General features: G+C 64.7%; 102 protein-coding genes, 1 pseudogene and 1 riboswitch (2 of these 104 only partly in view). Of the genes and pseudogenes, 35 read left to right on the plus strand and 68 right to left on the minus strand.

Annotation, left to right across the window (positions count from 1 at the left end; all coding sequences use genetic code 11):
* Positions 1-1,127, minus strand: partial view of a precorrin-6y C5,15-methyltransferase (decarboxylating) subunit CbiE gene (gene cbiE / locus XH92_RS29310; protein ID WP_194455225.1) — the 5' portion only. It extends 55 nt beyond the left edge of the window; the window shows 1,127 of its 1,182 coding nt (coding positions 1-1,127); the start codon lies at positions 1,125-1,127; its stop codon lies beyond the left edge, outside the window.
* Between cbiE and XH92_RS29315 the strand changes: the two genes are divergently transcribed.
* Complete coding sequence (locus tag XH92_RS29315; RefSeq protein WP_194455226.1) at positions 1,126-1,875, plus strand: cobalt-precorrin-6A reductase; 750 nt, start codon at positions 1,126-1,128, stop codon at positions 1,873-1,875. The two genes, cbiE and XH92_RS29315, sit on opposite strands and share 2 nt — an antisense overlap.
* Here XH92_RS29315 and cobJ read toward each other — a convergent pair.
* From cobJ to XH92_RS29350, 7 genes are read right to left on the minus strand one after another with little or no spacing between them, the layout of a single operon-like run.
* Positions 1,851-2,585 (minus strand): precorrin-3B C(17)-methyltransferase, encoded by a 735-nt coding sequence (cobJ, locus tag XH92_RS29320; protein ID WP_194455227.1) that lies wholly within the window; start codon positions 2,583-2,585, stop codon positions 1,851-1,853. The two genes, XH92_RS29315 and cobJ, sit on opposite strands and share 25 nt — an antisense overlap.
* On the minus strand, positions 2,582-3,313 hold the full coding sequence (locus XH92_RS29325; protein ID WP_194455228.1) for a precorrin-2 C(20)-methyltransferase: 732 nt from the start codon (positions 3,311-3,313) through the stop codon (positions 2,582-2,584). The genes cobJ and XH92_RS29325 overlap by 4 nt, the downstream gene beginning before the upstream one ends.
* Before the next feature lie 2 nt (positions 3,314-3,315).
* On the minus strand, positions 3,316-3,945 hold the full coding sequence (locus XH92_RS29330) for a precorrin-8X methylmutase (RefSeq protein ID WP_194455229.1): 630 nt from the start codon (positions 3,943-3,945) through the stop codon (positions 3,316-3,318).
* Positions 3,945-5,108 carry a precorrin-3B synthase gene (gene cobG / locus XH92_RS29335; RefSeq protein ID WP_194455230.1) on the minus strand — a complete coding sequence of 388 codons (1,164 nt, stop codon included), beginning with the start codon at positions 5,106-5,108 and terminating at the stop codon, positions 3,945-3,947. The genes XH92_RS29330 and cobG overlap by 1 nt, the downstream gene beginning before the upstream one ends.
* Positions 5,105-8,353, minus strand: coding sequence for a cobaltochelatase subunit CobN (gene cobN / locus XH92_RS29340; protein WP_194455231.1), 3,249 nt, complete (start codon positions 8,351-8,353; stop codon positions 5,105-5,107). The genes cobG and cobN overlap by 4 nt, the downstream gene beginning before the upstream one ends.
* The gene (cobW, locus tag XH92_RS29345; RefSeq protein ID WP_194455232.1) at positions 8,353-9,387 is read right to left on the minus strand and encodes a cobalamin biosynthesis protein CobW; all 1,035 of its coding nucleotides are present in this window, start codon (positions 9,385-9,387) and stop codon (positions 8,353-8,355) included. Before cobW ends, cobN begins: the two co-directional genes overlap by 1 nt.
* Positions 9,384-9,758: a DUF1636 domain-containing protein gene (locus tag XH92_RS29350; RefSeq protein ID WP_194455233.1), complete on the minus strand. Its 375-nt coding sequence runs from the start codon at positions 9,756-9,758 to the stop codon at positions 9,384-9,386. Before XH92_RS29350 ends, cobW begins: the two co-directional genes overlap by 4 nt.
* 92 nt (positions 9,759-9,850) lie before the next feature.
* A riboswitch (cobalamin riboswitch) is annotated at positions 9,851-10,067 on the minus strand.
* Between the two features lie 36 nt (positions 10,068-10,103).
* Here XH92_RS29350 and cobO point away from each other — a divergent pair.
* Complete coding sequence (gene cobO / locus XH92_RS29355) at positions 10,104-10,757, plus strand: cob(I)yrinic acid a,c-diamide adenosyltransferase (protein WP_194455234.1); 654 nt, start codon at positions 10,104-10,106, stop codon at positions 10,755-10,757.
* Between the two features lie 11 nt (positions 10,758-10,768).
* Positions 10,769-12,217 (plus strand): cobyric acid synthase, encoded by a 1,449-nt coding sequence (locus tag XH92_RS29360; protein WP_194455235.1) that lies wholly within the window; start codon positions 10,769-10,771, stop codon positions 12,215-12,217.
* A 273-nt stretch (positions 12,218-12,490) separates the two neighbouring features.
* Here XH92_RS29360 and cobD read toward each other — a convergent pair whose 3' ends face one another.
* Positions 12,491-13,459, minus strand: a complete 969-nt coding sequence (gene cobD, locus XH92_RS29365) for a threonine-phosphate decarboxylase CobD (RefSeq protein WP_194455236.1) — start codon at positions 13,457-13,459, stop codon at positions 12,491-12,493.
* A gap of 12 nt (positions 13,460-13,471) precedes the next feature.
* On the minus strand, positions 13,472-14,413 hold the full coding sequence (gene cbiB / locus XH92_RS29370; protein ID WP_194455238.1) for an adenosylcobinamide-phosphate synthase CbiB: 942 nt from the start codon (positions 14,411-14,413) through the stop codon (positions 13,472-13,474).
* Positions 14,414-14,563: 150 nt separating this feature from the next.
* Here cbiB and cobU point away from each other — a divergent pair, with 150 nt between their 5' ends.
* The 5 genes from cobU to XH92_RS29395 are packed head-to-tail and all read left to right on the plus strand — an operon-like array spanning position 14,564 to position 16,983.
* Positions 14,564-15,067 (plus strand): bifunctional adenosylcobinamide kinase/adenosylcobinamide-phosphate guanylyltransferase, encoded by a 504-nt coding sequence (gene cobU, locus XH92_RS29375; protein WP_194455239.1) that lies wholly within the window; start codon positions 14,564-14,566, stop codon positions 15,065-15,067.
* 31 nt (positions 15,068-15,098) lie between these two features.
* A complete protein-coding gene (bluB, locus tag XH92_RS29380) occupies positions 15,099-15,731 on the plus strand; it encodes a 5,6-dimethylbenzimidazole synthase (RefSeq protein WP_194455240.1) in 633 nt (210 codons plus the stop codon).
* Positions 15,709-16,041, plus strand: coding sequence for a hypothetical protein (locus tag XH92_RS29385; RefSeq protein ID WP_194455241.1), 333 nt, complete (start codon positions 15,709-15,711; stop codon positions 16,039-16,041). Before bluB ends, XH92_RS29385 begins: the two co-directional genes overlap by 23 nt.
* A gap of 14 nt (positions 16,042-16,055) precedes the next feature.
* On the plus strand, positions 16,056-16,235 hold the full coding sequence (locus XH92_RS29390) for a CbtB domain-containing protein (protein ID WP_194461470.1): 180 nt from the start codon (positions 16,056-16,058) through the stop codon (positions 16,233-16,235).
* Positions 16,236-16,245: 10 nt separating this feature from the next.
* Positions 16,246-16,983 (plus strand): CbtA family protein, encoded by a 738-nt coding sequence (locus tag XH92_RS29395; protein WP_194455242.1) that lies wholly within the window; start codon positions 16,246-16,248, stop codon positions 16,981-16,983.
* Between the two features lie 24 nt (positions 16,984-17,007).
* On the opposite strand, the gene XH92_RS29400 is transcribed toward XH92_RS29395, so the two are convergent.
* From XH92_RS29400 to XH92_RS29420, 5 genes are read right to left on the minus strand one after another with little or no spacing between them, the layout of a single operon-like run.
* Entirely contained in the window at positions 17,008-18,279 is a 1,272-nt protein-coding gene (locus XH92_RS29400; RefSeq protein ID WP_194455243.1) for a CaiB/BaiF CoA-transferase family protein, read from the minus strand.
* A gap of 1 nt (position 18,280) precedes the next feature.
* A complete protein-coding gene (locus XH92_RS29405; RefSeq protein WP_194455244.1) occupies positions 18,281-19,012 on the minus strand; it encodes a glutathione S-transferase N-terminal domain-containing protein in 732 nt (243 codons plus the stop codon).
* Positions 19,013-19,030: 18 nt separating this feature from the next.
* Positions 19,031-19,648 (minus strand): DsbA family protein, encoded by a 618-nt coding sequence (locus XH92_RS29410; RefSeq protein ID WP_194455245.1) that lies wholly within the window; start codon positions 19,646-19,648, stop codon positions 19,031-19,033.
* 20 nt (positions 19,649-19,668) lie between these two features.
* On the minus strand, positions 19,669-20,892 hold the full coding sequence (locus tag XH92_RS29415) for an ABC transporter substrate-binding protein (RefSeq protein WP_194455246.1): 1,224 nt from the start codon (positions 20,890-20,892) through the stop codon (positions 19,669-19,671).
* A 56-nt stretch (positions 20,893-20,948) separates the two neighbouring features.
* On the minus strand, positions 20,949-22,187 hold the full coding sequence (locus tag XH92_RS29420) for a CaiB/BaiF CoA-transferase family protein (RefSeq protein ID WP_194455247.1): 1,239 nt from the start codon (positions 22,185-22,187) through the stop codon (positions 20,949-20,951).
* A gap of 131 nt (positions 22,188-22,318) precedes the next feature.
* Here XH92_RS29420 and XH92_RS29425 point away from each other — a divergent pair, with 131 nt between their 5' ends.
* Both XH92_RS29425 and XH92_RS29430 read left to right on the plus strand, forming a co-directional pair.
* Positions 22,319-23,245, plus strand: coding sequence for a LysR family transcriptional regulator (locus tag XH92_RS29425; RefSeq protein ID WP_194455248.1), 927 nt, complete (start codon positions 22,319-22,321; stop codon positions 23,243-23,245).
* A 128-nt stretch (positions 23,246-23,373) separates the two neighbouring features.
* Complete coding sequence (locus tag XH92_RS29430; RefSeq protein ID WP_194455249.1) at positions 23,374-24,420, plus strand: LacI family DNA-binding transcriptional regulator; 1,047 nt, start codon at positions 23,374-23,376, stop codon at positions 24,418-24,420.
* Positions 24,421-24,567: 147 nt separating this feature from the next.
* Here XH92_RS29430 and XH92_RS29435 read toward each other — a convergent pair whose 3' ends face one another.
* Positions 24,568-26,199 carry an NAD(P)/FAD-dependent oxidoreductase gene (locus XH92_RS29435; RefSeq protein WP_194455250.1) on the minus strand — a complete coding sequence of 544 codons (1,632 nt, stop codon included), beginning with the start codon at positions 26,197-26,199 and terminating at the stop codon, positions 24,568-24,570.
* A 178-nt stretch (positions 26,200-26,377) separates the two neighbouring features.
* Here XH92_RS29435 and XH92_RS29440 point away from each other — a divergent pair.
* Positions 26,378-27,594, plus strand: a pseudogene (locus tag XH92_RS29440) (ABC transporter substrate-binding protein).
* 286 nt (positions 27,595-27,880) lie between these two features.
* On the opposite strand, the gene XH92_RS29445 reads toward XH92_RS29440, so the two are convergent.
* From XH92_RS29445 to XH92_RS29500, 12 genes are all read right to left on the minus strand, one after another.
* Positions 27,881-28,714: an inositol monophosphatase gene (locus XH92_RS29445; protein ID WP_246787722.1), complete on the minus strand. Its 834-nt coding sequence runs from the start codon at positions 28,712-28,714 to the stop codon at positions 27,881-27,883.
* A 57-nt stretch (positions 28,715-28,771) separates the two neighbouring features.
* Positions 28,772-29,962 carry a multiple monosaccharide ABC transporter permease gene (mmsB, locus tag XH92_RS29450; RefSeq protein WP_194455251.1) on the minus strand — a complete coding sequence of 397 codons (1,191 nt, stop codon included), beginning with the start codon at positions 29,960-29,962 and terminating at the stop codon, positions 28,772-28,774.
* Positions 29,959-31,539 carry a multiple monosaccharide ABC transporter ATP-binding protein gene (mmsA, locus tag XH92_RS29455; RefSeq protein ID WP_194455252.1) on the minus strand — a complete coding sequence of 527 codons (1,581 nt, stop codon included), beginning with the start codon at positions 31,537-31,539 and terminating at the stop codon, positions 29,959-29,961. The genes mmsB and mmsA overlap by 4 nt, the downstream gene beginning before the upstream one ends.
* Before the next feature lie 56 nt (positions 31,540-31,595).
* Positions 31,596-32,663, minus strand: a complete 1,068-nt coding sequence (chvE, locus tag XH92_RS29460) for a multiple monosaccharide ABC transporter substrate-binding protein (RefSeq protein ID WP_194455253.1) — start codon at positions 32,661-32,663, stop codon at positions 31,596-31,598.
* A gap of 612 nt (positions 32,664-33,275) precedes the next feature.
* Positions 33,276-33,992 (minus strand): HAD family hydrolase, encoded by a 717-nt coding sequence (locus XH92_RS29465; protein WP_194455254.1) that lies wholly within the window; start codon positions 33,990-33,992, stop codon positions 33,276-33,278.
* Positions 33,989-34,930: a CbbX protein gene (gene cbbX / locus XH92_RS29470; protein WP_194455256.1), complete on the minus strand. Its 942-nt coding sequence runs from the start codon at positions 34,928-34,930 to the stop codon at positions 33,989-33,991. The genes XH92_RS29465 and cbbX overlap by 4 nt, the downstream gene beginning before the upstream one ends.
* 110 nt (positions 34,931-35,040) lie before the next feature.
* On the minus strand, positions 35,041-35,466 hold the full coding sequence (locus tag XH92_RS29475; protein WP_194455258.1) for a ribulose bisphosphate carboxylase small subunit: 426 nt from the start codon (positions 35,464-35,466) through the stop codon (positions 35,041-35,043).
* A gap of 12 nt (positions 35,467-35,478) precedes the next feature.
* Positions 35,479-36,942, minus strand: a complete 1,464-nt coding sequence (locus tag XH92_RS29480; RefSeq protein WP_194455259.1) for a form I ribulose bisphosphate carboxylase large subunit — start codon at positions 36,940-36,942, stop codon at positions 35,479-35,481.
* Between the two features lie 30 nt (positions 36,943-36,972).
* On the minus strand, positions 36,973-38,055 hold the full coding sequence (fba, locus tag XH92_RS29485; protein WP_194455260.1) for a class II fructose-bisphosphate aldolase: 1,083 nt from the start codon (positions 38,053-38,055) through the stop codon (positions 36,973-36,975).
* Positions 38,056-38,070: 15 nt separating this feature from the next.
* Entirely contained in the window at positions 38,071-40,092 is a 2,022-nt protein-coding gene (gene tkt, locus XH92_RS29490) for a transketolase (RefSeq protein ID WP_194455261.1), read from the minus strand.
* Positions 40,089-40,964, minus strand: coding sequence for a phosphoribulokinase (locus tag XH92_RS29495; protein WP_194455262.1), 876 nt, complete (start codon positions 40,962-40,964; stop codon positions 40,089-40,091). The genes tkt and XH92_RS29495 overlap by 4 nt, the downstream gene beginning before the upstream one ends.
* A gap of 11 nt (positions 40,965-40,975) precedes the next feature.
* Positions 40,976-42,007, minus strand: coding sequence for a class 1 fructose-bisphosphatase (locus tag XH92_RS29500; protein WP_371818095.1), 1,032 nt, complete (start codon positions 42,005-42,007; stop codon positions 40,976-40,978).
* A gap of 154 nt (positions 42,008-42,161) precedes the next feature.
* Between XH92_RS29500 and XH92_RS29505 the strand changes: the two genes are divergently transcribed.
* Both XH92_RS29505 and XH92_RS29510 read left to right on the plus strand, forming a co-directional pair.
* A complete protein-coding gene (locus tag XH92_RS29505) occupies positions 42,162-43,088 on the plus strand; it encodes a LysR family transcriptional regulator (RefSeq protein WP_194455263.1) in 927 nt (308 codons plus the stop codon).
* Between the two features lie 157 nt (positions 43,089-43,245).
* Positions 43,246-44,943: an ATP-binding protein gene (locus XH92_RS29510; protein ID WP_194461473.1), complete on the plus strand. Its 1,698-nt coding sequence runs from the start codon at positions 43,246-43,248 to the stop codon at positions 44,941-44,943.
* A gap of 22 nt (positions 44,944-44,965) precedes the next feature.
* Here XH92_RS29510 and XH92_RS29515 read toward each other — a convergent pair whose 3' ends face one another.
* Together XH92_RS29515 and XH92_RS29520 are read right to left on the minus strand one after the other, a co-directional pair.
* Positions 44,966-45,388 (minus strand): hypothetical protein, encoded by a 423-nt coding sequence (locus tag XH92_RS29515; protein WP_194455264.1) that lies wholly within the window; start codon positions 45,386-45,388, stop codon positions 44,966-44,968.
* Positions 45,388-46,098 carry a TetR/AcrR family transcriptional regulator gene (locus XH92_RS29520; protein ID WP_194455265.1) on the minus strand — a complete coding sequence of 237 codons (711 nt, stop codon included), beginning with the start codon at positions 46,096-46,098 and terminating at the stop codon, positions 45,388-45,390. Before XH92_RS29520 ends, XH92_RS29515 begins: the two co-directional genes overlap by 1 nt.
* A gap of 155 nt (positions 46,099-46,253) precedes the next feature.
* On the opposite strand from XH92_RS29520, the gene XH92_RS29525 reads away from it, so the two are divergent.
* A complete protein-coding gene (locus XH92_RS29525; protein ID WP_194455266.1) occupies positions 46,254-47,441 on the plus strand; it encodes an HlyD family secretion protein in 1,188 nt (395 codons plus the stop codon).
* 8 nt (positions 47,442-47,449) lie between these two features.
* Positions 47,450-49,057 carry an MDR family MFS transporter gene (locus XH92_RS29530; protein ID WP_371817832.1) on the plus strand — a complete coding sequence of 536 codons (1,608 nt, stop codon included), beginning with the start codon at positions 47,450-47,452 and terminating at the stop codon, positions 49,055-49,057.
* 36 nt (positions 49,058-49,093) lie between these two features.
* On the opposite strand, the gene XH92_RS29535 is transcribed toward XH92_RS29530, so the two are convergent.
* From XH92_RS29535 to XH92_RS29545, 3 genes are all read right to left on the minus strand, one after another.
* Positions 49,094-50,737 (minus strand): benzoate-CoA ligase family protein, encoded by a 1,644-nt coding sequence (locus XH92_RS29535; RefSeq protein ID WP_194455267.1) that lies wholly within the window; start codon positions 50,735-50,737, stop codon positions 49,094-49,096.
* 160 nt (positions 50,738-50,897) lie between these two features.
* Entirely contained in the window at positions 50,898-51,713 is an 816-nt protein-coding gene (locus tag XH92_RS29540; protein WP_194455268.1) for an alpha/beta hydrolase, read from the minus strand.
* Positions 51,714-51,716: 3 nt separating this feature from the next.
* A complete protein-coding gene (locus XH92_RS29545; protein WP_194455269.1) occupies positions 51,717-52,211 on the minus strand; it encodes a MarR family winged helix-turn-helix transcriptional regulator in 495 nt (164 codons plus the stop codon).
* A 294-nt stretch (positions 52,212-52,505) separates the two neighbouring features.
* Here XH92_RS29545 and XH92_RS29550 point away from each other — a divergent pair, with 294 nt between their 5' ends.
* The gene (locus XH92_RS29550; RefSeq protein WP_194455270.1) at positions 52,506-53,672 is read left to right on the plus strand and encodes an ABC transporter substrate-binding protein; all 1,167 of its coding nucleotides are present in this window, start codon (positions 52,506-52,508) and stop codon (positions 53,670-53,672) included.
* Between the two features lie 20 nt (positions 53,673-53,692).
* Complete coding sequence (locus XH92_RS29555; RefSeq protein ID WP_057015936.1) at positions 53,693-54,145, plus strand: cupin domain-containing protein; 453 nt, start codon at positions 53,693-53,695, stop codon at positions 54,143-54,145.
* A gap of 193 nt (positions 54,146-54,338) precedes the next feature.
* On the opposite strand, the gene XH92_RS29560 is transcribed toward XH92_RS29555, so the two are convergent.
* The 6 genes from XH92_RS29560 to XH92_RS29585 form a co-directional block, all read right to left on the minus strand.
* On the minus strand, positions 54,339-55,580 hold the full coding sequence (locus XH92_RS29560) for a flavin-dependent oxidoreductase (RefSeq protein WP_194455272.1): 1,242 nt from the start codon (positions 55,578-55,580) through the stop codon (positions 54,339-54,341).
* A gap of 257 nt (positions 55,581-55,837) precedes the next feature.
* The gene (locus XH92_RS29565; RefSeq protein ID WP_194455273.1) at positions 55,838-56,680 is read right to left on the minus strand and encodes an IS5 family transposase; all 843 of its coding nucleotides are present in this window, start codon (positions 56,678-56,680) and stop codon (positions 55,838-55,840) included.
* A gap of 113 nt (positions 56,681-56,793) precedes the next feature.
* Positions 56,794-57,189 carry a RidA family protein gene (locus tag XH92_RS29570; protein WP_194455274.1) on the minus strand — a complete coding sequence of 132 codons (396 nt, stop codon included), beginning with the start codon at positions 57,187-57,189 and terminating at the stop codon, positions 56,794-56,796.
* A 1-nt stretch (position 57,190) separates the two neighbouring features.
* Positions 57,191-58,024: an enoyl-CoA hydratase family protein gene (locus XH92_RS29575; RefSeq protein WP_194455275.1), complete on the minus strand. Its 834-nt coding sequence runs from the start codon at positions 58,022-58,024 to the stop codon at positions 57,191-57,193.
* Positions 58,025-58,035: 11 nt separating this feature from the next.
* A complete protein-coding gene (locus XH92_RS29580) occupies positions 58,036-58,815 on the minus strand; it encodes an SDR family NAD(P)-dependent oxidoreductase (protein ID WP_194455277.1) in 780 nt (259 codons plus the stop codon).
* Entirely contained in the window at positions 58,812-61,127 is a 2,316-nt protein-coding gene (locus XH92_RS29585; protein ID WP_194455278.1) for a bifunctional salicylyl-CoA 5-hydroxylase/oxidoreductase, read from the minus strand. The genes XH92_RS29580 and XH92_RS29585 overlap by 4 nt, the downstream gene beginning before the upstream one ends.
* Positions 61,128-61,505: 378 nt before the next feature.
* Between XH92_RS29585 and XH92_RS29590 the strand changes: the two genes are divergently transcribed.
* Positions 61,506-62,447 (plus strand): transposase, encoded by a 942-nt coding sequence (locus XH92_RS29590; protein ID WP_194455279.1) that lies wholly within the window; start codon positions 61,506-61,508, stop codon positions 62,445-62,447.
* Positions 62,448-62,605: 158 nt separating this feature from the next.
* Here the strand turns inward: XH92_RS29590 and XH92_RS29595 are convergent, their stop codons facing one another.
* The 5 genes from XH92_RS29595 to XH92_RS29615 all read right to left on the minus strand — a co-directional run bounded on the left by XH92_RS29595 (position 62,606) and on the right by XH92_RS29615 (position 69,536).
* On the minus strand, positions 62,606-64,144 hold the full coding sequence (locus XH92_RS29595) for a sugar ABC transporter ATP-binding protein (RefSeq protein WP_246787723.1): 1,539 nt from the start codon (positions 64,142-64,144) through the stop codon (positions 62,606-62,608).
* Positions 64,141-65,262 (minus strand): SMP-30/gluconolactonase/LRE family protein, encoded by a 1,122-nt coding sequence (locus tag XH92_RS29600; protein ID WP_194455280.1) that lies wholly within the window; start codon positions 65,260-65,262, stop codon positions 64,141-64,143. The genes XH92_RS29595 and XH92_RS29600 overlap by 4 nt, the downstream gene beginning before the upstream one ends.
* A complete protein-coding gene (locus tag XH92_RS29605; RefSeq protein ID WP_194455281.1) occupies positions 65,262-67,400 on the minus strand; it encodes an SMP-30/gluconolactonase/LRE family protein in 2,139 nt (712 codons plus the stop codon). Before XH92_RS29605 ends, XH92_RS29600 begins: the two co-directional genes overlap by 1 nt.
* 98 nt (positions 67,401-67,498) lie before the next feature.
* Positions 67,499-68,524, minus strand: coding sequence for a sugar ABC transporter substrate-binding protein (locus XH92_RS29610; RefSeq protein WP_194455282.1), 1,026 nt, complete (start codon positions 68,522-68,524; stop codon positions 67,499-67,501).
* Between the two features lie 79 nt (positions 68,525-68,603).
* Positions 68,604-69,536, minus strand: coding sequence for an ABC transporter permease (locus XH92_RS29615; RefSeq protein WP_246787724.1), 933 nt, complete (start codon positions 69,534-69,536; stop codon positions 68,604-68,606).
* 172 nt (positions 69,537-69,708) lie between these two features.
* On the opposite strand from XH92_RS29615, the gene XH92_RS29620 reads away from it, so the two are divergent.
* Positions 69,709-70,716 carry a LysR family transcriptional regulator gene (locus XH92_RS29620; protein WP_246787725.1) on the plus strand — a complete coding sequence of 336 codons (1,008 nt, stop codon included), beginning with the start codon at positions 69,709-69,711 and terminating at the stop codon, positions 70,714-70,716.
* Positions 70,717-70,743: 27 nt separating this feature from the next.
* On the opposite strand, the gene XH92_RS29625 is transcribed toward XH92_RS29620, so the two are convergent.
* Positions 70,744-72,900, minus strand: coding sequence for an alpha/beta hydrolase fold domain-containing protein (locus tag XH92_RS29625; RefSeq protein WP_194455284.1), 2,157 nt, complete (start codon positions 72,898-72,900; stop codon positions 70,744-70,746).
* On the opposite strand from XH92_RS29625, the gene XH92_RS29630 reads away from it, so the two are divergent.
* Entirely contained in the window at positions 72,838-73,641 is an 804-nt protein-coding gene (locus tag XH92_RS29630; RefSeq protein WP_246787726.1) for a TetR/AcrR family transcriptional regulator, read from the plus strand. The genes XH92_RS29625 and XH92_RS29630 overlap by 63 nt on opposite strands.
* A 60-nt stretch (positions 73,642-73,701) precedes the next feature.
* Here XH92_RS29630 and XH92_RS29635 read toward each other — a convergent pair whose 3' ends face one another.
* Together XH92_RS29635 and XH92_RS29640 are read right to left on the minus strand one after the other, a co-directional pair.
* Complete coding sequence (locus XH92_RS29635; protein WP_194455285.1) at positions 73,702-74,553, minus strand: SDR family NAD(P)-dependent oxidoreductase; 852 nt, start codon at positions 74,551-74,553, stop codon at positions 73,702-73,704.
* A gap of 4 nt (positions 74,554-74,557) precedes the next feature.
* A complete protein-coding gene (locus XH92_RS29640; protein ID WP_194455286.1) occupies positions 74,558-75,115 on the minus strand; it encodes a carboxymuconolactone decarboxylase family protein in 558 nt (185 codons plus the stop codon).
* A gap of 216 nt (positions 75,116-75,331) precedes the next feature.
* On the opposite strand from XH92_RS29640, the gene ilvD reads away from it, so the two are divergent.
* Entirely contained in the window at positions 75,332-77,176 is a 1,845-nt protein-coding gene (gene ilvD / locus XH92_RS29645) for a dihydroxy-acid dehydratase (RefSeq protein WP_194455287.1), read from the plus strand.
* A gap of 267 nt (positions 77,177-77,443) precedes the next feature.
* Here the strand turns inward: ilvD and XH92_RS29650 are convergent, their stop codons facing one another.
* The 5 genes from XH92_RS29650 to XH92_RS29670 all read right to left on the minus strand — a co-directional run bounded on the left by XH92_RS29650 (position 77,444) and on the right by XH92_RS29670 (position 85,052).
* Positions 77,444-77,659 (minus strand): hypothetical protein, encoded by a 216-nt coding sequence (locus XH92_RS29650; RefSeq protein WP_194455288.1) that lies wholly within the window; start codon positions 77,657-77,659, stop codon positions 77,444-77,446.
* Between the two features lie 480 nt (positions 77,660-78,139).
* Complete coding sequence (locus tag XH92_RS29655) at positions 78,140-81,598, minus strand: autotransporter domain-containing protein (protein ID WP_246787727.1); 3,459 nt, start codon at positions 81,596-81,598, stop codon at positions 78,140-78,142.
* A gap of 522 nt (positions 81,599-82,120) precedes the next feature.
* Positions 82,121-83,170 carry a hydroxyacid dehydrogenase gene (locus tag XH92_RS29660; RefSeq protein ID WP_194455289.1) on the minus strand — a complete coding sequence of 350 codons (1,050 nt, stop codon included), beginning with the start codon at positions 83,168-83,170 and terminating at the stop codon, positions 82,121-82,123.
* 15 nt (positions 83,171-83,185) lie between these two features.
* Positions 83,186-84,082, minus strand: coding sequence for an amidohydrolase (locus tag XH92_RS29665; protein ID WP_194455290.1), 897 nt, complete (start codon positions 84,080-84,082; stop codon positions 83,186-83,188).
* A gap of 4 nt (positions 84,083-84,086) precedes the next feature.
* On the minus strand, positions 84,087-85,052 hold the full coding sequence (locus XH92_RS29670) for a tripartite tricarboxylate transporter substrate binding protein (RefSeq protein ID WP_194455291.1): 966 nt from the start codon (positions 85,050-85,052) through the stop codon (positions 84,087-84,089).
* 181 nt (positions 85,053-85,233) lie between these two features.
* Between XH92_RS29670 and XH92_RS29675 the strand changes: the two genes are divergently transcribed.
* Positions 85,234-85,785 carry a thiamine pyrophosphate-binding protein gene (locus XH92_RS29675; protein WP_194455292.1) on the plus strand — a complete coding sequence of 184 codons (552 nt, stop codon included), beginning with the start codon at positions 85,234-85,236 and terminating at the stop codon, positions 85,783-85,785.
* An 8-nt stretch (positions 85,786-85,793) separates the two neighbouring features.
* Positions 85,794-86,396, plus strand: coding sequence for a thiamine pyrophosphate-dependent enzyme (locus tag XH92_RS29680; protein WP_194455293.1), 603 nt, complete (start codon positions 85,794-85,796; stop codon positions 86,394-86,396).
* 123 nt (positions 86,397-86,519) lie between these two features.
* Here XH92_RS29680 and XH92_RS29685 read toward each other — a convergent pair whose 3' ends face one another.
* The 4 genes from XH92_RS29685 to XH92_RS29700 form a co-directional block, all read right to left on the minus strand.
* Positions 86,520-87,581 (minus strand): ketopantoate reductase family protein, encoded by a 1,062-nt coding sequence (locus XH92_RS29685; RefSeq protein WP_194455294.1) that lies wholly within the window; start codon positions 87,579-87,581, stop codon positions 86,520-86,522.
* 183 nt (positions 87,582-87,764) lie between these two features.
* Positions 87,765-88,154 (minus strand): DUF1236 domain-containing protein, encoded by a 390-nt coding sequence (locus XH92_RS29690; protein WP_194461479.1) that lies wholly within the window; start codon positions 88,152-88,154, stop codon positions 87,765-87,767.
* Positions 88,155-88,373: 219 nt separating this feature from the next.
* A complete protein-coding gene (locus XH92_RS29695) occupies positions 88,374-89,150 on the minus strand; it encodes an NYN domain-containing protein (protein ID WP_194455295.1) in 777 nt (258 codons plus the stop codon).
* A 154-nt stretch (positions 89,151-89,304) separates the two neighbouring features.
* Positions 89,305-89,712, minus strand: coding sequence for a hypothetical protein (locus tag XH92_RS29700; RefSeq protein WP_194455296.1), 408 nt, complete (start codon positions 89,710-89,712; stop codon positions 89,305-89,307).
* A 363-nt stretch (positions 89,713-90,075) separates the two neighbouring features.
* On the opposite strand from XH92_RS29700, the gene XH92_RS29705 reads away from it, so the two are divergent.
* Together XH92_RS29705 and XH92_RS29710 are read left to right on the plus strand one after the other, a co-directional pair.
* Positions 90,076-91,488: an MFS transporter gene (locus XH92_RS29705; RefSeq protein ID WP_194455297.1), complete on the plus strand. Its 1,413-nt coding sequence runs from the start codon at positions 90,076-90,078 to the stop codon at positions 91,486-91,488.
* A gap of 116 nt (positions 91,489-91,604) precedes the next feature.
* Positions 91,605-92,363, plus strand: a complete 759-nt coding sequence (locus tag XH92_RS29710; protein ID WP_194455298.1) for a GntR family transcriptional regulator — start codon at positions 91,605-91,607, stop codon at positions 92,361-92,363.
* Between the two features lie 6 nt (positions 92,364-92,369).
* Here XH92_RS29710 and XH92_RS29715 read toward each other — a convergent pair whose 3' ends face one another.
* The 6 genes from XH92_RS29715 to XH92_RS29740 all read right to left on the minus strand — a co-directional run bounded on the left by XH92_RS29715 (position 92,370) and on the right by XH92_RS29740 (position 97,527).
* Positions 92,370-93,479 (minus strand): Zn-dependent alcohol dehydrogenase, encoded by a 1,110-nt coding sequence (locus XH92_RS29715; protein ID WP_194455299.1) that lies wholly within the window; start codon positions 93,477-93,479, stop codon positions 92,370-92,372.
* Positions 93,480-93,514: 35 nt separating this feature from the next.
* Positions 93,515-93,823, minus strand: a complete 309-nt coding sequence (locus XH92_RS29720; RefSeq protein WP_194461480.1) for a DUF6166 domain-containing protein — start codon at positions 93,821-93,823, stop codon at positions 93,515-93,517.
* Positions 93,824-93,851: 28 nt separating this feature from the next.
* Positions 93,852-94,049: a hypothetical protein gene (locus XH92_RS29725; RefSeq protein WP_024579640.1), complete on the minus strand. Its 198-nt coding sequence runs from the start codon at positions 94,047-94,049 to the stop codon at positions 93,852-93,854.
* 12 nt (positions 94,050-94,061) lie between these two features.
* A complete protein-coding gene (locus XH92_RS29730) occupies positions 94,062-94,439 on the minus strand; it encodes a hypothetical protein (RefSeq protein WP_194455300.1) in 378 nt (125 codons plus the stop codon).
* Positions 94,426-95,223: a sterol desaturase family protein gene (locus XH92_RS29735; RefSeq protein WP_194455301.1), complete on the minus strand. Its 798-nt coding sequence runs from the start codon at positions 95,221-95,223 to the stop codon at positions 94,426-94,428. Before XH92_RS29735 ends, XH92_RS29730 begins: the two co-directional genes overlap by 14 nt.
* Before the next feature lie 174 nt (positions 95,224-95,397).
* Positions 95,398-97,527: an acetate--CoA ligase family protein gene (locus XH92_RS29740; RefSeq protein WP_194455302.1), complete on the minus strand. Its 2,130-nt coding sequence runs from the start codon at positions 97,525-97,527 to the stop codon at positions 95,398-95,400.
* 217 nt (positions 97,528-97,744) lie between these two features.
* Between XH92_RS29740 and XH92_RS29745 the strand changes: the two genes are divergently transcribed.
* From XH92_RS29745 to frc, 3 genes are all read left to right on the plus strand, one after another.
* Positions 97,745-98,440, plus strand: a complete 696-nt coding sequence (locus tag XH92_RS29745) for a GntR family transcriptional regulator (protein WP_050387017.1) — start codon at positions 97,745-97,747, stop codon at positions 98,438-98,440.
* Between the two features lie 89 nt (positions 98,441-98,529).
* On the plus strand, positions 98,530-100,260 hold the full coding sequence (gene oxc, locus XH92_RS29750) for an oxalyl-CoA decarboxylase (RefSeq protein ID WP_194455303.1): 1,731 nt from the start codon (positions 98,530-98,532) through the stop codon (positions 100,258-100,260).
* A gap of 60 nt (positions 100,261-100,320) precedes the next feature.
* Positions 100,321-101,598 (plus strand): formyl-CoA transferase, encoded by a 1,278-nt coding sequence (gene frc, locus XH92_RS29755; RefSeq protein ID WP_050423978.1) that lies wholly within the window; start codon positions 100,321-100,323, stop codon positions 101,596-101,598.
* 215 nt (positions 101,599-101,813) lie between these two features.
* Here the strand turns inward: frc and XH92_RS29760 are convergent, their stop codons facing one another.
* The 3 genes from XH92_RS29760 to XH92_RS29770 all read right to left on the minus strand — a co-directional run bounded on the left by XH92_RS29760 (position 101,814) and on the right by XH92_RS29770 (position 105,723).
* Positions 101,814-104,417 carry an MASE1 domain-containing protein gene (locus tag XH92_RS29760; protein ID WP_194455304.1) on the minus strand — a complete coding sequence of 868 codons (2,604 nt, stop codon included), beginning with the start codon at positions 104,415-104,417 and terminating at the stop codon, positions 101,814-101,816.
* Positions 104,418-104,914: 497 nt separating this feature from the next.
* The gene (locus tag XH92_RS29765) at positions 104,915-105,160 is read right to left on the minus strand and encodes a helix-turn-helix transcriptional regulator (protein ID WP_210345484.1); all 246 of its coding nucleotides are present in this window, start codon (positions 105,158-105,160) and stop codon (positions 104,915-104,917) included.
* A gap of 5 nt (positions 105,161-105,165) precedes the next feature.
* Complete coding sequence (locus XH92_RS29770; protein ID WP_194455305.1) at positions 105,166-105,723, minus strand: DUF2975 domain-containing protein; 558 nt, start codon at positions 105,721-105,723, stop codon at positions 105,166-105,168.
* Between the two features lie 134 nt (positions 105,724-105,857).
* Here XH92_RS29770 and XH92_RS29775 point away from each other — a divergent pair, with 134 nt between their 5' ends.
* From XH92_RS29775 to XH92_RS29805, 7 genes are all read left to right on the plus strand, one after another.
* Positions 105,858-106,376, plus strand: a complete 519-nt coding sequence (locus XH92_RS29775; protein ID WP_194455306.1) for a DUF2147 domain-containing protein — start codon at positions 105,858-105,860, stop codon at positions 106,374-106,376.
* 363 nt (positions 106,377-106,739) lie between these two features.
* Complete coding sequence (locus XH92_RS29780) at positions 106,740-106,892, plus strand: hypothetical protein (RefSeq protein ID WP_194455307.1); 153 nt, start codon at positions 106,740-106,742, stop codon at positions 106,890-106,892.
* A 265-nt stretch (positions 106,893-107,157) separates the two neighbouring features.
* On the plus strand, positions 107,158-108,453 hold the full coding sequence (gene oxlT / locus XH92_RS29785) for an oxalate/formate MFS antiporter (protein ID WP_194455308.1): 1,296 nt from the start codon (positions 107,158-107,160) through the stop codon (positions 108,451-108,453).
* Positions 108,454-108,691: 238 nt separating this feature from the next.
* Entirely contained in the window at positions 108,692-110,008 is a 1,317-nt protein-coding gene (gene oxlT / locus XH92_RS29790) for an oxalate/formate MFS antiporter (protein ID WP_194455309.1), read from the plus strand.
* Positions 110,009-110,265: 257 nt separating this feature from the next.
* A complete protein-coding gene (locus XH92_RS29795) occupies positions 110,266-110,700 on the plus strand; it encodes a CBS domain-containing protein (protein ID WP_194455310.1) in 435 nt (144 codons plus the stop codon).
* Between the two features lie 245 nt (positions 110,701-110,945).
* The gene (locus XH92_RS29800; RefSeq protein ID WP_194455311.1) at positions 110,946-111,941 is read left to right on the plus strand and encodes a nitronate monooxygenase family protein; all 996 of its coding nucleotides are present in this window, start codon (positions 110,946-110,948) and stop codon (positions 111,939-111,941) included.
* Positions 111,942-112,130: 189 nt separating this feature from the next.
* The gene (locus tag XH92_RS29805; RefSeq protein ID WP_194455312.1) at positions 112,131-113,099 is read left to right on the plus strand and encodes a zinc-binding dehydrogenase; all 969 of its coding nucleotides are present in this window, start codon (positions 112,131-112,133) and stop codon (positions 113,097-113,099) included.
* Positions 113,100-113,613: 514 nt separating this feature from the next.
* Here the strand turns inward: XH92_RS29805 and XH92_RS29810 are convergent.
* From XH92_RS29810 to XH92_RS29820, 3 genes are all read right to left on the minus strand, one after another.
* Positions 113,614-114,270 (minus strand): phosphoribosylanthranilate isomerase, encoded by a 657-nt coding sequence (locus XH92_RS29810; protein ID WP_194455313.1) that lies wholly within the window; start codon positions 114,268-114,270, stop codon positions 113,614-113,616.
* A gap of 66 nt (positions 114,271-114,336) precedes the next feature.
* On the minus strand, positions 114,337-114,831 hold the full coding sequence (locus tag XH92_RS29815; protein ID WP_194455314.1) for a septal ring lytic transglycosylase RlpA family protein: 495 nt from the start codon (positions 114,829-114,831) through the stop codon (positions 114,337-114,339).
* A 389-nt stretch (positions 114,832-115,220) separates the two neighbouring features.
* Positions 115,221-115,343, minus strand: the 3' end of a protein-coding gene (locus XH92_RS29820; RefSeq protein WP_194461482.1) for a DMT family transporter. The gene runs 726 nt beyond the window's last position; the window shows 123 of its 849 coding nt (coding positions 727-849); its start codon lies off the right edge, out of view — the gene reads right to left on this strand; it ends in the stop codon at positions 115,221-115,223.

Genomic DNA, 115,343 nt, shown 5'->3' on the forward strand with positions numbered 1-115,343 from the left:
CGGCCGAGCGGCTCGGCCTGCGCGATCTCCACCCGCATCAATTCACCGCCAAGGCGCTGATGCAGATCGGCAAGCAGCGCCTCGGTTTCCAGCGTCACCGCATGTGCAACCAGCCGCGTTCCCGGCGCGATGCGCGACCAGATCGCATCGAACGTGTCAACATCGAGGCCGCCACCGATGAACACGGCATCGGGCGCTTCGAGGTCTGACAGAATGCCGGGCGCCTCGCCTTCGATAATCGCAATCCGATGCGTCAGGCCAAAGCTCGCCGCATTGCTGCGGATGTTGGCAACGCGTTCGCCGCGGGCCTCGACCGCGATTGCCGTCCCGCCACAGAGCGCCCATTCGATCGAGATCGAGCCCGAGCCCGCGCCGACATCCCACAACCGCTCGCCGGGCCGCGGCGCAAGGGCCGACAGCGCCAGCGCGCGGACCGGCCGTTTCGTCAGTTGACCGTCATGCACAAAGAGTGTGTCGGGAAGGCCCGAGCTGCCTGCGATCCCCTGCGCTCCCCTCGCCTCCAGCGCAACCGTGACGAGGCTATCACCGGAATCGCCGGCATAATCGTCGGCGCGATGCTGCATGATGGATTCGCGCGGTCCGCCAAGCGCGGTCAGTGTCCACATCGCTGACGCCCCCCAGCCATGGTCCGTGAGCCATTTCGCGAGATCGGCAGCCGCTCGGCCATCGCGCACCAGGGAGATGATCCGTGCATCGCGCACGAGATGCGGCAAGAGCCGTTCGAACGGAGCGGCATGAAGACCGAGACAGGTGACATTCTCGAGCCGCCAGCCCAACCGTGCCGCCGCCAGCGAGAACGTCGATGACGCGGAGTACGCAACCCATTCGCCGGCCTGCAATTTTCCGACAAGGCTTCCGCCGACGCCATGCCAGAACGGATCGCCCGAGGCGAGCACCGCGGTCGGACGGCCGCGGCATTCAAGCACGATGTCCACATCGAACGGCACCGGCCAGGCACGTCCGCGGTCGGTGATGCCGGCGAGCGCAAGGTGCCGCTCGCCGCCGAACACCGTTTCGGCTTCACCAAGCGCCTTTCGGCTTGCGTCGGAGAGGCCGGCAAGGCCATCTTCGCCGATGCCGATGATGGTCAACCACGGATTACCCATGATGCGCGCCCTGATCCTGGGCGGAACGGCCGACGCCAATTCGCTTGCCGTTGCGATTGCCCGCGCGGGGATTGACGCGGTCTATTCGTACGGCGGCCGCACCGCCGCTCCTGCCGAACGACCGCTGCCGACGCGGATCGGCGGCTTCGGCGGCGTCAGCGGTCTTGCCGACTATCTGCGCCGCGAAGCCATCACGCATGTGATCGATGCGACGCATCCCTTCGCGGCCGAGATGAGCCGCAACGCGATCGCCGCCTGCGCGCAAACCGCAACGCCATTGATCGCGCTCGAACGCGCAGCCTGGGACAAGACGTCCGGCGATCGCTGGATCGAGGTCGCCGACGTCACATCGGCGGCCGCGGCCCTGCCGGACCGCCGCGCCAGCGTGTTCCTCGCGATCGGCCGCCAGCACATCGCGCCCTTCGGCGGCCGGCCGCAGCATGCCTATACCTTGCGTTTCGTCGACCCGCCCGAGCACGCGCTGCCATTGCCCGATGCCGACGTCATCGTCTCGCGCGGACCGTTCACGCTCGAGGGCGAGCTCGCGCTGTTGCGTGCGCGCGCTATCGAATGGATCGTCGCCCGCAATTCCGGCGGAAGTGGTGCGCGCGCCAAGATCGACGCCGCCCGTGCGCTCGGCCTTCCCGTCATCATGATCACGCGCCGGCTGTTGCCCGACAGGCCGCGAGTGGAGAGCGTGAGCGAGGTGATGGAATGGCTCGGTCATCGGACCTGCCTCGGCGCATAGACCCAGCGGCCGACCCGTCGCGTCGCCGAATTGCAGACGATCACCAGCGTCCGCATGTCGGCCATCTCAGGCTTGGCGTCGCGCAATTCGACCGTCTCGATGCGCTGTTCGGGCGCACTGACGGCGCGCGCGAAGATCACGATACGCTCGCCACAGCCAGCCTCTTTCAAGATATCAAGGGTCCGTGCAAAGCCTTCAGGGCGGCTCGCCGAGCGCGGATTGTACATCGCGATCGCAAAATCGGCTTCGGCCGCGAGCCGCAGGCGCTTCTCGATCAGCGGCCATGGCTTGAGATTGTCGGAGAGGTTGATCGCGCAAAAATCATGCCCGAGCGGCGCGCCGGCGCTCGCTGCCGCCGCCAGCATCGCCGTCACGCCGGGCAGAACGCGGATCGGCAGGTTATGCCATTGCGGCGCGCCCTCCAGCGCCTCGAACACGGCGGATGCCATCGCAAACACGCCGGGATCGCCCGAGGACACCACGACGACGTGTCTCCCCTCGGATGCAAGCCGCAGCGCCTCGCCAGCGCGCTGCAGCTCCACGCGATTATCCGAGGGATGCAGCGTGAGCCCGTCGCGCGGCGGCACGCGGGTGACATAGGGCGCATAGCCGACGATGTCGGTCGCATTTGCGAGCGCTGCGGAGACCTCCGGCGTGATCAGCGCCTCGTCGCCCGGGCCAAGGCCAGCGATGGTCAGCGTGCCGGTCATGGCGCCGCCTCCCTGCGCCGCCCCTGCCCGTGCACCAGCACGATCGCAAAATACGGAGCGTCGGCCTCACCGAGATCGGCGAGCCGCGCGACCCGCTGATCCGGCATGGTGCCACGCTCGATGAGCCACGCATCGCCGAGACGCCCTGCTGACGCGAGTGCGCGGCGGATTTTCGTCAAATTGCGGCCGGTCTTCATGACGACCAGCGCATCTGAGCTCTGCATCCGCTGTGCGAGCTCGGCTTCCGGCAGCGTGCCCATCAGAACGGTGGTGACATCGTCAGCAAGCGCGATCGGCCGGCCGATTGCATTCCAGCAACCGACCATGCCGGGAATGCCGGCGATCACCTCGATCTCGACCCGCCCCTGCAGGCGCGCATGCAGGTGCATGAACGAGCCGTAGAAATAAGGGTCGCCTTCGCACAGCACGACGATGTCGACCGCGCGCGCAAGCCGCGCCAGGCGCTCGGTCCATTCGTCATAGAAACCCGCAAGCAGCCGCGCATAATCCGGACTGTCGAACGCGATCTCCGTGGTGACCGGATATTCCATCGGATATTCGCTAACGCCGGCGGCGAGCATGCCTTCGACGATACGCCGCGCCTGGCCCAGCTGCCCCTTCTTGCGGAAATAGGCGACATGCTGCGCGGCGCGCACCGTCCGGTTGGCGCGCACGCTCATCAGATCCGGATCGCCTGGGCCGAGGCCGCAGCAGATGATGCGTCCCATCGCTATTCGCTCCAGCTCGCCAGCGCATTGACGGCGGCAACCGTGATCGCCGAACCGCCCAGGCGCCCCTCCACCGTCAGCGCCGGCACCGGCGGCTCAGCCATCAACGCCGCCTTCGACTCGGCCGCGCCGACGAAGCCGACCGGACAGCCGATGATCGCCGCCGGCCGTGGACAATCGGCATCCTCCAGCATGTTGAGCAGATGGAACAGTGCCGTCGGGGCATTGCCGATCGCGACGATGGCGCCGTCGAGATGCGGCCGCCACAGTTCGAGCGCCGCCGCGGAGCGCGTATTGCGCATCGATTGCGCCATCGGCGGTACCTGGGGATCGCCGAGCGTGCAGATCACGGCATTGCCGGCCGGCAGCCGTGCGCGCGTGATGCCCTCCGACACCATGCGTGCGTCGCAGAGGATCGGCGCGCCATTCTGCAAGGCTGTCCGTGCGCTTGCGGCCATGCCAGGCGTGAAGCGGACATACGCTTCCAGGCCCACCATGCCCGCGGCATGGATCATGCGCACCACCACCGGCTCCTCGTCTGATGTGAAGCGGGCAAGGTCGGCCTCGGAGCGGATGGTGGCAAAGGACTGCCGATAGATCGCCGCACCATCGGTCTCATAGACGTGCGGCATCAATGGCCTCCCCTAAGCACGGAGGGATTGGCGACGAGGTAAGAGCCGGTCAACCCTTGCATGACCGGCGCATCCCGCGTGGTGCCGCGGCGGATCAGGTCAAACCCCTCGCGCGACGCAACGAGGGTGACGTCAGCAGAGCCGGACTGGGCACAACCCTTGGCGCAGCCGGACACGTGAAGCCGGGCATCTGCCGGGACAAACGATGCAAGCGCCGATGCCATTGCACGCGTATCGGCATGGGCCTCACGACAGCGCGGTGCGCCGCTGCAAGCGATTACGCGGAGCGCCGGATCATTGGGATCAGTGACGAGGTCCGCCCCACAGGGCATCTCATGCAGCCCCTCCGCCAGCACCATCCGCCACGGCGTCACGCGGAGCGCCTGCGTACAACCGGCAAGATGGCTGAGCGTCTGCTGCGGCATTTGCCCGAAGGCCACGCCAACCATCGCACCCGTCGGATAGAGGCCGGGCACAGGGTCCGCCGATCGGGCCACGGGCTCGGCGTCGCCGCGAAGCGATTCGGGAAGGCTCGCACCGCCTGCCAGATGAGCCGCCATCCGTCGCTTCTCACCCTTGGGGCCACCGGAGACGACGAACCATTCAGCCAACGCGAGTGCGGCCTGCACGGCTCCGGACCGAGTAACGGAAAGCCCGAATTGTGCGCCATCGGCCCGCACCAGCAGTCCGCCGCTACGGTCGCGCTCGATCCTGACATCGGCCGACGCGCCAGCTAGCACCCGCTCGCTACCGTCATCGATCGCGAAACCGAACTTGGTTGGGAGATCGAGCGAAGTGCCGGCGAGCGCCCGCTCGAGCTCGACCACGAGTGAGCGCGTGTCGTCACCTGCGGTCCAGAACGGCGTCACCAGAATGTTGCGCTGCGCCTCCGTATCCGAATTCGCGTCCAGCAATCCGAGCAAGGCGAGTCCGTCGATCAAGGCGGGATAACCCTCATCGCTGACGCCGCGGATCTGGAGATTGGCACGGCTGGTCAGATCAATCAGGCCGTTGCCGTATCGCTCAGCCAACTCGGCGATTCCTGCCGCCTGCCTTGCGTCCAGCCGCCCGCCGCGCGGGCGAATGCGCACCACGAGGCCATCGCCCGATTGCATCGGCCGCAGCGCGCCGGGACACCAGCCCTTGATCGCGACCGCGCTCATGAAGCCTCCTGCAACGCCGCCGCAATCGAATTGCGTCGCGTCTGCCAGAGCGAGGCTTCATGCAGCCGGGTGAAGCAGGTTTCGATCGCAGCCAGCGCCGCCGGATTCTCGCGCGCCATAAACGCGCGAACGTCATCGTTGCCGAGCGTCGCGTCGTAATAGAGATCGAACAAATGCGGCGGCACCGCACCGGCGAGATGCGCGAACGCCGCCATATGCTCCAGCGTCGCCGATATCTCGGCAGCGCCGCGGAAGCCGTGGCGCATCATGCCCGCGATCCAGGCCGGGTTGGCGGCCCGTGCCCGCACCACGCGCGAGATTTCCTCGGTCAAGGACCGCGCATGCGGCTGATCCGGCCGCGTCGCATCGAGGTGATAGAGCGACGGAACGTTTGCGCCGAGCCGCCGCGCCGCCGCGGCGATGCCGGCCTCGTGCGCCGGATAGTCCGCCGCCAGCAGCAGATCGGTTTCCGGCAAGTCCTGGGTATGAACAAAGCTATCGGCAGCAACGAGCCGCGTCTCGATGCCGGCGCGGTCAGGCCGCATCTCGCCATCAGCCCCGATCGCCCACGACGAGGCCGACAGCCAGGCTTCGCCGGCCGCGTCGCGCGCCTCCTGAGTGAAAACGTCAGGGACAGCCGCAATGCCGGCGCCGTAGTGTCCGGGACGAGGACCGAACACGCGCGCCATGCGCTGCCGGTAGGGATTCTCATCGCCCTCATCGCTGCGTTCGGACAACGCCTCGCTCGCGGCTTCGAACAACTGGGCAAGACCCGAGAAGACGTCGCGGAACAACCCCGATACGCGCAGTGTCACATCGATGCGGGGACGGCCGAGCTCCGCCGGCGCGATGATATCGTAGCCCGACACCCGGCCCGATCCATGATCCCAGCGCGGCGCGATCCCGGCGAGATGCAAGGCCATCGCAAAATCCTCGCCGGCGGTGCGCATCGTCGAGGAGCCCCAGAGGTCGACGACGAGCCCTTTCGGCCAGTCGCCATGGTCCTGCAAATGACGGCGCAGCAGCTCTTCGGCGAGCTTGACGCCTTGCGCGTGCGCCGACGGCGTCGGCACCGCGCGCGGATCGACCGCAAACAGATTGCGTCCGGTCGGCAGCACGTCGCTGCGCCCACGATAGGGCGAGCCCGACGGTCCCGGCGCAACACGCCGCCCCGAGAGCGCATCGCGGAGCGCCGCCCTCTCCGCTTCGCCGCAGCTCCCCTGCCCGAACACATGCAGGCCGTCACCGAACTGGCTTTCCTTGAGATCGCAGACGAAGCGATCAATCTGCGGAATGGCCTCGGCCGCGGAGACCGATGCTGCGAGACCGAGATCGTCCTCCAGCCCGGCGATGCGGGCTTCCTCGCGGATCGCGGCGATCAGCCGCTGCCGCCGCGCCGGATCAAGACCGTCCGCGGTCGAATACTCATCGAGCAAACGCTCGAGGCTGCGCAAGCTCTCCGGCACAGCCGCCTGCGCCAGCGGCGGCGGCAGATGGCCGATCGTCACGGCACCGATCCGGCGCTTGGCCTGCGCGGCCTCGCCGGGATCGTTGACGATGAAGGGATAGACCACGGGCAGATCCCCGGTCAGCGCTTCCGGCCAGCATGCCGACGACAGCGCAACCGACTTGCCGGGCAGCCATTCCAGCGTTCCGTGCGCGCCCATGTGGACCACGGCATCGATGCCCTGCTGCCGGAGCCACAGATAGAACGCGACATAGGCATGGCGCGGCGTGCGCGACAGATCGTGATAGTCGGCATCGCGACGACCGACCTCGCCGCGCTCCGGCTGAACGGCGATGATCGACTTGCCGGACCGGATCGCCGCGAAATGAAACGCGCCGTCACGGCAATCGGCATCATCTTCCGGCGCACCCCATGCACGCGCAAGCTCGTCCCGGAGCTGCGGCGGGAGGCTGGGGAGCACCGCGCGATATTCGGCCACGTCCCAGGTCAACTTCTGCTGCAGAAGAACGTCGCCAAGTGACCCCACCGGTGCAAGATCAAAGCCCGCGCTCGCGAGATCGGCGAGCAACGCTTCGACCGAGGCAAGTGCATCGAGGCCGACGGCATGCGCGATCTGATGCGGGCGGCCCGGATAGTTCGAGAGCACGAGCGCGAGCTGCTTCTCCTGCGCGGGCTTGCTGGCAAGCCGATGCCAGGCCGCCACGCGCGCGACAACCGCTGCGACGCGCTCGGCATCCGGGCGATGTGCAAGATGCGCGAATTGCAGATCGGGATCGCGCTCACCAGGCGACTTGAAGCTCACGACACCCGCAAGCAGGCGGCCGTCGACTTCCGGCAGCACCACATGCATCGCGAGATCGCCGGGCGACAGGCCGCGCAGCGACGAGGCCCAATCCTCGCGCCGCGCCGTGGACAGCGCGACCTGGAATACCGGACATGATGCGGCCTCGAATGGCGTCGTGCCGTCGTCACCGGCCGCGGAGAACGCGGTCGCATTGACGATGGCGGCCGGCGGGCGTTGCGCCAACTGAGCGCGCATCCAATCGGTCACGCCCGCCGCCTTCAACGAGGTGACGAACACGCCGTGGGCATCGAATCCGTTCTCGCGCAGCGCATCGATCAGCGCATCGACCGGCGCCATGTCGCCGGCCGCGAGATAGGAGCGATAGAAGGTCACCAGCACAAGCGGCCGGCCATCCGCTGCGGGCAGCGCCGCGACGGCACCGCGCCGGGAATCGTAGACGCCGATCTCCGGAAGATCGATCTCGCCGACGACAGGTCCGGCATAAAGTCCGGACGCCAGCGCCAGTTGCGCGATCACGGCCTGCGCGGCGACGGGGCCGCCCTTGTCGCACAGCACCTTCAGCCGACGCAGCGTCGAGACCGGCAAGGTCGAGAATTCATCGAGCCGCAAATCGTCGCGGCCGTCGGCCGGCAGCACCACCAGGGCGATGCCGCGTTCCTTCGCCAGCCGATGCACCGCGGCCAGCCCGTATGACCAATAAGGTTCGCCACCGATCAGCCGCACCAGGATGCCGCGCGCGTGCGACAGCGTCCGTTCGATATAGGTGTCGACCGACAGCGGATGGCGCAGCTCCGCGAGATTGGCGAGCCGCAGCGACGGCAAAGCGGCGCGGCCTCGCCGCCAGCCGGCCGCGAACGCCGCGAGATCACTGTCGGAAAACGACAACACCACGAGATCGGCCGGATCCTGGCCGAGGTCCCTTGGCGTCGCGGTCTCCTCAAGGCCGCGGCTCTCGCGGAAGACGACGTGCATCAGACACCAAGCCGAGCCCTGATCGCAGCTTCGTCGATATCGCCGTGTTCGCCGATCACGACGAGCTTTGACTGCCTTGCCCGCACGCCCCAGGGCATGTCGAATTGATGCCTGACGCGCTCGCCGACCGATTGCACCAATAGCCGCATCGGCTTGCCTTCGACCGCGATGTAGCCCTTGGCGCGCAGCACGTTCTGTTCGCGTGCCAGTCCCTTGATCGATGCGACCAGCGCATCGACGTCCGAGACCTCGGGAAGGTCGATCACCACGGAATTGAAATCATTGTGCTCGTGCTCATCCTCACCGTCATGGTGCGAGGGGCGCGATGCGAGGTCATCCTCTGCCGCAGCCTCGAGGCCCAGGATCACGCGGGCGTCGATCGCGCCGTCGACGACGGGCAGCATCGGCACCTCGCGCGGCATCTCCGCCGCGATCACGGCCTTGGCCGCACTGATCCCTTGGGCACCCGCGAGATCGGCCTTGGTCAGCAGCACGATATCGGCGCAGGCGATCTGGTCCTCGAACACCTCCGACAGCGGCGTCTCGTGATCGATATTGTCATCAGCCGCGCGCTGGGCGTCGACCGCCGCGGGATCAGGCGCAAAGCGCCCGGCGGCGACGGCCTCGGCGTCGGCCAACGCGACCACGCCGTCGACCGTGATCCGCGAACGAATCTCCGGCCAGTCGAACGCTTTCAGCAGCGGCTTTGGCAGCGCGAGGCCGGATGTCTCGATCACGATGTGATCGGGCTTCACCGGGCGTGCGAGCAGCTGCTCCATCGCCGGGATGAAATCGTCGGCGACGGTGCAGCAGATGCAGCCATTGGCGAGCTCGACGATGTTCTCGGTCGGGCAATTGGCATCCGCACACGACTTCAGGATCTCGCCGTCGACGCCTTCGCTACCGAATTCGTTCACCAGCACCGCGAGCTTCTTGCCGTTGGCATTGCGGATCAGATGCTGGATCAGCGTCGTCTTGCCGGACCCGAGAAAGCCGGTCACGACGGTGACCGGAACCTTGGCGAGCGTGGTCATTCTGCGGCCTCCGGCACGACGGGAAGAGGTGGAATGCGGGCAAGCGACTGCTTGCGGAAGATTTCGGGACGGCTGCGCCACGGCACGATGCCGTCAGGCGCCGCGGCATAGGCGGTAGCGCCGGCAATCACATCCCTGGCATGATCGGCGGAGAGGCGGCCGTAGACATAGGACCACCGCCCCGGCGCACTGAGCGCGACCGAGCAGCCCTGGCTACAGGCCGACAAGCATTCGACGGGAACCAGATTGACGCTATCGGGCACGCCGGCGTCGACAATTGCGGCATGCAGGCGCGCACCGGGCGCGGTCTCGCCTTCGGCCAGCGTCTGGCCGGCGCGGCAGGTGATGCAGACATGAAGTGTAACGCTCATCGCCCTTCCTGGATTGACTGCGGGAAGCGATGAGGCACACGAACCTGACGTGAACAGGCCCGTTCCCCGTCGCGGAACACCCCGTCCGCCGGTCTCAAACACACTGCGTCGGCAGGTCTCCCGGCTTGCGGAGCGGGATTTCTCCCTTGATGCCCACCTTCCCGACTCCATCAGGGAATCAGTGGCTTGGGCATCTCTCCGGTCACGGTCGCGGGGGCGGCTACGCTTCGGGCAAACCTTGCGGTCAGAGCCCTATCGCATTCCCTCTTCGCCTGTCGTAGGACAGGAACCAACGCGGGCCCACCATTCGTCCAAGCCTCGCACTTGTCAAGCCGAAGGAACGTGATGATTTCTGATGGAAACGACGCTGAAGACGGCGCCGTTGGCACCGACCCTTCATTGGATGCGCGCCATGCGGCCAAGATGGCGAAAAAGAAGGTCGCCCGCGACAAGATCATGGCGACCAAGAGCGGTGACAAGGGCCTGATCATCGTTCATACCGGCGCCGGTAAAGGAAAATCCTCCTCCGCCTTCGGCATGATCGTGCGCTGCGTCGCGCACGGCTTTCCCTGCGCGGTGGTACAGTTCATCAAGGGCGCCTGGGATACCGGCGAGCGCCGCCTGCTCACCGGGCATTTCGGCGATCTCTGTCAATTCCATGCGATGGGCGAAGGTTTTACCTGGGAGACGCAGGATCGCGCCCGCGATATCGCGGCAGCGCAAGCCGGCTGGGAAAAAGCCAAGCAGCTGATCGCGGATCCGAGCTTGCGGATGGTCGTGCTCGACGAGATCAACATCGCGCTGCGCTACGACTATCTGGCGATCGCCGATGTTGTCGACTTCCTGACCAATTCGAAGCCGCCGATGACGCATGTCGTGCTCACTGGGCGTAACGCCAAGGACGAGTTGATCGAGATCGCCGATCTGGTCACCGAGATGACGCTGGTGAAGCACCCCTTCCGCTCCGGCATCAAGGCGCAACCGGGCGTCGAGTTCTGATAGACATCACCATGGCGCGCGCATTGATGATTCAGGGAGCCGGTTCGGATGTGGGCAAGTCGCTCATCGTCGCCGGCCTCGCGCGTGCCGCGAGACGACGCGGCCTGCGCGTGCTGCCGTTCAAGCCGCAGAACATGTCGAATAATGCCGCCGTGACCGTCGACGGCGGCGAGATCGGGCGCGCGCAGGCGCTGCAGGCGCTCGCTGCCGGCGTCGAGCCGCATACCGACATGAACCCGGTGCTGCTGAAGCCGGAAACCGATGTCGGCGCGCAGGTCATCGTGCACGGCAAGCGGATTGCGACCGCCCGCGCGCGCGAATATGCGGGCATGAAACCATCGCTGATGGGCGCGGTGCTGGAGAGCTTTGCGCGCCTGAAGGCGCGCGCCGACCTCGTGCTGGTCGAAGGCGCCGGCAGCCCCGCCGAGGTCAATCTGCGCCAGTCCGATATCGCCAATATGGGCTTTGCGCGGAGGGCCGACGTGCCCGTGGTGCTGGTTGGCGACATCGACCGCGGCGGCGTGATCGCGCAGCTCGTCGGCATCAAGACGGTGATCGACCCCGATGATGCCGCGATGATCCACGGCTTCGTCATCAACAAATTCCGCGGTGATCCCTCGCTGTTCGACGACGGCTACCGCCTGATCGAGGCGCGCACCGCGTGGCACGGCTTTGGCGTGCTGCCGTGGTTCGCCCGCGCCGGTGAGCTCCCGGCCGAAGATGCGCTTGGGCTGGGCGAGGCGCGCAGGCCCGGCCAGTGCAAGATCGCGTTTTTGGCGCTGTCGCGGATCGCCAATTTCGACGATCTCGATCCTCTGAAGCTCGAGCCCGGCGTCGATCTCGTGATGGTACGTCCGGGCGAAGCCATCCCGGGTGATGCGAGGTTGGTCATCCTGCCCGGCTCGAAATCGACCCGCGGCGATCTCGCTTTCCTGCGCGCGCAGGGCTGGGACATCGATCTTCTTGCGCATCATCGCCGCGGCGGCCATGTCCTTGGCCTGTGCGGCGGGTACCAGATGCTTGGCGAGAGCGTCGCCGATCCTGATGGGATCGAGGGTCCCGCCGGCGAAACGCCCGGGCTCGGGCTTCTCGATGTGGCCACCGTCATGACCGAACAGAAGACGCTGACCCGCGTCAGCGCGGCGCATGCCGCGACCGGTCAACCGATCAGCGCCTACGAAATCCACATCGGACGCACCGACGGCCCGGATCGCGCGCGGCCCTTCTCGATGCTTGACGGCTCGCCGGAAGGCGCCATGTCGCGTGACGGGCGCGTTCACGGCAGCTATCTGCACGGCCTGTTCGCATCGGACGGATTTCGCAAGGCGTTCCTCGCGCAGCTCGATATCCCTGCCGCGGATCAGCCGTACGGCGCCAGGGTCGAGAGCGCACTCGACGCGCTGGCCGCGCACATCGAGGCCCATCTCGATGTCGAGGGCCTGCTCGCGCTGGCGCGTTAGCGCTGAATGAAATCAGCTCGAACGGCGACGGCGCTGTGCTCCCTCTCCCGTTCTTCACGGGGTCGAGACGAGCGAAGCCCGCACTGGGGCGAGCCCACATCTGCCTGATTTCGGAATATTGGAAAAATATCCGTGAGTTGCCCGACGTGTCAAGTAGTCCGGTCGAACGCCGGCCACTGCCGGCTACTGTGCATGGGGTTGTTTTCGATATTTTGGCAAGCGACTGCCCCCGCAAGTGACCGCTCGCGGGGCGAGGTGACGCCGAGTTCGTCGCTAGACCGAAGACAGCACGGCGGAAAGGCGCGACCATTCGGTCTCGTTGCCGGGCAAGCCGAGGCGCAGCCATCCCGGCTTCTGGCGGAAGACCCGCGACCAGATCAGCCCACGCGCAAGTCTCTCCTGCGCAGCCAGCGCGTTGCCGGTCTCGTAGAGCCGAAACAACGGAGCGCCGCCGAGCAGCATCCAACCTTGCGATCGCGCCTCCGCATCGAGCCTGCGGCAGTCGTCGGCCAGCCTTGCGATTGTCGCCTTTGCCCAGGCGTGATCGCGCAAGGCGCGCCGTCCGATCGCAATCGCCGCGCCCGACACCGGCCATGGACCCGCCATCGCCGCAAGCGCGGCGATATCCGGCTCGCTGCCGACGGCGAAGCCGAGCCGCAAGCCGGCAAGCCCGTAAAATTTGCCGAATGAACGCAGGATCAGAAGACCCGGCTGTCCCGCATCTCCCGCAAGCGACAATTCGGGTACCGCGTCCGCGAAACTCTCGTCGATCACAAGTCTGCCAACGCGCGGCAACAGCGCGAGCAGTTCGCGCCGATCATGGTGCCTGCCATCCGGATTGTTCGGATTGACGACGACGGCAAGATCAGCCCCGGCAAGCGCGTCGAGATCGGACACCTCGGCAACGTCCCAACCGGTGGCCGACAATATCCCGGCATACTCATTGTAGGTCGGCGCAAGAATCCGCGCCCGCCCGCGTGGCGCGAGATGCGGCAGCATCTGAATGGTGGCCTGCGCACCGCCCATTGCCACGATCGGCGCGTCAGTGCCGTAAGCCTGCCGCGCGGCGGCGTGCAGCGACTCGATCTCGGATCGCGACGGCAACGCACTCCATTGCCGCGGCTCGACATCGACGAAGGGATAAGGCACCCGATTGATCCCGGTCGACAGGTCGATCCAGTCTTCCGCGGTGCCGCCGAAGCGCTGCTGGGCAACATCGAGATTTCCGCCGTGCTCGCGCATGCACCGCTCCCTTTACGCCAGCGCCAGGGCGACGAACGCCGCGGCCAACAGCATCATGGCGTAACGATAGAGTTTCAGCCCGGTGAGGATGTCAGCGGCAGCCGGATCACGCGCCCTCTCGTTCAGCCAGGGCTCATCCGCGACGTGACCGTGATAGATGCGGGGGCCGCTGAGCCGCACGCCGAGCGCGCCGGCCATCGCCGCCTCCGGCCAGCCGGCATTCGGCGAGCGATGGCGGCTTGCGTCGCGCAGCATGCACGACCAGGCCTGCGAACGATGCGGGGCCAGCAGCGCGAACAGCAGGCCGGTCAGCCGCGCCGGAATGATGTTGGCGAGATCGTCGATCCGGGCGGCGGCCCAGCCGAACGCCTCGTGCCGCTCGGTGCGATGGCCGATCATCGAGTCCAACGTGTTGACCGCCTTGTAGCCAAGAATTCCCGGCAGGCCGAACAACGCCCCCCAGAACACCGGCGCCACGATGCCGTCCGATGCATTCTCGGCAAGGCTTTCGATGGTCGCGCGCGCGATGCCGGCGTCGTCGAGTGTTGCCGGATCGCGTCCGACGATCTGCGCGACCGCCGCACGCGCGGCCGCGATGTCGCCGGACGCAAGCGGATTGGCCACCGCGGCAACATGATCATGCAGCGAACGCAGGGCAACCAGCGGCCACGCCAGCACACCGACAAGGACGACGCGAACCCATCCGGATGCGAGCCAAGACTGTACGGCCCAACCTAGCGCCGTCGCCAGCGCGATCACCAGGATGGCAGCCGCGACACCGGCGACGCGACGAAACGCCGGCGGATCGGAGGCCCGGTTCCAGGCGGTATCGACGAGATGGATCAGCCGGCCGAGCCAGGTCACGGGATGGCCGATGCGGGCAAACAGCCACGCCGGCCAGCCGACCAAGGCGTCCACAGCCATCGCCACCGCCATCGCTCCCGCAAAACCCACGCACCCTCTCCTCACCGCGATCCTCCTGATGCGCAAGACATCGGCGGAGTGCAAGCCCTTCGGAGCGGATTTCGGCTTTGTCTTTTGCCGCGATTGATGGTTAGAGCGTTTTCGAGGCGAAGCGGAGACCGGTTCGCAACGGGAGACCATATGACCGTCATTCTGATCACCGGCGGAGCCCGGTCCGGAAAAAGCCGCCGCGCCGAATTGCGCGCGCGCAGCTTTCCAGGTCAGCCGGTCTATGTCGCCACCGCCGAGGCGCTCGACGCGGAAATGGATGAGCGCATCGCGATGCATCGCGCACGCCGCAGCCGCGACTGGATCGAACGCGAGGTGCCGCTCGACCTCGTGGAGGCATTGGCCGAGACCGATGGCGGCGGCGCAAGGCTGGTCGATTGCCTGACGCTGTGGCTGTCCAATTTGCTGCATGCGGAGCGCGACTGGTCGCGGGAAGTCACGCGGCTGGCGGACGCGCTGCCACGCCAGCACAGCCCGGTCATCATGGTCACCAACGAGGTGGGCTTCGGCATCGTGCCCGACAATGCGCTGGCGCGGACCTTCCGCGACGCCGCAGGGCTCATGAACCAGAGCATTGCAGGTGCGGCGGACGAGGTCGAGTTCGTCGTCGCAGGCCTGCCGATGAAGCTGAAATGAATCCGCGAGCGATCCAGTCAAAGGCCCCGCGATGATCTCTTTCGACGATGCGTTTCGCCGGCAATTGCACGAGCTGTTCGTGTGGCGGCGCGACGTGCGCCGCTTCCGCGCCGATCCGCTACCGGACGGCGCGATCGAGCGGCTGATCGAGATCGCCTGCCTTTCGCCTTCGGTCGGGTTGAGCCAGCCCTGGCGGTTCGTCATTGTCGACGATACGGCACGGCGCCGCGCTGTCATCGAGGACTTCAAGAGCTGCAACGCCGACGCGCTGCGATCCTATTCCGGCGAGCGTGCGGCGAAATATGCTGCCTTGAAACTATCGGGTCTCGAAGAGGCGCCCGGCCATCTCGCCGTGTTCGCCGAGAAGAGCGATCAGATCGGCTCCGGCCTCGGCCGCGCGACGATGCCGGAGACGACGGAATATTCGGTGGTGGCCGCGATCTGCTCGATGTGGCTGGCCGCGCGTGCCGAAGGCATCGGACTCGGCTGGGTGTCGATCCTCAATCCAGTCCGCATTGGTGAAATCCTTGAGATACCGGCCTCCTGGAAGTTTGTCGGCTACCTCTGCATCGGGTATCCCGAGGCGGAATGTGACCGTCCGGAGCTCGAGCAGGCCAAGTGGGAATCGCGGCGAGGCCCGGATGAATTCACCATCCGACGCTGAGCAATCCCAGATCGGCAGCGACGCCGCCCACTGGCGCGCCGACATTACTTCCCTGGTCTTTCCGCTCCCGGAGCACGGCGCCATCTGCGCGGTGCATCGGGGCGCGTTTCGGACGCTGCTTGGCACCGACCCGACCCCGGAAGCCTGCATCGGCTATTTCGCGCGGTATGAAAGCGCGTTCAGGGCGGCCGCGGGTGCCAAGATTGTGCGCAAGCGCATTCCGCCGGGAACAAATTTGCATCTTACCAGTCGCGACATCGCCCGAAAGCTGCTAGAAGCCGACCAAATCGAACGTGGAGAACGACCATGAGCCAATCCCCGGTCATGCAAACCCAGGTTACGCATCTGCCGGTCGCCACCCGACAAGTCGGACGGCTTGCCCAGTCCCTGATGGCGATGACGCTCGGCCTGTTCATCGTTGGCGTGGTCGGCTTTTCGCACATCGACGTGATCCACAACGCTGCGCACGACGTGCGCCATTCCAACGCATTCCCCTGCCACTGATCCGCTCGGCATGAGCACGTTTCGCTCGATCGTCTTCTCGTCGGTCATTGCCGGATTCATCGTTGGGCTGATCGTCGCGGCGGTCCAGCAGTTCGGCACCGTTCCCCTGATCCTCAGGGCCGAGGTCTATGAGAAGGCGGCCGAGCACAAGCACGAAGCCGCCGCGCCGCCGCAGGTGACCCTTGTCCACGATCATGCGGATCATGATCATGGCGCCGAGGCGTGGGAGCCGCGCGACGGTCTGGAGCGCAACCTCTATACCGCTGGCGCGAATATCCTGACCGCGATCGGCTTTGCGCTGCTGCTTGGCGGCTTCCTCGCGGTCCGCAGCGGCGCCACCGGCGAGCCGATCTCGTGGCACGAAGGCTTGATGTGGGGCCTCGCGGGTTTCGCCGTCTTCACGCTAGCCCCGGGCCTCGGGCTGCCGCCCGAACTGCCGGGCGTCCCCGCTGCCCCACTGCTCTCGCGTCAGATCTGGTGGACGACAGCGGTGCTGGCGACATCAGCCGGCCTCGGGCTGATCGTTTTTCGGCGCTCGATGCCGGCCGCGATCGCCGGCGTCGTCCTGATCATGCTGCCGCATCTGATCGGCGCGCCCGAGCTGGAGCATGTCGAGACCAATGTGCCCTCGTCATTGTCGCATCAGTTCGTGGTCGCGGTCACGCTGACCAGCCTCGTGTTCTGGTCCTTGCTCGGCGGCTTGACCAGCGCCGCGTTCGCCTATTTCGATCGGCCCGCGTCGGCGTGACGCCCTGTCTGATCGCGCGGCCGCTCAGCTCGCCTGCCTGAGCGGCTTGGCGGCCCGCAACTCCCTGTCCTGCACCAGCACCTTCTCAGGATAGAGCTGGTCGATTTCCTGCTCGGACAGCCCGAGTTCGCCCAGGATCTCCTCATTGTGCTCGCCGAGCAGATCGGCCCTCAGCTCGGTGCGCTGCGGCCATTCCGAAAAGCGCATCGGCGCGCCCGGGATCGCAAACTGTCCGATCCGGGGATCGCTGACATGGCGGACCGTACCGCGCTCGATCAAATGCGGCTGCGCCATCGCGTCATTCAAGGTCAGCACCGGCGCGCATGGAATCCGCTCCTGCTCCAGCGCGGCGATGGCGGCTTCACGCGAGGGGAACGTCTTGAGCCAGGCTTCGACGATCTCTCCCACCAGCACCCTGTTGTCGGCACGGGCGCGCGCAGACTCGAATCGTGGATCGTTCTCGAGCTCCGGCCGCCCCAGCGCGCGCACCATCTGCGGCCATTGATGCGCCAGCGCGCAGATCACGAGAAACTCGCCGCGGCCGCAATCGAACACCCCGACCGGGCCGCCATTCGGGTGCAGCGAGCCCTCCCGCTGCGGCACGAAGCCATCCCCGCGCAGCGAGACCTTCGGCACGTTGGCTTCGTGCATATGGAAATAGGTGTCGAGCAGCGTCGACTCGATGAACTGCCCCTCTCCGGTCCGCTCGCGATGAAGCAGGGCGAAACCGACCGCCATCGCCGCGGCAACGCCGGTCGAGGCGTCTCCAATCGCGACCGGCACCTGCGCCGGCTTCCCGTCGGGATCGCCGATCACGCCGGTGATGCCGGCGAAAGCCTGCGCGATGTAGTCGAAGCCGGGCTTGTCGCTCAGCGGGCCGGTCTGTCCAGCGAACGAGATCGAGCACATGATCAGCCGCGGATTGATCGCCTTGAGCGTCTCGTAGCCAAGTCCGGCGCGCGCCATCACGCCGGGCGTAAAATTCTCCACCAGAACGTCGGCCTTGGCCGCGAGCCGGGTCAGGATCTGGCGGCTCTTCTCATGCTTGAAGTCGAGCGCGAGGCTGCGCTTCGAATGGTTCTGCTGGAAGAAATAGGTACTCTGCGACGTGTTCTTGTGGGCGGGATCGCGCGGCTTCAGGCCCTGGAAGCGCGATCGGTCGCCGAATGGCGCGAGCTCGATCTTGATCACGTCGGCGCCGGCTTCGGCCAGCAGACGCGTGCAGGTCGGGCCCGCGACGAACTGGGTGATATCGAGCACGCGGTAACCGGTCAGCATTTTCGGAGGCAGGGTCATCTCAATTGTCCAGTCGTTGTGATTGTAGAGCTCCGGCAGGCGCGTCTCCGCTCGCCGGCCTCGTTCCAAACAGATTGCTGCGAGCCTGCGCGTCGAGCGTGCGCACCGCGCGCCGCCCGACCGCGAGCCCCTTCTGGAGCAGCGGCCGCGCGCGCAATGCGGCGAACCAGCGCCTGACGTGCGGGACATCGTCGAGCGTGAAACGCTGCGCCTTGTGGGTCATCACCCAGGGGAAACAGGCGATGTCGGCGATCGAATAGCAGTCGCCCGCGACATAGCTGCTCTCGCCCAGCCGATCGTTGAGCACACCGTAGAGACGCCGCGCCTCATTGCCATAGCGCTCGACCGCATAGGGAATTTTGTCGGGCGCATAGAGCGCGAAGTGCCCGTTCTGCCCCAGCATCGGCCCGAGCGCGCTCATCTGCCACATCAACCATTGCTGCACGCGATAGCGGCGATAGAGATCACGCGGATAGAACCTGCCGGTCTTTTCCGCGAGATACAGCAGGATCGCGCCCGACTCGAAGATCGTCAGCGGCCCGCCTCCGCCAGGCGGATCCCTGTCGACGATGACAGGTATCCGGCCGTTGGGATTGAGCTTTCGGAATTCGGCCTTGAACTGGTCGCCGCGCGAGATGTTGACCGGCACGACGGTGTACGGCAGCCCGCATTCCTCGAGCATGATCGAGACCTTCCAGCCATTCGGCGTCGGCGCGAAGTGAAGATCGATCATCGAATCCTCCGGCGCAGCTTAGGCCAGCTGCTTTTCGCGCGACAGCGAGAGGCCCGCCTCCTGCAGCCGCCGCTCGAGCATCGGCACGCGGTCGTTGCCCCAGAACTGTTCGCCGCGAAACACGCAGATCGGCACGCCGAAGATATGATCGCCCTGGCTCTCCTGCTGCGCCTCCTCATATTCGCGTCGGCCCTCACCTTCGAAATAGCTACGGAATTCGGCACCGGACATCCCGAGCGACTCGATGAAGCGTTCCACCGCATCGACCTCGTCGACCGCGAGCTCGCGGCGGAAGAACAGCTCGTAGACCAGACGGCTGTATTCGATCAGCCGCCCCTGCTTTTCCGCGAACAGCCCGCCGATCAGCGCCGGTGCCGTGTCGAAGATCTTCAGCGGGCCGCGGATGATCTTCTTGTCACCACGCTCGTTCGCGCTTCGCCGCGCATCCATGTAGGAATACTTGACCTTGTATTCCGAATAGACGCTGCGCTGGCCGGAACCCTTGATCCGGAGCTGGAACGGCCGCCACTGCACCTTGATGTCGAACTTCTCCTCGAGCTCGAACACCGGATCGAATGCCAGCCAGGCATAGGGGCTCTTGTAGTCCGAATACATCTTGAGAACTTCGCGGGACATGGTCTCTCCTTTGTCGATTGTCATTGCGATTGAGCGACGAGCGGGCACTGACTCTCCGACAACGGCTGCGCCGCCTCGGATGCCGGAATGACCTTCTCGATGGTGTAGTAGTCCCAGGGCTTCCTGACCTCGCCGGGGGCCTTGATGCTCGCCATGTAGAACGGATGCATCAGCCAGCCGTCGGCGCGCACAAAACCGTTCTCGACATACATGTCGTTGACCGGCAGCTTCCGGATCTCGTCGGCGACCTTCAATCCGTCCAAGGTCTTGGCCGCAGCGACAGCCTGGAGATAGTGCAGCGTTCCCGAATAGACCGCGGCCTGATCCATGGTCGGCATCGCATGGTGCTGCCCGAAGAAGCGCTCCGACCAGGCACGGGTCTTGTCGGTGCGGTCCCAGTAGAACGGTGTTGCAAAGGTAAGACCCTGCACGTTGGCGATCCCAAGCGCGTGCACATTGGTGATGTAGGTCAGCGGCACCACGATGTGCTGCCCGCCCTCGGCGATGCCGAACTCCTTGGCCTGCTTCAGGGCGTTGGTGGTGTCCTCGGCGGCGGAGATCAACCAGATCACCTTGGCCTTTGACGCCACCGCCTGCAGCAGGAACGAGCTGAAGTCGGGATTGTTCTGCGGGAAGCGCACCGAGCCCAACACCTTGCCCCCGGCCGCCTTGATTGCACCCGCCGCAGCATCCTCCATCGCCTTGCCGAAGGAGTAGTCGGCCGAGAGAAAGAAGAACGTATCGAGCCCGCGCTCGATCAACGGTTTCGGCAGCGGCGCCGAAATGGCGTAAGCGTTGAGCGACCATGAGAACGCGGTCGCCGCGCAGGCCTGCTGAGTAATTGCCGGGCTTCCGGTCACGCCGTGGATGACGATCTTGTTGCGCGTCCGAGCCAGTTCCTGGACCGCGAGCGCCACCGCCGATTGCGCGACGTCGACGACGACGTCGGCGCCGCCATTGTCGAACCAGTTGCGGGCGATCGCCGCGCCCACATCGGGCTTCGCCTGGTGATCGCCCGAAATGACCTCGACGGGACGATCCAGCACTCTGCCGCCGAAATCCTCGACCGCCATCTTCGCGGCGAGCACCGAGCCCGGTCCCATGATGTCGCGGTACATCCCGGACATGTCGGTGAGCACGCCGATCCTGACCGGTTGCACATCCTCCGCCCGAAGCGGCGTCAGCATCGCGCTGCCGAACAGCAACGCGATCGCCGCATTTGTGGCTATTCGTTTCCTCGCCATGACTATCCTCGATGCTCCCCGCTTGGGACGGCATGCATGTGCCGCCCTTCTTTGCTTCAGATGATCCGCCTGGACTTCAGGTCGTCGATCCGCTGCCCGGAGAGGCCGAGCAGACCGCCATAGATCTCCTGATTGTTCTGCCCGAGCGTCGGCGCCGGCGCGGTGTATCCCTTGTGCGTCCGTCCCATCTTGATCGGAAACCCGGCGCCGATGACGCGCTGCTCCAGCGGTTCGGTCGGATGCACGACCGCCTGCAGCATGTCGCGGGCGCCGAGATGGTCCCAGGCGAGGATATCGTCGATGCCGCGGATCTGGCTCGCGGCGACATCGCCGCGATTGAGCGCCTCGATCGCCTCGGCCGTACTGCGGCCCAACGTCCATTCGCTGACGATGCCGTCGATGACCGCATTGTTGGCGACGCGCCAGCCGGTGTTCATGAACTTCGCGTCCGCGGCGAGGTCCAGCCGGTCCATCACGACGAGCAGCGCCAGCCAGTCTTCGTTGGTGGCGGCGCCGAGCGCGATCGCGCCGTCCCGCGTGGCATAGGTGTTGAAAGGCGAGAACCGCATGATGCGGTTGCCCTGCCGCGGCGCCATTCCCATCTGCGGATAGCAATCCAACGGCTCGTCGAGCACCAGCGACAGCAGGCAGTCGGCCATCGCGACGTCGACGAACTGGCCGCGTCCCGACATGCGCTGCTCGGTCAACGCGGCGAGGATGCCGGAGACGGCAAACGCGCCGGTGATGCCATCGGCAAGCGCGGTGCCGGCCTTGCTGGGCCCGGCATTCGGCTCACCGGTGATCGACATCAATCCTGTGGCCGCCTGGATCATCAGGTCGTAGGCCTTGAGGCGCCGGTCGGCACCGGTCGAGCCGTAGCCGGTCAGCGCGCAATGCACGATCGCCGGGTTGACCTGGCGGTTCGCCTCGTAGTCGATGCCGAGCCGCTCGGCGGCGCCGGGACGCAGATTTTCCACCAGGATGTCCGACTTGCGCAGCAGGGCATGGAACAGCTCCATGCCCTCCGCCGTGCGCATGTTCAGCGTGATCGATTTCTTGTCGCGGCAGCGCTTCAGATAGGCGAGGCCGAGATCGCTGTCGTGCTCGCGGTCGAGCGAGACGCCGTCCTTGCCGAGGAATGGCGGCCCGGTCATGGTGGGATCGCCCTGCTCCGGGGTGTCGATGCGAATGACCTCGGCGCCGAAGCCCGCCAGCATCAAGGTCGCGAACGGACCCGAATAGAACCGGGTGAGATCGAGAACGCGGACCCCGAGCAGCGCGCCCTGCCTCGTCATTGTCGGGCTCGCCGCCATCTGCAATTTCCCTTCCCGCTTGCTGCGCTGTCGTTGTCTTCATCGTTGACGCCGCGGGCATATAGGTCAAATATTTTCCGATCCGGATTATTGATGCAGAAATGGAATGAATGATGCGCGAGCGACGCCCACGCGGGTTCGAGGTCAGCCTCAAACATCTTCGCGCCGCCAACTCGGTCGCGGTCTATGGCAGCTTCACCGCCGCTGCCGCCGACCTCGGCATGACCCAGTCGGCGGTGAGCCGTCTGGTGCTTCAGCTCGAACGACAGCTCGGCGTCTCGCTATTCCTCAGATCGACGCGCAATGTCATCCTGACCGCACCGGGCCGCGAGTTCACGGCGTCGATACAGCGCCTGCTTGCCGATCTCGGCGCCCAGGTCGACAACGCCCGCGCGCTGGGCGAACAGATCAAGGGGCGCCTGATCATCTCGTGCCTGTTGTCACTCACGCACCATGTGGTGCCGGAAGCCGTGCTGAAATACAGGAAGGCGCATCCCGGCGTCGAAATCCACCTCCGCGAGGGTCTCGGCAGCCAAGTCTATGAGGACGTGCGCAGCGGCTTTGCCGACTTTGGCGTCGGCAACGTCACCGCGCTCGGCCAGGAGGTCGTCAGCGACGACGTGGTGCAGGAGTCCTGCTTCGCGATCCTGCCTTCGCGCCATCCCTTGCGAGACAAGAGCACGCTGAGCCTCCGCGAATTGCGCAACGAAGCGTTCGTCTCGCTTCCGACCGGCTCGGGCCTGCGGCAGCAGATCGACAGCGTCGCGACCGCCAGCGGCATCGTGCTCAAGCACAGCACCATCGTCGAGCAGTTCGGCACGCTCTACGACTTCGTCGGCGCCAATGTCGGCATCTCGATCGTTCCGGCCTCGGCGTTGCCGCCGCGCGCCCCGCGCGGCGTGATCGTCAAGCGCCTGGTCTCGCCGCCGCTGGTTCGCAAGATCGGAATCCTGCGGCTGAAGAACCGCCCGCTGACGCCGGCCGCGACCGGATTTCTGGATATCTTCCGGCCACTATTCCTGAGCGCATCACGGCGATAGCCCAACAATCCCAAGAATCATTTGAGATTCGCGGCGGAGCCTGATTAGGTTCGACGATGCCGTCTGCCCCGCGCCGCCATTGGTGCGCCTAGCGACGGCCATGCCGAACCGACAGGGCCCGACCACCGATGAGCAAAGCGCGACGGACACGACCGACGATTCGTGACGTCGCGGCCGAGGCCGGCGTCTCCGTCTCGAGCGTCAGCCGCACGCTCAACGGCGGCATCTATACCAGCGCGGAACTGCATGCCCGCATCATGCGCGCGGTGAAGCGTCTCGGGTTCGAGCCCGACCAGGCGGCGCAGGCGCTGCGCTCGCGGGCCTCCAACACGATCGGCTGCATGGTGGCTGATTTCTCCAATCCGCACTACACCGGGATGGTGAGCGCGGCGGAGGAGGAGTTCCAGCGCGCCGGCTTCCTCCTGATGCTGGCTGCGACCAAGCACGAGGAGGCGCGCGAGGCGGCGTTCCTGTCGGCGGTGCGGCGGCGCCAGATGGACGGATTGCTGCTGTTCGCCGGCGACAATTCCCACAAGGACTTCATGAAGGGGCTGGCCACGCTCGACCTGCCCTGCGTCACCGTCGATCGCGAGGTGCCGGATAGCGTCCCGGTTCGGGTCGATCATCGCGGCGGCGCGCTGGAGGCGACGCGCTATCTGATCAGCCTCGGCCATCGCCGGATCGCGCTGCTCACCGGCAGCGCCGCGGTGCTGCCGAGCACGGAGCGGCTCGCCGGCTACCGGCAGGCGCATCGGGAGGCGAAGATCGAGGTCGACCCGATCCTGATCCGCCCGCACGTGCAGGGCGCCAACACCGCCTTCAGCTCGGTGTGCCAGTTGCTGCAAATGACAAAACCGCCGACCGCGATCATCTCGCTCGGCACCAGCATGCTGGCCGAGGTGCTGGAAGCAATCACCAGCAATGGCCTGCGCTATCCGCAGGACGTCTCGATCGTGTGCAGCGGCGACACCGATCTCGCCCGCCATGCGACGCCCGCGATCTCGGCCTTGAGCTGGGACATGAACGAGGTCGGCCGCACCGCCGCGCGGCTGCTGCTGGAGCGCATCCGCGACAACGACAAGGCCGGCAGCAGCGCCCCGGTGTTCCTGCCGACGCGCCTCATCCTGCGTCATTCCTGCGCCAAGCCGGCGACGCCCACGCGCGTACGGAAGTAGTCCGGCGAAACGCCTGGATACTGGAAACGGTTCCAGCGTCGCTCTATCCACGTCATTGCGAGCGAAGCGAAGCAATCCACTGCTGCCGAGCGTGCGGAACGGTGGATTGCTTCGCTGCGCTCGCAATGACGGAGGCAGACGGCGCTCTCAGCACAGCACGAAACCCTCATAGCCACGCTGCGCAATCTGCGCGATCCGATGCCGATAGCCCTGGCCGACATAGGGCATGAACACCCGCGGCTTGCCCGCGATGTTGGCGCCCTGGTACCAGGAATTGGCCTTCGGATAGAGCGTGCGGCTGGCGGCGTCGGCGACATGCGCCATCCAGGCGCGCTCGGCGTCGCGTTCCGGCTCGATCCGCGTCTGTCCCTTGGTACGCATGCTGCCGAGGCAGGCCGTGATCCATTCGACATGGTTCTCGCAGGCGTGGATCACATTGCCGATGACCGAAGGGCTACCCGGCCCGGTCACGACGAACAGGTTCGGAAAGCCCGACACCATCAGGCCGAGATAGGCGCGAGGGCCATCGGCCCAGGCCTCCTTCAACGTCGCGCCGTCCCGCCCGCGGATCTGCATCGCGGCGAGCGCCCCGGTCATCGCGTCATAGCCCGTCGCCAGCACCAGCGCATCGAGCGTAAAGGAGCGCGTCGCGGTCTCGACACCGGTCTCGGTGACCGTCGTCAAAGGCTCCTTGCGCAGATCGACCAGCTCGACATGCGGCAGATTGTAGGTCGCGAAATAGCCGGTATCGATGCAGATGCGCTTGACGCCGAGCGGATAATCCTTCGGCGACAGCGCCTCCGCCGTCGCACTGTCGTGCACGATGCCGCGGATCTTGTCGCGGACGAAATCGCAGGCGACGTCGTTGACAGCCTCGTCGGTCAGGATGTTCGGGAACGCGGTCAGGATGCCGCCGCCGCCCTGCTCCCACAGCTGCTCGTAGCGCGCCCATTGCGCGTCACGCTCGGGCACCGGCGCGTCGAAGGCATTCGCAGGAACCCGTCCGAACTCCGGCGTCTCGAGGCTCTCGCGATATTTCGCGATCATGGGCTCGGCGGCGGCGATGTCGGAATCTGACAGCGGCGCATTCCGTGCAGGCACCGAGTAGTTCGGCGTGCGCTGGAATACGGTCAGGCGGCGTGCCGCCTTTGCGACCATCGGGATCGTCTGCACACCCGAGGAGCCGGTGCCGATCACGGCGACGCGCAGCCCGGAAAAGTCGATCTCCCGATGCGGCCACTGCCCGGTGTGATAGACCGGCCCGCGAAAACGCTCGATGCCCGCGAGCTTCGGCTTGTTGGGAACCGAGAGATTGCCGGTCGCCATCACGCAAGTCGATGCGACGATGCAATCGCCGCGATCGGTGCGCACGGTCCAGCTCTCGCCTGCCTCGTCCCAGTCGGCATCAGTCACGCGGGTATCGAAGCGGATCAGCGAGCGCAGCTCAAAGCGGTCGGCGACATGCTGTGCGTAGCGCAGAATCTCCGGCTGGGCGGCGTACTTCTCGCTCCAGCGCCATTCCTGCCGCAGCTCCTCCGACCAGGTGTAGGAATAAAGCAGGCTCGGTATGTCGCAGCGTGCGCCGGGATAGCGATTCCAGTACCAGGTGCCGCCGACGTCGGATGCGGCCTCGATGCCGATCACCTTCAGCCCGAGCTCGCGCAACCGGTAGATCGCATAGAGCCCGCCGAAGCCGGCGCCGACCACGACGGCATCGCATTCGGCGACCAATGGCGGCCTCGCGCCATGGTCCGGGCTCGTCTGCTCCAGTCTGCTCATTTGTCACATCTCTCCGGCCGCAGGAATATTGCCATCGGTGGGAACGCACGCTAGTCTGGAAACGTTTCCAGACCGGAAGCGCATACGATAATTGTCGCCGGGCGTCAACGCACCGGCCCCGAAGGGAGCCGCGCGTACGTCACAAGGCGATCAGCTGATATCGGGGAGTAACTCAGGGATGTTGAACGGTTTTCATCTTCGCGCGTGCGTAGCAATTGCGGCGACGATCGGCGCGCTGTCGCCGGCGCTCGCGCAGAAGAACTACGGCCCGGGGGTCTCGGATTCCGAGATCAAGATCGGCAACATCATGCCCTATAGCGGCCCTGCGTCCGCCTATGGCGCGATCGGCCGGACCGAGGCGGCCTATTTCAGGATGATCAACGACCAGGGCGGCATCAACGGACGCAAGATCAACTTCGTCAGCTATGACGACGGCTTCTCGCCGCCGAAATCGGTCGAGCAGGCGCGCAAGCTGGTCGAGGGCGACGAGGTGCTGCTGGTGTTCCAGCCGCTCGGCACCGCGCCCAATGTCGCGATCCAGAAATACCTCAACGGCAAGAAGGTCCCTCACCTCTTCATCGCGTCGGGCGCGACGCGGTTCGGCGATCCCCAGGGCTTTCCTTGGACGATGGGCTGGCAGCCGAACTACCAGAGCGAAGGGCGGATCTACGCCAAATACATCCTCGACAAATTTCCGAACGGCAAGATCGCCGTGCTCTGGCAGAACGACGATGCCGGCAAGGATGCGCTCAAGGGGCTGCGCGACGGTCTCGGCGACAAGGCGAGCAGCATGATCGTCGCCGACAAGTCCTACGAGCTGACCGATCCGACGCTGGATTCGCAGATCGTGGCGCTGCGGGCCTCCGGCGCCGACATCCTGTTCACTTGGGCGGCGCCGAAGGGCGCGGCGCAGACCATCAAGAAGGTTGCCGAGCTCGGCTGGAAGCCGACCTTCTTCCTGACCTCGACCGCGACGTCGGTCGCCTCCGTCATGCGCGCCGCCGGCATCGAACATTCGCAAGGGATCATCTCGGTCGCTTACCTCAAGGACCCGACCGACACGATCTGGAACGATGACGCCGAAACCAGGGAATGGCGCGCCTTCATGGACAAGTACATGCCCGACGGCGACAAGACCAACGGCAATCACGTCTATGGCTACGCCGCCGCGCAAACGCTCGCGCAGGTGCTGGGGCAATGCGGCGACGATCTGACACGCGACAACGTGATGAAGCAGGCCGCCAGCCTGAAGGACTTTGCGCCGAAGATGATCCCAGGATCAACACCAGCACGACGGACTTCCGTCCGATCGAACAGTCGCAGCTGATGCGGTTCGAAGGCGAGAGCTGGAAGCTGTTCGGCAACATCATCACCGGCGAGGTCGGCAGCGAATAGGGCCGCTCTGCTGTGCCCTCTATTCAATGAGATGTGGGACGAGACGCAAAGCTGGGGCAATTCGTGTCGCGAGAGCGCGCAAGTATGTCTCACAGACCGTGCAACAAACTCGATGTCGTCCCTGCGAAAGCAGGGAGCCATAACCACAAATAGTCGTTATTGCGCAACGCCGGAACGACGGGTCCCCATCACAACACCCGCCGCGGAGTATGGGTCCCTGCTTTCGCAGGGACGACACCGAACAAGCTGTTCGACGGCTGGATCAGAGCTCGCGCACTCCCCGCCTCTACCCGGCCGGCGTCAGGATCGCCTGCTGTGCCGCGTGCCAGCTCGCCTCGTCGGGCGCGCAGAGCAGGCCCCCGGTCAGGTTGACCGGCTTATAGGGCGATCCGTCGAAATGCGCGCTGTAGCCGCCGGCCTCGCGATGCAACAGCCAGCCCGCGGCGTGATCCCACGGCATCAGCTTGTTGTAGAACAACAGATGGCAATGGCCGGACGCTGCCATCCGATACTCATGCGCGGCGCATCGGAGCCAGGCGCTGGCGCCGAGCTTGGACAGATTGCCGTCGACAATTCCGCGCAGTGGCTCCGGCAGAAAGTTGACGCCAACCACCGCATCCATCTGCTTGACCGGCACCGCCGCGGCCACCTTCAAATCATGCCGCCTGCCGTCCGGCATCTCGAGCCACGCGCCCTCGCCGCGCAGCGCGAACGCGGTGTCGTTGCTGACGGGATCATGGATCGCACCGAATACGATCTCGCCGCGCACGGTAGCGGCCACCATGGTGCCGAACAGCGGCAGGCTCGAGGTGAAGTTTCTCGTGCCGTCGATCGGGTCGATGATGAAGGCGAGCTCCGCGGTTCCGATTTGACCGACCGCGGCCGGATCCCACGCCGTGGCCTCCTCGCCGATGATCACGGCATTCGGAAACGCCCGGAGCAGCGCAGCCGAGATCGCCTGCTCGGCAAGCTCATCGGCTTCGGTCACGACGTCGAACGCCGATGTCTTGGTGCGGACCTCGATCTCCCGCACGCGGCGGAACCGCGGCATGATCTCGGTGCGCCCGACCTCGGCGAGGATGTTTCCGATGTTCAGCGCATCGGCATGGGACAGTTTCACGAGGCATTCTCCTGCGTTGCGCCGGCATCCTATCGCAGGATCATGACTGGGCGGCAGTCATCGTCGCTGGTTGTAGACATCGATGCATACGGCGCCCAGCAGGACGAGGCCCTTGATCACCTGCTGGTAATCGATGCCGATGCCGAGGATCGACATGCCGTTGTTCATCACGCCCATGATCATGGCGCCTACCACAGCGCCGCCGACCCGGCCGACGCCGCCATAGGCCGAGGCGCCGCCGATGAAGCAGGCGGCGATCACGTCGAGCTCGAAGCCGAGGCCGGCCTTCGGCGTCGCGGTGTTGAGGCGGGCAGCGAACACCAGCCCGGCGAGCGCGGCCAGCACGCCCATGTTGACGAAGGTGAAGAAGGTCAGCCGTTCGGTCTTGACGCCCGAGAGCTTCGCCGCCTTGGCGTTGCCGCCGACCGCATAGATCTGCCGGCCGATCACGGTCCGCCGCGTCACAAAACCGTAGAGCGCGATCAGCACCGTCATGATGACGAGCACGTTGGGCAGGCCGCGATGCGAGGCGATCAGATAGGTGAAATAGAGCACCGCGCCCGCCAGCGCGATGCTCTTGACGATGAAGAATGCGTAGGGCTCGACGTCGATGCCATGGGCCTGCTCGCGCGCCCGGCCCTTGGCGCTCGCGAGCACCAGCGCGAACGCCAGCACGACACCGATCAACAGCGAGGTCGGATAGAGCGTGCCGGCGCTCGGAAACAGCTCGGGGATGAAGCCCGACGACAGCTTCTGGAAGGTCGGCGGAAACGGCCCGACCGACCGGCCCTGCAGCACCGCAAGCGCAAGGCCCTTGAACACCAGCATGCCCGCCAGCGTCACGATGAAGGACGGAATCTTGAAATAGGCGATCCAGTAGCCCTGTGCCGCGCCGATCGCGGCACCGATCACGAGACAGATGATGAAGGCAATCGGGTAGTCGACATGGTAGGTCACCATCAGCACCGCCGCGACCGCGCCGACGAATCCGGCGACCGAGCCGACTGAAAGGTCGATATGTCCGGTGACGATCACCAGCAGCATGCCGAGCGCCATGATCACGATGTAGCTGTTCTGTAGCACGAGATTGGTGAGGTTGACCGGCTGCAACAGCGTGCCGTCGGTCACGATCTCGAAGAACAGCATGATCGCGAGCAGCGACAACAGCATGCCGTAGTTGCGCAGATTGTTCTTGATGAAGCCGGAATGCTTGGGGGTCTCGGGAAGTGACACCGTCTTGTCGGTCATTGTGCTCCGCCTCCCGCCCGCGCCTCACCGGCAAGCGCGCCGTTTCCGGACATCCTGACATTGCGCATGATGGCGCGCATGATCTTCTCCTGCGTCGCGTCGCCTTTCGCGAACTCGCCGACGAAGGCGCCGTCATTCATCACGCAGATCCGATCGCAGATGCCGAGCAATTCCGGCATTTCCGACGAGATCACCACGACGCCCTTGCCGGCCTCCGCGAGCTCGTTGATGATACAATAGATCTCGTATTTTGCCCCGACGTCGATGCCGCGGGTCGGCTCGTCGAGCAGCAGCACCTGCGGGTCGGTCATCAGCCATTTCGACAGCACCACCTTCTGCTGGTTTCCGCCCGAGAGCTGCCCGACCTCCTGATAGACGTCGGAACAGCGGATCCGCATCCGGCTGCGGTAATCGCTCGCGGCCTTCAGCTCGACCACATCGTCGATCACGCCGCGATCAGCCACCTGGCGAAGGCTCGCCAGCGTCACGTTCTTGCGGACGTCGTCGGCGAGGATCAATCCGAGCTGCTTGCGGTCCTCGGTGACATAGGCGAGGCCGGCATGGATCGCAGCCGGCACGCTGGTGAGGTTCGCCTCGCGTCCGTCGAGGCTGATGCTGCCCGTGATGTTGTAGCCCCAGGCCCTGCCGAACAAGCTCATGGCGAACTCGGTGCGGCCGGCGCCCATCAGACCGGCGATGCCGACCACCTCGCCGCGGCGCACCCCGAAATCGACATTCTTGATCACCTGCCGGGCGGTGTGCAGCGGGTGAAACACCGACCAGTTCTGCACCGTCATCACGGGATCGCCGATCGCGACGCTCCGCTCGGGGAAGCGATGCGCGAGATCGCGGTTGACCATGCTGCGGATGATCCGGTCCTCGTCGACCTGCTCCGTCCGGCAATCGAGGCTGTCGACGGTGCGGCCGTCGCGCAGCACCGTGATCCGGTCGGCAACGCGCGCGACCTCGTTCAGCTTGTGCGAGATCAGGATCGAGGCGATGCCCTGCTCGCGGAAGGTCACCAGCCGGTCCAGCAGCGCGGCACTGTCGGACTCGTTGAGGCTCGCGGTCGGCTCGTCCAGGATCAGGAGGCGCACCTTCTTCGACAGCGCCTTGGCGATCTCGACCAGCTGCTGCTTGCCGACGCCGAGATCGGTGATCAGGGTATCAGGCGATTCCCGCAGGCCGACCTGTGCCAGCAGCTCCGCCGTCCGCCGGTACACCGCATTGCGGTCCACCACCCCGAACCGCGACGGCGCGCGCGACAGGAAGATGTTCTCGGCGATCGACATCAGCGGGATCAGCGCCAGCTCCTGGTGGATGATGATGATCCCCAGCGCCTCGGAGTCATTGATATCGCGGAACCGACGCTCCTCGCCGTCGAACAGGATCGACCCTTCATAGCTGCCGGCGGGATACACCCCGCTCAGCACCTTCATCAGGGTCGACTTGCCCGCACCGTTCTCGCCGACCAGCGCGTGGATCTGCCCGGCTTCCACGGTGAAACTGACGTCGCGCAAGGCCTGCACGCCGGCAAAGCTCTTGCTGACGCCACGCATCTCAAGCATCGCCGTCATCGCATCACGTCCCGCAACGTCACTCGTCCTCGGCGCTATCAGCCCCGCTCGCCGCCTTAGTCGAATTGCGAGCGCTTGTAGTAGCCGCTGTCAATCAGGACTTTCTCCCAATTGGTCTTGTCCACCACCACCGGCTTGAGCAGATAGGACGGAACCACCTTGACGCCGTTGTTGTAGGTCTTGGTGTCGTTGACGGTGACCTCCTTCTTGCTCAGCACGGCATCGACCATGTCGGCCGTGACCTTGGCAAGATCGCGGGTGTCCTTGAAGATGGTCGAGTATTGCTCGCCGCGCAGCATCGCCTTGATCGAGGGCACCTCGGCGTCCTGGCCGCTGATATACGGCATCGGCTGGTCCTTGCTGCCGTAGCCGACACCCTTCAGCGAGGAGATGATGCCGATCGACAGGCCGTCGTAAGGCGACAGCACGGCATCGACACGCTTCTTGCCGTAGAAGGCGCTGAGCAGATTATCCATGCGGGCCTGTGCGGTCGCGCCGTCCCAGCGCAAGGTGGCGACCTTGTCCATGCCCATCTGGCCGCTGCCGACCACCAGCTTGCCGCTGTCGATATAGGGCTTCAGCACCGACATCGCCCCGTCGTAGAAGAAATAGGCGTTGTTGTCGTCGGGCGAGCCGCCGAACAGCTCGATGTTGAAAGGCCCCTTGCCGTCCTTCAGCCCGAGCGCATTCACGATCGAGCTCGCCTGCAGCACGCCGACCTGGAAATTGTCGAAGGTCGCGTAATAGTCGACATTCGGCGTGGCCCGGATCAGGCGGTCGTAGGCGATCACCGTGATGCCCTGCGCCTTGGCCTGCTTCAGCGCGTCGGACAGCGTGGTGCCGTCGATCGCCGCGATGACCAGCACCTTGGCGCCCTTGGTCACCATATTCTCGACCTGGGAGAGCTGGTTCGGGATGTCGTCGTCGGCATATTGCAGGTCGGCGCCGTAACCGCGCTCCTTCAGCACCTTGACCATGTTGTTGCCGTCGTCGATCCAGCGGGCCGAGGATTTGGTCGGCATCGCGATGCCGATGGTCGGTTTGCTTTGGGCGAACGCATCCGGTGCGGCCGTGGCGAGACCTGCCAACGCCAGTGCGATCAACGAGACCTTCAATTTGAACATGCTTCGCTCCCTTGGGTTTTTTGAGTTGAGGGTACCGTTGCCGTGGACCGCGTCAATCGACGGCTGTCATTCGTGCGCTGGCCGCAGATCTACGGCGATGTCGGATCGGCGCCGGGGCCGTCACGAACCGAAATCGCGGAATGTCGATTGAACCCGCCAACTGCGTCCATGCTCACTCCGCCCGGTCAGCCATGTCGATCCTGCAATATCGGGCTCACCCGCGAGCCATGTCGTGGGACGAACGGGGTCTCGGAATGACGTGGAGGACCATAAGGCGCCTGTCTCCCCGAACTGTTGGCGAGCGCCGGCGCCCAGAACTTTTGGTGGTGCGATACCGCCTCAAGCAACCTTTGGTGGATGCCACCTCTCCTATCCGGACGCAAGCACCGACCGACCATTTATTTAGATATCCAAATAAATAGGACGAGGACATGGAGGGTCACGAGGCGCTATCTCCCGAAACCGTTGGCAAACCTCACCATTCTCTAGGTGCGGCACTGCTAATGGCAACCATTGGTGGGATTGTGCCCCTACTATGCTAAGGAGGCAAGCGCCATTTATTTAACCTACCGAATAAATTAATCCGAAGATGCCGGCCGGCGACAGCGACCTTCAGGCGTCGATCTCAGAGAGATCGTCAACAACAAGCAACGCTCCGGCGAAATCGTCGTCGCTGAAATAGGCGCTGCGGGTAATGACCACGGGGATGCCCGCCTGCGCGGCGGCGGCGAGGCCGTTGCCGGAATCCTCGACCGCGATGCAATCCGCAGGTCCAAGTCCGAGCCGCGCCAGGACCTCGACATAGACGTCCGGAGCCGGCTTCTTCCGCGGCACGTCGTCGCCGGCGACGATCGCCTCGAACAGATCGGCCCAGTCCAGCCCCAAGGCGACCGACAGCAGCGCATCGATATTGCCGTGCGAGGTCGTCGTGGCGATCGCCAGGCGCTGGCCGCGGCTGCGCGCGCCGGCGAGCCAGGCCCGCACGCCCGGCCGTAACGGGCAGCCGCCTGCTGCGATCAGCGCAGCGTAGCGCGCGGTCTTGATCGCGTGCAGGCCAGCGATGTCGGCGAATGTCAGCATTGGGACCGCGTTGCGCTGGTCGAAGGCGCGGATGCGCTCCTTGCCGCCCGCGACCCGCAGCAGCCGCCCGTAGGTGACCTGGTCCCAGAACCAGTCGAGGCCGGCCTCGGCGAACGCCTCATTGAAGGCGCGGCGATGCACCTCCTCGGTTTCGGCGAGCGTGCCATCGACATCGAAGATCAGGGCACGCGCGTTCGCAACGATGTCGCGCATCCCGGCGCTCCTGATGACGGCGAGCGCCTGGTTCATCGTCCCTCGCCCGCCGCGCCGGCCCCTTTCGCGAACACGCGGCTGGCAAGCACGTCGCCGGCCTCGATCGACATCACGTCGTCGGCCGTGAGCGTGCGGTCGAGCTTCGCGACGATCCGGTTGGCCTGGCGCAGCCGGATGCGGTCGAGCGCGTTGCGGATCGAGCGCGCATTGGAGAACAGCGGCTGTCGCTTGCGGATGCCGATGTACCGGGTGAAGGCCTCGCGTGCTTCCGGGGAGAAACGATAATTCTGCTGCTGCAGCATCAGCTCGGCGATCCAGAGCAGTTCGCCGTCCGAATAGTCGGGGAAGTCGATGTGATGGGCGATGCGGGAGCGGAATCCCGGATTGCTCTGGAAGAACTTCTCCATGCGATCGCCATAGCCGGCCAGGATCACCACCAGATCCTCGCGCTGCTGCTCCATGATCTGCAGCAGGATCTCGATCGCTTCCTGGCCGTAGTCGCGCTCGTTCTCGGGACGGTACAGATAATAGGCCTCGTCGATGAACAGCACGCCGCCCATCGCCTTCTTCAAGATCTCTTTCGTCTTCGGCGCGGTGTGGCCGATATATTGCCCGACGAGATCATCGCGCGTGACGCTGATGACGTGGCCGCGGCGCACGAAGCCAAGCTTGTGCAGGATGCCGGCCATCCTGAGCGCAACCGTGGTCTTGCCGGTGCCGGGGTTGCCGGTGAACGACATGTGCAGGGTCGGAAACGTCGTCGCCAGCGCCATCTTCTGCCGGATGCGTTCGACCAGCAGCAGCGAGGCGATCTCCCGAATGCGGGTCTTCACGGGCTTGAGGCCGATCAGCTCGGAATCGAGCTGGTCGAGCACGTCGCCGATGCCGAGGTCGGCGAATTCATGCCGGAGGTCGATGGTTGCGAGCGGCGTTTCACGGATTTGTTCTTTAATTTGTTCTTGCGCTTGGGTCATCATCCTCTCGCTTCAAGAAAAGCTCCGTCGCCGCTGCGGCGACGACGGAGAAGTGCATCCGGACCAGACGGTCGAGGGAGCAACCCGCCTGGCTTTTCAGCCGGACGCGGTCACAGATCGGCGTAGCGTTCGCCCTCGGCGCGCGCTGCCGCATAGGCATGGGTCGAGTAGCGCAGGTTGCGTCCAACAGCCTCTTGGCGGTCGAGCCGGAAGCCCGGCTCCTGGCGCGGCCGGTTGACGATGAAGGAGATGCGAACCGACTCCCAGCCCGGGCTGGAATCGAAGCCGGAGATCCGGATATAGCGATCGCCATAAACCCGCCGGCAATCGGCGAGCTCCTTCATGATGCCGGCCGCATCGCGCAGGTCGAACATCGGCAGGCCCCACATGTCCCAATAGGTGTTGCGGGGGTGCGGGTCGTCGGTGAACTCGATGTTCACCGCCCAGCCCTTGTCGAGGCAGTATTGCACCTGCGCGGCGATCTGCTCATCGGTGAGATCGGGCAGGAAAGAGAAGCAACCTTGGGTCACGCGCATGAGAAACTCCTGTCAGACCGCCATGCTCGGCGTGGGAACGAAATCGGGGGCGTCGGTCGACTCGTAGTTGAAGGTGACGTCCTTCCAGACGTCGAGCGCCTCGCGCAGCGGTGTGCAGCTCTGCGCCGCCTTGGCCAGGATCTCCGGTCCCTCATGGACGTAGTCGCGGCCCTCGTTGCGGGCGAGGATCATCGCTTCCAGTGCGACGCGGTTGGCGGTGGCGCCGGCCTGGATGCCGCGGGGATGGCCGATGGTGCCGCCGCCGAACTGCAGCACGACGTCCTCGCCGAGCAGGTCGAGCAGCTGGTGCATCTGGCCGGCATGAATGCCGCCGGAGGCCACCGGCATCAGCTTGTTGAGGCTCGCCCAGTTCTGGTCGAAGAACACGCCGTGCTCGAGCTGCAGCGGGTTGAAGTCCTCGCGGCAGATGTCGTAGTAGCCGCGCGTGGTGTTCGGATCGCCCTCGAGCTTGCCGACCACCGTGCCGGCATGGATGTGGTCGACACCGGCGAGCCGCATCCATTTCGCGATCACGCGGAACGAAACGCCGTGGCTGCGCTGCCTGGTGTACGTCGAGTGACCCGCCCGATGCAGATGCAGGATCATGTTGTTCCGGCGCGCCCACTTCGCCATCGACTGGATCGCGGTGTAGCCGATCACGAGATCGATCATGACAATGTTGGAGCCGAGCTCATGGGCGAACTCGGCACGCTCGTACATGTCCTCCATGGTCGCCGCGGTGACGTTGAGATAGGTGCCCTTGATCTCGCCGGTCGCGGCCTGCGCGCGGTTGACCGCTTCCATGCAGTACAGGAAGCGCTCGCGCCAGTGCATGAAGGGCTGCGAGTTGATGTTCTCGTCGTCCTTGGTGAAGTCGAGCCCGCCTTTCAACGCCTCGTAGACGACGCGGCCATAGTTGCGGCCGGACAGGCCGAGCTTCGGCTTCACGGTGGCGCCGAGCAACGGACGGCCGAACTTGTCGAGCCGCTCGCGCTCCACGACGATACCGGTCGCCGGGCCCTGGAAGGTCTTCACATAGGCGGTCGGCAGCCGCATGTCCTCGAGCCGCAGCGCCTTCAGCGGCTTGAAGCCGAACACGTTGCCGATGATCGACGCCGTCAGGTTCGAGATCGAACCCGGCTCGAACAGGTCGAGGTCGTAGGCGATATAGGCGAAATAGCTGCCCGGCGAATTCGGCACCGGATCGACGCGATAGCATTTCGCGCGATATTTCTCCGCGGCCGTCAGCCGGTCGGTCCACACCACGGTCCAGGTCGCGGTCGAGGATTCACCGGCCACCGCCGCGCAGGCCTCGGTCGGATCGACGCCGTCCTGCGGCGTGACACGGAACAAGGCGATGACGTCGGTGTCCTTGGGCTCGTAGTTCGGCTCCCAATAGCCCATCCGCTTGTATTCCATCACGCCGGACTTGTAGCGATCCTTGCCGCGAACCGTGATCGACTGCTGTATGTTCATCTCAATCTCCTGTCGTTCGTCGCCGTCTGCTCAGGCGGCCTGGGTCATCTTTCCAATCTGCGGGTCGAGCGCGCCGGCGCGATAGCGGCGGGCCATCTCCGGAAGGGACACCACCTTGATCCTGGCGGCATTGCCGGCGGTGCCGAATTGCTCGAAGCGGTCACGGCACAGTTCGCGCAGCGCATCCATCGCAGGCTTGAGGAATTTGCGCGGATCGAACTCGCTCTTCGACTGGACGGCGACCTTGCGGAAAGCGGCGGCCATCGCAAGCCGGCAATCGGTGTCGATGTTGACCTTGCGTACGCCGTGCTTGATGCCGCGCACGATCTCCTCGACCGGCACGCCCCAGGTCTGCGGCATCTCGCCGCCGAACTCGTTGAACATGTCCTGCAGCGGTTGCGGCACCGAGGACGAGCCGTGCATCACCAGATGCGTGTTCGGCAGCCGCGTATGAATCTCCTCGACCACGCGCATCGCCAGGATCTCGCCGTCGGGCCGGCGCGTGAACTTGTAGGCGCCATGCGAGGTACCCATCGCGATCGCGAGCGCATCGACCTTGGTGGCACGGACAAAATCGACTGCCTGGTCCGGATCGGTGAGCAGCTGATCCTGGCTCAGCTTGCCTTCGACGCCGTGGCCATCCTCCTGCTCGCCGCCGCCATGCTCGAGCGAGCCGAGCACGCCGAGCTCGCCTTCGACCGACGCGCCGACCCAGTGCGCCATATCCACCACCCTGCGGGTGATATCGACATTGTAGTCATAGTCGGCCGCGGTCTTGGCGTCAGCCTTGAGCGAACCGTCCATCATGACGGACGTGAAGCCATAGCGGATCGCGGTGGCACATGTCGCCTCCTCGTTGCCGTGATCGAGATGCAGGCACAGCGGGATCTGCGGATGCATCTCCTCCAGCGCATCGATCATCTTCGCCAACATGATGTCGTTGGCGTAGGACCGCGCCCCGCGCGAGGCCTGGATGATGACCGGCGCATCGCAGGCGGCGGCCGCTTCCATGATGGCGAGGCCCTGCTCCATGTTGTTGATGTTGAAGGCCGGCACGCCGTAGCCGCGTTCGGCGGCATGGTCCAGCAACTGCCTCAGTGTGATCCGCGCCATCGTGGCGTCCTCCTTTCAATTCGCTCGTTGCATGAGCTGTTTTGCCGCCGCGACAACTGCCGCAGAGGTGATACCGAATTCGCGGTAGAGCACGTCGGCCGGCGCGGACGCACCGAAGCCAGTCATGCCGATGAACACGCCGTCGTCGCCGAGCCAGCGGGCCCAGTCGCCCTCGACCGCGGCTTCGACGCCGACGCGCGGGGCGCTGCCCAGCACCTCTGCGCGGTAGTCGCTCGGCTGCTGGCGGAACAGATCGAGGCACGGGGCCGAGACGACCGCGGCCTTTACCCCTGCTTCCGCCAGCAGCTTTGCGGCTTCGAGCGCGATCGCCACCTCCGAACCCGTTGCAATCAGGGTGACGTCACGCGCGAAGGCAGGCTCGACGAGAACGTAGGCGCCGAGCGCGACCTGATTGTCCTTGCTGCCGTCGCGGACCGTCGGCAGCGCTTGCCGCGACAGGCAGAGGATCGACGGCGAAGTCTCGGCCCGTAGCGCGCAATCCCAGGCTTCCGCCGTCTCGACCGCATCGGCGGGGCGAAACACCAACACGTTGGGAATTGCGCGCAGCGCGGCCAGATGCTCGACCGGCTGATGCGTCGGCCCGTCCTCGCCGAGCCCGATCGAGTCATGAGTCATCACATGGATGACGCGGATGCCCATCAGCGCCGCAAGGCGGATCGCCGGCCGGCTGTAATCGGCGAAGCTGAGGAAGGTGCCGCCATAGGGAATGAACCCGCCATGCAGCGCGATGCCGTTCATGGCCGCCGCCATGCCGTGCTCGCGGATGCCGTAATGGATATAGCTGCCGCCCCGCGTTTCCGGCCGCACCGAAACCTGCGACTTCGCCAGCGTGAGGTTGGAGTGCGTGAGATCGGCCGAGCCACCGAGCAGGTTCGGCAGGGCTTCCGCGATCACGTCGATGACCTGTTGCGACGCCTGCCGGGTGGCGAGTTTCGGCCGTTCGGTCGCGAACCGATCCACGAGCTTGGCCATCGCCTCGGTATAGGCGCAGGGCAGTTTCCGGTTCAGCGCGTCGTGGAACGGAGAGCGCTCGCCCTTCTCTGCCTTGCAGGCGCCGCGCGAGCGCTCGATCCAGGCGCGCCGCGCGTCGCGGCCGCGGCCGCCGAGTTCGCGCCACTCGGCCAGAACGGCATCGGGGATCTCGAAGGCCGGATACGGCCAGCACAGGGCGGCACGGGTCTTCGTCACCTCATCGGCGCCGAGCGGCGCACCGTGCACCTTCTCGCTGCCCTGCCGGTTCGGCGCCCCGAACCCGATCACCGTGCGGCAGGCGATCAGCGACGGGCGATCGCTGGCGCGCGCCTGCCTGATCGCCGCAGATATAGCCTGCGGATCGTGGCCGTCGATCCGGCAGACGTTCCAGCCGCTGGCCGCAAAGCGCGCCGTCTGGTCGTCCGAGCACGACAGCGAGGTGGCACCGTCGATCGATATCTGGTTGTCGTCGAACAGCACGATCAGCCGGTTCAGCCGCAAATGACCGGCCAGCGAGATCGCCTCATGGCTGAGGCCCTCCATCAGGCAGCCATCGCCGGCGATCACATAGGTGTAGTGGTCGACGAGGTCGTCGCCGAAGCGGGCGTTCATCAAGCGCTCGGCGAGGGCCATGCCGACCGCAGTCGCGATCCCCTGCCCGAGCGGTCCGGTCGTGGTCTCGACACCCGGCGTATGGCCATACTCGGGGTGTCCCGGGGTTTGCGATCCCCACTGCCTGAAGGCCTTGAGCTGATCGAGCGTCATGCTCTCGTAGCCGGTCAGATAGAGCAGCGCATAGAGCAGCATCGAGCCGTGCCCGGCCGACAGCACGAAGCGGTCGCGGTCGGGCCAGGCCGGATCGGCCGGGTCGAACTTCAGGAAATCGGTGAACAGCACGGTCGCGACATCGGCCATGCCCATCGGCATGCCGGGATGGCCGGACTTCGCCTGCTCCACCGCGTCGACGGCGAGGAAACGGATGGCATTGGCCATCTCGTCGTGGCTGACGTCGGGCCGGCTGGCAACGGACGCAAGTGCGGTCATATCGTTCGCCTCTTTCGTTCGATCAATTGCAGGATCAGCGGGGTCAGGATCAGCTGCATCGCGAGATCGAGCTTGGCGCCGTGCACCACGATCGAATTGGCGCGCGACATGAAGCTGTTCGGGATCATCGAGAGCAGATAAGGGAAATCGATGCCGCGCGGGTTCTTGAGCCGGATCACGACCATCGATTCATCAGGGGTCGGGATCCAGCGCGCGATGAACGGGTTCGAGGTGTCGACCGTCGGCACGCGCTGGAAGTTGATGTCGGTCTCGGTGAATTGCGGGCAGATGTAGTTCACATAATCCGGCATGCGGCGCAGGATGGTGTCGGTCACCGCCTCGGTGGAGTAGCCGCGATGGCTGCGGTCGCGATGCAGCTTCTGGATCCATTCGAGGTTGATGACGGGCACGACGCCGATCTTGAGGTCGGCGTGTTGCGCGACATTCACCCTGTCGGTGACCACGGCGCCATGCAGCCCCTCGTAGAACAAGAGGTCGGAATTCTCCGGCAGCGCCTCCCATGCGGTGAAGGTGCCGGGCTTGGCGCCGTAGAGCCGCGCCTCCTCCTCATCGTGCACATAGTGCCGCGTCGTTCCGGTGCCGGTCTCGGCGTAGTCGCTGAACAGCTTCTCCAGTTCCTCGAACAGATTGGTCTCGGGGCTGAAATGGCTGAAGTGTTTGTTGCCGCGCTCGGCTTCCTCCGACATCATGCTGCGCATCTCGGCGCGATCGTAGCGGTGGAACGCGTCGCCCTCGATATAGGCTGCGACCACGTTCTCGCGGCGGAAGATATTCTCGAACGTCTTCTTCACCGAGGTGGTGCCGGCGCCGGACGAGCCGGTGATCGAGATGATGGGATGTCGACGAGACATGCGCTTCCCCTTCAGCGGAACAGGCCGCGCCGCGCGAACAGCGGGGCATCGCTGCTCTCGAACAACGGCTCGACGGTCAGGTGGATCGCATCGACGTCGCGCACGGCGCGCGCCGATCCCATGATGAGCGGCACGCGCTGATGCGGCGTCCGTGCCGATAGTTCGAGGATGCGCGCCCGGCCACTCGATGCGGCGCCGCCCGCCCATTCCATGATCAGTGCGATGGGGTGCGCCTCATAGAGTAGGCGCAACCGGCCTTCGCGGTAACCCTGGCGCGCATCCGCCGGATACAGGAACACGCCGCCGCGCATCAGGATGCGGTAGGCCTCGGCCACCAGCGAGCCGATCCAGCGCATGTTGTAGTCCTGTCCGAGCTCGCCGTTCACCCCGGCAAGGCAATCGTCGATGTAGTTGCGCACCGGGCCGCTCCAGTGCCGCCGGTTCGAGGCGTTGATGGCGAATTCCGACGCGCCCTGCGGCACCCGCAGGTCACGCGCGGTCAGGACGAACTCGCCACTTCGCGGGTCCAGCGTGAAGCAGTCGACGCACTGGTCGAGCGCCAGCACCAGCACGGTCTGCGGACCATAGATGAAGCAGCCCGCTGCACATTGCGCCGTACCGGGCTCGAAGAAGGTCGAGAGAATGTCGTTTCCCTTCGGCCGGATCGAGAAGATCGTGCCGATCGAGATGTTGTTTTCGAGATTGGCCGATCCATCGAGCGGATCGATCGCGACACAGAGCGGCGCATCGGGATCGAGCGTCTCCGGCAGTTCGACCTCCTCGGACAACACCGCGGCAACCGGCGCAGTGCGCAGCGCGTCGCGCATCAGGCCGTCGGCGACGATATCGATGGTCTTCTGGCGATCGCCGTCGGGATTGATCCCGCCGCTTTCGCCGCCGATGCCGGCGAGCGGTCCGGCGGCGATGATGCGCGAGAGCTCGATCGCGGCGCCGGCAAGGGCTGTGATCACCGCAACGGTCGCGGCGCGCAACGGGTTGTGCTGCGTCGGCCACTCCAGATGGGCATGCAATGCAGGACGAATCTCCACCGGCCACTCCCTTTGATCGCGCCCTCTGTCCCGAGGTGTCGAGAGGCGACCGCAGGGAGTCGCCTTCGCCGTATCAACGCGCGATTTGCCGAATTAGGGAAATTTTATTATCTTTGGTCTCGGCAAAGTATTTCTTATGGAGCTTGCGATGGCCGGGAACTTCTCGCGGGACCTCACCATCCGCCAGCTGCGCGCGCTGTCCGCGGTGCACGAGGCCGGCTCGATCACGTCGGCGGCCAATCAGCTGAACCTGACGCAGCCGGCGGTGACGCTGCAGCTCCGCAACCTGCAGGCGCTGGCGGGATTGCCGCTGATCCAGCGCACCGGCGACGGCATGGCGTTGACCGATGCCGGCGCGCATGTGCTGGCACTCATCGAGCGGATCGAAGCAGCGCTGAAGGACTGCGAGCAGTCGCTCGACATGATCGCAGGCCGCAGCGGCGGCCGCGTCGCGATGGGCGCGGTCTCGACCGCGAAATACTTCGTGCCGTTCGCGATCGCGGCGTTCTCACGCCGCTTTCCCAAGATCGAGGTCACGCTCAGGATTGGCAACCGCGAGGAGATCCGCGACGCGCTGCGCGGCTACGATCTCGATATCGCGGTCATGGGCCGTCCGCCGGCCGATGTCGAGGTCGAGATGAAGCCGCTCGGCCGGCATCCGCACTTCATCATCGCCCCCCCCGATCACCGGCTGGCGCGGCGGCGGCACGTCGCGACATCGGAGCTCGCCAACGAAACCTTCATCACCCGCGAGCAGGGATCCGGCACACGGATGCTGATGCAGCAATTTTTCGAGCGGGTCGGACTGGAGCCGAAGCTCGGCATGGCCATGGACAGCAACGAGACCATCAAGCAGGCGGTCATGGCCGGGCTCGGCATCGCCTTCATTTCCCAGCACACGGTGTTCCATGAACTGGAGGATGGCCGGCTGGTGGTGCTCAAGGTGAAGGGGCTGCCGATCGTCCGGCAGTGGCACGCGATCAGGCGCACCGACAAGATCCTGCTGCCGCCAGCGCAGGCCATGCTGGAGTTCCTGGGCAAGGAGGGCTGGCGCTATCTGCCGAATTCGCACTAGCGGCGCGCCGCCGGGAGGGCCGCCCGATCGAAAAAATCGAGTTAACGCCGTATGTTAAGCATTGAAGTTCCGGCAAACGCGTGTCACATCTTGGTTGCGGTCAGTGGCGGACCGTATCCCTGCGAGGGAGGATGAACTGCAGAACCAGTCCCCGCCGATGCCTGACTTCAAGGCGTTATTCGAGGCGGCGCCCGGCCTCTATCTGGTGCTGACCCAGCCCGACTTCCGCATCGTGGCAGTAAGCGACGCTTATCTGCGCGCCACCAAGACCGAGCGCGCCGCGATCCTTGGGCGCGGGCTGTTCGAAGTGTTTCCCGACAATCCGGACGATCCGGCCGCTGATGGGGTGCGCAACCTACGCGCCTCGCTCGAGCGTGTGGTCCAGTTCCGGCGCCCCGACACCATGTCTGTGCAGAAATACGATATCCGCAAGCCGGAGTCGGAGGGTGGCGGATTCGAGGAGCGTTACTGGAGCCCGCGCAACACACCTGTGTTCGGACCAAGCGGACAGTTCAGCTACATCATCCATCGGGTGGAAGACGTCACCAGCTTCATCCAGCTCAAGCAACGCGGCGCCGAGCAGGACAAGCTGACCGACCGGCTGCGCGAGCGCACCGAGCAGATGGAAGCCGAAATCTTCATGCGCGCCCGCGAGGTCGAGGCCGCCCGCGAGCAGCTCGAGGCCGAGCAGAAGCTGCGCCAGGTGCAGAAGATGGAGGCCGTGGGACACCTCACCGGCGGCATCGCGCACGACTTCAACAACATCCTGACCGTCATCACCGGCCTGATCGACATCCTCGCCGAGGCCGTCGAGCACGATGCCGCGCTATCGTCGGTGACCAAAATGATCAGCGACGCCGCCTTTCGCGGCGCCGAGGTGACCAAGCATCTGCTGGCGTTCTCGCGGCAGCAGCCGCTGCAACCGCGCGAAGCCAACCTCAACACGCTGGTGCAGGACACCGCGCGGCTGCTGCGCCCGTCGCTCGGCGAGCAGATCGAAATCGATACCGCGCTCGAAGCCGACGCGTGGCCGGCCTTCATCGATCCCAATCACATGTCGACCGCACTGCTCAATCTCGCCCTCAATGCCCGCGATGCGATGCCCGACGGCGGCAAGCTGATGCTGGAGACCAGCAACGTGATCCTCGACGAGGTTTATGCCGCCGCCAACCTCGATGTGCGGGCGGGTGAATATGTGATGGTCGCGGTCAGCGACACCGGCGGCGGCATCCCCGCGGCCATCCGCGACAAGGTGTTCGAACCGTTCTTCACCACCAAGGACACCGGCAAGGGCACCGGCCTCGGGCTGAGCATGGTCTACGGCTTCATCAAGCAGTCCGACGGGCATCTCAAGATCTATTCCGAAGAGGGCCACGGTACGTCGATCAAGCTCTATCTGCCGCGCAGCATGGGCGACATGGTCGACGTCGAGCCGCCGCCTCCGGCCGACACGCGCGGCGGTCATGAATCCATCCTGGTCGTCGAGGACGATCCACTGGTCCGCAACTACGTCGCCGCCCAGCTGGAGCAGCTCGGCTACCACACCATGGTGACCGCCAACGGTCCGGAAGCATTGGCTGCGGTCGAGAAGGGCTTCGTCTGCGACGTGCTGTTCACCGACGTCATCATGTCCGGAGGCATGAACGGCCGGCAGGTCGCCGATGCGGTGATCGCCAAGCTGCCCGCGGTGCGCGTGCTCTTCACGTCGGGCTATACCGAAGACGCGATCATCCATCACGGCCGTCTCGACCCTGATGTGACGCTGCTGCCCAAGCCGTATCGCAAGGCCGATCTCGCCCGCATGATCCGCCAGGTGCTGACCCAGCCTCCCGCATCGGCGGTGGCCGCCAAGTGACGCGGCTTGCAACGCGGCTTGCTCAGGGTCCGAAGCTCGAGCGGCTCTGGATCTTCCAGGCGCCGTCGAGCAGGCTCAGCACATAAAGGGAATCGTAGACCCCGATGACCGATCCGTCTTCGCGGTAGCGCGTATAGCGGACGGCATAGTGTGCCTTGGCGGGCGAGGACTGCACGAGCTTCGTCTCGTTCCATGCGCTGTGATGCCAGCCGTCCTGTTTGCGCAGCCGCTCGAACAGGTCCATCGGATTGTTGCCGCTCTGCTGATAGACGGTGACCACGCCGCCGGCGATCCGCACATGCGGGAAGTGCATCAACGCGTCCATGGCCGCAGCATCATAGCGATTGAGCGCGGCCATCCAGCGCGTCAGCACATCCTCGCATTTGGCCTCGTCGTCGCGCGAGATCTGCGCCTCGACAGTGTAGGTCGCGGCCGGCTCCGGCATCACGCATCTCCGCTTTGTTTTTTGGACTGATCGGCCGGCACGGCGCATCCGGACAGGAATAGCGCGGCACAGGCCTTGGCACGTGCTGCCATTTCGCTGTGCTGTGGCGCGGGCTTGTGCCCGAACATGACGTCGCGCTGCGGTTTGAACACGAGCATGCCGAGCAGCATGCCCGCCGCGGCTTCGGTGTCGTCGAGCACGATCCGCCCTCGCCGCTGCTGGACGCCCAGCCAATTGGTCAGCGCGGCGATCGAGCGCTGCATGGCCTTCTCATAGAACGTCTCGGCAATGTCGGGGAATTTGTCGCTCTCGGCCAGGATGATCCGTTGCAGCGCGATGACCTCGGCATCGAGAATGAGCTCGGCGCAGGTCAGCAGCGCGGCCTCCAGGGCCGCCGCAATGTTGCGGCCATCGCAGGCACCGAGATTCACGATGGACACGAACCGCTCGACCCGGTCGGTCACCATGCCCTCGAACAGCGCGAGCTTGGTCGGGATCAAACGATAGAGCGTCTTGGTGGACACGCCGGCGCGGCAGGCGACGTCGGCGATGCTGGCCGCGGCGAAGCCGCGCTCCGAGAACTCACTCCGCGCGGCCTCATAGATGAGCGCACGCGTCTCGTCGTCGGAACGAAGCTGCGGCCGCCCGCGGCCGCGCCGTTCCGCCGCCGGCGCGCTTTGCCCTGTCTCGTCCTTGTCGTTTCGGTTCATGCGCGAGCCATGCTTTTAGATGATGACTGTCATTCTATTGACAGTCCAAATATGGGCTCTATTTTGGAAAACATCAAGTTTCCTAATTATCTCGAGCTGTAGAAACCAGAATTCATACGGGTTCCCAAAGGGATAGAGCATCAGGAGCGCCTGCCATGAGCCAGCATGAAACGTCCTTCAAGGCTGAGAGCCAGGTTCCGGCCGAGACCGCCAAGCAATTGATCGCCACCCCGGAAGCGGCCAAGCCGCCTGCCGCCAAGGGCAGGCTGCGCCGCCTGCTGCTGGCCGGCGCAGCTCTCGCCGTCCTCGCGGGCGGCGCCTGGTACGGCTGGGATTACTGGACGGTCGGCCGCTTCCAGGTTTCGACCGACGACGCCTATGTGAAGGCCGACAACACCACCATCGCGCCGAAGGTCTCCGGCTATCTCAGTGCGGTGCTGGTCGGCGACAATGAGCAGGTGCGCGCCGGCCAGATCCTGGCGCGGATCGACGAGCGCGATTTCAAGGTCGCACTTGATCAGTCGAAGGCCGATGTCGCTGCCGCTGAAGCCGCGATCACCAGCAAACGCGCCCAGCTCGACGTGCAGCACTCGGTGATCGAGGCGGCGCGCGCGACGCTCGCGGTGGATACCGCGACGCAGACCTTCGCCGAGCAGGAGAACAAGCGCTACACCGACCTCGCGGGCACCGGCTACGGCAGCGTGCAGAACGCGCAGCAGGCGCAGTCGCGCTACGCCAGCGCGCAGGCCGCCATCGCCCGCGACACCGCGAACCTCGCCTCCGCCGAGCGCCAGGTCGAACTGCTCAAGGCCGAGATCGCCCAGGCGATCGCGGCGTTGGGACGGGCCACTGCCCTGCAAAACCAGGCAGAGCTCAATCTCAGCTACACCACCATCACCGCGCCGATCGACGGTGTCGTCGGTAACCGCACACTGCGTACCGGCCAGTACGTGCAGGCCGGCACGCAATTGATGTCGCTGGTGCCGGCGAGCGGCGCCTACGTGATCGCGAACTACAAGGAGACGCAGCTCACCAATGTCCGCAAGGGCCAGCCGGTCGAGATCGAGGTCGACATGTTCCCCGGACAAGTCGTGCGCGGCCATGTCGACAGCCTCGCGCCCGCCAGCGGCCAGGAATTCGCGCTGCTGCCGCCGGACAACGCCACCGGCAACTTCACCAAGGTGGTGCAGCGTATCCCGGTGAAGATCGTGCTCGACGCAACCAATGTCGACCTGCGGCCGGGCATGTCGGTGATCCCCTCCATCGCGACGCTGTCGCATCCTGCCGGGGACGCTCCGCGCTCCGGCACCTCTCCCAAGCTCGCTGTCGCCTCATTCAAATAGGTGATGTCATGTCCGACCTCGCGCTCTCCTCCCCCGCCGCGGCTCCCCCCGCCGCCACCGTGGATCCCAATCGCGCCAGCGTGACCGTCTGGATCTCGATCCTGGCGGCCATGATCGGCGCCTTCATGGCGATCCTCAACATCCAGATCACCAACGCCTCCCTGCTCAACATCGAGGGCGGCATCGGAACCGGCGTCGACAATGGTTCGTGGATCTCGACGTCCTATCTGATCGGCGAGATCGTGGTGATCCCGCTCACCGACTACCTCAGCCGGGTGTTCTCGTTTCGCAAGATCATCATCACCTTCGCCACGCTGTTCGCGGCCTTCTCGGTCGCCTGTGCCTTCACCCACGATCTGCCCTCGATGATCGCGATGCGCGGCCTGCAAGGCTTCTTCGGCGGCGTGCTGATCCCGATGGCCTTCACGCTTGTTTTCACCAAGCTGCCGAAGCCGCAGCAGCCGATTGGGCTGGCGATGTTCGCGCTCGCGGTGACCTTCGCGCCGGCGATCGGCCCGACCATCGGCGGCTACCTGACCGAAAATTACGGCTGGCAGACCATCTTCTTCGTCAACGTGATCCCGACCGCTGTCATGGTCGCCACCCTCTATTTAACGCTGGAGCGCCAGCCGATGCAGCTGCATCTGCTGCGCGAGGGCGACTGGCTCGGTATCATCACGATGGCGATCGGTCTGTCGTCGCTGCAGGCGGTGCTCGAGGAAGGCAACAAGGACGACTGGTTCGGCTCGCCCTTCATCGTCAAGCTCGCGGTGATCGCCGCGGTCAGCCTGACCCTGTTCATCTGGATCGAGCTGGTCGTCGAGAAGCCGCTGCTCCGGCTGCGGCTGCTGACCCAGCGCAGCTTCGGCTTCGGCACCATCTCGGCAGTGTTCGTCGGCTTCGCGCTGTTCGGCTCGGTCTATCTGCTGCCGGCCTATCTCGGCCAGGTGCAGCGCTACAATGCCGAGCAGATCGGCCAGGTGCTGGCCTGGACCGGCCTGCCGCAGCTGATCCTGATTCCGCTGGTGCCGAAGCTGATGCAGCGCTTCGATGCCCGCCTGATCGCGTTCACCGGCATGGCGCTGTTCGCGGTCTCCTCCTTCATGAACATCCAGATGTCGCTCGACTATTCCGGCGACCAGTTCTTCTATCCGAACATCGTTCGCGCCGTCGGCCAGGCGATCACGCTGGCGCCGCTGTCCGCCATCAGCCTCGGCAGCGTCGCGCCGCAGGATGCGCCGGCGGCCTCCGGCATCTCCAACATGATGCGCAACCTCGGCGGCGCGATCGGCACCGCGCTGCTCTCGACCATCGTCACCAAGCGCGAGCAGTTCCACTCCAACATCATCGGCCAGTCCGTTCATCTCGGCCGCGACGAGGTGCGGACTCGGATCGCCGAGGTCACCAACTACTTCCTCAGCCACGGCATCTCGGACCCGGCCACCGCACACAGCCAGGCGATCGTGGCGATCGGCAACATCGTGAAGCGTCAAGCGCTGGTGCTCGGCTTCAGTGACGCCTTCGCAGTGATCGGCGTCGTGCTGGTGCTCGCCGCGATCGCGATCGTTTTGACCGGCAAGCCGAAGAGCGCGGCGGGCGGCGCCGGTGCGCATTGAACGCGAAGGCGGCGGCCACGGCCGCCGCCTTGCCCCTCAGCTTGCCTCGCGCAGCTTGAAGCGCTGGATCTTCCCCGTCTGGGTCTTCGGCAACGATTCGACAAAGGCGATCGCGCGGGGATATTTGTACGGCGCGATCGTCGCCTTGACGTGATCCTGCAACAGCTTGACCTCGACATCGTCGCTGCGCGCGCCCTGCTTCAGCACGATGAAGGCCGAGACGATCTGGCCCCGCTCCTCGTCGGGCGCGCCGATCACGGCGCATTCGGCGACATCGGGATGCCCGAGCAGCGCCGCCTCGACCTCGGGGCCGGCGATGTTGTAGCCCGCCGAGATGATCATATCGTCGGCGCGCGCCACGAATGACAGCCGGCCGTTTTCGTCGCTGACGAAGGCATCGCCGGTGATGTTCCAGCCATCGCGGACATATTTGGTCTGCCTGGTGTCGGCGAGATAGCGGCAGCCGGTCGGGCCGCGAACCGCCAGCTTGCCGACCTGGCCCGCCGGCAGCTCGTTCATGTCTTCGTCGACGATCTTCGCCTGGTAGCCGGTCACAGGCGTGCCCGTGGTGCCCGCGACGGCGCTGCCGGTGCGGTTGGTGATGAAGATGTGCAGCAGCTCCGTGCTGCCGATGCCGTCGAGGATCGGCTTGCCGGTCTTCTTGGTCCAGCTCTCGAACACCGGCGCCGGCAGCGTCTCGCCGGCCGAGACCGCGAGCCGCAGCGACGACAGGTCGGCGCCCTTGTCCATCGCGGCCATCATCGCGCGATAGGCCGTCGGTGCGGTGAAGCAGATCGTCGCCTTGTAGGTCTCGATGATCCGGATCATCTCGCTCGGCGCCGCGTTCTCCAGCAATGTCGCAGTGGCACCGAAGCGCAGCGGGAAGATCGCCAGTCCCCCGAGCCCGAAGGTGAACGCCAGCGGCGGAGAGCCGACGAACACGTCGTCCGGCGTCACCTTGAGCACTTCCCTGGCATAGCCGTCCGCGACGATCAGGAGATCGCGGTGGAAATGCATCGTCGCCTTGGGCTCGCCCGTCGTTCCCGACGTGAAGCCGAGCAGCGCGACGTCGTCGCGGCCGGTCTTCACCGCATCGAACTTGACCGGCTTGTTCAGCGCGATCCGGTCGAGCTCGGCATCGTGGTTCTGCGTGCCGTCGAAATTGACGACCTGCTTGAGGAATTTGCTGGTCTTGGCGCAGGCCACCAATTCGTCCGCGATGCGGCTGTCGGTCAGCGCCAGCGAGATCTCGGCCTTGTCGACGATTTTTGCCAGCTCTCCCGCGCGCAGCATCGGCATCGTGTTGACCACGACGGCACCGGCTTTCGTCGCTGCGAGCCAGGCTGCCACCAGCGCAGGGTTGTTGCCCGAACGGATCAGGACGCGATTGCCGGGCTTGACGCCGTAATTCTCCACCAGCGCATGCGCCAGGCGGTTCGACCAGTCGGTCAATTCCTTGTAGGTGCGCTGCCGGCCGTTGCCGATCAGCGCGATGCGATCGCCCATCCCCTGCTCGACGATGCGATCGGTCAGTTCGACCGCGGCGTTGAGATAGTCGGGATATTGAAACTCCGGCCGGTCGAGCAGCAGATGCGGCCACTGCGCTGACGGCGGCAGGTTGCACCGCGCGAAATCGTCGACATGCCCGGATGGGCCGAGCCCGGGAAATTCACCTGACATTCGATTGCCCTCGCTTTCCATCCAGAAAGGCCAAAGACCAAATATCGAGAAGACCAGTATCGAGGACGCCCGGCAGCGTTCCAATCGCCAATCATTTTATACTTAAAATAGTTTGGCGCAAGGGTAGATATCGCGTGGAAATGGCGCGGTCCTGCAAATCTCAGATCTGTGTGAGCTGCTTCAGCCGCGCGACCATGTCCGACTCCGGGTCGGCGAGCGGTGCGATCGCGGTGAAATGATTGGCATCGGGCACGGTGCCGAACCGCGTCGCCACACCCGCTCTGCCCCACACATCGGCGATGGTCAGGCTCTGCCGGTGATACTCGGCGCTCTCGGCGCCGCCAACCACCGCATCGAGCGTCGCACCGCTGGGCGCTTTCCAGAGCAGCGGGCTCGCCGCCCTTGCTGCGCCGCGGTCAAGGCCAAGCGCCTTGTTGATGGAGGTGCCGACCAGCGGCTCGAGCTCGAACAGGCCGGAGATCGCGTAAGCAGCCCTGACCAGATTGCTCGGCAGCGACGCATCGTAGGCCGGCCAATCGGTCGCAAGCATGCATGCGGCAAGATGCCCGCCGGCGGAATGCCCCGACACCACCAGCGGCCGGCCGAGCTTTGCCAGTTCGCGGCACGCCGCGCGCATCTCGTCGATGATGTCAGCGACCGAGACGGTGGGGCACAGATCGTAGCTCGGCACCGCAACGCCGATGCCATGGCCATTGAGGCCGCGCGCGCAGTGGCTCGACGACGAGCCATCAAGCGCCTGCCAATAGCCGCCATGGATGAAGACCACCAGCGGCCCGTCGCTGTTGCCCTCGAACAGGTCGATGACGTTGCGGCTGCCGGGACCATAGCTCAGCCGCCGCGGCGGGTGCTGCTCGCGATAGGCCGCGGAGTCCTTCGCCCATCCGGCCATCAGCGCCGGATTTTCCGGCACCCGGGCCCGGTTGTTGTACTCGACCTCGTAATCGATCCCGGTCACGGCTTAAGCGCTCCTTGCCTTGGCGGAGCGCTGGGCCGAGCCCTTCGCCTTGGCGAGCAGCCGCATCAGTTCGCGGATATCCTTCGGCGACAGGTCACCGAAGATATCGGCGATCCATTTCTCATGCTCGGCCGCCATCTTGCGGAATTCGGCCCGGCCGAGCTTGGTCAGCCGGATGAACTGCACGCGGCGGTCGGTCTCCGAGGTGCGGCGATCGAGATGGCCGGACTCGACAAGCCGCTCGACCAGCCCGGTGACGTTGCCGTTCGACACCATCATCCGCTTCGACAAATCCGACAGCGTCATGCCGTCGGACACCTTGTCGAGCTGGGCCATCAGGTCGAAGCGCGGCAGCGTGACATCGAACTTCTCGCGCAACTGGCTGCGTACCTCGCCTTCGATCAGCGTGGTGCAGGTCAAGAGGCGCAGCCACAGCCGGAGCTCAGTGCCGTGATCGTCGGGCAGTTCGACGGCTTTGGTTTCGGAATCGAGGTTCATGCGGCGATCGTGCCTCCGCGGCAGGTCCCGGCCCGGCCGGTTGTTTTGAGCTTCAAGCAATTCGCGCCGCGCCGCAAGGACAATTGCGAATCGTGCCTGATACGCCGGGCCGATCCTGCAATTTCTTTAAACTTCAAGCAATTGGCGCGGCGCTTGCATGTGCCGCGCCGCATGGTGCGTGACGCTCGCCCTGACGCGATGCCACATCGCTTGCAGCGGTCGCGCGCGTCAGACTAAGCTGAGGCCAAACCGGCTGAAGCCGAAACATCAAGGCAGTCGTTGGGGGGGAGAGACATGAAGCAATTGACCAAGCTCGTGGGATTGGCGGCGCTGCTGGGTATCGCGATGACGCCGGCAATCGCGCAAGAGAAGATCAAGATCGGCGTGCTGGTGACGACCTCGGGTCCGGCTGCGGCGCTCGGCCAGCAGGTCCGCGACGGCTTTGCGCTCGCAATCAAGGATCTCGGCGGCAAGATGGCCGGCCGCGATGTCGAGATCGTCAACGCCGACGACGAGCTGAAGCCCGATGGCGCCGTGGTCAAGGTGCGCGGCCTGCTCGAGCGGGACAAGGTCGATTTCGTGGTCGGCCCGATCTTCTCCAACATCCTGCAGGCGATCCACCGTCCGGTCACCGACAGCAAGACCTTCCTGATCAGCCCGAATGCCGGCCCCTCCAGCTATGCCGGCAAGGAGTGCAACCCGTTCTTCTATGTGACGTCGTACCAGAACGACCAGGTGCACGAGATCCTCGGCAAGGTGGCGCAGGACCGCGGCTACAAGCGCGTCTACCTGCTGGTGCCGAACTATCAGGCCGGCCGCGACTCCGTCGCCGGCTTCAAGCTCGACTACAAGGGCGAGGTCGTCGAGGAATCCTACACGCCGCTGAACACGCTGGATTTCCAACCCGAGCTCTCCAAGATCGCCTCGCTGAAACCGGATGCGCTGTTCACCTTCATGCCGGGTGGCATGGGCGTGAACCTCGTGAAGCAGTACAAGCAGGCCGGCGCGACCGTGCCGGTGCTCTCCGCCTTCACCGTCGACGAATCCACCCTGCCCGCGCAGCAGGACGCCGCCGTCGGCATGTTCGGCGGCGCGAACTGGGCCCCGAACCTCGACAACCCCCAGAGCAAGAAGTTCGTCGCGGCCTATGAGGCGGCCTACAACGGCGTGCCCGGCACCTACGCCATGCAGGCCTATGACGCAGCGCTGTTGATCGACAGCGCGGTCAAGGCCGTGAAGGGCGACCTCTCCAACAAGGACGCCGTCGCGGCCGCGCTGAAGAAGGCCGACTTCACCTCGCTGCGCGGTAACTTCAAGTTCAACAACAACGGCTATCCGATCCAGGACTTCTACCTCACCAAAGTCGCGAAGCGGCCGGACGGCAAATTCCAGACCGAGATCGTCGAAAAGGTGTTCTCGAACTACGGCGATCGCTACGCCAAGGACTGCGCCGCAAAATAGATCACAGGAGGAATATCACGATGAAAGACGAGATCGCCGGCATCACCCGCGCCAATGAAGGCATGCAGGGCATTTCCTGGAGCATCCTTGGCCAGACCTACGTGCCGAAGAGCCGCACCGAGCATTCCTTCTCCTGGCACGCCACCTTCCCGCCGGGCACCTTCGTTCCCCCGCACATCCATCCCGACCAGGACGAATACCTCTACATCCTCGAGGGCAAGCTCGACTTCATGCTCGACGGCGCCGATGAATCAGCCACACCCGGCGATCTGGTGCGCCTGCCGATGGGCAAGCCGCACGGCATCTTCAACAAGTCGCAGCAGCCGGCCAAGACGCTGTTCTGGGTGTCGCCGACCCGCCGGCTCTACGACCTGTTCTGGGCGATCCACAACATGAAGGAGCAGAACCCGGACGACGTGGTGCGGCTCGCCGCCGAGCACAACATCCACTTCCTGCCGCCGCCTCCGGCGTAGGATACGCGCAGACCTATCTCCGTCATCCTGAGGAGCGCGTAGCGCGTCTCGAAGGATGTACGGCCCGGCTGGTGGCCGTCGACCCTTCGAGACGCCGCTTCGCGGCTCCTCAGGGTGACGGATCGGGTGTTGCGCGCCTCGTCATCATGAGGGGCAGCAGCCTCGGGACTGATGCGCTTTCCGTCCGACTACCCTACTGCCGCGCCACCACGCGCGCGGCAAAGCCAGCCTTGGCCGCATAGCCGCGCACGATCGCTTCGCGCGCCTCGTAATTGAGGATGGTGTCGACGTCGGTAAAGCCCTGCGGCGCGAGCTGCTCGACGGCGTCGATCACGCCCTCCGGTCCGCCGCGACGGTTGGAGGCGACGATGTCGGCGGTCATCGGCAGCCGCTGCCGCTCATAGGCCGCCAGCGCCTGGCGCGGATGCTCGGCCCGCGCCAGCATGTCGGCGAGGCAGCGCGCATCGAGGATGGCCTGCGACGCGCCGTTCGAGCCGACCGGATACATCGGATGCGCGGCGTCGCCGAGCAGGGTGACGCGGCCGCTCGACCAATAGGGCAGCGGATCGCGGTCGCAGCACGGATACTCCCAGAACTCTGGCGTCGCGTTGATCAGGCCGGTGAAGTCGACCTGCGGGATCGTGAAGCTCGTGACATAGGGCATCATCTCGTCGCGCCGGCCGAGATTGGACCAGCCCTCGCGGCGCGGCGGCGGCGAGGACCCGTCGCCGATCCGCACCAGCACCGCCCAGTTGGTGAGACGGCTCGCCGGGCTCGAGCCCGGCGCGATCGGATAGATCACGGCCTTGGCGTTCAGCCCGCCGGCGATGATCATCGAACGTCCGGTCAGGAAGGCCGGCCAGTCGGTGGCGCCGCGCCACAGCATCAGGCCGTTCCAGCACGGCCCGCCCTCGTCGGGAAACAGCATCTCGCGCACCTTGGAGTGGATGCCGTCGGCGCCGATCAGGATGTCGCCGCGCGCGGTGTGCACATGGGCTCCGCTGCGATCGAAGAAATAGGCCGACACGCCGCCCTCGTCCTGGGTGAAGGAGCCGAGCCGACACCCGGTGTGGATCGCATCGGCGCCAAGCCGGTCGATCACGGCCTGATGGATCACGCTTTGCAGGCGGCCGCGATGGATCGAGAATTGCGGCACGTCGTGGCCGGCATCGAGCCCGCGCTTCTCGTGCCAGACCTGCTGGCCATGCCGCGTCAGATAGAACAGCTCATAGGTGCGGATCGCGACCTCGTCGAGCCTGTCGAGCAGACCCAGCCCCGCCAGCTCGCGGATCGCATGCGGCAGTGTGTTGATACCGACGCCGAGCTCGCGGATCGTCTCGGACTGCTCGTACAGCTCGCAACTGATGCCGCGCGAGCGCAGCATCAGCGCAGTGGTGAGGCCTCCGATTCCGCCTCCGACGATAATCGCCTTCATCGTCCCTTACTCCACTCACAACAGGACGCGTTTACGCTTTCCCCTAGGGTCGCACGCCCCCTCGCCCGGCCGCAAGCGGGTTTGTCGCCCGGGACTTGGCCGGCCGGCGATGATTGGGCTTAGGCTTAACATTGCTTCAGCGAACTCCAATCCATCCCCGTCACCCTGAGGAGCGCGCAGCGCGTCTCGAAGGGTCGACGGCCGCCAGCCGGGCGGTGCATCCTTCGAGACGCGCTGCGCGCTCCTCAGAGTCTGACTCAAAAAGCGCTGAATGTTTTTGGGCATGCCAAGCGCCTAGTTAGTAGCCTGAGGTGTGCGACGAGGATCCAGGCGGTCTCGGTTGCGGCGGACCCTTCGAAGTCTTTGGCAAGGCGGCGGCACCTACCGCACCAGGCGAAGGTGCGTTCGACCACCCAGCGCCGAGGCAAGAGCTGGAAGCCTTTGACGCCATGCGGTCGCTGGACGATCTCGATCGTCCACGGCTTGCAATGAGCCAGGGCTTTGAGAAGCTGCTCGCCGCGGTAAACACGGTCGGCAAAGACGTGGCGCAGCTTGGGGAAGCGGCGGCGTAGTCGCTCCAGCACCGGAACGGCGCCGTGGCAGTCCTGAACATTGGCAGGATGGACATGGACGGCCAGCAGCAGGCCATCGGTGTCGGTGACGATATGCCGCTTACGCCCGCAAATGCGCTTGCCGGGGTCGTAGCCCCGCGCGCCGCCAGCTTGGGTCGTTGGCGCACTCTGGCTGTCGATCACAGCTGCGGTCGGGCTGGGCTTGCGCCCAAGCTGCTGGCGGGCTCGCCGGACCAGACGTTTGACAATCTTCTGCCAGCGTCCGGTATCGCGCCAAGCATAGAAATACCCTTGAACCGTCGAATACGGCGGGAACTCCTTCGGCAAGGCCCGCCATTGGCACCCGGTCGACAGGATGTAGAGGATCGCCTGTACGACCTCGCGCAAATCGACTTCCCGCGGTCTCCCCAGCCGCCGCCGCGGCGGCATCTGTCGGGCAATCAGCGCCCACTCCCGATCGGTCAGATCGCTTGTGTAGCGCAGCCCATTGCGCTGATACTCGACGCGAGTGATTTCGGTCCACGGCATCGTGCCCTCCCTCGAATCTTCGCAAATCCGAAGGAATCACAGCCAACCGAAATCACTCACTGCTTTTTCAGTCAGGCTCTCAGGATGACGGGGTTGGTGGATCTGCACTCCCTTCAATCCGGCACCACCGCGATCGCCTGGATCTCCACCTTGGCGCGGTCCTCGATCAGGCCGGCAACCTGAATCGCGGTCATCGCCGGGAAGCGCCGGCCGATCACGTCGCGATAGACCGTGCCGATCTCCTTCAGCCGCGCGGAATATTCCTTGCGATCGAGCAGGTACCAAGTCATCGACACGATGTGCTCCGGCCCGGCCCCGCCGGCGGCGGCGACTGCGACGATGTTGCGCAGGGTCTGGCCGATCTGCGCCACGAGATCGTCGGTCTCGAACACGCATTGCCCGTTCCAGCCGATCTGGCCCGCGATGAAGAGCTGTTTGCCGCGCGCGGCCACGCCGTTGGCGTAGCCGATCGGCTTCGCCCATCCGTCGGGTTGCAGGATCTCGATCATCTCAATTGCCCTCGAAGGCCGGTTTCTGCTTGGCGGCGAAGGCCTCGAAGGCGCGGCGGAAATCGCCGGTCACCATGCAGATCGCCTGCGCCTGCGCCTCGGACTCGATCATCTCGTCGACGCCCATCGCCCATTCCTGGTTGAACATCGTCTTCGTCACGCCATGCGCGAACCACGGTCCGTCCGCGAGCGAGCGCGCCAGCTCCTGCGCGGCGGCGGCGAGCTCCGCCGGCGGCACCAGGCGGTTGTGAAAGCCCCACGCAAAACCTTCGTCGGCGCTCATCGCACGGCCGGTGTAGAGCAGATCGGCGGCATGGCCTTGCCCGATCACGCGCGGCAGCAGCCCGCACGCGCCCATGTCGGCGCCGGCAAGGCCGACGCGGGTGAACAGGAACGCGGTCTTGGCCTGCGGCGTCGCCAGCCGCAGGTCAGACGCCAGCGCCAGCATCGCGCCGGCGCCGGCGCAAATGCCGTCGATCGCGGCGACGATGATCTGCGGGCATTTGCGCATCGCGCGCACCACCTCTCCGGTCATCCGGGTGAAGGCGAGCAGGTCCGGCATCGCCATCCGCGTCAACGGCTCGATGATCTCGAACACGTCGCCGCCGGAGCAGAAATTACCCTCGGCACCGGTCAGCACGATGGCGCGAACGTCAGAGGCATATTTGAGGTTGGTGAAGAGATCGCGCAACTCTTCGTAGGACTCGAAGGTCAGCGGGTTCTTCTTGTCCGGCCGGTTCAGTGTGATGGTCGCGACACGGCCGCTCGCGTCCCAGCGGAAGTGTTTTGCGGGATAATCCTTGAACGGCCGGAGCTTTGCTTTCATCTCGGACATGAGTTGTTCCTTCACCCGGTAAAGACTTCGCCGCCGGCGATCGCGACGGCTTGTCCGTTGATTGACGATGCGCCTTCGGAGGCGAGCCAGAGGACGGCGTCGGCGACCTCCTCCGGCGTCACCAGCCGCTGCATCGGATTGACCTTGGCGAGCGCAGCCCGCGCCTCCTGCTCGCTGCGACCGGTCTTGGCGACAATGTTGGCGGCGGCATCCGCCACCAGCGGTGTGTCGGTATAGCCGGGGCAGACCGCATTCACCGTGACGCCGCGCCGCGCATATTCCAGCGCCAGCGAACGCGTGAGGCCGACGACGCCGTGCTTGGCGGCGACATAGGCCGAGACATAGGCGTAGCCGGTGAGGCCTGCGGTAGAGGCCACGTTGATCACACGGCCCCGGCCGCGCTGCGCCATTCCCGGCAGCACCGCCTGCGTCACCAGGAACACGCTGGAGAGATTGCTCGCCAGCATGTCGGCCCACAGCGCCGCGTTCGTCTTGTCGAATGGCGCGCTGCCGGCCTTGCCGGCATTGTTGACGAGAATGTCGATCGCGCCCGCCTGGGCCTCGATCTGCGCGACGCCTTTGGTCACCGCAACGTCGTCGGTCACGTCGATCGAAACGACGGCGCCCGCCTGTTTGCCGAGCGATGCTGCGGTCGTCCTCAATGCGTCGATCCGGCGCCCGGCGATGCTGACGCGGACCCCGGCATTCGCGAGTGCGATTGCCGTCGCGGCGCCGATGCCGGAGCCGGCGCCGGTGACCAGCGCATGCGCATTAGGCCAGAAGCGTGTCATGCCTTCACTCCCGCAGCAGCGCGTTCGAGATTGGCCTCATATTGCGGCTTGCCCGACAGATACTGCTTCGGCCAGGCGATCTGCTTGACGCCGATCTTCGCGGCCTCATGCAGCGTCCAGGCCGGATCGGCGAGATGCGGCCGCGCGATGGCGCAAAGGTCGGCGCGGCCGGCGGCGATGATCGAGTTGGCGTGATCCGCCTCCGAGATCGCACCGACCGCGATGGTGGCGATACCGACCTCGTTGCGGATCTTGTCGGCGAACGGCGTCTGGTAAAGCCGGCCATAGATCGGATGATCATCGGCCCAGACCTGGCCCGAGGAGCAGTCGATCAGATCGGCACCGGCCTGCTTGAACAGCTTTGCGAAGGCGAGCGCATCCTCGGGCGTGTTGCCGCCCTCGGCCCAGTCGTGACAGGACAGGCGGACCGACATCGGCTTGTCCTCCGGCCACACCGCGCGGATCGCACGGAACACTTCCAGCGGATAACGCGCGCGGTTCTCGATCGATCCGCCGTAGTCGTCGGTGCGGCGGTTGGTCAGCGGCGACAGGAAGCTCGACAGCAGGTAGCCGTGGGCGCAGTGCAGCTCCAGAATATCGAAGCCCGCGGCGGCGCCGCGTCGTGCCGCCGCAACGAACTGGTCGCGCACCTCATCCATCTCGGCGCGGCTCATCGGCTCCGGGATCTGGCCGTCAGGCAGATAGGGCACTGATGAAGCCGACACCAGCGGCCAGTTGTGGTCCGGCAGCGGCTCGTCCATGCCTTCCCACGCGACTCGGGTTGAGCCCTTGCGGCCGGCATGGCCGAGCTGGATGCCGATCCGCGCCTCTGAATTGCGATGCACGAAATCCACGATCCGCTTGTAGGCCGCTGCCTGCGCGTCATTCCAGAGGCCGCAGCAGCCGGGCGTGATCCGCGCTTCCGGCGACACGCAGGTCATCTCGGTGAACAAGAGGCCGGCGCCGCCGAGCGCGCGGGAGCCGAAATGCACCAGATGGAAGTCGTTCGGCAGGCCCTCCTCCGCCGAATACATCGCCATCGGCGAGACAATGATCCGGTTATGCAGCGACAAGCCGCGGATCTGGAACGGCGTCAGCATCGGCGGCGTGACGCGCGCGTTGGTGGCAGGCACGCCGTTGCGCTCGGCGAACCAGCGCTCATAGCCTTCGAGCCACGTCTTGTCGCGCAGCCGCAAATTCTCGTGGCTGATGCGCTGCGAGCGGGTCAGCAGCGAATACATGAACTGCTCCGGCTCCAGCGTGTCGGCATAGCGCGAGCCGACCACTTCGAACCATTCCATCGCATTGCGCGCAGCGTTCTGGATCCGCGCCACATCGACCCGGCGCAGCTCCTCGTAAGCCTTCAGCACGGCGGGAATGCTGTCCTTGGTCGCGCCGTGGATCTTGAACTGGTTGGTCAGTTCGATCGCATCTTCCAGCGCCAGCTTGGTTCCCGAGCCGATCGCGAAATGCGCGGTGTGGGCGGCATCGCCCATCAGCACGACGTGGCTGTTGCCGTTGAACGCGGTCCACTTGCCGCAGATCAGCCGCGGGAATGACAGCCAGGCCGAGCCGCGCAGATGCCGCGCGTTGGAGACCAGATGATGGCCCTCGAGGATTTCCGCGAACACGTTCTCGCAGAACGCGATGGAGTCACCCTGCTCCATCTTGTCGAGGCCATGGGCGAGATACGCTTCCTCGGTGGTCTCGACGATGAAGGTCGCCGCGCCCTCCTCGAATTTATAAATGTGCGCCTGGAACCAGCCGTGCTCGGTCTTGCGGAAGTCGAAGGTGAACGCGTCGAAGGGCCTGACGGTGCCGAGCCAGATATAGCGGTTCGGCCGCATCAGCATGTCGGGCTGGAAGGTCTCGGCATATTTGACGCGGACCTTGGAGTTGACGCCGTCGCACGCCACGATCAGATCGGCGTCGGGGAACTCGAGATCGGAATTTACCTCGCGCTCGAAGATCAATTCGACGCCGAGCTCCTCGGCCCGCGCCTGCAGAATGTTGAGCAGCCGCTTGCGGCCGATGCCGACGAAGCCGTGCCCGGTGGTGCGCATCCGGCGGCCCTTGATCAGGACCTCGATGTCATCCCAATGGTTAAAGGCCTGTTCGATCGTGTCTGCCGTGACCGGGTCCCATTTGCGCATGTTGTCCATGGTCGCATCGGAAAACACCACGCCGAAGCCGAAGGTGTCGTAGGGCCGGTTGCGCTCGACCACGGAAATCACGTGCGTCGGATCCAGCATCTTCATCAGGATGCCGAAATAAAGCCCGGCCGGCCCGCCTCCAATGCACACGATACGCATGGCGTTCTCCCGTTGGCTTCGGCGGATCGGGCAGGTTCCTCCCGCCAGCCGATGCGGCATATTATTTTATACTTAAAATAATTGTCAAGGGCGAGATGCGGCATGCCCGCAGCTGTCGTCCCTGCGAAAGCAGGGACCCATACCCCCAGACCTTTGTTGTTGAAATAAGCTGCGGCCCCAGCGCTGTAACCCAACAGCGATCAGTGGCTATGGGTCCCTGTGTCTTGGAAGTCTGTCATGATGAGGGTGGGCGGGAAGCCGTTGGGTCCTTGGCGCTTGACGCCGTGAGCCGGCTCGGTCTCCCGCCCGTTCCATCTACAAACCTGAACAGTTGCACGAGGCTGCGCCAACAGACCTCGCATCACAGGGACAGGCACCGTGATCATAGCTCTTCGTTACGTTGGAATCGACATCTCCAAGAAACACCTCGATATCTTTGATGAGGCTGACGGCGTGCCGAGTCGCATTGCCAACGCGCCACAGGCCATCACACAGCAGGTGGCGCGTTGGCAATGCGCTACGCTGGTCGTCTTCGAGGCGACGGGTATCTATGACCTCGCGCTTCGCGAGGCGCTGCGTCAGGCCGGGATCCGGTTCGCACGGATCAACCCGGCCCGTGCCCGCGACTTTGCACGGGCTAGCGGCCTACTCGCCAAGACCGATCCGATCGATGCGCGGATGCTGGCGGCCTTTGCGCGGGCCATGCAGCCTGCCCCCGAGCAGGTCGCCGATCCTGCACGCAACACTTTGGCGAGGCTTGCAAAACGGCGGGATCAGCTGGTCCTCATGCGCGCCCAGGAGAAGAACCGGCGCAGCGAGGCCGACGATCGCGCAATGGCCGAACGCATTGGCCGCCTCATCGAGGTCCTCGACAGCGAGATCGCCGAGATCGAGGCGGACATCAGTGCATTGATTAAAGCCGAAGCGGAGATCGCGGACGATGCCAAGTTAATGCGTTCGCTGCCCGGCGTGGGTCCGGTAGCCTGCATGCAGCTGATCGCGCAGATGCCGGAACTCGGGCGGGTCGGGCCGAAACAACTCGCAGCGCTCGCTGGCCTGGCTCCCTTCAACGTCGACAGCGGCGCCTTCCGCGGCAAGCGCAAGATTGCGGGCGGCCGAAAGCGCGTTCGTGACGCCCTCTATATGGCGGCCCTCAACGCAGTTCGCAGAGCTGATCTGTTCAAGGCCTTCTATGCACGACTGCGACAGGCCGGAAAACCAGCCAAACTCGCCCTCATCGCCGTCGCCAGGAAGCTGCTAACGGTCCTCAATGCCATGATGCGAGACCGAAAGCCGTACCTGCAGACCAAACCAACATAACAGTTGCCGGCCTTCGCCGGGACGACGTCGAGTATGAGGCGGCTGACACGCGCTCATCTGCTCGTCATTCCGGGGCGGCCCGAAGAGCCGAGCCCTCAGGTGCGCAATTGCGCACCGGGGAATGACGATGGAGAGAGGTCGGACCGCGCCGAGCGCTCTCAATGCACCGCAGCGTACAGGATCTTGTCCTGGGTCGCATCCGCCGCGTCGAACTCGGCGACGATGCGGCCGGTGCGGGCGACCAGGATGCGGTCGGAGACGGCGAGGATCTCCGGAAGATAGGACGAGATCACCACCACCGCCTTGCCCTCGTCGGCGAGGCGGCGGATCTCTCCGTGGATGTGCGGAATGGTGCCGACGTCGACGCCGCGCGTCGGCTCGTCGAAGAAGATGATCGACGGCTCCTGCACCAGGGTCTTGGCCAGCACCACCTTCTGCTGGTTGCCGCCGGACAGCTCGATGATCCTGGCCTTGCGCTGCAAGGCGCTGATCTTGAGCCGGTCGACCCAGTAGCTCGCGAGCCTGCTGCGCTTCGCGCGCGACAGCAGCAAGCTCCAGCCCTTCTTCGTGGCCAGGCTGCCGATATAAACGTTGTCGTCGACCACCATGGTCTCGAAGAAGCCGTTGGCCTTGCGGTCCTCGGTGATGTAGGCGATGCCGTCATTGATCGCCTGCCGCGGCACGCGGTAGCGGATCGGCTTGCCGCGCAGCCGGATGGTACCGCCATTGACCAGGTTTCGCTTCAGCGCGCCGTAGATGATCTTGGCGATCTCGGTGCGACCGGAGCCGATCAGGCCGGCGATGCCGACCACCTCGCCGGCATAGACCGAGAACGACATGTTCTTGACCGCCATGCCCATGGTGACGTTCTCGACCGTCAGCACCTTCTCGCGGCGCTGGTGGGTCTTTTCTCTGCCGCCATAGACCGCCTGCGCCACCTCGCGCCCGACCATGTGCTGTACCAGCGCATCGCGCGTCAGCTGCTTGGCGGGCGCGGTGATCACCAGCTTGCCGTCGCGCAGCACGGTGATGCGGTCGGCGATCTGAAGTGATTCCTCCAGCGCATGCGAGATGTAGATAATCGAAACACCGCGGGCACGCAGGTCGCGCACCAGATGGAAGAAGTGGACGATCTCCTCGGGCGTCAGCGACGCGGTCGGCTCGTCGAAGATGATGATACGGGCCTTGTTGTAGATCGCGCGCGCGATCTCCACCATCTGCTTCTTGGCGGTGCCGAGCAGCGCTACGGGAGTAGCCGGATCGACATGGAAGTTGAGCGACTGCAACAGTTGCTGGGCCTGGATGTTCAGGGTGCGAAAGCGCGTCAGCAGCTTCTCGTTGCCGAGCTCGATGTTCTGCGCCGCGGTCATGGTCGGCACCAGGCTGGTCTCCTGATAGACCATGCAGATGCCGGCATCGAGCGCGTCGCGCGGCTGTTCGAAATTGGCAGGCTTGCCGTCGAGCAGATAGTCGCCGGAGGTGAGGTTGATCGCACCCGCGATCGCCTTGCACAGCGTCGACTTGCCGGCGCCGTTCTCGCCGACCAGCGCATGCACCTCGCCGGGATAGAGATCGAAATTGACGCCCTCGATGGCGTGCACACCGCCATAGATCTTGGAACCGTTCGTGATCCGCAGCACCGGCTCGCGGGTCGCCGATTGTGTTGCGGTCGCCGCCTGCATCACGCCATCGTTCATCGCAGCTCTCCCGTGTAGCGCAGCAGCCGTCCGGCGCCGCGCGCGGCGATGACGATGCCGGAGGGTGTCGCGCAGGCGGCGGTGATGCCGTGGAAGCGGCCGCCGGCGCGGCTGTGCAGGCTGTCGCTGGCCTCGCCCTCGGCATCGAGATGCACCAGTAGCCCATAGGAGCGCGGCGGCGCCCATGGCTTCTGGATACCGAGCGCCTTGACGCTGCCGATCTGCATCGGCTCCAGGCAATCGCTGCCGCCGACCAGGGCCGGCGCGACCCAGTAATCGGGCGGCATCGTCGCCATCATCTCCTCGCGGAAATCGTCTTCCTTGAGCACGAACTCGATCAGATGCGTCCGGCGCGCGAACATGCCAAGCAACAGCCCGCCATGGCCGTCCGGATGCAGCCGCGCGGGATAGCCCGGCATGTTGGCGGCGACAGTCTCGCGCGGACCAAGCCCGTTGGCACTGAGCGCGAACCGGCTGAGGCGATGCGCCCAGCTCTCGGTGAGCCACAGGCTGTTGCCGTTGGCGGAGACCATCACGCCGTAGGGGTATGGCAGGTCGCGCAGCAAGACCTGTGGATTGTCGAGACCGGCACCGCAGCTAATCAGACGGCCGCCGGCGCGCTTCTCCATTAGGTCATGCCGCCATTCGTCTGGGCGGCGGCCGGCGCTGCCTTCGACGGCATAGATGCGGCCATCGGGCGCCGCAGTGACCGACAGCAGGCCAACAAGCGCGCTGCCACCGGCAGAGTCCAGCCAGCGCGGCGCAGGCTTCGCCGGATCGATCGCGGCAAGCCCCCGGCCCGCGACGCAGACCAGGAGGCGGCCGTCCGGATGCAGCGCGAGCCCGCCGGCATCGTCCTCGAACTCGGCGACAATCGCACGGGTCGAGAAATCCGCGCCGCTGAGCTTCAGCACCTTGCGGCCCGCGGAGACATAGATCGCGCCATTGCCCGCGGCGATGACGTCGTCGATTCCGGGCAGCGGCTCGCCGATCGGCTCGGCGGTGTCGAGCCGGTCGTTCGGGCTGAGCGCGCCGTCGAGCGGCGGGATCGCGTTCTGACCGCCGTCGCGGTCGACGACGCTGCGGATGTCGCGCAGCAGATGATCGAAAAATCCCATTATTTCGCCACCCTGCTCTTTGCGCCCCAGTACGCGTCGTAGCCGGTCCAGCTGTCGTCGACGCCGTCGAGCTTGATGCGGCCGATCCGGTTGTTCTCGAGCCCGCCGAGATAGAGATAGCCCTGATGCTCGCGCATCGAGGTCAGGGTCGAATGCGAGATGCCGGTCGGATCCCACCACGATTCCAGCGCCTCGCCCTTCTCGTTGAACTTCAGCACGCAGCCGTGGTTGAGCGCGGGCGCCAGCCACTCGTCGGTCGGCACCTGCTTGACCATGCGCAGGCGGAAGCCGGGTTTTCGTGCGGCAAGGTCGAAGGTCGGCGTGCGGATGCCGACCAGCGCCAGCCAGTAAGTGCCGTCGGAGGCGCGGTTGATGTTGTCGGGGTTGCCCGGCAACTCGTCCATCAGCACTTCGGTCTTGCCCTTGTTGGGGCCCTCGATCCAGTGGCGGAACACCTTGCACAGCGAGGTCGACGCAATCAGGATCGACTTGCCGTCATGGGAGACACAGATCCCGTTCGGGAAATAGAAGTGGTTGATCACCGTGCGCGTGGTCTTGGTCGCCGGATCGTAGCAGACCACGCGGCCGTTCGGCCGACCCTCGAGGATGTCGAGAGTGTTGGTGGTCATCTCATAGCGCGTGGTGCAGTCGCTGAAATAGATCTTGCCGTCGGGCGCGATGTCGAGATCGTCGGCCATGCGCAGGCGGGAATCGTCGTTGAGCTTGTACCAGGTGCGGTTGGTCTCGTCGGTGACCTTGAAGATGCGGCCATCGGGCGCAACGCCGTAGACGCCCATGCCGGCCACGGCGACGATCAAGTTCTCGTCGCGATCGAACTGCATGCCGAGCGGCCGGCCGCCGATATGGGCGAACACCTCGCGGGTCTTGAATTCGGGCCCGGAGAAGCGGATCACATTGCCGTCGCGAGTTGAGCCGTACAACCGGCCCTGTCGATCGAGGATGACGTCCTCGGGCCCCTCGACCTGGTCGACGCCGATCGCCTGCGCGTGGATCAGCCGGTCGTTCTGCGCGTAGGGCGAGGCCGCGCCCGGCTGCACCGCAGGCGCCGAGGCGAGCGGCACGAAGGCCGGATTGACGTAGATCTTCTGGATCGCCTTGCCGCGGTTCTTCGACCATTTGACGTCGATGCCAACCGCGGCGAGCAGGATCATGCCCGTCACCGCCGAGGTGACGTAGCCCGGGATGCCCATGCGCACGAGGCCGTTGATCAAGAGGAAGATGATCAACGCGCCGATCATCGCCCGCCACACCGTGCCCTTGCCGCCGGCCAGCGACACCCCGCCGAGCACCACGGCTGTCAGCGCCTGGAATTCCCAGCCGACACCGGTGGTGGAATCCGTCGAGGCCTGGCGTGCGGCGTAGAAGACACCGCTCGCCGCGCACAGCGTGCCCGACAGCACATAGGTCATGAACAGCATCAGGCGGACGCGGATGCCGGCATGGCGCGCCGCCTTGCGGCTGGCGCCGATCGCGGTGAGATGCCAGCCATAGCGCGAGCGTGACAGGAAGATGTGGCAGATCAGCAGCACCACGAACAGCGTCGCGGCATTGACGGGAATGCCGAGCACGCTGCCGCCGCCGATGAAATCCCAGGCGTCGCTCTCGACCGAATTGGTCGCGAACACCTGGGCGTAGCTGGTGTTGAGCAGATTGACCGAGGCGCGCAGGATGATCAGCGTCACCAGCGTGGTCAGGAACGGACGCGTCTTCAGAAAGCCGATCAGAAAGCCGTTGATGCTGCCGAGCAGCGCGCCGACCAGAAGCGTCGCCGGCACGGCCAGGCCGACCGGCCATTCGCGCACCAGCAGAAAGTAGAGCGCTGCGAAATTGCACAGCGCGAAGATCGCGCCGACCGAGAGGTCGATGCCGCCGGTGACGAGGCAGAAGCCCATCGCGAGCGCGACGAAGCCGAATTCGGCGAACAGCCGCAGCAGCGACACCGAGTTCTGCATCGAGGCATAATCGGGAATGGTGAGCGCGAAATAGGCCCACAGCCCGATCATCACGGTGAAGGGAACGACCGGCTCGAACCACTGTTTCAGCAACAGCTCCGACAGCAGGAGCCGGGGTGAAAACCGCCGCACCGATGCGGCAAAGGAATCAACTGCCATCGACATCGCCAAAGCACTCCTGATCCGGTTTCGACGTTTCCGGATTCTGACCCGTGATACAGCCGGCGCGGGAATGCCCCCCGCGCCGGCTGTCTCGCGCCTTGTTAGTTTTTCTTGGGTAGCGCGAAGCAGGTGCCGCCGAGCGAGGCGTTCGACTTGTCGATCCAGATCGGCCGCGTGTAATAGGACAGGTTCTTCGTGCCGGGCTTGTCGCCGGACATCAACAGCGTCTCGGCGGCGAACATCAGATCGTGCCCCTGCTCGGTCGCCTTGTAGCTGAGGAACTTGCTGAAATTGCCTGACGTGACCTGGTCGCAATCGAGCTGCGAGCCCTCGCCCGAGGCGAACACCTTCACATCGTCGATCTTGCCGGCATTGCGGATCGCCTGCGCGGCGCCCGATTCCATGATGCCCCAGAAGCCGATCGAGGCGCAGAGATCGGGATGCTGCTGGATCACGGTGGCGGTAATGTTGAGCGCGGTGTTGGCGTCCCAATTCGCCGCCTGGTTCGACACCACCTTGATGTTGGGATCCTTGTTCAGGACCTCCATGATGGCGCCGACCTGGTCGACGCTGGCGGCTGCGGTCAATTCGCCCTGCACGATCTGCACCTTGCCCGACTTGCCGGAGCCGGTGCCGCAGGCCTTGACGGCTTCGTTCGCGAGCATCCTGCCGATCTCACGCCAGTCGACGCCGACAAAGGCGCCGGACTTGTAGTTCGAGGCCATGTTGACCTGGATCACATGCGTGCCCTGGGCCTCGGCGCGTTTCAGGTCCTTCATCAGGAGCGTCACGCTCGGATTCTGCACGATCAGGACATCAGGCTTCTGGTCGACCAGCGCGGTCAACGCCTGCTGCATGGCGGATGGGTTGTTGTTGGGGTCGCGCACGATGTACTTCATGCCGCGCCACTCCGCCTCTTCCTGCACCACGCGGCCCCACTCGTCGGAGAGCGGCACGCCGAGCGCGATCGGCAGATAGGCGACGGTCTTGCCCTGCAGCGACTTGTCGTAGGCGGCGCGCAGCTCGCGCCCGGCCTTGGTGCCTTCCTCCTGCGCCGATGCCGCAAAGGGCATCGCGGCGAGCGCCACCCCGGCGAGCAGGATCGTCCAGAACTTTGTCGTCTTCATCGTCTCCTCCACAAGAAATTCTTTTGATTGATTTGAAATCGTTTTGATTGGCGCGCGGGACGCGCCCAGTCTTCTTGTCTCAGTCGCCTTGCCGCGCGGTCTCCTCGTCGCGGGGGTGCAGCCAGTTATCGAGCACGATGGCGGCCAGCAGCACCACGCCCTTGATGATGTTCTGCACCTCGCTGTTGACGTCCATGATGGTGAAGGCGTTGAGCAGCGTGCCGATCAGGATGCATCCGACCACGACGCTGAACACGCTGCCGCGGCCGCCGATCAGGCTGATGCCGCCGATCACGACGACCAGCACGACGTCGAAGATCATGGTCCCTTGCGTGATCGCCATCTGCATGCTGCCCGTGGTGCCGACCCAGACCAGGCCTGCAATCCAGGCGAGCAGCGCAACCAGCACGTGCTCGAGCACGATCAGCGGACGCAGCGGAATGCCGGTCAGCCGCGCCGCCTCCGGATTGTCACCCTGCGCATAGATGAAGCGGCCGACCGAGGTGCGCGACAGGAACAGGTGCATCGCGATCGCCGCGACCGCGAACACCAGGATCGGAACCGGGATGCCGAACAGCCGTCCGGCACCAAGATACATCAGGCCCGGCGCGTCCTTCGGCGCGTAGACCACCCAGGCCGGCGCGATCCAGAACGCGAGGCCATAGATCACGAAGCCGGCGGCGAGCGTCACGAACAGCGCCGGCGCCTCGACGAAGGCCACCATGACGCCGTTGACGACGCCGATCAGTACCGCAATTGCCAGCGCGAGCAGCACCGCCGTGAAAACGGGCATGCCGTTCTGCATGTAGATCAGCGCGATCGCCCAGGAACCCGCCATGATCGCGACCTCGGAGAGATCGATGCCGCGGCTGATCACGATCAGCCCCATGCCGAGGCCGAGCACGCCGAGGATGGAAATACTGCGCAACAGATTCAAGAGATTGGAGACGGTGGCAAAACCGTTCAGCGTCAGGCCGAACACGACCAGAAGCGCGATCGTGATCAGGAGCACGATCTGCTCCTGGCTCGGCTTTGCGAACATTGAGCCCGAGCGAGATGATGCCGCAGGGACAGCAACGCCGCGCGATGGCGATTGCACGCTCATCGTTTCCTCCAAGTATTATTTTGCTTGAGACTTTAAGAGTGCCAACTCATATTCGTCAAATGCATTCGACGGATACGGATTGATTATTTCCATGCATGTGCGCGATATCGATCTCAACCTGTTCGTCGTGTTCGACGCGATCTACTCCGAGGGCGGTGTCAGCCGTGCCTGCTTCCGCCTCAACCTGACGCAGCCCGCGGTGAGCCATGCGCTGAGCCGGCTGCGCACGATGTTCAACGATCCGCTGTTCGTGCGCCGCCATCACGTGATGACGCCGACCCCGCTGGCACGCCAGATCATCACGACGGTGCGCCAGGCGCTCAACGGCCTGGAGACGACGCTGACCCACACCAACCGCTTCGATCCGGCGAAGACGCCGAAACGGTTCGTGATCGGCCTGCGCAACAATCTCGAGGCGCCGATGCTGAGCGCGCTGATCAACCGGATCAGCGCGGTGGCGCCGCTGGTCGAGATCGCCACCGTGCGCAGCGAGCGCAACAATCTGGAACGCGAGCTTGCCGCCGGCACGCTGGATGTCGCGATCGATACGCTGCTGCCGCTCTCGACCGAGGTGCGGCGCGAGCAGATCCTGACCGAGCATATCGCGGTGTTCGCCCGGCGCGACCATCCCGAGCTCGGCGCGCGGCTCGACAAGAAGGCTTACCTGCGCATGGAGCATGTCTGCGTGACGTCGCGGCGCAGCGGCGTGTCGTTCGAGGATTTCCAGCTCCAGCGGCTAGGCCTGACGCGTACCGTCCGCCTGACCTGCCAGAATTTCGCCACCGCCTGTCACGTCGTGAGCCGCAGCAACATGCTGTTGACGGCATCGGAGAGCGCCGCCTCCGTGCTGGAGGATCCTGGGCTGTTGCAGTGCTTCCCCTGCCCGTTCCCGATCAGCCCGCACGTCAACTATCTCTATTGGCATGCCACCGCCGAGGGCGACACCACCAATCAATGGCTGCGCGAGCAGCTGCGCGCCGCCGCTGCACTGCTCGCCGGCAGCCGCTTCAGCAAGAAGAACCGCCGCGCGGCCAAGGCGCGCCCCAAGGTGGGCATCCCGGCGCCGACCAGCCTCGCAGCGGAATGAGACCACCTCAAGCGCCGCAACACGCGATCATTCAGCGGCCTGCGGCCGCGCATCCTCGCGACGCAGATGGCGCCGCGCCCAGGCGGCCACCTCCTGCATTGTCGTCCGTGTCTCAGGCAGGAACGGAAAGATCGGATAGACATGGACTGAGTCCTCAACCAGCCGCAGCGTCACGTCGACGCCGGCCTTCTCCGCGCGCTCGGCCAGCCGCGTGGCATCGCTGAGCAACACCTCGCCCCGGCTCGCGGTGAGGAACAGCGGCGGCAGGCCGGTGAGATCGCCGAACAGTGGCGACACCAGCGGATCGGTCGGCTCGTGGCCCTGGAAGTAGGACGCCCCCATGAAGGTGAGCAGGTCGCGGTTGGCTGCAGGATCGTCGCCATTGAACTGGCGGATCGTCGGCCCCGACAATGTCAAGTCGGCGAACGGCGCCGCGGCAAGGATCGCCGCCGGCAAGGGGTCGCCGGCATTGCACAGCGCCAGCACCAGTGCAACGGCAAGACCGCCGCCCGCGGATTCGCCGGAGATCATGATCGAGCCTGCGGGAATACCGCGCGCCAGCAATGCCCGATAGGCGGCCACCGCGTCATCGAGCGCGGCCGGATAGGGATGCTCCGGTGCGAGCCGGTAATCGATGGTGTAGCAGGTTCCCTCCACCGCGGCCGCGAGCCGGCTTGCATACTCCAGCGAGCCCTTGGCCGATCCGATCAGATAGCCACCGCCGTGGAAGTGCAGCACGACGTTGCCGCCTTGCGCATCTGCAGCCGCGACATGCCAGGCCTTGACGTCGCCAAGCTCGTCCTCCACCGCGGCCGCGCCTGCGGGCAGCGGAAAGTTCGTCATAAGGAAGCGATCATAGGCCTCGCGCAACCCGTCATGACCACGTGCGACATCTTCAGGCCGGAAAGCATACTTCCAGAGATCGAACGCGCGCTGCGCTTCGGGACGCTGCAAGCGCTTGCCTTCGCGCAGGCCCGTGACATTGAGCACTTCGCCGGGCGGCCCTTCGGTGGCCTTGACCACATCATAGTCCCACGCGAGGCCCCAGCTGGTTTCCGCCAGCGGATCGATACGCGCCATGCCCTTCCAGCGGTGGTTGCGATGGCGCAGACGATCGGCATCGGTCTCGTGCATCAGCTTGACCACCGCACGCGCGCCGGCCTGGATCCGCGTCGTGCGCGGCAGCCGCCGCTGCTCATACTCCTTCAGCGCGCCAGCCACGTCGTCCTGCCGTCGCGACAGCACGCGCGCAAGCGTCCAGCCATCCTCGATGCTCTGGCCGGCACCGGCGGCAAGGAACGGCACCATGGGGTGCGCGGCATCGCCGAGCAGCGTGATGCGGCCGGAACTCCAGCAATCGATCGGATCGCGATAATACATGCCGGTGATGAATGCGCTCTGGCATTGCTCGAGCATTTTTCGCGCACGCGGCTCGGCGTCGTTGAAGGAGCCCAGCAATTCGGAAATGTCGCCGGTCTCGTCCCAGGATTCCCGCGTCACCTCATGCGCGGGCACGGAAGCGAGAACGCTGTAGAGATTCTTCGGCCGCACCCAATAGGTGATCAGCGTCCGGCCGGGGCCGAACCAGTAATTGCCACGCTCCTCCAGATCGAGGCCTTCGACCCGCTCGGCCGGAATCAGCGAGCGCCACATCAGGATGTTGGCGAAGTGCTTGTCCTCCCGGCCGCGCAGATGCTCGCGCACCACCGAATGGATGCCGTCGCATCCGACCAGCACGTCACCTCGCACGGTCTCGCCATTCGCGAGCTTCACCTCAACCCCGTCCGCGTCCTGCGAGACCGCCACGCAGCGGGCATCGAGCCGCCTCGCTTCCGGCGGCACAGCGTCGGAAAGGATCTGAACCAGATCGGCGCGATGGATGTTGTACATCGGTGCGCCGTAGCGCTTCGCAGCCTCATCGCCCAACGGGGCCTGGTAGAGCATCTTGCCGGTGCGCAGGTCGCGGTAGTCATAGGATTGCGGCTTGACGCCGATGCTGCGAATGGCGCCCTCGAGCCCAAGCTCGCGCAGCACGATGGCCGCATTGGCGGCGATCTGGATGCCGGCGCCGATTTCGCTCAATGCCCTGGCCTGCTCGAGCACGAGAACGTCAACGCCTTGATGACGCAGCGCAATCGCTGTAGTCAATCCACCGATGCCGCCGCCCACGACGAGTACACGCATGATCCGCTTCCTCTCCGAGTCCGAATTAAGCGATTTCACTTAATTAATCCGGGATCAGTTCGCATGTCAAGCAGGCGTACGCGCGCGACGTCAGAAGAGACGCGGAACCAGATCAAGGCGGCCGCGCAAATGCTGTTTGCCCGCCATGGCGTCGACGCCGTGACCGTGCAGCAGATCGTCGACGCCGCCGGACAGCGCAACAACGCCGCCCTGCACTATCATTTCGGCTCCAAGGAGGAGCTGATCCGGCAGATGGTCGTCGACGGCGCCACCGTGCTGGAGGAACGACGGCGTGATATGCTCGGCGAGATCGCGGCTCGCGGCGGACCGCAAACCATTCGCGAGCTGATCGTGGTGCTGGTCATGCCCGTCATCGAGCTCGGCGACGACGAACGATGGCGCGGATATATCCGCTTCACCTCGAACCTGCAGGCCTCCGATCCCAAGGCCCTGCGTGCCGCGCTCAATGGCCGCTGGAACGCCAGTTACATCGAATGCTTCAATCAGCTGAAGCAGATGTTGCAGCTCCCGGCGCCGATCGTCGAACAGCGGCTCTCGATCCTTGCGATCTACGCCAACGCGATCCTGTCCGCCCACGAGGCGGCGCTCGAATTGCGCAACACCAAAAGCAGCCGGCTTTGGGGCCAGCCCTTCACGATCGAGAATATCCTCGACACGCTTGAAGCGACCCTGACATACCCCGCTTCAAAGACCGCTCTGTCCAAGCTGCCGGAGAGTTGACGGATCATTCCGGTCACGCCGAAGGCCGCAGTTTGGCTCGCGACAGCCGCGGCGCTTCGCTCACATTCCGCTCAGGCCGCTGTCGACTGCGAGCGTCTGCGCGGTGATGTAGACGCTCTCATCCGACATGAAGAACAGCACCGCATAGGCGATCTCCCACGCCGTTGCCTGGCGGCCGAACGGGACGTGCCCCTTGCCGCGCGACGGCCGTCCCGCACCGGCCTCGCGGCCGTTCGGCGTGTCGACCAGCCCGGGATAGACCAGGTTGGCGCGGATGCCGCGCCGCGCGCCGGTATGCGCGATGTTGCGCATCAGGCCGCCGAGCGCGGCCTTGGAGGAATCATAGACCGCCATCTGCGATCCCGCCTTCAGCGCCGCGATCGAGGAGATGAAGACGATCGAGCCGCCGTCTTCGAATTTCGGCAAGGCGGCACGGCAGCACAGCATCGGGCCGCGGACATTGACGTCGTAGATTTTATTCCATTCCTCGGCGCTGACGTTGTCGAGCCCGGTCTTGCCGAAGGTGCCGATGTTCAGCACCATGCCGTCGAGCCCGCCCATCGCGAGATGAGCTTCATCAATCATCCTGATGACGTCGGCCTCCTTGGTGACGTCGGCGGCGATCGCGAAGCCGCGGCCGCCGCCGTCAACGATGCGAGCAACCGTGTCCTCGGCGGAAGCACGGTTGAGGTCGGCGACCGCGACATGCGCGCCCTCGCGCGCGAATAACAGGCTCATGGCACGGCCGTTGCCGATCGGGTCGGTCGCGGCATCGAACACGCGCTGGCCGCCGCCGACCACCAGGATGCGGCGGCCGTCGAGACGCCCCCTCCCCGGCGCGACGCCTGACGATTCCGCGCTCAGGGGTCGGACATAACGCTCCGGCCTAAAGTCTTGCGAAGTCTCCGACATCCGATCAACCCCGCTTCTTGCCGCCTTCGAACACGGCCATGCCGGCGGCCGGATCGAGATCGGTCTCGGTCGCCTCCGTCAGCCGCGCCATCATCATGTAGAAGCCGAGCGCGACGATCGCCTCGACGATCTCCTGATCGCTGAAATGCTTGCGCATGGCAGCGAAGGCGGCATCGCCGACGCGCACCTTCTCGACCACCTCGCGGCCGAAGCTGAGCAGCACACGCTCGGCCGCATTGAGCGCGGTAGCGTCGTAGTCGCCGCGCTCGACTGCATCGATCTGCGCCTGCGTCACGCCGACGCCGAGCGCGATCGGTACATGCTGCCGCCATTCATAGGCGCCGCCCTCGAGCTGCGCGGCCTGCAGGATCAAGAGTTCGCGGTTGACCGCCGACAGCTTCTGCTTGTGCAGGATCGAGTTGGCGAGCCGCATCGCCGGGATCATGTTGGCCTCGGCATGGGCCATCATGCGGAAGATGTTGAGCTTGACCGGCATGCGGTCGAAGGAGGCGCGGATGTCTCCGCTCGTCGTCTCCGGATCAATCAGGGGCAGCCTTGCCACGCGTTTCTCCGTCTGGTTGTTTGTTGTTCGTTGTCGTTGGTCCGGCTTCCCGGTCCGTCCACCTAATGCACCGGGCGGACCGAGATCAAGCGGGCCAGCCTGGATGGCCCGAATTGCGGGGTTCAGCCATGCGGTTCCGCGCTTGAATCCGTCTGCACGGGCGGGCATAAGGAGCGCCATCTCCCTGAAAAAGCGCCCTTAGCCCAAGGATTTACGATGCCCGCCTATCGCTCCCGCACCACCACCCACGGCCGCAACATGGCGGGTGCACGCGGCCTCTGGCGCGCCACCGGCATGAAGAACGAGGATTTCGGCAAGCCGATCATCGCGGTGGTCAACTCCTTCACGCAGTTCGTGCCCGGCCACGTGCATTTGCAGAATCTCGGCCAGCTCGTGGCGCGGGAAATCGAGAAGGCCGGCGGCGTCGCCAAGGAATTCAATACCATTGCGGTCGATGACGGCATCGCGATGGGCCATGACGGCATGCTCTACAGCCTGCCCTCGCGCGAACTGATCGCCGACAGCGTCGAATACATGGTCAACGCGCATTGCGCCGACGCGATGGTCTGCATCTCCAACTGCGACAAGATCACCCCCGGCATGCTGATGGCGACGCTGCGCCTCAACATCCCGACCGTGTTCGTCTCGGGCGGCCCGATGGAGTCGGGCAAGATCCAGCTCAAGGGCAAGAAGCGCGCGGTCGACCTGATCGACGCGATGGTCGCGGCCGCCGACTCCAACGTGTCGGACGAGGAGGTCGAGGTGATCGAGCGCTCGGCCTGCCCGACCTGCGGCTCCTGCTCCGGCATGTTCACCGCGAACTCGATGAACTGCCTGACCGAGGCGCTGGGCCTCGCGCTGCCCGGCAACGGCTCGGTGCTGGCGACCCATGCCGACCGCAAGAGCCTGTTCGTCGAGGCCGGCCATCTGATCGTCGATCTCGCCCGCCGCTATTACGAGCAGGACGACGCCAAGGTGCTGCCGCGCAACATCGCGAACTTCAAGTCGTTCGAGAACGCGATGACCCTCGACATCGCGATGGGCGGCTCGACCAACACGGTGCTGCATCTGCTCGCCGCAGCGCGCGAGGGCGAGGTGCCGTTCACGATGGCCGACATCGACCGCCTGTCGCGCAAGGTGCCGGTGCTGTGCAAGGTCGCGCCCTCGGTGCAGGACGTCCACATGGAGGACGTGCATCACGCCGGCGGCATCATGGCGATCCTCGGCGAGCTCGACCGCGCCAAACTGCTCACGACCGACGGACCGACCGTGCACGCCGCGACGCTGGACGACGCGCTGAACCGCTGGGACGTGGTGCGGACCACGAGCGACAAGGTGCGCAACTTCTATTGCGCAGCTCCCGGCGGCGTGCCGACCCAGCAGGCCTTCAGCCAGGACCGCCGCTTCGACGAGGTCGATCTCGACCGCGCCAAGGGCGTCATCCGCAACGCCGAGCACGCCTATTCCAAGGACGGCGGCCTCGCCGTGCTGTTCGGCAACCTCGCCGAGGACGGCTGCATCGTGAAGACCGCCGGCGTCGATCAGAGCATTCTGACGTTCTCAGGTCCCGCCCGGATCTTCGAGAGCCAGGACGCCTCGGTCGAAGCCATCCTCACCAACAAGGTCAAGGCCGGCGATGTCGTGCTGATCCGCTATGAAGGTCCGCGCGGCGGCCCGGGCATGCAGGAGATGCTCTATCCGACCAGCTATCTGAAGTCGAAGGGGCTCGGAAAGGCCTGCGCGCTGATCACCGACGGCCGCTTCTCCGGCGGATCGTCGGGCCTGTCGATCGGCCACGTCTCGCCGGAAGCCGCCGAAGGCGGCCTGATCGGTCTCGTCGAGGAAGGCGACATCATCGAGTTCGACATCCCGAACCGCAAGGTCAACCTCAAGGTGGATGACGCCGAGCTCAAGCGCCGCCGCGCGGCGATGGAAGCCAAGGGCAATGCGGCGTGGAAGCCGGCGGCACCGCGCAAGCGCGCCGTCTCGACCGCGCTGAAGGCCTACGCGGCGTTCGCGAGCAGCGCGGCCAAGGGCGCGGTGCGCATCCTGCCGGAGTGATACGCGACGAGCTTGGCCGCGTTTGGCTGCGGTCTTGCGGCAGACCAGCTGCACCTCTCCCGCTTGCGGGGGAGGCCGTCGCAGAGGTGCGCTGCCAAAATATCGAAAACAACCCCATGCAAAGTAGCCGGCGGCTGCCGGCGGACACGGCAACTTGACACGTCGGGCAACTCAGGGGTATTCTTCGATTATCCAGAAATCGTGCAGATGCCCCTCGCCCCGCCCGCAAGCGGAGCGGGAGCGCATGCCGCTGCTCTCGACCTGGTGTCAAGTCACGTGCAAGTCGGCCGCTTCGATCCGAATGCGGTCGGCGTGCAGTGACCAGTCGCAAAGCGCCTGTTCCTGACAGAATTTGAGCTTGGCCATTTCGGTGGCCTGGCCTTCGCTTGAAGCGTCGACCTCGAGTTCGCCCTGGCAAACCTCGCGCTGGCGGCCGTTGCCGCCGAGCACGTCCTTCATGAATTGAACGACGAAACGTGACATGGAACCCTCCCTGCTGCGCCGGCAGAGCCCGGGGGTACCACGTTAGCACTAACGCGAAATGGGGGTGAGTTAATTCGGCACGCGCAGATGCGGCGCTGCGCAGCGGCGGAAAACTACGCGCCGGCCTGCGGCAGGCTGGCGGCGGCGATCGCGACGATCTGCGCAAGACGGCGGCCGATCTTCGCGGGCGCGTTGCGGAGCAATGACTGGACCTGTCGCATGACACATCTTCCTTCGGCGCCCGTAATGGTCCGGCACACCGGGAAAATGGCGATGTCGGGCTAAGCCGTCGATATCTCAGGGAAAATAACAACGGACGCATTGCCGGGCGTCGTTTTGACAGTGGGTTTGTTGCCTCGATCGAGGTTCCAGCGAAGAAGATATTCTCCGGCGATCTCGGACGCACCACGGTCGACGAAGATGACCGCTACTTCTTGGCCATGCCTCTCCGATGCCAGAGTTGGCCAGACACGCTGACATTCACCAAGTATACCGCACCACACCCTTACCGGCGTAGGACGAGGTGACGCCGGAGAATTCGCCTTCGAAGGTGGCCGCCGCCGACCAGCCGTTGCGCCATTTCATGTCAATCGACGCCGTGGTCAGCACGGAGTCGGAGGCCTGCGCCGCGCCGTTGACCACGAAGCTCGCGCCGGGCAGCGCCTGGAAGGTCGCGGCGATCGACCGGTCCGGATCATAATCATGCGCCCAGGCGAACCGGGTGCGCAGCGTCAGCAAGCCATCGGCCATCGCAAAGGACTTGTCGGTGCGAAAGCCCAGCTCGCTGCGGACATCGGTCACGCTCTTCGCGGCATAGGCGAGCGCGAAGGCGGAAGAACCGACGACAGCCAGCTCGGCATAGCCAGGCAGATCAAAGGTCGTGAATTGGCCTGCGGCATAGGGCGTGATGCCGATGCCGCCGGTCCATGGCGCGACGAAGCGATAGCCGCCTTCGACCCTGCCGGAATACGTGTTGGCATTGAACTCGGCGCGGAGCTGGTCGATGCCGGCGACCGTGACGGCGCGGTTGGTGGTGATGTCCTGCCAGCCATAGGCCAGCGCGGCGGTGATATAGGCCGCGCCTTCGGTGTGGCGAATATAGGCGCCGGCCTGGAACAGATCCGACCGGCCACTGCCGCTGTTGACGACCGAGAAATTGGTGCCGCCGCCGGCCGCCGCGAAGCCCACGATGGTGTTCGGCGAGAACAGATAGTCGGCGCCGACGGCGGTGCCGTAAACGCTGCTGGTGGTGTCGTTCGATTCGACGATGGCGTTGCCGCTGGTCGATCGCGAGCCGCCATAGCCCGCCGCCCAGACGCTCCAGCGCTGCACGAACGGCACTGGCGCCGCCTTGGTGAACATCGCAAATGCGTTGGTCTTCGACGTCGCGGCATAGGCGTTTGGATCACCCTCCTCCGCATAGCCCGATGCGCCCGGTTCCGAAGCCGCACCACCGCTCCGGTTCATGAACGGGTCGGTCAGCAGCCCCAGAAACAGGTTCATGGCATCGAACGTCGTCTGCTGCGAGCCGGTTGCGAGTTCACCCGAGGCCTGCGTCAGGCCCGCCGGCGTCAGCGTGCCGTAGACCATCGGAATGCCGCCTGTTGTGTTGAAGTAGTTGACCAGCGTGTTCGCGACAGCCTGCTGATTGAGGCTCAGGCCACTGCCGAAGTTCGGTGCGGTCGGGCCTGACGGTGGCGGCGTGAAGTTCAGCGCCAGATTGAGATAGGCGTGGGTCGCGTCGTAGCTCAGCGTGTCGGTGAAATTTGCCGGCAGATTGGTGTTGGTGAGCGCGCCGAAGGTGCCGCTGACGCTGCCCGCACTCAGGATGGTATATTGCTTGGAGATGTAGTTGCCGTTGGCGAATGCTGCATTGACTGTAGCGCCGCCGAGCGTCGCGCTGCCCGTGACATTGGCAGAGGATGCGGTCGAAGGATTGACCGCCACGACATAGAGCGCGCCGGACTGGAACGCGAGATTGCCGTTCACCGTCATCGACGTGCCCGGCGTGCCGGAGCCCGGCGCGAATGTGCCGCCGCTCTGGATCGTCGTATCGCCGACCGCGCCGGTGCCGTTGAGCAGGCCGCCCGCGGCGATGGTCGGATCGCTGAGCGAGCCGTTCACCGTCAGCGTCGCATTGGTCACCGTCGTGCCGCCGGTAAAGGTGTTGGTGCCGTTGATGAAGGTGGTGCCGGCGGTCGCGTTGAGGCTGGCAGCGCCAGCGAGGCCGTCGATCGTGCCGCCGGTCGAGGAGATGGCGCCGTTGAGCGAGCCGTTCTGCAACGTGCCGCCGGCAAGCGTCAGCGCCGCCTGCGTCTGCGTGGTGCCGCCGAGATCGAGCGTACCGCCGGCATTGACGGTCGTCGTTGCGCTCGTCGCGCCCAGCGTGCCGGCGCCGGACAGTTGCAGCATCCCCGCATTGATGATGGTGCCACCGCTGTAGGTGTTGTTCCCTGACAGCACCAGCGTGCCGTTGCCGGTCTTGGTGACGGCACCCGTTGCGCCGCCCAGGTCCGAGATCACGCCGGATAGTGCGAGCGAGCCGGTGTCGGCCTGCACCGTCCCGCCATTGCTCCCGATCTGGACCGAACGCGACGAGGTGAAACCGGCACCGCTGACCTCCAGCGTGCCGCCATCGAAAATCAATCGTCCGAATCGATCGCCGAGATTGGCATCCGCCGAAACAGAGAGCGTGCCTGATGAAAAGGTCGTTCCGCCCGTATAGGTGTTGATTCCGGTCAGCGTCAGCGTGCCGGTGCCGACCTTGATCAGCCCGCCATTCCCGCTGAACACGCCGGAAATCGGGGTGATGATGCCGGAAAATGTCGTCGAGAGGTCATTGCCGCCGACCGTCAGGGTATTCGCGCCGAGCTGGACGGTGCCGTCCCCTTCGATCGACCCGGCCGTGGTGCCGCCCGTCCTGAGGCCCGTAAGGTCGAGCGCACCGGTCCCGTTCAGGATGAAGCGCGCGGTTCCGCCGCTGGCCGTGTCCTGAATGACAGTCGTGCCACCGCTGTTGGTCGTGATGGTGGCGTTGCCGGCCGTGCTCGAATTCACGAAAGCCAAATCGAAATTGTTGATGATCGTCGCATTGCCGGCCGTGCTGCTATCCTGGAACCTCATTGCGCTGCCGCCAATATTGGTAATGGTGGCGTTGCCGGCCGTGCTGGTGTCGTGGAAGATCAGAAAACCGTTCTCGATAATTCTGGCGTGGCCCGCCGTGCTCGCGTTGTAGAAATCCATGAAGAAGTTGTTGCGGATGCTGGCATTACCGGCCGTGCTGCTGTCGCCGAACTGAAGAATCGAATTGTTGGTGATGGCGGCGTTGCCAGCCGTGCTCGTGTTGGCGAAACCTATTGTGCTGCCGGTAAGGTAGTCGTTGACGATGGTGGCGCTGCCGGCCGTGCTGCTGTCGGAGAACGAGAGCGTGCCGCTGTTGGTGATCGTGGCGCTGCCGGCCGTGCTCGTGTTGAGGAAATGGATTTCGGACGCCGCGTGGTCGGTAATGCTGTTGATGGTTGCACTGCCACCGTTGATGACGATGCCGGCGCCATTGAACGTAAGTACCTGACCGAAGAATACTGAGCCAAGGGTAAACGTATAGGCGGAAGCCCCGGCATTGAAAGTCCAGCCGCCGACGCTGGTGGTGGTGCCCAGCAACGAGAATGCCAGGCTTGAGTTGTTCGTCACTCCGAATGTGGCAGTGCCGGTCGGGACGATTGCCGGTGTCCAGTTGGCGACGTTACTGTAATCGACCGTCCCCAGGATGGGTCCACTTTCCGTGGGGTTGAGATTCCAGGTCGCGTCCTGAGCCGCAGCCGGCAAGGCGACCAACCATAGCGCCACCATCACGAGCAGCCCGGCACGCAAGCACGCCAGCGTGCGTCGCGCGTAAAATCCCGACGCGCCTTGCTGGTCGGGCACCACAAAAATTCCCACTGCATTCCCCTGGAGTCACCGCGAAGCGTCCCCGGCGCTCAAGGTGCAGCAGTCTGGGTCATGGAGCAACGAAACTGCGTCTCTTCCCGGCCGTTTGCTTTCGTGCGTTGCGAACAAACCACAGCTTGAGGTTTAGTCAGTTGCACAGCGTGCCGAACACACTTTGTGTGTTCCGGTTTGCACCGGAGCTGTATGACCGGCACCGGGTTTAACGAGGTCATCACGATGCTGAGACGAACGAAGTTTTCTCCGTCATCATCGAGCCACACAACGCTCCACTCCTCCCCGTAAGGGACGCAGCAACGGAAGGGTTCCCTCCCCCTTGCGGGGGAGGGTTAGGGAGAGGGGTGCCACACGGCACACTCTCTCGTTTGCGCTTGAACGACACCGGATCCGAATTGCGACAGCGCAACCTTCGTCGACGGTCTCACCCGGGGCCACCCCTCTCCCCACCCTCTCCCGCAAGGGGAGAGGGAGCCTAGCCGATGTGCTCACCTGACAAGGACGACGGCACATCGTCCGTTATCCAGGCACAAACCCGAACGCCTTCTCGAACCGCTTTGCGTAGACCGGCCAGACCTCGGGGTTGATGATGCGCGGCGGGCGCTTGCCGTCGAGCGCATCGAGGATCTGTTCGGCGGCGATCCGGCCCATGTTGACGCGCGCCTCGCGGGTGACGCCGGCGGTGTGCGGGCTCGCCAGCACATTGTCGAACTGCAATAGCGGATGATCCGGCGGCGGCGGTTCCTTGGCCCAGACGTCGAGGCCCGCGCCGGCGATGCGCTTCTCTCGCAGCGCCTCTTCCAATGCCTTCTCGTCGTGGATGAAGCCGCGTGCGGTGGTGACGAAATAGGCGTGCGGCTGCATCAGCGCGAATTCGCGCGCCCCGATCATGCCTCGGCTCTTGCTGTCCAGTGGACAGGAGATCGAGACGAAGTCCGCGCGGCGCAGGAGATCGTCGAGCTCGACCTTCTCCCCGCCCCGCTTCGCCATCTCATCCGCCGAGAGATAAGGATCGTAGGCGATCACCTTCATATGCAAGAGGCCCCTGCACAGCTCGGCGATGCGACGGCCGACATTGCCGAGCCCGACGATGCCGACGGTCTTCTCGTTCAGCTCGTTGCCGATCAAATCGTTGCGGTTGACGTTGGCCTCGCGCCGCAGCCTGCGGTCGGACTGGATGATGCGCTTCGACAGCGTCAGCATCATGCCGAGCGCGTGCTCGGCAACCGAGTTGGCGTTGCCGCCGGACTGGTTGACCACCAGCACGCCGGCCTTCGTGCAAGCATCGACGTCGACGGGATCGAAACCGGCGCCGTTCGAGGACACGATCAACAAGTTCGGCGCGCGCTTCAGCAGCTCGGCATGGGCATGGAAATGCGGCGCCAACTCGTCGCGGGCGGCACCGATCTGATAGGCATGCGCATCGGCGAGAACCGGCGCGAACGTCGCCTCCGGCGTCTCGTTCTCCAGACGGTCGAGCCGGACATCCGGCCGTTTCTTCAGGATGTCGACGTAGATCTCATGGGCGAGGTATTTGACGTAGAAAACGCGCTTGTTGTTGACGGTCATGTCTTCGGATAGCTCTCAGTTTGGGAAGCCATAGAGTTTTGCGGGATTGTCGACGAGGATGCGATGACGCGTCGCTGCGTCCGGCGTCCACGCCTGGAATAGCGTCAACAGATGGCCGGCGTCGGGCATCTCGCCTTCGACCCGCGGATGCGGCCAGTCGCCGCCCCACACCAGCCGCTCTGGATTGGCTGCCACCAGCGCCTCGTGGAACGGTCGCGCATCCGGATAATCCGGCGCGCACTGGCTCAGGCGATGCGCGCCTGACAGCTTGGCCCAGCACCAGCCCTCGCCGACCGCGCGCAGCAGGCTTTGAAAGCCCGCGGTGTTGATGCCCGCGGCGGCATCGGTGCGGCCCATGTGATCAACCACGACCGGCAGGCCCAGCGCCTTCAGCATCGGGATCGTGTCGGGCAAATCCTTCACGTCGATCCAGAGTTGCAGATGCCAGCCGAGCTCGGCCATTACGGTCGCATGCGTCTCGGCGACGCTCAAGGGGATGCCGCCGCGGTAGTGCAACTGCCCGCCGCGGAAGAAATGGTTGAAGCGCAAGCCGCGCACGCCCAGCACATGCCATTGCCGCACCGTTCCCGCCGCGACATCGGCATCGGCCACCGCGACGCCGCGCAGCCGCGCTGGCTCGCGCTGCAAGGCATCCAACATCGCCGAATTGTCGTGGCCATGCGCGCTGCCCTGCACCAGCACGCCGCGGGTGAAACCCAGCGCATCGAGCATGCCGAGATAGGTCGCGAGCGGCGCGTCGGGCGGCGTGTAGCTGCGATCGGCAGCATAGGGGAAACGGTCGGCCGGGCCGAACACATGCGCGTGGGTGTCGCAGGCCTTCGGCGGCACCTTCTCCCGCGGCGGCGTTACCGGACGCGGCGGCAGGCAGGCGGGGATTTCGGACGCAGCCATCGGCTCACTCCGCCTTCATACCGGCGGCCTTGATGATCGGCCCCCATTTGTCGTAGTCGGCCTTGATCTTGGCTGCGAATTGCTCCGGCGTCGAGCCGATCGAGATCGCGCCGAGCTTGCCGAGCCGCTCCTTCACGGCATCGGTATTCACGGCCGCGACGAAATCATGCGAGATCTTCGCGACGAGCTCGGCGGGCATGTTGCCGGGTCCGATCAGGCCCCACCACACCTCGGTGTCGTAGCCCGGCACGGTCTCGGACATGCTTGGCACGTCGGGCAGGAACGGTGCGCGCGAGCCCGTCGTCACCGCCAGCGCGCGGACCGTGCCGGCCTGCAACTGCCCGACCGATTCCGGCCCGTTGTTGAACGACATCGGAATCTGTCCGCCGAGCAGGTCGTTGATCGCGGGCGCGCCGCCCTTGTAGGGGATCGCGTTGAGATCGATCTTTGCAAGATTGTTGAGCAGCTCGCCCGCCAGATGGGTCGAGGTGCCGTTGCCGGCATGGGCAAACGACAGAGTGCCCGGCTTCGCCTTCGCCGCGGCGATGACGTCACCGACCGACTTGAACGGCGAGTCCGCGCGCACCAGCAGCACATTCGGCGACGACGCCAAAAGCGAGATTGGCGAAAAGTCCTTGAAGGTGTCGTAGGGCAGCTTTGGATAGAGGAACGGATTGGTGGCGTGGCCGCTCGCCACCATGATCAGATTGTAGCCATCGGGTGCGGAGCTTGCGATCGCCTGCGAGGCGATCACCCCGCCGGCGCCGGGCCGGTTCTCGACCACGATCGACTGCGTCCAGCTCTTCGACACGGCTTCGGCGAGCGTCCGCGTCAGCACGTCGACGCCGCCGCCTGGCGGATACGGAACAAGAATATGAACGGCCTTTGCCGGGTACGGCTGCGCGGACGCGACGCCGGCCATCGCCATGGCCGCTGCCGCAATGGCGGTCCGCCAGACCCATCCGGCCATCGACGCCTCCCGTCCCGTTCCGTCCCTTGATCGTTACCGCCTGTATCGCACGCCGATCCGGCCCTGCGATGACCGAATTCCGCAGATCGCGATGCGGCCGCGGCATGTTGACAATCGCATGGTCAGCGTCAAGTTTCGAGCGGCAAGCGAACATCAGCGTCGCGCGACAAGGGAGAACCGGATGGCGGCCGCGGAACAAGCCTCGTCCCAGAAGACGGCGACCACCTGGCACGGCATCGTGCTGCAGACGCTGAAGCGGAACGAGATCAAGCTGGTGCCCTACGTGCCCGACCGGGTGCTGACCACGCTGATCAAGGACCTGCACGCTGATCCCTATTTCACGACGTTTCCGGCCGCACGCGAGGAAGAGGCCGTCGGCATCGTGTCCGGTGCCTGGATGGCCGGCACGCGCGGTGCCGTGCTGATGCAGACCTCCGGCTTTGCCACGCTCGCCAACGTGCTGGCCTCGCTCGCGGTGCCCTACCAGATTCCGCTGATCATGTTCGTCTCCGAGCGCGGCACGCTCGGCGAGTTCAATTACGGCCAGGCGCTTGTCTGCCGCACCATGCGCCCGGTGCTGGATTCCCTGGCGATGGAACATCACACCATCACCCGGCTCGACGAGCTCGAATTCATCGCCGACCGCTCGATCAAGCAGGCCATTACCACCCAGGCGCCGGTGGCGCTGATCCTCTCGCCGCTGCTGACCGGCGGCAAGACCTTCGACAAGTGAGATCGGCCATGACCAGCACCCAAGCGCGCAACACCAAGGTGATGAACCGGTTCGAGCTCACCCAGCGCCTCGTCAGCAAATTGAAGGACGAGGCCGTGATCGGCGGCATCGGCAACACCAATTTCGATCTCTGGGCCGCCTGCCATCGGCCTGAGAATTTCTACATGCTGGGCAGCATGGGACTGGCGTTCCCGATCGCGCTCGGCGTCGCGCTGGCGCAGCCGAAGCGGCGCGTGTTCGCGCTGGAAGGCGACGGCTCGCTCTTGATGCAGCTCGGCTGCCTCTCCACGATCGCGACCCTGGCGCCGAAGAACCTCACCATGGTGGTGATGGACAACGGCATCTACCAGATCACCGGCAGCCAGCCGACTCCGGCGGCTGTTCATACCGACCTCGTCGCGATCGCGCTCGCCAGCGGGATTGCGAACAGCTCCTGGGCCGCCGACGAGGACGATTTCGAGCGGCTGATCGAACAGTCGAAGCAGGCCTCCGGCCCGACCCTGATCGGCGTCCGCATCGACGACAAGCCCGGCACCGGCACGACAAGGCGCGATCCCGTGCAGATCCGCGAGCGGTTCATGCACGGGATGGGGGTGAGGCAGCTGCTGTAGGCAATGAGCCTCCATTCTCCACGTCATTGCGAGCGAAGCGAAGCAATCCATCCAGCCGCACACGTTGATGCATGGATTGCTTCGTCGCTTCGCTCCTCGCAATGATGGCGGATAGTCCCACCGTCAATTCAACCTCAACTCCGTGATGTGCCGGGGATCCGGCTTCAGCTCCCCGCGTTCGACGCGCTTGACGACGTCGGTCAGCGCGGCATTGGCCGCACACGCGATGCCGAGCTTCTCGCCTTCGCGCACCACGAAACCGTTGAGGAATTCGATCTCGGTGCGGCGGCCCTTCTGCATGTCCTGGCCCATCGAGGGGCGCTGCGCCGATGAGGTGCGCTTACTATCCTTGAAGCGCTGCTCGTCGCAGGCGCGCGCTGCGGCCTCGTCGCCCTCGCCGGCGCGCGCGATGGTTTCGGGCGGCAGATGCAGGATCTCCTCCAGCTGATAGCCCTGCGCCTGGCCGACGCGGATCGCCTCGCTGCCGAGTCGCGTCGAGAAGCGGCGCAGCGGCTCGCTTTGCAGCACCTCGCTGCCCGCAAGATCCGTGCAGGCCGACAGCCCGTTGCCCATCACGTTGGCGACCAGCTTGGACCAGCGTTCGCCCCAGAGATTGGAGGTGACCTTGGCGCTGTCCGAATGGCCGACCAGCCGACAAACCTCTTCAGCTCGCGCGGTGACGCGGCCATGCACCTCGCCGGCGCGAAACACGGTGTGCGCCGCCCCGCCCTTGCCGGCGCCGCGGTGGATGTGCCCGGGCTCTGGCAGATTGACCGTGATGCTGCTCGCGATGCAGCCGAGCGTCTTGCCCCAGCCGACGATGCCCGCGATCGTCTCCTCGTTCATGCAGTTCTGCAGCGACACGACATAGCCGTCCGCCGCCAGATATTGCCGGATCAGCATGGTGGCCCACGCGGTGTCGTAGGACTTCATGCAGACGAAGGCGATGTCGACCGGCTTTTCCTTGGCGAGCTGCTGCGCGTCGGTGACATGCAGCGCGCGCACCGGCACCGAGAATTCGGCAACGTCCATCGCGTGCGTGACGCGCAATCCGTGCTTGCGCATGTGCTCGACATGCTCGGGCCAGGGATCGATGAAGGTGACGTCCTCACCCGCCTGCACCATATGCGCACCGGCATAGCCGCCGACCGCACCTGCGCCGACGATCGCGATCTTCCGACCCATGCTTCCATCCCCTGCTCTTGACTGAGGCGGGCGCTGGCTGCGTCCGCCGATTGCGCATCAGTCTAGGGGATCGGGCCGTCAGGCCAACCGGCCGCCTCATGAAAAATGCGAGCCCGTACCATGCGAAAATCCCCGCAGGCGGCGAGCCCGCGAGGATCTTCGCAGTCAGAACCATCTGCGCGATCAGTCGATGATCTTGACGATCCGGCGGGTGCGCGGCTCCACGATCACCCGGCGATCATTGACGACCGCGTAGCGATATTCGGTGTAGCGCGGCACCGGGCGCAGCACGACCGTATCCGGCAGCGGCTCGCCCACCACGACGCGCTCGCGTACCACCACCGAGGGTTCGTCGCGCGGGATCGCCGTGATCACCGCATTCGGAATCTCGAGGCCGGCGCCGACAGCAGCACCAACCGTGCCGCCGACGATCTCGCCAACCGGGCCCGCGATCTCGCCACCGGTCCGCGCACCGTTCGCGGCGCCCGCTGCAGTCGTGGACTGCGCGAAGGCCGAACCGGACGCGAGCAGCGACGCAACGGCGACAAGGGAAACGGCAAAACGCTTATTCATGATGTTCTCCTCCTCCGAGTTATGAGACGCCCCTTCAACATCGCAGGGAACGAGACGTTCCAGTTCCAGCGCGGCAACTTGCGCGCAAATTCCAGTTCCGCCGCAACTCGCTTTTGTTCCGGCAGAAATGAACATGCTGCTCCGGATCATGTCCAAAGCAGCATTCATCGTTGGTTCAGATTCAGAGGTGGTTCAGAGCGGGTGCGCGCTGCGCGCCGTTCATTCCGGCGGTTTTTGATCGGTTCGCCGTCGCGGCGTTCGCCGTCTCGGCGGCGGTGCGGCCACCTGCTTGATGCGGATTCGCGTCGTCCCGCCCTTGGACTCGATCTCGAAGGCGTTGGTCCTGCGCACCAGTTCGCTCAGGGTGCGGAAGCCGTAAGTCCGCTGATCGAAATCCGACGCCAGATTGGCGAGCTGCCGTCCGACCTCGCCAAGCGTCACCCAGCCGTCTTCGCTCGCCATCTGGCCGATCACCTTCTTGAGGATCGGCGTCGCGGCATCGGGTGGCTGCAACGGCTGGGCACGCACGGCCGCATCCTGATTGCTGGTCGCGCCGCGCAAATTCTCGGTATAGACGAACCTGCGGCAGGCTTGGCGAAAACTCTCCGGAGTCTTCTGCTCGCCGAACCCGAACACGTCGATGCCGTGCTCGCGGATGCGGGCGGCAAGCCGGGTGAAATCGCTGTCCGACGACACAAGGCAGAAGCCATCGAACCGGCCGCTATGCAGCAGGTCCATGGCGTCGATCACCAGGGTGATGTCGGACGCGTTCTTGCCGGTCGTATAGGCGAATTGCTGCTGCGGGATGATGGCGTGCTTGGACAGGATGTCGGCCCAGCCCTTGGACCTCGGATTGGAGAAGTCGCCATAGATGCGGCGGACACTCGCCTCGCCGATCTTGGCGATCTCCTCGAACAGCCCGTCGGCGATCTTTGCGGATGCATTGTCGGCGTCGATCAGGACGGCGAGGCGCGGCGAACGCAGTTCGGAAGGCATGGCATGTCTCGCTGGGAACGATGGATCAAGGATTCCGCGGACGGTTCCGGAATCGGCGCAGGCCGCCGCATCGGAGCACATCGCGCGTCCCAGGCATAGACCAAGTGGCCACCGGACGGACCTTCGCCGCCACGGCGGCGAACGACAGTGCGGGTCAGATCACCTCGCCGAGATCGATCGCCCGCCTGGCGAACTCGATGGCCTTCTCGGCAGTGATCGCATCCGCCGTGGTCGTCGCCTCGTCGCGCACCGAAGGCGGAGAAGCGATCCGGATCTTCTTGCCGTTCGACCGGCGGATCGTCGCGCGCCAGCGATCGACATCGCGCCGGTAGGCATCGATGACGAAATCCCGATAGGTGACGCCGCTCATGAGCGGCTGAAGGGACGCCGCTTCGAGACCGGCCGGCCGGCTTGCGACATCGCGCACCATCTCGACGATCATCTCGACGGCATGCTCACGCGCGGCGCCGGTCGCGTCCCTGAGCAGATAGCTCACCGCCGCGCCGATCTGCGCCCTCGCGCGATCGTCGCTCGCAAAATCCAAATCGACCTGAACTGACATGATGCGGAAAACGCCTCCTCCGGACCCAACATCGGATGCCTCCCGGCATCCAGCACGTTGCCATCACGAGACCTTTAGTCGGCCCCCATTAAAGCCGGATTATCGGACAGGCCCCGATTTCTCGGATGCCGTTAACCGGGCTTTGATGCCGCTTCGCAAGACAGCCAAAGCGGCATTGAACCCCGATCCGATTACAGAAGGCCTCGTCCCGCGCCGATTTGTCCCCGGCCCCGTCCGGCGTCGCAGGCGGGTTCGCACGACCTATCCGCGTGTGATCACCAATTGACATATCACTGCCATCCGTGTGACATTTTATAGAACGGGCCGACAAGAGCCCGGCAACGTCCACTTGGGGAGGACAGCATGACCATTTCCGACGTCACTGCATCGGCCGGAAGCCGGGCTCCGGCCGCCGTCGCGCGCACCGCGCAGGCGCAGCAGGTCGCCGACATCGCGGCGCGGCTCGAGCGCCTGCCGCTGACCTCCTACCAACGCTGGATCTTCGGAATCATCGCAACCGCGTGGTTCTTCGACAGCATGGACCTTGCCGCCCTCACGTTCGTGCTCGGCTCGATCCGCCAGACCTTCGGCCTGTCGACGGCGGAAGCCGGGCTGCTGTCCAGCATGAGCTTCCTCGGCATGTTCGTCGGCGCCGCGTCCGCCGGCCTGCTCGCCGACCGGTTCGGCCGCGCCCGCGTCTTCCAGGTCAGCATGATCTTCTGGGGCTTGGGCAGCCTGTGCTGCGGTCTCTCGACCACGGCGACCGCGCTCGGCGCATCCCGCCTGCTGCTCGGCTTCGGCATGGGCATGGAGTTTCCGGTCGCGCAGTCGATGGTGTCGGAGATCATGCCGGCCAGCAACCGCGGCCGCTACATCGCGTTCCTCGAAGGGTTTTGGCCGCTCGGCTTCATCGCGTCGGGGCTGTTGACCTACTTCGTGCTGCAGGCCGCCGACTGGCGCTGGGTCTTCATTATGCAGGCGATCCCGGCCGTGTTCGTGCTGGTAGTGCGGCGCTACGTTCCGGAATCACCGCGCTGGCTCGCCTCCCGCGGCTATTCCGAGCGGGCCGAAGCCACCGTGCGCGACATCGAAAGCAGGGTCCGCGATCGCGTGGGCGGCAAGGACCTGCCGCCGGTCGTGCGCCAGGCCGCCGCGCCCGCATCCGAAGTGACCGGCTTGAGGACGCTGTTCTCTGGCATCTACGCCAAGCGGACCACGATGTTGTGGACCTTGTGGTTCTTCGCGCTGCTCGGCTTCTATGGCCTGACCACGTGGCTCGGCGCGCTGCTGCAGGCCAAGGGATTTCCGATCACCAAGTCGGTGTTCTACACCATCCTGATCTCGCTCGCGGGCATCCCCGGCTTCCTGGTCTCGGCGTGGCTCGTCGAATCCTGGGGCCGCAAGGCGACGCTGGTGATGAACCTGCTCTGCGGCGCGATCGCCTGCCACTTCTACGGCTCGGCTGCGGACCAGACCCAGCTCATCATCGCCGGCCTCTGCATGCAGTTCTTCCTGTTCGGCATGTGGTCGGCGCTCTACGCCTATACGCCCGAACTGTACCCGACCCATGTCCGGGCCACCGGAACCGGTTTTGCCTCCGCGGTCGGCCGAATCGGTTCGCTGATCGGCCCTTATGTGATCGGCGTGATCCTGCCGGCGGCGGGACAGAGCGGCGTGTTCGCGCTCGGCGCCGGCGCATTCGTGGTGGCGGCACTGGCGGTGCTGTTGCTCGGCGAGGAAACCCGCGGACGGACGCTGGAGAGTATTTCGCACTGATGATGCGCCGCAGTTCGCTGCGCGCGGCCGGATTCGGTGTGGCGCCGACCGAGCGGCCTTGTCAGTGCCATCGCGGCGTGTGAGATATCTGCCGTACAGCAGCACACAAGATCCCGATGGCCGATTCGAGCAAACGATCCAGTACGGTGCGCGCCCACGCAGCAGGAAGCCGCCGGTCGGCACGGCAATCGTCCGCCGCCGCCGGCAAGCCGCGCGCCGCCGTGCAGGCTCTTCTCCCGCAAGGCGACGTCACCCTCACCGATCGCGCCTATGCCGAGCTGGAAGAGCTGATCGTGACGCTGCAATTGCCGCCCGGCACCGCGCTCTCCGAGCTCGTGCTCGCCAAGCGGCTCGACATCGGCCGAACCCCGATCCGCGAGGCCCTGCAGCGGCTGTCGCGCGACGGTCTCGTCAACATCCTGGCCCGCCGCGGCGTGCTGGTGTCCGAGATCGACCTGCGGGCCCAGCTCCGCCTGCTCGAGGTGCGGCGCGAGCTGGAACGGCTGATGGCGCGCGGCGCCGCCGAGCGCGCCACCACCGAGCAACGCGCGCAGTTCACCGAGATCGCCGCCGGCATGCGGCGCGCGTCGGAAAAATCCGACGATCTGCTGTTCATGAGGCTGGATCACCAGTTCAACACGCTGATCTCGGCGGCATCGCGCAACGAGTTCGCCTCCCGCGCGATGGGCCTGATGCACGGCCTGTCGCGCCGGTTCTGGTACCAGCATTACAAGGAAGCGGCCGATCTGCCGCTGGCGGCGCGGCTGCATGCCGACGTCGCCGAAGCCGTTGCCGAGCGCCGCGTCGACGCCGCCGGCGCTGCCTCCGACAGCCTGATCGACTACATCGAGAGCTTTGCGCGTTCGACGCTGTAACAGCTCTCAGAACTCGACGACCGTGCGGATCGAGCGGCCGCGCCGCAACGCCTCGAAGCCGTCATTGATGGCATCGAGGCTGCAGCGGCCAGTGATCAGTTCGTCGAGCTTGAGCCGGCCATCGAGATAGGCCTGCGCCAGCAACGGGAAGTCGCGTCGCGGCCGGGCGCCGCCATAGCTCGAGCGGCGAAACCGCTTCTCGCCCATCAGCGCGCCCCAGCGGAAGCTGACGTCCTGCGTGACGTCGATCTTGCCGAGCCAGATCACTTCGCCGCCCGGCCGCACCGCTTCCGCGGTCTGCCGGAACGCCGTGGGATGGCCCGCCGCCTCGAGGATGACGTCGGCCCCCCGCCCGCGCGTTGCTTCCTTGGCGAACTGGACCGGATCCTCGCGCGCCGCGTTGACGGCATGCGTCGCACCGAGCTGCCGCGCCAGCGCAAGCTTTGCATCATCGAGATCGACCGCGATAACAGCACCGGCGCCAGCGAGCCGTGCGCCCTGCACCGCCGCCAGCCCGACCGCGCCGCAGCCGGTGACCATCACGGTATCCCCATGGCCGATGTCGGCTATGTTCAGCGCGGCGCCAACGCCGGTCATGACGCCGCAGCCGATCAGGCAGGCACGATCGAACGGAATGTCCTTGGGCACGGCGATCGCCTGCTGCGCCGGCAGCACGACATATTCCGAAAACGCGCCGAGGAAGATCAGATGCGCCAGGCTGCCACCGACCATAAGCTGCGCCTTCGACGCGCCGTCGAAATGCGCGCCTTCCGCGCCCCTTGCGAGATAGGTCTCGCACAGGATCGGCTGCCCGCGGTCGCAGTGGAAGCAGTGCCCACAATGCGGATTCCAGGACAGGATGACGTGATCGCCGGCGCTGATGTCGCGCACCGCGCTGCCGACCTCCTCGACCACGCCGGCCGCCTCGTGCCCGAGGATCATCGGCAAGGGATAGCGCAGCGATCCGTCGATCACCTCCAGATCGGTGTGACAGAGCCCAGCGGCACGCACCTTCACCACGACGTCGGTCGGCATCGGTGGTGCAAGCGAAACGCGCTCGATGGAGAGCGGCGTTCCGCTTCGATGCAGCACCGCCGCGCGACAGGTCAGGGTCATCTCAAAGGTTCTCTGTCGGAGAAATCAGGGAGGCGTCAGGCCGTTTGTCCGGACCGCAGCGCCGCGACCGCCTCGTCGAGATCGGCCGAGGTGAGTTCCCATTCGTTGCCGAAATTGGCGACGACGCGCTGCATAAAGCTCTGGTGCAGCGCCTTGGCCGCAGTCGCGTCGTGCAGATGATCATAGAGCAGCGCGAAGGCCAGTTGTGCCGGCTCGGGCCCTTCGTAGCTCCACTCAAAACCGTGCTCGGTGAGACGAAGCTGGTCGTAATGCGGTGACAGCGGCTCGCCGTCGACCAGCACGGAAATGCCGTCGATGGTGCGGTCCCCGGCATAGCTCGCCATCGGAATCTCCCTCTGCTGCAGCATCATGTCACGATCCCGGCGGTCGCATCTTGAGGTCCTTCTTGACGACCTCGGGGAATATCCACATCGCGACCGTGGCGAACACGCCAAGGAAGGCGACCGCGTAGCTCGGTCCCTGCTGTCCGAGATAGACCATGAAGAAATATCCGCAGGCCGCCGTGGCGAGGCACGCCAGCGACAGCATGAGCTTGATGTGGCTCGGCATCGAGACCTCCCTTTAGGTCATCCAGATGTGGAACGACGGCGCCGCTACGCCGACCAGCAGCGCGAGTGCCGCGATCATGGCGCAACAGGAGAGCCGCAATCCCGCGCGCCCGTCGCGCCACCATTCCGGCAGCGCCTGAAACAGCCCGGGCAGGAACAGAAACAGCACCCCACCCACGACGACGACGGTGGTCCAGCGCAGCTCGACCAAGGCGAATACCAGCGTGCCGGCGAGCAACATCGCCCACAATACGGTGGTCATCGTCACCGGCAGAATTGCGCGTCCGCGCAGCGGATACATCCCGGCCAGTTGCAGGAAGCCGATGCAGCACACGCTCCACAATAGGCCGAACCAGGCGAGGCCGGCGAGATTGGGTTCAAGCTGCGGCATGCGGCACCGATTGCTCCTTCACCACGACCCGCGGCGTCCGCACCGTCCGTCGCATGTCGGTCTTCACGTAGCGCGTGCTGTAGCCGTTGAAGACGTGGCCAAGCAGGCCGCGATTGAGATCGGAGGTGCCGAACACATAGTCCATCACCGGGAAGGTCAGGTTCATGTTCCGCTCCATCATGATCGACTGGTTGTGATGGGCGGTATGATGCCGGCGGATGGTGTTGACGAACGGCATGTTGCGCACGAAGGCATTTTCCTCGACGTGGCAGCAGAAGTGCATGAATTCGTAGATCAGGTACATCGACGTGGTCGTGGTGATCAAAAGCCAACCGGTATTGGCCGAGATCACGAGCCCGGCGGCGATCGCCGGCGGGATCGACATCAGGGTGAACACCACGAGCGCATAGGGCGGGAAGAAAGTGACGCGCCAGTCGTGGTGATCGGCGAAGCGCATCTCCTCCTCGGTGAAGAACTGATGATGCATCAGCGTGTGGCGGCTGTAGATCGCGCGCAGCAGCGGCACATTCGAGGGCCTGTGCATGACGAAGCGATGCACCGCCCATTCGAAGAAATTCGCAATCAGGAACACCACCGGGATGGTGAGGTACTCCCACCATCTCACGTCGTGCACATTGGCCAGATAGACGTACAGCGCCGTGAAGCCGATCGTGTAGATCAGCACGACATGCAGCCAGCCATTGTACCAGCCCACCACGCGCTCGCGGTAGGTCGCGCGATATTTGCGCTGGCGGTCGGTCATCCCTGTTGCAGCCAACTCCATCGCGGATCCTCCGTCGTTCGTTATCTGACATATCAGTAGCACATCAGACACCAAAGGCAAGCCGCCTTACGCCCCTTCCCGCCGACCTCGGCGGCAAGGCCAGATAGGGGCCCAACAAAAAAGCCGCCCCGGACGATGTCCGAGGCGGCCTGTGGTCTTCGAAGGATCAGGCGATCAGAGCAGTCCCGCGCCGCGGGCCCACTTGTACTTGGCGCCCAGCACCTCGACCGGCAGCTCGGTCGAATAAGCATAGGCCGGAATGCCGTTCTGGTAGAGATATTCGGCGGCTTCCTCGACCTCGACGTCGCCGGCGAGCGAGGCCACGATCGGCTTGACGAAGCCCTTGGCCTCCATCTCCTTCTTCACCTCGACCATGTTGCGGGCGAACACCATCGGCGGCGTCACGATGGTGTGCCAGTAGCCGAGGATCAGCGCGTGGATGCGCTCATCGGAGAGACCGAGCTTCACGGTGTTGACGTAGGTGATCGGCGGCTCGCCGCCGGTGATATCCACAGGATTTCCAGCCGCGCCGAACGGCGGGATGAATTTGCGGAACGCCGCATCGAGATCCGGCGGCATCTGCATCAGCGACAGGCCGTTGTCGACCACGGAGTCGGAGAGCAGCACGCCGGAGCCGCCGGCGCCGGTGATGATCAGGACGTTCTCGCCCTTCGGCGTCGGCAGCACCGGCACGCCGCGGGCGAACTCGAGCAGCTGCCGGAGCGAGCGCGCGCGGATCACGCCGGACTGCTTGAACACGTCCTCGTAGATCTTGTCGTTGCCGGCGAGCGCTCCGGTGTGCGACGAGGCTGCCTTCGCACCCGCCGAGGTGCGGCCGGCCTTCAGCACGACCACCGGCTTCTTCTTGGAGACGCGCTTGGCGGCCTCCGCGAAGGCACGGCCGTCCTTCAGGTCCTCGCAGTGCTGCGCGATCAGGTTGGTGTTGGGGTCCTGCTCGAAGAAGGCGAGCAGATCGTCCTCGTCGATGTCGGACTTGTTGCCGAGGCCGACGATCGCCGACACGCCCATCTTGGCCGAGCGCGAGAAGCCGATGATCGCCATGCCGATGCCGCCCGACTGCGACGACAGCGCGGCATGGCCCTTGACATCATAGGCGGTGCAGAACGTGGCGCAGAGATTGGCCGGCGTGTAGTAGAAGCCATAGATGTTCGGCCCCATCAGGCGGATGTTGTACTTCTTGCCGACCTCGACGATCTCGGCCTGCAATTCGGGCGCGCCGGCTTCGGCGAAGCCCGAGGGAATCAGCACGGCGCCGGGGATTTTCTTCTCGCCGCATTCGGCGAGCGCGCCGGCGACGAACTTCGCGGGGATCGCGAACACCGCCGTGTCGATCACGCCGGGCACGTCCTTGACGCTCTTGTAGGCCTTGTAGCCGAGAATCTCCGCGGCCTTCGGGTGGATCGGATAGATCTCGCCCTTGTAGCCGCCGTTGATGAGGTTCTTCATCACGGAGTTGCCGATCTTGCCGTCCTCGGCCGAGGCGCCGATCACGGCAACGCCCTTCGGCTGCATTATGCGGCTCATCGCGGCGACGATCTCTTCGGTCGGACGCGGCGCCGGGCGCGGCTTGTAGTCGAAGTCGACTACGATGCGGACGTCGGCCGCGATCGCGTTCTTGCTGGTGGCGAACACCGGATTGAGGTCGAGCTCGACGATCTCGGGGAAATCGCTGACCAGCTGCGACACCTTGACGATGACGTCGGCGAGCGCCTCGCGGTTGACCGGATCACCGCCGCGCACGCCCTTCAGCATTTCATGCGCCTGGATGCCGTCGAGCATCGACAGCGCGTCGTCCTTGGTCGCGGGCGCGAGGCGGAAGGTGATGTCCTTGAGGATTTCGACCAGCACGCCGCCGAGACCGAAGGCGACCAGCTTGCCGAACGAGCCATCGGTGATCGAGCCGACGATCACCTCGGTGCCGCCGCCCAGCATCTGCTGGACCTGGATGCCCTCGATCTTGGCATCGGCCTTATATTTCTTGGCGTTGGCGAGAATGGTCTCGTAGCTCTTCTCGGCGTCGGCGGCGCTCTTGACGCCGACCACGACGCCACCGGCCTCGGTCTTATGGAGGATGTCGGGCGAGACGATCTTCATCACAACAGGGAAACCCATGTCGGAGGCGATCCGGGCGGCCTCGGCGGCCGACTTGGCAACGCCTTCCTTCGGCACCGGAATGCCGTAGGCGTCGCAAACCACCTTGCCTTCGGGCGCGGTGAGGCTCGTGCGCTTGTCGGCCCTGACCGCATCGAGAATTTTGCGGACCGCATCCTTCGAATTTGACATTGGCTTCCTCCTGGGACAGATTTCGTGGCATTTGGTATGCCAAAAACGTAATTGTCAAGGTCGGTCGACGATCAAAAATACCGAAAAATATGGGCAGCTTGACATTCTGGTATTTGGCATGCCAAAAATCTAAGGTAATTTCTTCTGCTAAGAAGACGTCTCCAAGAGGAGGAGACGAGTCGTGCCAGAACCGAAACAGACCAAGGCGTCGCCCACCATGGCTGACACAGATATCGCCATCGTCCGGATCGCCCCGGAGACGAGCTTCAAGAACAAGGCCTATGAGGCCTTGAAGGAAGCAATCCTGAAGATGGACATCTACGCGACGCCGGAGCCCGTGATGCTCGACGAACGCGCATTGTCCGAGCGCCTCGGCGTCAGCCGCACGCCGATCCGCGAAGCGATCGCGATGCTCGAGCAGGACGGATTCGTGAAGACCGTGCCGCGCCGCGGCATCGTCGTTGTCCGCCGCACCAAGGCGGAGATCGTCGACATGATCCGCGCCTGGGCGGCACTGGAGAGCATGGCGGCGCGCCTGATCACGACCACCGCGCGCAAGAAGGACATCTCGGCGCTGCGCGACTTCTTCAAGGACTTCAGCGACGATCGCCTGCCGCAGGATCACGTCGAGGAATATTCCAAGGCCAACATCGCCTTCCACCAGGCGCTGATCTCACTGTCGGAATCGCCTGTGCTGGTCGACCTCACCAATGACCTGCTGCTGCATGTGCGCGGCTATCGCCAGCTCACGATCGGCCGCAAGGACCGCACCGCGACCTCGCTGCCCGAGCATCTCGGGATCATCGAGGCACTGGAAGCGCGCGACACCGAGCTCGCCGAGAAGCGCGCGCGCGATCACACGCTCGGCCTTGCCGCCTATGTCGAGGCGCACGGCCAAGAGTTGTTCACGTAGAGAGCTGTTCACGTAAGTTTGAGAGTCCACACCCGCTTCAGACGACAATCAGATCGTCCGAACAAAGAACGATCAGGGAGACGATGCCGATGCTGAATACCGCCACCAAGTCCGAGGCACCGGGCACCGAGCAAGAATTGACCGATGGCTTCCATCTCGTCATCGACGCGCTCAAGCTCAACGGCATCGACACCGTCTACGGCGTGCCGGGTATCCCGATCACGGACCTGGGCCGCATGGCCCAGGCGGCGGGCATTCGCGTGCTCTCGTTCCGCCACGAACAGAATGCCGGCTACGCGGCCTCGATCGCCGGCTTCCTGACCAAGCGTCCCGGCGTCTGCCTCACGGTCTCGGCGCCCGGCTTCCTCAACGGCCTCACGGCGCTCGCCCACGCCACCACCAACTGCTTCCCGATGATCCTGATCTCGGGCTCGTCCGAGCGCGAGATCGTCGACCTGCAGCAGGGCGACTATGAGGAGATGGACCAGCTCGCGATCGCCAAGCCGCTGTGCAAGGCGGCGTTCCGCGTGTTGCACGCCCAGGACATCGGCATCGGCCTTGCGCGCGCGATCCGCGCCGCGGTGTCGGGCCGTCCGGGCGGCGTCTATCTCGATCTGCCCGCAAAGCTGTTCGGCCAGGTCATGGACGCTGCGGCCGGCGAGAAGTCGCTGGTCAAGGTGATCGACGCGGCGCCCGAGCAGATCCCCTCCCCGTCATCAGTCAAGCGCGCGCTCGAGGTTTTGAAGAACGCAAAACGCCCGCTGATCATCCTCGGCAAGGGCGCGGCCTATGCGCAGGCCGACGAGGCGATCAAGACTTTCGTCGAGAAGAGCGGCGTGCCGTTCCTGCCGATGAGCATGGCCAAGGGCCTGCTGCCCGATCTGCATCCGCAGTGCGCGGGTGCTGCGCGCTCGACCGTGCTGAAGGAAGCCGACGTCGTCATGCTGATCGGCGCCCGCCTCAACTGGCTGCTCTCGCACGGCAAGGGCAAGACATGGGGTGAAGCTCCGAAGAAGTTCATCCAGGTCGACATCGAGCCGAAGGAAATGGATTCCAACGTCGAGATCGTCGCCCCCGTGGTCGGCGATATCGGCTCCTGCGTGTCCGCGTTCCTCGATGCGATGGGCGCGAACTGGTCGGCCGCACCGAGCGACTGGCTCGCGACCGTAGCCAAGAAGCGCGACGACAACGTCGCCAAGATGGCGCCGAAGCTGATGAGCAACGCCTCGCCGATGGATTATCACGGTGCGCTCGGCGCGCTCCGCGCCATCATCGCGGAACGTCCGGACACCATCTTCGTCAACGAGGGCGCCAACACGCTCGACCTCGCCCGCGGCGTCGTCGACATGCACAAGCCGCGCAAGCGGCTCGACGTCGGCACCTGGGGCGTGATGGGCATCGGCATGGGCTATTCGATCGCGGCCGCGGTCGAGACCGGCCTGCCCGTGCTCGCGGTCGAAGGCGACAGCGCGTTCGGCTTCTCGGGCATGGAGGTCGAGACCATCTGCCGCTACAAGCTGCCGATCTGCGTCGTGATCTTCAACAATGACGGCATCTATCGCGGCACCGACGTCAACAGCGCGGGCGACGATCCGGCGACCACCGTGTTCGTCAAGGGCTCGCGCTACGACAAGATGATGGAAGCCTTCGGCGGCGTCGGCGTCAACGCCACTTCGCCCGACGAGCTGAAGCGCGCGGTCAATGCGGCGCTGGATTCCGGCAAGCCGACCTTGATCAACGCGGTGATCGATCCGGCGGCAGGCTCGGAGAGCGGCCGCATCGGCAACCTCAATCCCCAGAGCGTTCTGAAGAAGAAGTAACCCCCTAACCCCAATCACTCCCTGCGGGTGCAGGGGCATAAAGAGTACGGAGCATACATTATGACCAAGGCGCTCAAGGGCGTTCGCATTCTCGATTTCACCCACGTCCAGTCGGGTCCGACCTGCACGCAATTGCTGGCCTGGTTCGGCGCCGACGTGATCAAGGTCGAGCGTCCCGGCGTCGGCGACATCACACGTGGCCAGCTGCAGGATATCCCGAACGTGGACAGCCTGTATTTCACCATGCTGAACCACAACAAGCGCTCGATCACGCTCGACACCAAGAACCCGAAGGGCAAGGAAGTGTTGACCGCGCTGATCAAGCAGTGCGACGTGCTGGTCGAGAATTTCGGCCCCGGCGTGCTCGATCGCATGGGCTTCCCCTGGGAGAAGATCCACGCCATCAACCCGAAGATGATCGTCGCCTCGATCAAGGGTTTCGGCCCCGGCCCGTATGAGGATTGCAAGGTCTACGAGAACGTCGCGCAGTGCACCGGCGGCGCCGCCTCGACCACCGGCTTCCGCGACGGCCTGCCGCTGGTCACCGGCGCGCAGATCGGCGACAGCGGCACCGGCTTGCATCTCGCGCTCGGCATCGTCACCGCGCTCTACCAGCGCACCCATTCGGGCCAGGGCCAGCGCGTCACCGCGGCGATGCAGGACGGCGTGCTCAACCTCGCCCGCGTCAAGCTGCGCGACCAGCAGCGCCTCGCCCACGGCCCGCTCAAGGAATACAGCCAGTTCGGCGAAGGCATTCCGTTCGGCGATGCCGTGCCGCGCGCCGGCAACGATTCCGGCGGCGGCCAGCCCGGCCGCATCCTGAAGTGCAAGGGCTGGGAGACCGACCCGAACGCCTACATCTACTTCATCACCCAGGCTCCGGTCTGGGAGAAGATCTGCGACGTGATCGGCGAACCGACCTGGAAGACCGATCCGAACTACGCCAAGCCGCCGGCCCGGCTGCCGCGGCTCAACGAGATCTTCGCCCGCATCGAGCAGTGGACGATGACCAAGACCAAGTTCGAGGCGATGGAAATCCTCAACAAGGACGACATCCCCTGCGGTCCGATCCTGTCGATGAAGGAGATCGCCGAAGACCAGTCGCTGCGCGCCACCGGCACCGTGGTCGAGGTCGATCACCCGACCCGCGGCAAGTACGTCTCGGTCGGCAACCCGATCAAGCTGTCGGATTCGCCGAGCGACGTTCAGCGCTCGCCGCTGCTCGGCGAGCACACCGACGAGATCCTGCGCGAGGTGCTCGGCTTCAGCGATCACCAGGTCGCCGAGATCCACGACTCCGGCGCGCTCGACCCGCCGCGCAAGCAGGCGGCGGAGTAAAGGCAGCGCTCAATCAAAACGACAAATGGCCGCGGGAAACCGCGGCCATTTTTGTTTGGGCTGGTCTGCCCGCCGCATCAATAGCCGACATTGGTGAGCTCGATGCCTCGTGTTCGCCCAGGGCGAGATGCGGACAGCCCATCCAGCTTCTGCGACAATAGCCCGTTCGATCATCCGCCGGCACCGCCGGGCACTGCCCGCGATGGTGCGACCGGTCAATTTCTGCGCGCGGCGTCGGCCGCGCCTGACGCCAAAGGTATGCCGGATGAGCGCGTCGATCTCGGCGGCGCAAGATCCTGGATAAAGTCTCTGAGTGCCTCGGTATCGAACGGCTTGCGGAGTATTTTTAGACTTGGCGGAGCTGCTTTTGCGGCGTCGCTGTATCCGGTCGTAAGGGCTATCGGCAAACCGGGGTAGCGCGACCGAACTTCTCTCGCGAGCCCGACGCCGTCGATGGTCCCCGGCATGACGATATCGCTGAAGACGAGATCGATCCTTGTACCGGTATCGAGCAGTTTCAACGCAGCTTCGGCCGAATCTCGATAGATGGTTTCATAACCCAGATGCTCGAACAGCGAGGATGTCACATCCGCCACCTCGGGGCTGTCATCGACAACGAGAACCGTCTGCCGCGGCGGCTGCCTTGGCCTTGCCCGCGCAGCGGCGAGCTCCTTGCTGGTGATCTGCTCGTCCGCACAAGACGGCAGATAGATTGTAATCGTTGTTCCTTGTCCAACCTTGCTGTCTGCCGTCACCGTTCCGCCCGCCTGGTGCGCAAAACCATAGACCTGGGACAAACCGAGCCCGGTCCCCTTTCCGACCTCCTTGGTCGTGAAAAACGGATCGAACATCTTGGACAGAAGATTTGGCGGAATACCGGTGCCCGTATCGCCAAGAGCTATCGCAAAGAAGGCCTTCCCGCGGCGATCGCCGCCGGCTTCCTGCCCTGCCGTCACCGCGTGGACGGATAACGTGAATGTGCCGCCGCTCGTCATCGCATCTCGCGCATTGACGGCGATGTTGACGATCGCAAGCTCCAGCTCCGCGAGGTCAACCTTGACCGGCGAAACATCGTCGCCAACGTTTTCGTTGTACACGATGTTCCCGCGCAGCGAGCTCTCAATCATGGTCCGCATGTTCTTGATCGACGCGTTCAGATCAACGACCGTCGGGCTGAGATGCTGGTGACGAGAGAACGTCAACAATTGGCGCGTGAGACTTTCGCCGCGTTTGGCCGCGGTTTGTATGGCTTCGATGGCCTTTGGCAGTTTTGGATCAAGCAGGCGTTGAAATATCTGGGCACTGCCTCCGATGATCATCAATAGGTTGTTGAAGTCGTGCGCAATCCCGCCCGTCAGCTTGCCGATTGCCTCCATCTTCTGAGACATCGCGAGTTGTTCGCGCGCCTGGACCAGCTTCTCCTCCGCGTCACGGCGCTCCGTCGCATCGCGCAGGATACTGATAAAGCCGATCAGATTTCCTGCGTCATCGTGGCTCGAAGAGACTGAGCCCGTGATGAAAAATGGCGTACCATTCTTCCTGATACGCCAACCCTCTACCTCATACTTGCCGCTTTCGATTGCCGATTCCAGCGCGTGTGTCGGTGAACCCGCGCGGCGCTCATCCGGCCGATAGAATATCCCGAAGTGCTTGCCTATGATTTCTTCCGAACTGTAGCCGATGATCTTTTGAGCGGTGCTATTCCAGCTCGTCACGTGTCCTTCTCGATCAAGCGCAAAAATTGCGTAGTCCACAACGCCTTCGATGAGGGTCTGGAAGTGCCGTCTAATGTTGTCGAGCGCCAACGCTTTGCGTTCAAGTTGACCGTTCAGCTGGCCCTGGACAGAAAGCAAATGGGCTTCTCTGGCCTGGCGCGTCGCGGTTGCCGCGGCCAGGGCAAGAGGAGGCGCCGATACGAGGATCGAAAGCACGAACAGGGATAACAGGGCTCCGTTCGGATCGATTTTCGGAAATGGATCATTCCCGACCGAGACCCCCCACACGGCAGTTCCGATGAAAATCAACGCGGCCGTCGCCACGGTGCATCGATCGCCGCGCAGACCGGCCCAGATCAAGGGCAGTAGAACCAGAAAGCCCAGAAGGCTCCGATGTGGCAGCAACACGTCGAGGCTGTTGCTGACGAGATCGCTACCGATCAGCGGGCTGTAAGCAGCGAGCCCGACGATGGCGGCGAGAGCAGCGACCGCGATCGACTCCAACAGAGTCCATTTGGAAGCAATGCGTAAGGGCATCGTCGCCCAGAGCACGATGACCGGAGCAATCACCAGGGCCCCGGCGGTGTCCGCAAGCCACCAGGTCAACCCGGCGACGACGGAATCGGAAAAGCTCGATTCGTTGGCGAGCGTGAAGCCGGCCAAGGCGATGGCCGAACTGATCATCGTGGTCGGCGCAAGGGAAGTGATTGCAAACTTTGCGACACCGGATGGTGTGGCAAAGGTCTCCCGGCCGTTCGACCAGCGGCCGATCAGCCATGTCCCGGCACATGCGGCAAGGACGCTGCCGATCCCGGCGGCGCCGATCTCGAGGAGCGATCGGTCGGCCATGAGGTAAGGAGCGAGTGCCCCCGCCAGGATCGCGGGCCAGATCCGGTAGCCGCGCAGCAGCACCAGCGCGAGCGCAACCCCGGTTGGTGGCCATAGCGGTGTCGCGGTTGGATTTATTGCGGGAAGGAATCGCGCGGTTTCGGCAAGACCAGCATAAATTGCGGCAACTATCAGGAATTCGACCGCGTAGGTCGCAACGCTCCGCGCGTCGCCAAAAGCGAAAATCCCGGCCTTGGCGAACGTTGCCCTTTCCATCGCGAGCCTTTGCAGTGGGCATCTCAAGAATGCGGATGCAGTTTTGACCAAAACATGGCCGCATGATCGTGAGTAACGAGGCGCTAGGCAACTTCGGAACGAGAGGTCATCGGGCAGCACCGTTGACCTAACGGCAGTGGTACACTACGCGCGGCGGTATCCTGACTACGAATCGGTCCGCTCCCGCTGCGTGTCGGAGAGATCATCAGCAATCATTTTCCCTGTTGGCGCAAGAACTCGCTGTCGTTCTCATGATCGCTTCGGGTAAGAAGCGGACCTTGGCGCCATTGCATCTTATTTGGGCAAAACAGGCAAACCAGAAGAACAAGTTGAGAGGCCGTGAGATCATCGGCATCTAACGGAGCCGCTTGACGCACAGGAAGATAGAATAAACTGAAGCCGGCACTCGCACCGATAGCAAGGCAAACCGGAATCGAACGCCGCGAACTTTGCTCGGGCAGCGTCTCGACGAACTCGGCGATTGATTGCCCGCCGGCTCAACTCCCCTCGCCGCCTTCGGCCTCACCCTCATCACCCGGCACATATTCCAGAATATCGCCCGGCCGGCAGTCCAGCTCGCGGCAGATCGCCGACAGCGTCGAGAAGCGCATCGCCTTGGCCTTGCCGGTCTTCAGGATCGAAAGGTTCTGGATCGAGATGCCGATCGCGTCCGCGAGGTCTCCGAGGCGGCGCTTGCGCTTTGCGAGCATGACATCGAGGTTCACCACGATGGGCACGGGCATCACCCTCAGATCGTCAGATCGTTTTCGGACTGCAACAGAATGGCGTGCTCGAGCACGAATTTCAGCGCCATCAGGAACACGCCGCCTGCGATGGTGCCGACATCGAGGTTGTAGTTCAGCAGCAGGAACTTGATGTCGCCGATCCGGTACAGGACGTAGATCACCGCGTTGGTGGTGAGCGTATCGACGAACGGCCAGACCACCAGAAAGATCCCCATCCACCAGACGCCCTGCAGCGTCTCGGACACGAAGATCCGGCCGTTCGCGAATCGGTTCACCATGCGATGAAGCATGCCGATCAGCACGGCGTAAAACGATACCCCAAGCGCAAACAGCGACCAGAACAGCAGCCGGCCCAGGGACGACATGGTGAGCGGGTTGGCGACGATGCTGGCGCACTTCGCCTGCTCGCCGCTCAGGCTTTCCGCAATCGTGGTCGGGGCGGTCATGGTGCGGTGATAGGCCAGCCACAGCACCACCGGCAGCGCGGCCCAGATCACCCAGAACGCCCGATCGAGCCGGCGAAACCAAAGCTGGCGCTGCTCGCGAACCGATTTCCTCATCACATCCATCCGAAAATTTTTTGCCCCTGCAGGCCGTTACGGCCTGAAAGCATCATGCTGCGGTAATGTTGTTGACTCAACCTTAAACGCGATTTATTTCATGTTTATCATGAAATTTTTCATGAAGAAGGTGGATGATGACGTTACCCCCAGATAATGACGGCCTCGCCAAGGCGCTGAACAAGGCCCTGAAACAGCTGATCCACGCTCACCTTACGCGCCGCCTGATCGTTGCGGCATTCCACATTCCGCTGCTCGGCAGCGCCGCCGATGCCGCCAAGGCCACTGACAAGGCGAGCGATCCGGCCGGCGTCTGGCTGACCCAGTCCGGGGACGCCAGGATCAAGGTCCACCGCTGCGGCAGCGCGCTGTGCGGCCGCGTGGTCTGGCTGAAGGAGCCGACCGACAAGACGACCCGCAAGCCGCAGCTCGACGACAAGAATGCCGATCCGGCGCAGCGCACCCGGCCGGTGATGGGCATCTCGCTCTTCATCAACATGCAGCCCGCAGGCCCGAACAAATGGGCCGGCCGGATCTACAACGCCGATGACGGCAAGACCTATGAGAGCTCGGTGACGCTGGTGTCGTCACGGACGCTGAACGTTCGCGGCTGCATGGGAACGCTATGCGCGGGCGAAGACTGGACGCGGTGAAGGGATCTGGCCCCGACCCTTCATCGGCCAAGAAGAAAAGCGAACCCATTCACTCAAGGCCGCCCCGTTTGGGCGGCCTTCTTTATGTTGGCAATGAGAGCGTCGGTCCGGCCGCATTGGAAATGCACCGCCCGCAAGGGCGGCAGGATCCTCTGCCGGTGACGGCCCGCGATCGCCCCGGGCTTGCCGCTGTTTCCATGCGCTCCCGGTCAATCTGGGATGCCAGCCGGCCTACCCTGTTGCGCTGCAACATCGCGAATGCTGCTATGCAAACAAATCCGTTGCGCCTGGCATCTGGTATACATAATTTGACCCCAGATGATGAGCCGGCCCATTGCTGGCCTCCAGTGAAAGGGGACACCAATGTCCAAGACCACTGCGATCAAGACGACTGCTATCGCCCTCGCGCCCTCCTCCACCCTGTTCGGCCGCCTGCTGGCTTCGATCGATCGCCTCTTGATGAAGAGCGCGGAAATCTCGAACCGCAATGGCGACCTGCCGCGCCTTGGCCTCTGAGCCAGACGACTCCTTGCGATTGCTCGCGCGCTTCACCGAGGCGCGCGTCGCGACATCGGACCTGGCATTCAACCTTCGACCAATGGCCCCGAATTTCGGGGCCATTTCTTTGCGCGCTGAACTACTCTCACCGCGATGACCGCCTGAGTCCTCTGCGGCATATGCGCACGCGACCTCTGCGACAGCTTGAACCTTGGCATATCAAATACCAAGATGATCGAGCCGCGCCACAAGCAGAATGACAAAGCGCGCACTGGGAGGATCAATGTCGGACATGGTTCAGGCAACTGCGGCCCCCGCGGCCGCGCGTGTCAGCGATACCTATCGCTGGACGCAACTTGCGATCGGCGTCGCCGCGATGGTGATGATCGCAAACTATCAATACGGGTGGACGTTCTTCGTCCCCGACATCCAGAAGAAGTTTGGATGGGATCGCGCATCGATCCAGTGGGCCTTCACACTCTTTGTGCTGTTCGAGACCTGGCTGGTGCCGGTCGAGGGCTGGTTCGTCGATAAATACGGTCCGCGCCTCGTCGTGCTGATCGGCGGAATCCTCTGCGCGATCGGGTGGGCGATCAACGCGCAGGCGACCTCGCTGAACGGCTACTATCTCGGCATGATCATCGCAGGCATCGGCGCCGGCGGCGTCTACGGCACCTGCGTCGGCAACGCGCTGAAATGGTTTCCCGACAAGCGCGGACTTGCGGCGGGCATCACCGCAGCCGGCTTCGGCGCGGGCTCCGCACTGACGGTGGCGCCGATCCAGGCGATGATCAAGGAGTCCGGCTTCCAGACCACCTTCCTCTATTTCGGTCTCGGCCAGGGCATCATCATCGTGCTGCTCGCCTTCTTCCTGCTCGCGCCGAAGGCCGGTCAGGTGCCGGCCGTCGTGCAGAATGCCAACATCATCCAGACCCGGCGCAATTATCAGCCGACCGAAGTGCTGCGGCAGCCGATCTTCTGGCTGATGTACTTCATGTTCGTGATCGTCGGCGCCGGCGGCCTGATGGTGACGGCGAACCTGAAGCCGATCGCGGTCGACTGGAAAGTCGACAGCGTGCCGGTCACGCTGATGGCGGTGACGATGACGGCCGTGACCTTCGCGGCCACCATCGACCGCGTCCTCAACGGTCTGACGCGTCCGTTCTTCGGCTGGATCTCCGACATGATCGGCCGCGAGAACACGATGTTCATCGCCTTCGGCATGGAAGGCTTCGGCATCTGGATGCTCTACCTCTGGGGCCACGACCCGGTCTGGTTCGTGCTGCTCTCGGGCTTTGTGTTCTTCGCCTGGGGCGAGATCTACTCGCTGTTCCCTTCGACCTGCACCGACACGTTCGGCGCCAAGTTTGCGACGACCAATGCCGGCCTGCTCTACACCGCGAAGGGCACCGCGGCGCTGCTGGTGCCGATCGCCAACTACATGCAGCAGTCGTCGGGCAATTGGGACAACGTGTTCATCATCGCGGCCGGCGCCAACATCCTGGCCTCGCTGCTTGCGATCGCCGTGCTCAAGCCTTGGCGGAAAATCGTGGTCGAGAAATCGACGGCGATGGCTTAGGCAACGCGCCACCCCCAGTTGACGAAAGCGCCCGGTCAAACGCCGGGCGCTTTTCATTTTGCAGCGTCGATCGCAACCCCATCAGCCCAAAGTATGCCAGTTTTGCTGCGATGCAGCAGAAAGATGGGCTTGCTTTCTGGAATATAGTATACCAACCTCCCATTAAGCGCTTGCGACGATACGCCACAAGAATTGCGACACTGGGTCACAACAAGACCGGCGCGCTCGGGAGGATTTGATGGTTTCCAGCAATGCTGCCGTAACACAAGCACAACCTTCGTCCAGTGGCTTCCGCTGGCTGCAGCTCGTCATGGGCATCGTCTGCATGGCGATGATCGCGAACCTGCAATATGGCTGGACGCTGTTCGTCGATCCGATCGACGGCGCGCACCACTGGGGCCGCGCGGCGATCCAGTTCGCGTTTACGATCTTCGTGGTGACCGAGACCTGGCTGGTGCCGGTCGAGGCCTGGTTCGTCGACAAATACGGTCCGCGGATCGTTATCATGTTCGGCGGCGTCATGATCGCGCTCGCCTGGGTGCTGAACTCCTACGCCGACTCGCTCACCGTGCTCTATGCCGCGGCTGTCGTCGGCGGCATCGGCGCCGGCTCGGTGTACGGCACCTGCGTCGGCAATGCGCTGAAGTGGTTTCCTGATCGCCGCGGCCTCGCCGCCGGCGCAACCGCGGCCGGCTTCGGCGCGGGCGCTGCGCTGACCGTGGTGCCGATCGCCAACATGATCGCCTCGAGCGGCTACCAGACCGCGTTCTTCGATTTCGGCATCGGGCAAGGCCTGATCGTGTTCCTGCTCGCCTTCTTCATCCAGAAGCCCGCGGTCTCGATCCCGCCGAAGAAGAAGCAGCTCAATTTGCCGCAGACCAAGATCGACTTCACGCCGCCGCAGGTGCTGCGCAGCCCGATCTTCTGGGTGATGTATCTGGTGTTCGTGATGGTTGCCTCCGGCGGCCTGATGGCGGCGGCGCAGATCGCGCCGATCGCGCACGACTACAAGATCGCCAACACGCCGGTCTCGCTCGCCGGCTTCCAGATGGCCGCGCTGACCTTTGCGATCTCGCTCGACCGCATCTTCGACGGCTTCGGACGGCCGTTCTTCGGCTGGGTCTCCGACAATATCGGCCGCGAGCACACCATGTTCATCGCGTTCGGCACCGGCGCGCTGATGCTGCTGACGCTGTCGACCTGGGGCCACAACCCGCTGGTCTTCGTACTGGCGACCGCGGTCTATTTCGGCGTCTTCGGCGAGATCTACTCGCTGTTCCCGGCGACCTGCGGCGACACGTTCGGCGCGAAGTTCGCGACCACCAACAACGGCATGCTCTACACCGCCAAGGGCACCGCCGCGCTGCTGGTGCCGGCCGCCAGCATCGTTGCCGCCAGCTATGGCTGGCAGGCGGTGTTCGTGATCGCGGTTGCGCTGAACGCCACCGCGGCGCTGATGGCACTGTTCGTGATCAAGCCGATGCGCCGCGCCTTCATCAACGGCAACGAGGCGGCCGCGGCCGCCGAAACCGCGACGAACGCCAAAACCGCCTGACCCCCAAATTTCTCCCTCGGACTGCTTGAGGCGCACTTCGGTGCGCCTCTTTCTTTTGGCGCAATCAGGGATGCCAGATACCAAGAACCAACAGGCGGGCCTTTAGCTTGGCCGCTCGCGGACGCTCACAATCGTCCGAAGTGTCAGCAAACCTGCCTATTTAAGCTGTTTGCCGGTGGTAGATTTCCGCGACCGCTCTATTGACAACTGGTATCTTGTATACCAGAATCCTGTCAACGATAACCAAGGAGGTTGCCATGCAAGTCGGAGATATCCTGCGCAAGAAGACCCCTCGCGTCGCCACGGTTCGCATGAACGAGACGGTGGCGATCGCCGCGCAATTGATGCGCGCCAGCAATATCAGCGCGCTCGTGGTCAAGGATGTCGTTCGCACCGAAGGCAACACCGCTGTCGGCATGTTCACCGAGCGCGACGTGGTGCGCGCGATCGCCGAGCATGGCGCGGCCGGCGCCAGCATGAAGGTGTCGCAGCTGGTCTCGGTGCAGCAGCTGGTGTCATGCACCTCGAGCGACACGCTCGAGCACATCCGTCATCTCATGACCAAGCACCACATTCGCCACGTGCCCGTGATCGACAATTACAGCCTGATCGGTGTCGTCAGCATGCGCGACATCGCGGCCGCGTTCGACGAGGAAACCGCCGCGGCGAAGAAGGACGCTGTGCCGGCGTAACAAGCATCTCCGTTATCGTGTTTTCAGTCAGGCGCTGCGTGTTCGCTCAGCAGCGCCTGAGCAAGTGACGAAGACTTCTGCCCCACCCTCGCCTGACCGCCGCGCCCCGCCATTTCCGCATGGGCGCGCCGCAGGTCGCCGGTAGACATTTGCCGGACAGGACTGCATCCTTCCCTCGAGATCCAAAAACAACACCGTGCGCGACCGTCCGCGTCGCGGAAAATTCCGATGGAAACGAGGGCAGAATGATCAAGACACGCTTCACCGAGATGTTCGGCGTCGACCACCCGATCGTGCAGGGCGGCATGCAATGGGTCGGGCGCGCGGAGCTGGTTGCCGCCGTCGCCAATGCCGGCGCACTCGGCATGATCACCGCGCTGACGCAGCCGACGCCGGACGATCTGCGCAAGGAAATCGCGCGCTGCCGCGAGCTGACCGACAAGCCGTTCGGCGTGAACCTGACCATCCTGCCCGCGATCAAGCCGCCGCCTTACGCCGAGTATCGCCAGGCCATCATCGAGAGCGGCATCAAGATCGTCGAGACCGCCGGCAACAAGCCGCAGGAACATGTCGACGAGTTCAAGAAGCACGGCGTCAAGGTGCTCCACAAATGCACCAGCGTCCGCCACGCGCTGTCCGCCGAGCGGATGGGCGCCGACGCGATTTCGATCGACGGCTTTGAATGCGCCGGCCATCCCGGCGAGGACGACACCCCCGGCCTGATCTTGATTCCGGCCGCCGCCGACAAGGTGAAGATCCCGATGATCGCCTCGGGCGGCTTCGGCGATGCCCGCGGCCTCGTCGCAGCGCTCGCGCTCGGCGCCGAAGGCATCAACATGGGCACCCGCTTCATGTGCACCAAGGAGAGCCCGATCCATCAGCTGGTGAAGGAACGCATCGTCGCCAATGACGAGCGCGAGACCGAGCTGATCTTCCGCACCATGCGCAACACCTCGCGCGTCGCCAGGAATGCGATCTCGACCAAGGTCGTGCAGATGGAGAAGGAAGGCGCCAAGTTCGAGGACGTCCGCGAGCTGGTCGCCGGCGCCCGCGGCAAGATGGTCTACGCGACAGGCGATGCCGACGAAGGCATCTGGTCGGCGGGCCAGGTGCAGGGCCTGATCCACGACATCCCGTCCTGCGCCGAACTGATCTCGCGCATCGTCCACGAGGCGGAAGCGATCATCCGCGAGCGGCTGGAGACGATGATGTCCGGCGCCAAGCGCCAGGCCGCGGAGTAGACTTCAAGTCGTAATCCGTCACCCTGAGGAGGCCGCGCAGCGGCCGTCTCGAAGGGTCGACGGCCACCGGCCGGACCGTTCATCCTTCGAGACGCGGCGAAGGCGCCGCTCCTCAGGATGACGGAACACATCTATTCCACTGGTCCACGATATTCGTCTCGCGTCAGACGACAGCAACGAGAGAAGCCCATGAAAGCTTATGTGTACGGAGCCAACGGCCCTGAAATCACCGACGTTGCGAAGCCCACCCCGAAGGGCACCCAGGTGCTGGTCAAGGTGCATGCCTGTGGGCTGAACCGCGCCGATCTCGGCATGACCAAGGGCCACGCCCACGGCGCGGCCGGCGGCGTCGGCACCGTGCTTGGCATGGAATGGGCCGGCGAAGTCGCCGAGCTCGGCCCCGACGCCAAAGGTGTCAAGGTCGGCGACAAGATCATGGGCTCCGGCGGCGCGGCGTTCGCCGAATACACGCTCGCCGATCACGGTCGGCTGTTCCGCAGCCCGTCGAACATGAATTTCGACGAGGCCGCCACCCTGCCCGTCGCGCTCGCCACCATGCACAATGCCGTCGTCACCAACGGCGCGTTGCAGGCGGGCCAGACCGTGCTGATCCAGGGCGCGAGCTCCGGCGTCGGCCTGATGGCGATGCAGATTGCAAAACTGAAGGGCGCGAAGCTCGTGGTGGGGTCCTCGACCGATCCGATGCGCCGCGGCCGCTTGACGGAATTCGGCGCCGATCTCGCGGTGGATTCCAAGGATCCCGGCTGGGTCGATCAGGTGCTGCAGGCGACGGGTGGCGAAGGCGTCGATCTGATCGTCGATCAGGTCTCCGGCCCGGTCGCCAACCAGAACCTCAAGGCGACCAAGGTCAAGGGCCGCATCGTCAATGTCGGCCGGCTCGGCGGCACCCATGGCGACTTCAACTTCGACCTGCACGCCGCGCGCCGCATCCAGTATATCGGCGTCACCTTCCGCACCCGCTCGATCGAGGAGATCAGAGAAATATTCGACGAGGTGCGCAAGGACATCTGGCCCGCGGTCGAGGCGCGCAAGCTGCAGCTGCCGATCGACCAGGTCTACAAATTCGCCGACATCGGCAAGGCGTTCGAACGCATGGAAGCCAACAAGCACCTCGGCAAGATCGTGGTGACGCTGTAAGGTGAGGTGCGTAGGATGGGTAGAGCGCAGCGAAACCCATCAATCGGAGCCACACAGTGAGATCACGGGTTGCGCTCACTCTACACATCCTACGATATTGAGGCAGCCGCTTGGGGATACCACCGTTGGCTAATCCCGCCCATTTCAACGACCCTGACTACGTCGCAGACTGCATATTGCTTGGAACGGTCTATTCGACTTCGACGGTTGCGAAGCCGTGGGTCCCTCTCGAACTGCTACGGGAACGTTTCCAGCAGGTAGGCGCCACTCCGGCCCAATTCGAGGCCGCATTGCGCTACGCTTTTACAGTTGACTGGCTAATCTTAGACGACGCTGGCACTTCTGTTGATTTCGGCCGAGCCGGGTTCGAACTCTACTCTTAGTCTTAGTGCGTGGGGAGCCCGTAGGAGGAGAGAGCGAAGCGAAACCCATCAATTGCATCTGCGCGTTGAGACGATGGGCTTTCGCCGCGCTCTACCCATCCTACGGCCGTACTGCGGAAGAGAAGCGCGATCTAACCGCTCTGCGCCGCGCGATAGAAAGCTCGGACCTTCGCCAAGTCCTTTGAGTGGGTCCCCTCGCGGTCGGTCTTCGTTTTTGAGTCAACGCCCGCAGGCTGGACCGACCGGATGGCTTCTTTGACGTTGTCTGGTCCGAGGCCACCAGCGAGTATGACCGGAGTACGGACAGACTCGACAATCGTTCGACTGATGCTCCAGTCATGCGTCACGCCCTGCGCACCGATCTGGATGTCACCAATGCGATGACTATCGAGCAGCAGCCACTCGACAATTCCATCATATGTGCGAGCCAAGTCCACCGCCGCCGGTCCGGTTACAGGTATGCTGCGCATGAATTTGGTTGTTGGCAGCGACTTTCGTAGCGCCATGACATGATCAGGCGTGATCAATTCGTTTGACGCGCCAAGATGCACGATGGGCGGATCAAGCTCCCTGACCATCCGTTCGATGAGAACGACATCCGCCGAGAGGAACAGCGCCGAAAGCACGGACGGCGCCCGGATCGCTTTCATGACAGCCGCTGCTTTGTGAACCGGAAGTTCGCGGGGGAAGGCGCCATCGCCGACAAGCACACCGACATGATCCACACCGATTGCGGAAATCGCCTCGGCTTCGGACGGTGTCACAACTTCATAGATTTGCGTCAGCATTGTTCTTGCATTTGCTGCTACACACCTGAATAGGAGCGACGGCCCTGCCTTTGGTCAAGAGCCGGTTCAGCCGACCGGTCCGGGACTCCAATAATCCCCCGCAAGCGGGCTAACCTTTACATCGCGAATAACTCCGAGCTCCAAACTTGGATCGAAATAGCGCATCGTCCGCTCATTGAGGTCAATGATGCGGCCAGGCCTTAGCGGCCCCACATCATTTATCTTGACGATGACCTTCTTGCCTACAGCCTCGACCAGGGCATATTTCGGCCTCGCGCCGAATTGGACCCCACCAAACTTCCGACGCAGACTTGTCTTGATGGCAGCCGCCCAGACCGAGCGATCATAGCGCTCGCCGGACGCTGTGCTCGGACCGCCCTCCTCCTTGCCGGGCTTGAACGGATCGTACATGGACGCTGCGCCAACGATCGCATCCCCACAAGCCGCATTGACGACGGCGCTTGAATGAACCGCATTGATTTCACTTCCAGCAGCGCGGCCAAAAATCGCGAGCGCAACTACGGCGCCACAAACTGCGGCGCTCGAGCCGAACAGCATCATAACTCCTACTGATTTTTTCGATCGTTCGGTTCCCGATTCCGCAAAACATGGTCGAGCGAACGCGGAGGGCGCTACTCGGGCCAATTCTTTGCGGATTCGTGCCAATTCCGGCGACGGAACCATTGCGGGAACCAGGCGGTCCCACACAGTGTTTTTAGTTCTCGCCGACTAAGACAGAGAATGCGTCAGCAGCATGACTGAATGGATCTTCTTCGACGGCGCGGAAAGGGCATACTGGCGTCACCTTCCGCACCCGCTCGGTCGAGGAGATCCGCGCGATCTTCGACGCTCCGTAGGATGGGTAGAGCACAGCGAAACCCATCGATTGTGTCCGCATGGAGAGATGATGGGTTTCGCTGCGCTCTACCCATCCTGCACACCAGTCCGCCTTACGTGCTCGGCCTCATCTGCGTGATGGCGACGCCGGAGATTGCAAGCAGTCCACCGACAATCAGCTTCGGCGTCACGCTGTCGCCGAGGAACATCACGCTCGAGATCAAGGCGAACACCGG

This window comes from Bradyrhizobium sp. CCBAU 53421 (assembly GCF_015291625.1).
Classification (GTDB): domain Bacteria; phylum Pseudomonadota; class Alphaproteobacteria; order Rhizobiales; family Xanthobacteraceae; genus Bradyrhizobium.

Coding starts and splice junctions, on each gene's coding strand:
- XH92_RS29635 (WP_194455285.1), bottom strand. CDS start 74,553: ATGTCGGAGACTTCGCAAGACTTTAGGCCGGAGCGTTATGTCCGACCC.
- XH92_RS29680 (WP_194455293.1), top strand. CDS start 85,794: ATGACCAGCACCCAAGCGCGCAACACCAAGGTGATGAACCGGTTCGAG.
- XH92_RS29775 (WP_194455306.1), top strand. CDS start 105,858: ATGATGACGTTACCCCCAGATAATGACGGCCTCGCCAAGGCGCTGAAC.
- XH92_RS29745 (WP_050387017.1), top strand. CDS start 97,745: ATGGCTGACACAGATATCGCCATCGTCCGGATCGCCCCGGAGACGAGC.
- XH92_RS29695 (WP_194455295.1), bottom strand. CDS start 89,150: ATGCCTTCCGAACTGCGTTCGCCGCGCCTCGCCGTCCTGATCGACGCC.
- XH92_RS29660 (WP_194455289.1), bottom strand. CDS start 83,170: ATGACCGTCAACAACAAGCGCGTTTTCTACGTCAAATACCTCGCCCAT.
- XH92_RS29760 (WP_194455304.1), bottom strand. CDS start 104,417: ATGGAAAGGGCAACGTTCGCCAAGGCCGGGATTTTCGCTTTTGGCGAC.
- tkt (WP_194455261.1), bottom strand. CDS start 40,092: ATGACCGCACTTGCGTCCGTTGCCAGCCGGCCCGACGTCAGCCACGAC.
- mmsB (WP_194455251.1), bottom strand. CDS start 29,962: ATGACCGACAAGACGGTGTCACTTCCCGAGACCCCCAAGCATTCCGGC.
- XH92_RS29690 (WP_194461479.1), bottom strand. CDS start 88,154: ATGAATAAGCGTTTTGCCGTTTCCCTTGTCGCCGTTGCGTCGCTGCTC.
- bluB (WP_194455240.1), top strand. CDS start 15,099: ATGATCTCTTTCGACGATGCGTTTCGCCGGCAATTGCACGAGCTGTTC.
- fba (WP_194455260.1), bottom strand. CDS start 38,055: ATGGCGCGGATCACACTGAGGCAGTTGCTGGACCATGCCGCCGAACGC.
- XH92_RS29400 (WP_194455243.1), bottom strand. CDS start 18,279: ATGACCCTGCCTCCGAAAATGCTGACCGGTTACCGCGTGCTCGATATC.
- XH92_RS29575 (WP_194455275.1), bottom strand. CDS start 58,024: ATGTCCGAGATGAAAGCAAAGCTCCGGCCGTTCAAGGATTATCCCGCA.
- XH92_RS29415 (WP_194455246.1), bottom strand. CDS start 20,892: ATGGCGAGGAAACGAATAGCCACAAATGCGGCGATCGCGTTGCTGTTC.
- XH92_RS29580 (WP_194455277.1), bottom strand. CDS start 58,815: ATGACACGCTTCTGGCCTAATGCGCATGCGCTGGTCACCGGCGCCGGC.
- XH92_RS29555 (WP_057015936.1), top strand. CDS start 53,693: ATGAAAGACGAGATCGCCGGCATCACCCGCGCCAATGAAGGCATGCAG.
- XH92_RS29410 (WP_194455245.1), bottom strand. CDS start 19,648: ATGTCCCGCGAAGTTCTCAAGATGTATTCGGACTACAAGAGCCCCTAT.
- mmsA (WP_194455252.1), bottom strand. CDS start 31,539: ATGACGGCGATGCTTGAGATGCGTGGCGTCAGCAAGAGCTTTGCCGGC.
- XH92_RS29670 (WP_194455291.1), bottom strand. CDS start 85,052: ATGGCCGGATGGGTCTGGCGGACCGCCATTGCGGCAGCGGCCATGGCG.
- XH92_RS29565 (WP_194455273.1), bottom strand. CDS start 56,680: ATGCCGTGGACCGAAATCACTCGCGTCGAGTATCAGCGCAATGGGCTG.
- oxlT (WP_194455308.1), top strand. CDS start 107,158: ATGTCGGACATGGTTCAGGCAACTGCGGCCCCCGCGGCCGCGCGTGTC.
- XH92_RS29650 (WP_194455288.1), bottom strand. CDS start 77,659: ATGTCACGTTTCGTCGTTCAATTCATGAAGGACGTGCTCGGCGGCAAC.
- XH92_RS29420 (WP_194455247.1), bottom strand. CDS start 22,187: ATGACGAGGCAGGGCGCGCTGCTCGGGGTCCGCGTTCTCGATCTCACC.
- cobJ (WP_194455227.1), bottom strand. CDS start 2,585: ATGACCGGCACGCTGACCATCGCTGGCCTTGGCCCGGGCGACGAGGCG.
- XH92_RS29570 (WP_194455274.1), bottom strand. CDS start 57,189: ATGATCGAGATCCTGCAACCCGACGGATGGGCGAAGCCGATCGGCTAC.
- XH92_RS29770 (WP_194455305.1), bottom strand. CDS start 105,723: ATGAGGAAATCGGTTCGCGAGCAGCGCCAGCTTTGGTTTCGCCGGCTC.
- XH92_RS29330 (WP_194455229.1), bottom strand. CDS start 3,945: ATGCCGCACGTCTATGAGACCGATGGTGCGGCGATCTATCGGCAGTCC.
- XH92_RS29360 (WP_194455235.1), top strand. CDS start 10,769: ATGGCGCGCGCATTGATGATTCAGGGAGCCGGTTCGGATGTGGGCAAG.
- XH92_RS29535 (WP_194455267.1), bottom strand. CDS start 50,737: ATGTCAGGTGAATTTCCCGGGCTCGGCCCATCCGGGCATGTCGACGAT.
- XH92_RS29405 (WP_194455244.1), bottom strand. CDS start 19,012: ATGATCGATCTTCACTTCGCGCCGACGCCGAATGGCTGGAAGGTCTCG.
- XH92_RS29505 (WP_194455263.1), top strand. CDS start 42,162: ATGGCCGGGAACTTCTCGCGGGACCTCACCATCCGCCAGCTGCGCGCG.
- cbbX (WP_194455256.1), bottom strand. CDS start 34,930: ATGACCCAAGCGCAAGAACAAATTAAAGAACAAATCCGTGAAACGCCG.
- XH92_RS29595 (WP_246787723.1), bottom strand. CDS start 64,144: ATGAACGATGGCGTGATGCAGGCGGCGACCGCAACACAATCGGCGACC.
- cobO (WP_194455234.1), top strand. CDS start 10,104: ATGATTTCTGATGGAAACGACGCTGAAGACGGCGCCGTTGGCACCGAC.
- cobW (WP_194455232.1), bottom strand. CDS start 9,387: ATGACCACGCTCGCCAAGGTTCCGGTCACCGTCGTGACCGGCTTTCTC.
- XH92_RS29685 (WP_194455294.1), bottom strand. CDS start 87,581: ATGGGTCGGAAGATCGCGATCGTCGGCGCAGGTGCGGTCGGCGGCTAT.
- cobG (WP_194455230.1), bottom strand. CDS start 5,108: ATGAGCGCGGTCGCGATCAAGGGCTGGTGTCCCGGCGCGCTGCGGCCG.
- cobU (WP_194455239.1), top strand. CDS start 14,564: ATGACCGTCATTCTGATCACCGGCGGAGCCCGGTCCGGAAAAAGCCGC.
- XH92_RS29740 (WP_194455302.1), bottom strand. CDS start 97,527: ATGTCAAATTCGAAGGATGCGGTCCGCAAAATTCTCGATGCGGTCAGG.
- XH92_RS29435 (WP_194455250.1), bottom strand. CDS start 26,199: ATGAGCAGACTGGAGCAGACGAGCCCGGACCATGGCGCGAGGCCGCCA.
- XH92_RS29630 (WP_246787726.1), top strand. CDS start 72,838: ATGACGCAGCGCAATCGCTGTAGTCAATCCACCGATGCCGCCGCCCAC.
- cobN (WP_194455231.1), bottom strand. CDS start 8,353: ATGCACGTCGTCTTCCGCGAGAGCCGCGGCCTTGAGGAGACCGCGACG.
- oxlT (WP_194455309.1), top strand. CDS start 108,692: ATGGTTTCCAGCAATGCTGCCGTAACACAAGCACAACCTTCGTCCAGT.
- XH92_RS29815 (WP_194455314.1), bottom strand. CDS start 114,831: ATGATGCTGTTCGGCTCGAGCGCCGCAGTTTGTGGCGCCGTAGTTGCG.
- XH92_RS29700 (WP_194455296.1), bottom strand. CDS start 89,712: ATGTCAGTTCAGGTCGATTTGGATTTTGCGAGCGACGATCGCGCGAGG.
- XH92_RS29475 (WP_194455258.1), bottom strand. CDS start 35,466: ATGCGCGTGACCCAAGGTTGCTTCTCTTTCCTGCCCGATCTCACCGAT.
- XH92_RS29550 (WP_194455270.1), top strand. CDS start 52,506: ATGAAGCAATTGACCAAGCTCGTGGGATTGGCGGCGCTGCTGGGTATC.
- XH92_RS29720 (WP_194461480.1), bottom strand. CDS start 93,823: ATGGCGAGCTATGCCGGGGACCGCACCATCGACGGCATTTCCGTGCTG.
- XH92_RS29605 (WP_194455281.1), bottom strand. CDS start 67,400: ATGTCGATGGCAGTTGATTCCTTTGCCGCATCGGTGCGGCGGTTTTCA.
- XH92_RS29715 (WP_194455299.1), bottom strand. CDS start 93,479: ATGACCCTGACCTGTCGCGCGGCGGTGCTGCATCGAAGCGGAACGCCG.
- XH92_RS29805 (WP_194455312.1), top strand. CDS start 112,131: ATGAAAGCTTATGTGTACGGAGCCAACGGCCCTGAAATCACCGACGTT.
- XH92_RS29325 (WP_194455228.1), bottom strand. CDS start 3,313: ATGGGACGCATCATCTGCTGCGGCCTCGGCCCAGGCGATCCGGATCTG.
- cobD (WP_194455236.1), bottom strand. CDS start 13,459: ATGCGCGAGCACGGCGGAAATCTCGATGTTGCCCAGCAGCGCTTCGGC.
- XH92_RS29810 (WP_194455313.1), bottom strand. CDS start 114,270: ATGCTGACGCAAATCTATGAAGTTGTGACACCGTCCGAAGCCGAGGCG.
- XH92_RS29795 (WP_194455310.1), top strand. CDS start 110,266: ATGCAAGTCGGAGATATCCTGCGCAAGAAGACCCCTCGCGTCGCCACG.
- XH92_RS29385 (WP_194455241.1), top strand. CDS start 15,709: ATGAATTCACCATCCGACGCTGAGCAATCCCAGATCGGCAGCGACGCC.
- XH92_RS29545 (WP_194455269.1), bottom strand. CDS start 52,211: ATGAACCTCGATTCCGAAACCAAAGCCGTCGAACTGCCCGACGATCAC.
- ilvD (WP_194455287.1), top strand. CDS start 75,332: ATGCCCGCCTATCGCTCCCGCACCACCACCCACGGCCGCAACATGGCG.
- XH92_RS29395 (WP_194455242.1), top strand. CDS start 16,246: ATGAGCACGTTTCGCTCGATCGTCTTCTCGTCGGTCATTGCCGGATTC.
- oxc (WP_194455303.1), top strand. CDS start 98,530: ATGCTGAATACCGCCACCAAGTCCGAGGCACCGGGCACCGAGCAAGAA.
- XH92_RS29425 (WP_194455248.1), top strand. CDS start 22,319: ATGCGCGAGCGACGCCCACGCGGGTTCGAGGTCAGCCTCAAACATCTT.
- XH92_RS29610 (WP_194455282.1), bottom strand. CDS start 68,524: ATGAAGACGACAAAGTTCTGGACGATCCTGCTCGCCGGGGTGGCGCTC.
- XH92_RS29495 (WP_194455262.1), bottom strand. CDS start 40,964: ATGTCTCGTCGACATCCCATCATCTCGATCACCGGCTCGTCCGGCGCC.
- XH92_RS29510 (WP_194461473.1), top strand. CDS start 43,246: ATGCCTGACTTCAAGGCGTTATTCGAGGCGGCGCCCGGCCTCTATCTG.
- chvE (WP_194455253.1), bottom strand. CDS start 32,663: ATGTTCAAATTGAAGGTCTCGTTGATCGCACTGGCGTTGGCAGGTCTC.
- XH92_RS29625 (WP_194455284.1), bottom strand. CDS start 72,900: ATGCGTGTACTCGTCGTGGGCGGCGGCATCGGTGGATTGACTACAGCG.
- XH92_RS29725 (WP_024579640.1), bottom strand. CDS start 94,049: ATGCCGAGCCACATCAAGCTCATGCTGTCGCTGGCGTGCCTCGCCACG.
- XH92_RS29665 (WP_194455290.1), bottom strand. CDS start 84,082: ATGGCTGCGTCCGAAATCCCCGCCTGCCTGCCGCCGCGTCCGGTAACG.
- XH92_RS29315 (WP_194455226.1), top strand. CDS start 1,126: ATGATGCGCGCCCTGATCCTGGGCGGAACGGCCGACGCCAATTCGCTT.
- XH92_RS29710 (WP_194455298.1), top strand. CDS start 91,605: ATGGCCGATTCGAGCAAACGATCCAGTACGGTGCGCGCCCACGCAGCA.
- XH92_RS29350 (WP_194455233.1), bottom strand. CDS start 9,758: ATGAGCGTTACACTTCATGTCTGCATCACCTGCCGCGCCGGCCAGACG.
- XH92_RS29735 (WP_194455301.1), bottom strand. CDS start 95,223: ATGGAGTTGGCTGCAACAGGGATGACCGACCGCCAGCGCAAATATCGC.
- XH92_RS29480 (WP_194455259.1), bottom strand. CDS start 36,942: ATGAACATACAGCAGTCGATCACGGTTCGCGGCAAGGATCGCTACAAG.
- XH92_RS29430 (WP_194455249.1), top strand. CDS start 23,374: ATGAGCAAAGCGCGACGGACACGACCGACGATTCGTGACGTCGCGGCC.
- XH92_RS29780 (WP_194455307.1), top strand. CDS start 106,740: ATGTCCAAGACCACTGCGATCAAGACGACTGCTATCGCCCTCGCGCCC.
- XH92_RS29465 (WP_194455254.1), bottom strand. CDS start 33,992: ATGAACCAGGCGCTCGCCGTCATCAGGAGCGCCGGGATGCGCGACATC.
- XH92_RS29525 (WP_194455266.1), top strand. CDS start 46,254: ATGAGCCAGCATGAAACGTCCTTCAAGGCTGAGAGCCAGGTTCCGGCC.
- XH92_RS29765 (WP_210345484.1), bottom strand. CDS start 105,160: ATGCCCGTGCCCATCGTGGTGAACCTCGATGTCATGCTCGCAAAGCGC.
- frc (WP_050423978.1), top strand. CDS start 100,321: ATGACCAAGGCGCTCAAGGGCGTTCGCATTCTCGATTTCACCCACGTC.
- XH92_RS29520 (WP_194455265.1), bottom strand. CDS start 46,098: ATGAACCGAAACGACAAGGACGAGACAGGGCAAAGCGCGCCGGCGGCG.
- XH92_RS29515 (WP_194455264.1), bottom strand. CDS start 45,388: ATGCCGGAGCCGGCCGCGACCTACACTGTCGAGGCGCAGATCTCGCGC.
- XH92_RS29705 (WP_194455297.1), top strand. CDS start 90,076: ATGACCATTTCCGACGTCACTGCATCGGCCGGAAGCCGGGCTCCGGCC.
- XH92_RS29600 (WP_194455280.1), bottom strand. CDS start 65,262: ATGGGATTTTTCGATCATCTGCTGCGCGACATCCGCAGCGTCGTCGAC.
- XH92_RS29390 (WP_194461470.1), top strand. CDS start 16,056: ATGCAAACCCAGGTTACGCATCTGCCGGTCGCCACCCGACAAGTCGGA.
- XH92_RS29530 (WP_371817832.1), top strand. CDS start 47,450: ATGTCCGACCTCGCGCTCTCCTCCCCCGCCGCGGCTCCCCCCGCCGCC.
- XH92_RS29800 (WP_194455311.1), top strand. CDS start 110,946: ATGATCAAGACACGCTTCACCGAGATGTTCGGCGTCGACCACCCGATC.
- XH92_RS29675 (WP_194455292.1), top strand. CDS start 85,234: ATGGCGGCCGCGGAACAAGCCTCGTCCCAGAAGACGGCGACCACCTGG.
- XH92_RS29585 (WP_194455278.1), bottom strand. CDS start 61,127: ATGCGTATCGTGTGCATTGGAGGCGGGCCGGCCGGGCTTTATTTCGGC.
- XH92_RS29560 (WP_194455272.1), bottom strand. CDS start 55,580: ATGAAGGCGATTATCGTCGGAGGCGGAATCGGAGGCCTCACCACTGCG.
- XH92_RS29730 (WP_194455300.1), bottom strand. CDS start 94,439: ATGCCGCAGCTTGAACCCAATCTCGCCGGCCTCGCCTGGTTCGGCCTA.